A 113,963-nucleotide genomic window follows, 5' to 3' on the forward strand; every position below is an offset into this window, starting at 1 on the left:
AGAAGATCAACGAGGGCTTCGATTTGATGAAGAGCGGCGAGTCGATTCGCTCGGTCGTCTTGTACTAAGCGGGAGCGTCGCGATGCTTGAACTCGTCGAAGAACACGTCTGCCACGGCGGCGTGCAGCGCATCTACCGGCACGACTCGCGCGTGATCGGGCTGCCGATGCGCTTTTCCGTGTATCTGCCGCCGCAGGCGTCGCATGCTCGCGTGCCGGCGCTGTTCTATCTCGCGGGCCTCACCTGCACCGAGGAGACGTTCGCGATCAAGGCGGGCGCCCAGCGCTTCGCCTCGCAGCACGGTGTCGCGCTGATCTCGCCCGACACGAGTCCGCGCGGCGCAGGCGTGCCGGGCGAGAGCGCGTCGTGGGACTTCGGTGTCGGCGCGGGTTTTTATCTCGATGCGACGCAAGAGCCGTGGTCGACGCACTATCGGATGTACTCGTATGTCGTCGACGAGCTGCGCGAGACGGTGCTGAGCGAGTTGCCGCTCGAGCGCGACAAGCTCGGTATCTTCGGACATTCGATGGGAGGTCACGGCGCGTTGACGATTGCGTTGCGCAATCCTGGCGTCTATCGGTCGGTGTCGGCGTTTGCGCCGATCGCCGCGCCGATGCGCTGCCCGTGGGGCGAGAAGGCGTTGTCCGGCTACTTAGGCGCGAATCGCGAAACGTGGAGGCAGTACGACGCGAGCGAGCTGGTCGCCCGTGCGGACAGCGCGAAATTCGATGCGGGGATTCTGATCGACCAGGGTCTGGCCGATCAATTTCTCGCCGAGCAGCTCAACCCCGATGTGTTCGAGGCCGCGTGCCGCGCGGCGGGGCAGCCGCTCACGCTGCGCCGCCATGCGGGATACGACCACGGGTATTACTTCATCTCGACGTTCATCGGCGATCACGTCGCGCATCATGCGAAGGTGCTGTGCGCGTGATCAGGCTGTGCGTCGGGCGGTGACTCAGGCTGCAATCGCGTCATCCACCCAATGAATCGGGTGGATGGACGCGCTTTTCCCTTCCGCTTTGATCTGCAATGCCAGGCCGCCGCATGACGTTTCGCGGTACTTGGCATCCATATCCTTGCCCGTTTCGTACATCGCGGCGATCACCTTGTCGAGCGACACCTTCGGGCTGCTCACGCGGTGCATCGCCATGCGGGCGGCGTTGATCGCCTTCACCGCGGCGATCGCGTTGCGCTCGATGCACGGAATCTGCACCTGACCGCCTACGGGGTCGCACGTCAGCCCCAGGTTGTGCTCCATGGCGATCTCGGCGGCCATGCACACTTGCGACGGGCTGCCGCCCATCAGCTCGGTGAGGCCCGCCGCCGCCATCGAACACGCCACGCCGACCTCGCCCTGACAGCCCACTTCGGCGCCGGAGATGGAGGCGTTCAGCTTGAACAAACAACCGATCGCGCCCGAGGCGAGGAAAAAGCGCAGGCAGGTATCTTCGTCGAGCGGCTGAATGAAGTGGTCGTAGTAGGCGAGGATAGCCGGCACGACTCCGCATGCGCCGTTGGTCGGCGCGGTCACCACGCGGCCGCCCGCGGCGTTTTCTTCGGACATCGCCATCGCGTACATGTTGACCCAGTCCATCACGCTCATCGGATCGTTGGCCACTTTCAGCGAGGTGGTCAGCATCCTGTGCAGCGCCGGCGCACGACGCGGAATGCCGATCGCGCCGGGCAGATTGCCCTCCGTGCGCATGCCGCGCTCCATGCCGCCCTTCATCACTTCCCATACGCGAGCGAAGTGCGCACGGATGTCGGCGGCATCATGAAACGCCTTTTCGTTTTCCATCACCAGCGCCGAGATCGACAAGCCGGTCGCGTCGCACATATCGCTGAGCTGCTGCGCGGAGAGGAAGTGGTGCGGCACCGGCACGTCGCTGCAACTCGATTGATTGAAGTGCTCCTCGTCGACGATGAAGCCGCCGCCGATCGAGTAGTAGGTCTTGCTGAGGACGCACGTATCGCCGACGAACGCATGGATCTGCATGCCGTTTTCGTGCAGCGGCAGGTTGGCGGTATGGAAGCGCATCGCGAAGGCCACGCGCTGCTGGGTACGGCCGAGCGTCAGAAGCCCGGACTGCTCGACGTCGGCGATCAGGTTGCCGGCGGTGTCCAGATCGACGGTGTCGGGCAGATTGCCCGCCAGGCCAAGGATGATGGCGTGGTCGGTGCAGTGTCCTTTGCCGGTCAGCGCGAGCGAGCCGTAGCAGTCCACTTGCACGCGGGTGACCTGGCTGAACTTGCCGGTTTCCTTGAGCGCGCCCAGGAACTGGTGGCCGGCCTTCATCGGGCCGACGGTGTGGGAGCTCGATGGGCCGACGCTGATCTTGTAGATATCGGTCATGCTGAACATGATGCTGCCTCTTATGAGCGGATGTGGAAGGCGAGCAGGCCGCGTCGGGCGGCCCGAGCGCTCGCTATCGAACGATTAGACGAACAGGCTGTAGAAGATCGCGGAGATGGCGATGAGGCCGATCAGCACGACGAAGACGTTGCTCGGCTTGCCGGCGTATTTCTTCATCGCCGGGATCTTCTTGATCGCGTACATCGGCATCAGGAACAGCAGCAGCGCGATCACAGGACCGCCGAGCGTTTCGATCATGCCCAGGATGGACGGGTTGAAAGTGGCGACGGCCCAGCAGGTCACGATCATGAACACGGCGGTGAAGCGATCGAGCTTCGACGTGGCGATCGTCTTGCCGCTTTGGCGCAGTTGCTTTACGACGAGACCGTTGAATCCTTCTTTCGCGCCCAGATAGTGGCCGAGGAACGACTTGCTGATGGCGACCATGGCGATGATCGGGGCGATCCATTCGATCACCGGGTTCTGGAAGTGGTTGGCCAGGTAGGTCAGGATCGAGATGTTCTGGGCCTTGGCGGCGGCGAGGTCGGCCGGCGAGAGGCTGAACACGCAGCTGAACACGAAGAACAGCACGGACAGCACCATCATCACGTGGGCACGCAACAGCACGCGGCTGGAGGCCGGTTCGGCGTCGGTGCCGTGCAGCTTGCGCTGATCGACCGCGAACGACGAGATGATCGGCGAGTGGTTGAACGAGAACACCATGACCGGAATCGCGAGCCACAGGGTCTTGTAGAACGAGCCGCTGGAGATCGCGTGGCTCAGGCTGCCGGCTTGGTCGATGGCCGCGCCGTTCCATTGCGGGATCAGGTAGCACGCGAGGACCATCAGCGCGCACACGAACGGATACACCAGGATGCTCATCGCCTTGACGATCAACTTGCCGCCCAGGCGCACGATGGACATGAGGCCCAGGATCAGCACGAGCGCGAACACGGCGCGCGTTCCGATGCCGGTGCCGACGGAGATATGCAGCTGATTATTCAGGAACGACAGCACGGTGTTGGTGATCGCCACGCTGTAGACGAGCAGGATCGGATAGATGGCGAAGAAGTACAGCAGCGTGATGAGTTTGCCGGCGCTGTGACCGAAGTGCTCTTCCACGACTTCGGTGATGTCCGCGCCCGGCTTGCTGCCCGACAGCACGAAGCGGGTCAGGCCGCGATGGGCGAAGAACGTCAGCGGCAAGGCCAGGATGGCCATCACGATCAGCGGCCACAGGCCGCCGATGCCGGCGTTGATCGGAAGGAACAGCGTGCCGGCGCCGATAGCGGTGCCGTAGAGCCCAAGCATCCAGACGGTGTCTTGTTTGGTCCAGGCCAGAGACCCTGTCCTGGAGCTGGTTGAGGTGATGGTTTGCGGCATGATCGGTTGCCTCTTCGAAATGATTAATGAAGTTTCGTTTCTTCACGGGCGGACGATTCGAAAATGCTGAATCTTTAATTCGTATTTCCGTCTGCTCGAATCGATTTCCGGTGTATTTGAACGAGAAGTTCATCACTGGTATGCGGTTATCGTAGATATTTCTGTAAGCGGCCGCTGACATCTCTAAAAAGTGCTTGATGTCGGTCAAGTGAATACTTGGCCGCGGCAGGCGGCCGTAGCGATAAGCGGCGAGGTGTGGAAAATTGCAGCAGCGCCTTTAGTGCGTATTTTCTAATAAACGCGCTGAATTATAGAGAGATGGAATGACAGCGATTCCAAATCTAAATGACAAAGCCGATGATGATTATCGGAAATGGAAGGCGGCGAATATTCTGTTTAGTGAATCTGAGGTTGTTTAAATCGAATTTAAAATGCGGCTGAATAGAGACTGCCGCGAATTCCGAGGCTGTTCGAAGAGGAGGAAAGGCAGGCGCGATGGGCGCGGTAACGTCGGGTGACCGCGCCGTGTGAGGAAGGTACTAAGGCGGGAAGTGGAGCGCAGAGCGAGCCGCCGCGCGAAGCGCGCAGCGGCCGCTTGATTAGATTAGCGCCGCGCCAGCAAGCTCAAGCCGTAGACGACCGCTGCAAGCGCGGTGATCCAGAAGCTCGTCGGCCAGTCGGTGTAGAAGGCGAGCGTGACGCCGAGCCACGCCTGCACGAGCGCGAAGAGCGCGGCGAGCAGCAGGCCGACCGAGAGCCGCGTCGACAAGTTTTGCGCCGCCGCTGCCGGTCCCACCATCAGCGTGAACACGAGCAGCACGCCGACGATCTGCGTGCAGGCGGCCACGGTCAGCGCGGCAATGATCAGGAACAGCACGGACACGAGCCGCAGCGACACGCCTTTTGCCTCGGCCAGCTCCGGTTGCAGCGACGCGAACATGAGTGGTCGCATGATCGCACCGAGCGCGATCAAGCTCACTGCGCCGATGCCTGCCAGCACCGCGAGCGTTTCCGGATTCACGCCGAGCACGTTGCCGAACAGGAGCGCGGTGACTTGCGTCGCATACGCCGTGAAGAAATGCAGAAACAGCAATCCGAAACCGAGCGACAGCGACAGGATCACGCCGATCGCCACGTCGCGCCCCGCGAGCTTTTCGCCGAGCGCGCCCATGCCGACCCCGGCCGCGACCGTGAAGCCGATCATCCCCCAGATCGGCGAGATGCCGATCAGCACCGCGCCCGTCGCGCCCGTGAAGCCGACGTGCGACAGCGCGTGTCCCGCGAACGTCTGCCCGCGCATCACGAGAAAGTAGCCGACGATGCCCGCAAGCACCGCGACGATTCCCGACGCGGCGAACGCGTTGATCATGAAATCGTATTCAAACATCGTGCGTGTGTCCGTCGCGAGAGGAGTGCGCGGTCTTCGCCGCATGCGGGTGGCCGTGAGCGTGGCCATGCTCATGCCCGTGGTCGTGCGCGTGATCGTCTTCGTGCTCGTGGTCGTGCTTTTCGACCTCGACGTCGCCCGACATCACGAAGATGCGGCCGTTCACGCGCATCACGTCGATCGGCGAGCCATAGAGACGCGAGAGCACCGGCTTGGTGATGACCTCGTCGACGGTGCCGAGCGCCGCGACGCCGCTGCCGAGATACAGCACGCGATCGAGCGCGTTCAGGAGCGGATTGAGTTCGTGCGCGGAAAACAGCACGGTGATGCCGAGCTCGCGCTGCACGTTGCGCACGAGCTCGACCACGCCGCGCTGGTGATTGGGATCGAGGCTGATGAGCGGCTCGTCGAGCAGCAAGAGACGCGGCTCCCCGAGCAGGCACTGCGCGAGCAGCAAGCGCTGGCGCTCGCCGCCCGACAGCTCCGACAAGGGCCGCTCGGCAAGCGAGCGTGCGCCGACGAGATCGAGCACGCGCTCGACGTTTGCGCGCGTCGCCGCATCGGCGCGCGGCAGGCCCCAGCGATGGCCGTCGGCGGCCATCGCGACGAAATCGCGGCCGCGCACGCGGCGGCCGGCTAGGGCGCTGCGCGTCTGCGGCATATAGCCGATCGCCGGATTGCCGCGCGCGACGGGCGCGCCCGCCACGCGGATCGTGCCGCTCGTCGCGGGCACGAGGCCGAGCACGGCGCGCATCAGCGTCGTTTTGCCCGCGCCGTTCGGCCCGAGCACGCCGATGAATTCGCCTTGGTTCACCGTAAGGGTGGTCTCGGTGAGGATCGTGCGTCCGCCGAGCTCGAGCGTCACGCGCTCGAGTTCGAGTGCGTGACGCGGCTTTGCGCCTGCCAGGCTCATTGAGCTTTCCCTTCAAGCGCTACGGACAGCGCATCGAGCTGCGAAGTCATCCATTGCTGGAAGTTCTTGCCCGCAGGCTCGGTTTCCGTGACGCTCACCGTCGGCACGCCTGAATCGTGGGCGAGCTTGAGCATGCGCTTCGTGAGCGCTACGGTCGCCTGGCTGTTGTAGAACAAGACGCGTACTTGCTTCGTGCGCAGGTCTTTCTCGAAGGCGGCGATGTCGGATGCGCTCGGCTCGGTGTCGTTCATCACCGCGAGCTGGAACTTCGGATTGCGCATCGCGAGGCCGATCGCATCGGACATATAGCCGAACACCGGTTCGGTCGCCGTCACGGGCACACCGGTGTATTTCGCGCGCAGCGCGGCAACCTTGGCATCGATCGGCTTCAGCGAGTCGAGGAACTTCGCGAGGTTGGCGTCGTAATCGGCCTTGTGCGCCGGATCGGCCGCGACGAGCGCGGCGTTCACTGCGCGCGCGACGGCGGGCATCGTCGCCGGGTCGTACCAGAGGTGCGGGTTGTCGCCGGCCTTCTTGTCGACGAGATCGGCCGCGACGATCACCGTGCGCTTCGCGTTCTTCGATGCGCCGAGCAGCTTCGCCATCCACGGGTCGTAGTCGGCGCCGTTGTAGACGACGAACGTCGCATGCTGCAGGGCGCGCGCCGTTTTCGGGCTCGCTTCGAAGAGGTGCGGATCTTGGTCCGGATTGCTCAGAATGCTCGTGACGTCGACATGATCGCCGCCCAGCTGATGCACGACGTCGCCATAGAAGTTTTCCGCGGCGACGACGGGAATCTTCGCGTTTTGCGCGAACGCGGCATGGCTGACCATGAGCGCCGCCGCGCCCGCCGCAACGAAGGTCGACAATTTCAGCACGTGACGTGCGATGGCCTGCATCGATCCAGTGGACTTCATTCTTTGTGTTCCTTATCTGGGTGGTGATCTTTGGTCTTGCAATCGCCGCACAAGCCGGTGAGTTCCACCACTTGCTTGTGCACTTCGAAACCATGCGCAGGCGGCGTCGCCGACAGGCGCTCGGCGAGTTCCTCGCCCGGAATTTCAACGGTGTCCCCGCAGCGCTCGCAGATCAGGAACTGGCTCTGATGCGGCTTGCCGATCTCGCAGCAGGCGATGAACGCGTTCCGCGATTCGATCCGATGCACGAAACCGTTCTCGACCAGAAAGTCGAGTGCACGGTAGACCGTGGTGGGCGGCACGCGGCCGCGCTGGGGTTCGAGCGCGGCGAGCAGGTCGTAAGCGCCGATCGGCCGCGCGGCCGCGACGATCAGCTCGTAGACCTGGCGGCGCAGCGGCGTGAGGGTGAGATCGTGCTCGACGGCGAACGCGTCGGCGCGCGCGAGGCGTTCGGCAAGGTCGTGGGCGGGATGGGCGTGGTCGGCGGACATGGCAGCAGTTCCCGAATCGCAAAAGATCAGTGAGGTCGGGATGATATAACGTATCGCGATGATATAACGTATCACGGACTTCTGCACCGCAGCATCGAAATCCGGCGCATTACCTTGACAGTGCTGTACGCGTATCCGATCATTCGATCAACAAACGAGCAATTGCTCAATCGCTGAGCGTTCGCTCACCGCGACATCAAATCGGAGACACGCAGTGAAACTGCAAGACAAGGTCGCCATCCTCACAGGCGCCGCCAGCGGCATCGGCGAAGCAGTGGCCATGCGCTACCTCGACGAAGGCGCGAAGTGCGTGCTGGTCGACGTGAAGCCCACCGGCAAATTCGCGCAGCGTCTCTCCGAAACCCACCCCGAGCGCGTCCACGTGGTCAGCGCGGACGTCACGCGCCGCGAGGACATCGAGGGGATCGTCGCGATCACCGTCCAGCATTTCGGTGGCATCGACATCCTCTTCAACAACGCGGCTCTGTTCGACATGCGCCCGCTCCTCGACGAATCCTGGGACACCTTCGACAAGCTCTTCGCCGTCAATGTGAAGGGCATGTTCTTCCTCATGCAAGCGGTCGCGCGCCGGATGGTCGAGCAAGGGCGCGGCGGCAAGATCATCAATATGTCATCGCAAGCCGGCCGGCGCGGCGAGGCGCTCGTCTCGCACTACTGCGCGACCAAGGCGGCCGTGCTGAGCTACACGCAGTCGGCGGCGCTCGCACTTGCGCCGCACAAGATCAACGTGAACGGCATTGCGCCGGGCGTCGTCGACACGCCGATGTGGGATCAGGTCGACGCGCTCTTCGCCCGCTATGAGAACCGGCCGCTCGGCGAGAAGAAGCGGCTCGTTGGCGAAGCGGTGCCGCTGGGCCGCATGGGCGCTCCCGCCGACCTGACGGGCGCCGCACTCTTTCTTGCCTCGGCCGATGCCGACTACATCACCGCCCAGACGCTGAACGTCGACGGCGGCAACTGGATGAGCTGATTTCCCCCGCAACACCGCGCAGTTCCGCCTACGCTTAAAGAAGCGCTTCAGTTACATAACGCACAAGAGAAAGGAGACAAGCATGAAACGAACGTTTAAACCCGCGCTCAACGCGCTATGCGGTGGTGCGCTGGCTTTCGCGGCGTTCGGCGCCCATGCGGCGCAGACGATCACGATCGCGATGTTGAACAACCCGGACATGATCGAGCTGAAGAAGCTCTCGCCCGCGTTCGAGCAGGCCAATCCGGACATCAAGCTCAACTGGGTGGTGCTCGAAGAAAACGTGCTGCGCCAGCGCGCGACGACCGACATCACGACCAACAGCGGCCAATTCGACGTGATGATGATCGGCACGTACGAAACGCCGCAGTGGGGCAAGCGCGGCTGGCTCGCGCCGATGACGAACCTGCCCGCAGACTACGATCTGAACGACGTCGTGAAGACGGCGCGCGACGGTCTCTCCAATAACGGCACGCTGTATGCGCTGCCGTTCTACGTCGAAAGCTCGATGACGTACTACCGCAAGGACCTGTTCGCGGCGAAGGGCCTGACGATGCCCGACCAGCCGACCTACGACCAGATCGCGCAGTTCGCGGACAAGCTCACCGACAAGGCCAACGGCGTCTACGGCATCTGCCTGCGCGGCAAGGCGGGCTGGGGCGAGAACATGGCCTATCTGACGACGGTCGCGAATACGTTCGGCGGCCGCTGGTTCGACGAGAAATGGCATGCGCAGCTCGATTCAGCCGAATGGAAGAAGGCGGTCACGTTCTACGTGAATCTGCTGAAGAAGGACGGCCCTCCGGGAGCGAGCTCGAACGGTTTCAACGAGAACCTGACGCTGATGTCCTCGGGCAAGTGCGGGATGTGGATCGACGCGACGGTGGCGGCCGGCATGCTGTACAACAAGCAGCAGTCGCAGATCTCGGACAAGGTCGGCTTTGCGGCCGCGCCGACCGCGGTCACGCCGAATGGCTCGCACTGGCTGTGGTCGTGGGCGCTCGCGATACCGAAGTCGTCGAAGCAGCCGGATGCGGCCAAGAAGTTCATCACCTGGGCGACCTCGAAGGGCTACATCGAGATGGTCGCGAAGGATGAGGGCTGGGCATCGGTGCCGCCCGGCACGCGCGAGTCGACCTATGCGCGTCCCGAGTATCAGCAGGCCGCTCCGTTCGCGAGCTTCGTGCTGAAGGCGATCCAGACCGCCGATCCGAATCATCCGACGCTGAAGCCCGTGCCGTACACCGGCGTGCAGTTCGTCGGCATTCCTGAGTTCCAGTCGTTCGGCACGGTGGTCGGACAGAGCATTGCTGGAGCGTTGGCAGGCCAGATGAGCGTCGATCAGGCGCTGGCCGCGGGCCAGGCAACCGCCAACCGCGCGGTGCAACAGGCCGGCTATCAGAAATGACGTAACGCCTTCCCGAGCGGCGCGTTCCCCGCGCGCTGCTTGGGAACTTCGCAGCATAGCGGGCCGCATTCTCTGCGCGGCCTGCGCATGACCCAAGAGGTGTTCCGATGCGTCATCTTCATCTCCCTCTCACTCACGCCCCCGCGCAGACCGAGCAGGAACGCGAAAAGCGGCGCGCCTCGTCGACGCGCTGGCTGATCGCGCCGTCCGTCTCGGTGCTGCTGCTATGGATGGCGATTCCGCTCGCGATGACGATCTGGTATTCGTTCTCGCGCTACAACCTGCTGAACCCTGATCTGAAGGGCTTCGCGGGCCTCGACAACTACAAGTTCCTCGTCACCGATCCGTCGTTCGTGCCGTCGATCGTGCACACGATCGAGCTGATCGGCTCGGTGCTGATCATCACGGTGGTGGGCGGCGTGCTGATGTCGGTGCTGTTCGACCGCAAGTTCTACGGGCAGGGCGTCGCGCGCCTGTTGGCGATCGCGCCGTTCTTCGTGATGCCGACGGTGAGCGCGCTGATCTGGAAGAACATGATCCTGCATCCGGTCTACGGCCTCGTTGCGGATGCGATGCGCGCGGTCGGCCTGCAGCCGATCGACTGGTTCGCGACTTATCCGCTCACCGCGATCGTCGTCATCGTCGCGTGGCAGTGGCTGCCGTTCGCGTTCCTGATTCTGTTCACGTCGATCCAGTCGCTCGACCAGGAGCAGAAGGAGGCCGCGAAGATCGACGGCGCCGGCGCGTTCTCAATGTTCTTCTTCATCACGCTGCCCCATCTGAAACGCGCGATCGCCGTGGTCGTGATGATGGAGACGATTTTCCTGCTGTCGATCTTCGCCGAGATCTATACGACGACGGCCGGCGGCCCCGGCAACGCGACGACGATCCTGTCTTACCTGATCTACGCAGTTGGCCTGCAGCAGTTCGATGTGGGCTTCGCGTCGGCGGGCGGCATTCTCGCCGTGATCCTCGCGAATATCGTGTCGTTCTTCCTGGTCCGCATGCTGGCGAAGAACCTGAAAGGGGAGTACGAGAAATGAACCACCCCCACGTTCACATTCGTTCACTGCCCCCCGAGGGGGCGGATGCCCCCTTTGGGGCGGCCCGGCAGGAGGCATCATGAGCAGCCCGACCTTGCAAACCCCCGTGCAATATCGCGCGCCGTCGCCGGTCATCAGCGCGATCAAGCGGATCGTGCCGGGCGTGCTCGCCTGGCTGATCGCCGCGGCGCTCTTCTTCCCGATCTTCTGGATGACGATCACGGCGTTCAAGACCGAGCAGCAGGCGTACTCGTCGTCGCTGTTCTTCACGCCGACGCTCGAGAGCTTTCGCGAAGTGTTCGCGCGCAGCAACTACTTCGGGTTCGCGTGGAACTCGGTGCTGATCTCGGTCGGCGTCACGGTGATCTGCCTGTTGTTCGCGGTGCCGTGCGCGTATGCGATGGCGTTCTTCCCGACCAAGCGCACGCAGAGCGTGCTGCTGTGGATGCTGTCGACGAAGATGATGCCGTCGGTCGGCGTGCTCGTGCCGATCTATGTGATGTGGAAGAACGCGGGCCTGCTCGACACGGTATCGGGGCTCGTGGTCGTCTACTCGCTGATGAACCTGCCGATCGCGGTGTGGATGGCGTACACCTACTTCAACGAGATTCCGAAGGACATCCTCGAAGCAGGGCGCATCGACGGCGCATCGACCATGCAGGAGATCATCCATCTGCTGATGCCGATGGCGGTGCCCGGGCTCGCATCGACGGCGCTTTTGCTCGTGATCCTGTCGTGGAACGAGGCGTTCTGGAGCATCAACTTGTCGAGTTCGAACGCGGCCCCGCTGACTGTGTTCATCGCGTCGTATTCGAGTCCTGAAGGCTTGTTCTGGGCGAAGCTGTCGGCGGCGTCGCTGCTGGCGGTGGCGCCGATCCTGATCGTCGGCTGGCTGTCGCAGAAGCAGCTCGTGCGTGGCCTCACGTTCGGGGCGGTCAAATGACGGACCACGCGAAGCATCCGATGAGCGAGGGCGTCAACGGCAAGTCGGTGCTGATCTGCGATTGCGACGGCGTGCTGATCGACAGCGAAGCCGTCGCCGCTCGGATGCTCGTGCGCGAGCTGGCAGCGCGCTGGCCCGACGCTGACATCGAACCGGTCGTGCTGCCTTTGCTCGGCCTGCGCATCGAGCGCGTGCTGGCCGGCGCGGCGGCCGAACTCGGCCGCACGCTGGCGCCCGGCGACATCGAGGCGATCCGGCGCGCGGTCGAAGCGGCCGCGATGGATGCGCCGATGGTCGACGGCATCGAGGCGGCGCTCGCGCAGGTCAATCTGACGAAGGCGTGCGCAAGCAACAGCTATACGGACTACGTGGAGTCGGTGCTGTCGCGCACCGGGCTCGCGCGCTTCTTCGGCGACCGTGTGTTTTGTGCCGACAACGTCGAATTGCCGAAGCCCGCGCCCGACGTCTACCTGGCCGCCGCGCGCACGCTCGGCGCGGCGCCGGAGGCGTGTCTCGTCATCGAGGACAGCGTGACGGGCGTCACCGCCGCTACTGCGGCGGGGATGACGGTGCTCGGCTTCATCGGCGGCGGTCATGCGACCAGCGCGCAGATCGACGCGCTTCGCGGCGTCGGCGCGCGGCACGTATTCGACGACATGCGTTCCCTGCCTGCGCTCGTCGAGCAATGGCGCATGAGCGGCGCGCTCAATCTGCATTGAAGCGGTAGAAAATTGAACGGAGACAGATCATGGCAAGCGTGACATTGCGCAATGTGGCGAAGCGCTACGAAGAGACCGAGGTGCTGCGTAACGTGAACCTCGACATCAACGACGGCGAGTTCGTCGTCTTCGTCGGCCCGAGCGGCTGCGGAAAGACGACGCTGATGCGGATGATCGCCGGTCTCGAAGACATCAGCGCCGGCGACCTGAACATCGACGGCTCGCGCATGAACGACGTGCCGCCCGCCAAGCGCGGCATCGCGATGGTGTTCCAGTCGTACGCGCTCTATCCGCACATGACGCTCTACGACAACATGGCGTTCGGCCTGAAGCTGCAGGGCGTGAAGAAGCCCGAGATCGACGCCGCGGTGAAGAATGCGGCGAAGATCCTGCACATCGATCACCTGCTCGAGCGCAAGCCGAAGCAGCTGTCGGGCGGGCAGCGGCAGCGCGTCGCGATTGGCCGCGCGATCACGCGCAAGCCGAAGGTGTTCCTGTTCGACGAGCCTTTGTCGAACCTCGATGCGGCGCTGCGCGTGAAGATGCGGCTCGAGTTCGCGCGCCTGCACGACGAACTGAAGACGACGATGATCTACGTGACGCACGATCAGGTCGAGGCGATGACGCTCGCGGACAAGATCGTCGTGCTGTCGGCGGGCAACGTCGAGCAGGTGGGCAGCCCGAACCGGCTTTATCACGCGCCGGCGAACCGTTTCGTCGCCGGGTTCATCGGCTCGCCGAAGATGAATTTCCTGGGCGGCGTCGTCGACTCGGTGACGACCGATGGCGTGCTCGTGCGCTATGAGACGGGCGAGACGCAGCGCGTCGCGGTCGAACCGGGCAAGGCGAAGGTGGGCGATAACGTGACGGTCGGCATCCGGCCCGAGCATCTGCATATCGTCGGCGCGGGCGACTACGGCATCGCGACGCGGACGATGACCGTGGAGTCGCTTGGCGACTCGGCGTATCTGTATTCGGAGTCGTCGGTTGCGCCGGATGGGCTCATCGCGCGCATTCCGCCGCTCGATCAGCATGACAAGGGCTCGACGCTCAAGCTCGGCGCGACGCCGGATCATTGCCATCTGTTTGACAGCGATGGGCGGGCGTTTGAGAGGAAGATCGTGGAGGTGCGGTCGGCGGCTTGAGGGCAGGTTGCATGCGTGCCGCGTTAAGACGCGGCACGCTTTCTTGAGCATCGGATTAGCGGCGCGCGCCAGACTCATCCTCCAACGCCGCCCGCGCACAAACCTCATCCGTCACCAGCCCCGACAACCACCCGCCCTTAAGCGCCGCCACCACCGCACCGCGCTTCCTCTCGCCACCCGCAAACCCGATCGTCGGCCGCTTCGGCGGCGAGTCGAGCGGGACGCTCGTCACGCGCCGCCCGGTCGGCGATTCGATGCGCTTGCCGTTGGCATCGATCGGCAGCCCAAGCGTCTCCGCCACGGCGCCGAGTTCCATCAGCTCGTTCAGCTCCTCGGTGGTGATAAACCCGTCCTCGTGCAGCGGACAGCGCGGCCCGATATTCCCGATCCCCACGAACGCGACATCCGCTTCGCCGGAGAGCGCCTCGACAATCCGATACAAGCGATGGTTGCACCACTGTGCGCGCTCCGTTTCGTCGTCCGCGATCAACGGTGCGGGCAGCAGAAAATGCTTGCCGCCGGTCTTCTCGGAGATATGCAGCGCGACGTCGTAGCGGTTCGACGAGCCATCCTGCGCAATCGCGCCGACCATCGACACCAGCCGATGCTGCGGGCGCTCGAGTTGCGCGATCTGATCGACCGCCGCCTTCAGCGTCCGGCCGCTGCCGATGGCGATCACCATCGGCTTCTCTTCGATCAGGTAGCGCTCCATCACCTGCGCGCCCGCCACCGCGAGCTTGCGGTCGATGGCTTCGGGGCTGTCGTCGTCGATCGGCACGACCTCGCACATCGACAAGCCATAGCGCGCCGACAACTGCTCGGCGAGCGCGAGGCAATCGGCGAGCTGGTGGTCGACGCGCACGCGGATCAGGTTCTTCTCGACCGCGAACGCGACGAGCCGCTGCGCGACCGGGCGCGACACCTGGAGCTTTTCGGCGATCTCGTTCTGCGTGTTGCCGGCGACGTAGTAGAGCCACGCCGCGCGCGTCGCGAGATCGAGTTTTTCGTTGGATTTGGGCACGATGCCGCCGGAGTGAGAGAGGGGGAGAGGTTAGGCGAGCCGCTTGCGAGAGGGCTCGAAAAGCGGCTGGACGTGGCGGTACAGCTCGCGATAAGCCGTGAGCCGTTCGCGCAGCTGCGCGTGACGTTCGGCATTCGGCGTGAACTCGGCCTGGACCGGCGGCTTGGCGAGCACCTGCGCCGGGTCGCCGCCGGCGGCGAGCCATCCCAGACGCGCAGCGCCGAGCGCGGCGCCCGTCTCGCCGCCGCCGTGCTTGCGGGTTTTCGTCGCGAGCGCGTCGGCGAGCAATTGCGCCCAATACGCGCTGCGCGCTCCGCCGCCGATCATCGACAGCGCGCTCACCTCGGTGCCGGCCGCGGCGAGCGCGTCGAGGCCGTCGGCGAGCGCGAGCGTCACGCCTTCGAGCACGGCGTAGCCGAGCAGCGCGCGATCGGTGGCGTGGGTCATGCCGAAGAAGACTCCTTGCGCGTAGGGGTCGTTGTGCGGCGTGCGTTCACCGGAGAGGTATGGCAGAAACAGCGGCGCGCCCGAAAGCGCGTTGCGGTCGAGCGCTTCGACTTCGGCGAGCAGCGTGGGCTCGTCGGTGCCGGTCAGCTTGCAGACCCAGCGCAGGCAACTCGCGGCCGACAGCACCACGCTCATCTGATGCCAACGATCCGGAATCGCGTGGCAGAACGCATGCACCGCCGACGCAGGATTCGGCCGAAAGCGATCGCCGACGACGCACAGCACGCCCGACGTCCCGAGCGACACGAACCCGTCGCCCGGCTGCGTCGCGCCGATGCCGATCGCGCTCGTCGCGTTGTCGCCGCCGCCTGCCGCGACGACGACCTCGCCAGAAAGCCCCCACTCGCGTGCAAGCTCCGCGCGCAACACGCCGGACGGCTCGCTGCCTTCGGCCAGACGCGGCATCTGCGAACGGCTCATGCCGCAAGCGGCGAGCAGCGTGTCGGACCAATCGCGGCGCGCGACGTCGAGCCAGAGCGTGCCGGCCGCGTCGGACGGATCGGAGACCTTGCCGCCGGTCAGTTGCAGCCGCAGGTAATCCTTGGGCAGCAGGACGCAGGCGGTCTGCCGGAACAATTCGGGCTCATGGCGTGCGACCCACAGCAGCTTCGGCGCCGTGAATCCGGGCATCGCGAGGTTGCCGGCGATCGTGTGCAGGTCGGGCGCGCGTTCGGTCAGCTCCGCGCATTCGGCGACGCTGCGCATGTCGTTCCAGAGAATCGCCGGACGCAATACGCGGTCTTCGCTATCGAGCAACACCGCGCCATGCATCTGCCCCGACAGGCCGATGCCGCGAATCTGCGCGAACTCCACGGGGTGGGCCTGGCGCAATGCGATGATCGCGGCGCGCGTGCCGCTCCACCAGTCGGCGGGATTCTGTTCGGCCCAGCGCGGATGCGGTCGGGAGACTGTAAAAGGCGTTCCCGCCGTGCCGACTACGCGTGAGTCGGGGGCGAGCAGCAGCACTTTCACTTCGGACGTGCCGAGGTCGATGCCGAGGTACATGGGCAGGGATCGCGTCGTTGAGAATGCGCTACTTTAGCCGCGCGGGGCGCGATGCGCCAATGGGCGCTAGACCTGACAGGACAGCTTCATGGGCCGCCCCTCGTGTCAGTGTCACCTCATTTGCCACGTATAGCGAGCCATGCGTCGACGCGTTCGAGCGCCGTGCGTACGGTGTCCTCGAGCGTCGCGCTTCCGGCCATGCTGCCCCACAGCAGTCGTTCTGCGCAGAAAGCCGCGATCGGGTCGGTCGATGCGAAGAACGCGCGGGCGGCGCGCTCGTCCATGACGCCGTCCTGGTAGGCGTACGGAAGCGTTCCGCGCTGCCAGCGGTCGAGGAAGCGGAAGAACAGCGCAGGCAGCACGGCAGTCGCCATCGGCTTGACGCCGCGCTTGAAACACTCGTTGAGCGTCGGCGCGATGAAGCCGGGGATCTTCGAGAAGCCGTCGGCGGCGACGCGCTGGTTCGTGTCCTGGATATATGGATTGCTGAAGCGGTCGAGCACGACGTCGCGGTAGCGCGCGAGGTCGAGCGGGCTCGGCGTGAGGCACGGGATCACGTCTTCCGTCACATAGTCATACGCGAAGCGGCGGATGTCGGCATCGAGCGTGCCCTCGTGGATGTAGGAGAGGCCGACGAGCGTGCCCGCCCATGCGATGCAGCTGTGTGTCGCGTTGAGGATGCGGATTTTCGCCTCCTCGTACGGCAGCACCGATTCGACGAGCTCCGCGCCGACCCGCTCCCACGCCGGGCGCCCCGCGCAGAAGCGGTCCTCGATCACCCATTGGATGAAGGCTTCGCCCATCACCGGACACGCGTCGTCAAAGCCGGTCGCGGCGAATACGCGTTCGCGCACGTCGTCGGTCGGGCGCGGCGTGATGCGGTCGACCATCGAGTTCGGGCAGACGGTGTTCGCATCGAACCAGTCGAGCAGCGCGGTGTGTCCGCGCTGTTGGAGAAACGCGCGCATCCCGGCATGAAAGCGCTCGCCGTTGCTGCGCAGGTTGTCGCAGCTTTGCAGCGTGACGGGCCCTGCGTTGCGCTGCATCCGCGCTTCGAGAATCGCGGCGAGCGCGCCGTAGATCGTGGTGCGCGCGCCTTTCAAGTCGGCGGCGAGGTCGGGGTTCGCCGCGTCGAGCCGGTCGTGCTCGTCGAGGTAGTAGCCGCCTTCGGTCACGGTGAACGCCACGATCTTGCACGCGGGGTCGGCGCCCGCCTCGACCAGCTCGGCAAGCGACTGCGACCACGGCACCACGCGCTTGATCGAGCGGATCGTCTCATAGGCGCGCTCGCCTTGCGGCGTCACGGTTTCGAGCGTGTAGACGCCGTGCTGCGCGGCGAGCGCGTCGAGCACCGCGTTCATGTCGCCGCGGATGTTGCCGACGGTGAGCGACCACTGCGGCTCGTCCGGCCCCGACGCCTCGTTCAGCCGGTGCAGATACCACGCCTGATGCGCGCGATGAAACGAGCCCGCGCCGATGTGCAGGATCACGTTCGTGCCGGCGCCGCTGGGGGTGTTCATGGGGTGTCTCCTGCTCGAATAGGGCGCACGCTTTTTTACGCGTGCGCCTTTTTGTATGGCGATGTCTGTCGTTTTGCAATGAGCATTTGCTCATTCAATGAACGAATGATCGTATTCGAGTTGAGGAAAGTCAAGGCAACGGCGAGGGGATTTCGATGGCGCGTTGCGGCGTGCGGCGCAGGTTTGCGCGGGGTGTGGCGGAGTTCGCGCCTTGTAGCGTCACATGGAGACGCCGCTGCTGCGGCGCACCAATGCCGAATCGCCGGCATAGGCGGCCGCAGCGGGCGCCGGGCCGGCCGCCCTTAAAGCACCGTCCGCACGTGCCAAAGCTCAGGAAACAGCACGACGTCCAGCATCTTGCGCAGATACGGCGCGCCGCTTGTGCCGCCCGTGCCCTGCTTGAAGCCGATGATCCGTTCGACGGTGGTGACGTGCCGGAAGCGCCACTGGCGGAAAGCGTCTTCGAGATCGACCAGTTCCTCGGCCATCTCGTACAGCTCCCAATGTTGCGTCGGATTGCGATAGACCTCGAGCCACGCCGCTTCGACCGAGGCGTCGTGCGTGGTCGGCTGCGACCAGTCGCGCTCGAGGCGCTCGGGCGCGATGGCAAAGCCGCGCCGCGCGAGCAGGCGCACGACTTCGTCGTAGAACGACGGCGCTTCGAGCGACGCCTTCACTTCCGCGAAGATCTCCGGACGATGCGCGTGCGGCTTGAGCATCTGATCGTTCTTGTTGCCGAGCAGAAACTCGATCTGCCGGTACTGATACGACTGAAACCCCGATGACTGTCCAAGATACGGGCGCATCGCCGTGTACTCGGACGGCGTCATCGTCGCGAGCACGCTCCACGCCTGCACGAGCTGTTCGAGGATGCGCGACACGCGCGCGAGCATCTTGAACGCCGGCGGCAGGTCGTCGCGATGCACGCATTTGAGCGCCGCGCGCAGTTCGTAGAGGGCGAGCTTCATCCAGAGCTCGCTCGTCTGATGCTGGATGATGAACAGCATCTCGTTGTGATCGGGCGACAGCGGATGCTGCGCCGACAAGATGGGCCCAAGCGAAAGGTAATCGCCGTAGCTCATCGACTTCGAGAAGTCGAGCTGTGCGTCGTGCCACCCTTCGTCGCCTTCGGGCACGTGCGAGGCGTGTGCCGGCGCGTGCTGGGCGTGTGGTGCGCTTTCGCTGCCGTGTCCGAACGGACAGCCTTGCGCACCGTGTTCCGCCTTCGCGGGGGCCGCCTCTGCGGCGTCTGCCTTGGCGTCTTCCGGCAGTTGCATATGGTCGGTCATCACAGCTCCTTCAGGTCACCGAGCCGCGCGCGGCGAATTCGGGGGCGCGCCACGCATCGGTTGCGAGCACGTCGCGCAGCGTCTCGACGGCATCCCACACGTCGACGAAGCGCGTATAGAGCGGCGTGAAGCCGAAGCGCAGCACATGCGGCTCGCGATAATCGCCGATCACGCCGCGCGCGATCAGCGCCTGCATCACTTCGTAGCCGTGCGGATGCTCGAAGCTCGCATGCGAGCCGCGCTGCACGTGCGCGCGCGGCGTGACGAGCTTGAGCGACATCCCCGCGCAGCGCGTCTCGACGAGCTCGATGAAGCGGTCGGTCAGCGCGAGCGACTTGCGGCGGATCGCGTGCATGTCGGTCTGCAGGAACACGTCGAGGCCGGCTTCGACGAGCGCCATCGACACCATCGGCTGCGTGCCGCACAAGAAGCGCCCGATGCCGTCGTCGGGACGGTAGCTTGGGTTCATCTCGAACGGCGCGCGATGGCCCCACCAGCCGGAGAGCGGCTGTGAGAAAGCGTTCTGGTGCCGGTGCGGCACCCAGACGAACGCGGGCGAGCCGGGGCCGCCGTTCAGGTACTTGTACGTGCAACCCACCGCATAATCCGCGCCGACGCCGTTCAGATCGACCGGCACCGCGCCCGCCGAATGCGCGAGGTCCCACAGCGCGAGCGCGCCCGCGTCGTGGATCATCTTCGTCATCGCGGCCATGTCGTGCATGTAGCCGGTGCGGTAGTTCACGTGCGTGATCATCGCGACGGCCGTGTCGCTGTCGATCGCCTCGGGCAGCTCGGACGGATCGTCGACGAGACGCAGCTCGTAGCCGCGGTCGAGCTGTTCGATGAGGCCCTGCGCGATATAGAGATCGGTCGGGAAATTCGAGCGCTCGGAGACGATCACGCGCCGTTTCGGATCGCGCTCGTTCGCGAGCTTGAGCGCCGCCGACAGCACCTTGAACAGATTGATCGAAATCGTATCGGTGACGACGACTTCGTTGTCTGCCGCGCCGATCAGCGGCGCGAGCTTGTTGCCGAGGCGGCGCGGCAGCGCGAACCAGCCGGCGGTGTTCCAGCTGCGGATCAGGCCTTCGCCCCATTCGCTGCCGATCACGGCTTGCGCGCGTGCGGCCGCCGCGGCGGGCGGGGCGCCGAGCGAATTGCCGTCGAGGTAGATGACGCCGGGATGCAGCGCGAACTGGTCGCGCAGGTGGGCGAGGGGATCGTCGCGGTCGAGCGCGAGGGCTTCTTCACGGGTTTTCATGGTGGGGGCGTCTCAGTGAGTCATTTTATGGTGCGGATACTGGGGAGCGGCTACGGGGGACCGGCTGCGGGCGAGCGGCTACATGCGTGCTCCGCGGATTCGATCCTCGATCAGGCGCCCGGCAACGCGCGCAGCACCGCACGCACCGGGCTCGCATCGAGCGTCGCGAATTTGAGGGGCAGGGCGATCAGCTCGTAGTCGCCGGGCGCGACCGCGTCGAGCACGATGCCTTCGAGAATGGCCATCCGATGCGCGCGAATCCGATGATGCGCGTCCATCGTCTTCGATTCCTGCGGGTCGAGCGACGGCGTGTCGATGCCGACGAGCTTCACGCCGCGCGAGGCGAGCAAGTCGATCGTTTCAGGGGCGACCGCGCAGAATGCGCTGTCCCAGGCGGCGAACGGCGCGCGCTCGTAGGTGCGCAACAGCACGCGCGGCGGCACGCCGTCGAGGCTCGCGGCGACATGCTCGGGCGTCACGACAGGCGCCGCGCCGATGCAGTGAATCACGCGGCAGCGTCCGAGGTAGGCGTCGAGCGGCACCGCGCCGATCGCCGCGCCTTGTTCGTCGTAGTGAAGCGGCGCGTCGGTGTGCGCGCCGGTGTGCGGCGACAGCGTCACGCGTGCCACATTGACCGGCGAGCCGGCCTCCATCTTCCAGACGCGCTCGATGCCGACCGGTGTGTCGCCGGGCCAGACGGGCGTCGCGGTGTCGATGGCGGGGGTGATGTCCCAGAGCGTTTCCATGTCTCCTTGGTCTCTCTTTCACGCTTTGCTGATGCTATCGATGATAGGCAAGACCGGTTCGAAAGTGCTTGCGAAATAGTCGCCCGCAGACGCCCCGACTAGAACATAATTCGAGATAAGACGAAAAGGGAGACCAAAAATGAATGCGATCTCACTTGACGCCACCGATTGCCGTATCCTCAACGTCCTCCAGAACGAGGGGCGGATCAGCAACCTCGACCTGGCCGAGCGGATCGCGCTTTCGCCGTCGGCGTGCCTGCGCCGGTTGCGCCTGCTCGAGGATCAGGGGGTGATCGAGCGCTATCGGGCGTGTCTGAACAAGGAGGCGCTCGGCTTCGAGCTGGAGGCTTTCGTGCAGGTCTCGATGCGCAACGACCAGGAAAACTGGCACGAGCACTTCGCCGACGCGCTGCGCGAATGGCCGGAAGTGGTGGGGGCGTTCGTGGTGACAGGGGAGAGCCACTACGTGCTGCGCGTGCTCGCGCACAACCTCAAGCACTACTCGGACTTCGTGATTTCGAAGCTCTACAAGGCACCGGGCGTGATGGATATCCGCTCGAACATCGTGCTACAGACGCTCAAGGAAGATACCGGCGTGCCCGTGGGGCTGACGCCGGAAGCGGAGCGCTAGCGGCCGGCGTCAGCCTCGCGGCTCACCGGACCATTCGCGGGCCGCTTGCTTCAAAGCGGATCGAGCCCGTGGAATTCGCCGCCCTGGAACACGAGCGGCTTCAGATCGGCGGCATTGTCATGCACGCCGCAGCGCTCGACCTCGCCGACGAAAATCACGTGATCGCCTTCCTGGTAGCGGCTGCGGTTATGGCATTCGAACCAGGCGAGCGCGCCTTCGAGCACCGGCATCCCGGTATTGCCCGCGGCATGCGATACGCCGGCAAAGCGGTCGCCCTTCACCGTCGCGAAGCGCCGGCACAAATCGAGCTGCGACGCTGCCAGCACGTTGACGACATAATGACTGTTCGACTGGAACACCGGCATCGATGCCGATTTGGTCGCGAGACTCCACAGCACGAGCGGCGGGTCGAGGGAGACCGAGTTGAACGAGCTCGCGGTGATGCCGATCAATTGGCCGGACGGCGCCCGCGTCGTGATGACGGTGACGCCGGTGGCGAACTGGCCTAGCGCGGTTTTGAACGCGTGGATATCGAAGTTCGGCGGACTGGCGCGCTTCATGCGGCAATACCTTTGGATAGAGGCGTGAAGGCGGCGCGCTGCCGGGGAATTGAAAAAGCTGAATCGAAGGTCATGTAGAAGATCGGCGAGTTGTTCGGATTTTAACGGAATCTCTCCTGGGTTCGCTGACGGAGGCTGGAGGGCACGGGCGTTGCGCCGGAGCGCCCAAAAACCGCTAAGCTGAACGGCTAAGCGCGCCATTCAACGAGGAGCAGGCATGACTCAAGCAAGCGAGACCGCCACGCTGGGCGGCGGTTGTTTCTGGTGTCTCGAGGCAGTGTATCTGGGCGTCGACGGCGTCATCGCGGTCGAATCGGGCTATTCGGGCGGCACGGTCGAGAATCCGACCTACGAGCGCGTCTGCGACGGCCATACCGGGCACGCCGAAGTCGTGAAGGTCGATTTCGATCCGGCCAAGATCGGCTACAAGGAGATTCTCGAGATCTTCTTTGCGATCCACGATCCGACGCAGTTGAACCGGCAAGGCAACGACGTCGGCACGCAATACCGATCGGTGATTTTCACGCACTCTGAGGCGCAGCGAGAGACTGCTCTGCAGGTGATTCGCGAGATCGCCGCCGAGGGGCTGTACGACGGGCAGATCGTCACCCAGGTCCTGCCGCTCGACGGCAACTATTGGCCCGCCGAGACTTACCACCAGAACTATTTCGCGCAGCATCCCGATCAAGGGTATTGCGCGTTCGTGGTTGCGCCGAAGGTCGCCAAATTCCGCAAGAAATTCGCGCACCGGATGAAGCCTGGCGTATGAGGGCGGTGGCGCGCGGCGTGGCCCGCGCGCACGTTTCGTCTAAGGATTACGGCGTTTCGTCCGTTTCTTCTGTCTTGCCTGCTTCGTCGCGCATCTGCGCAAACGCCGCTCCGATCTCGCGTCCCAGCTCGACGCATGAAAGCGGCGCCGACCCTTCCGCTTTGTTGTTGATCGTGATCAGCACCGGCTGCCCGGCTACCGCATAACGCGCCGCGAGTTCGGCGAGCGCCGAGCGCGTGTTCGGGTCTTCGTCGACGAGGCGGTCGAACGGGTCGTACTTCGCTTTCGCTTGTTCGTACTTGAAGCCTTGATGCAGACTCCAGCGCACGATGAGCGGACCGCTCGGCGTGTCGCCATCGAGCAGCGCGAGCGCTGCCGCCTGGCGCAGCGGATCGGGCATGCGCGCGTGCAAGCCGATGCAATAGCGGACGCCGCACGCGCGCAACATCCGAATGAAACGCGGCGTGAGCAACGAGGCGTCGCGAATCTCCACCGCATAACACGCTCCTTCGGGCAGTGGCGGCAGCGCCGCGAAGAACTGCGCGAGGCGCTCGATGAGCTCCGCCGGCTCCGCGAGCATGGCGTCGGGCAGCGGCGAAAACTGGAACACCAAAGCCCCCGCTTTCGCGCCGAGTCCTTCGAGGCACGGCCGCACGAATTCATCGGCGGCGAGCTGCGCATTCAGAAAGCAGGGATTCGGCGCGACCGGCTCGCCGCGCTCGGCGCGTACCGTCGCGTCGGTTACGGACGCGGGCGCTTTCACGATGAAGCGGAAATGGTCGGGCACCTGCTGGGCGTAGCGCAGGTAGTCGGTCAGCGTGAGCGGCGCGTAGAACGAGCGGTCGATGCTCACCGTTCGCAACAGCGGATGCGCGCCGTATGCCGTGAGGCCGTCGCGCGCGAGCTTGGTGTTGCTGTAGTCGTCGCCGTAGACGATGCCTTGCCAGCCCGGGAACGACCACGACGAGGTGCCGAGGTGCACCTGGGGCGGCAATGTGGCGGCGGCGTCGAGCACTTCGGGGGAGGATGGTGCGGGCAGCACCTCCCGGGCACGGCGATTGGGCTTGGGATCAGCCGGTAGAGCGGAAGGGGATGCGGCAGATTGGGCGCTGCCGTCGCGTTTCGACGACAACCGGGCCGCTTCCGGAGACTGCGCCGGAAATGGCACCGGCGCACCGAACAGATCGAATTGCTCGCCTTCGGTTGCGCCGGTGTTGGCTTCGTCGCTTGCTTGTTGCGCTAAGTCGCGCGGCCTGCCTTCGTCCATCGATCGCTTGTGATTGACCCGCGCGACGCGCGGGGCGCATCACAGCGGTTTCTCGTACATATAGCGCCGCGACCACGGCAGCGTTGTCGCGCTGCGGCCGGCCTTGCGGCACACCACTTGGAAAAGCGAGACATCGTCGTGCTCGAACGCGTAGGCGCAGCCCGCCAGATACACGCGCCAGATGCGGAATTTCTCGTCGTCGACGAGCTTTTTCGCCTCTTCGGCCTTCGCTTCGAAATTGTCGGCCCAGATGTCGAGGGTGTGCGCATAGTGCCGACGCAGGCTCTCGACGTCAACTGCCTCCAGCCCGCCCCTTTGCATTGCTTCGAGCGCGAGGCTGATATGCGGCAGCTCGCCGTCGGGGAACACGTAGCGGTCGATGAATTCGCCCCCGCCCAGTGCCGTCTCGCCGCTGTTGTAGTCGGTCGACGTGATGCCGTGGTTCATCGCGACACCGTCGTCGACGAGCAGATCGTGGATCTTCTTGAAGTATTCGGGCAGGTTCTTGCGCCCGACGTGCTCGAACATACCGACGCTCGTGATGCGGTCGAATTGGCCCGGCACGTCGCGGTAGTCCTGCAGACGAATCTCGATCTTGTCTTGCAAGCCGGCGTCCTTCACGCGCTGGGTGGCGAGATCGAACTGGTTCTGCGAAAGCGTGACGCCGACGCACTGCGCGCCGAACTTGCTCGCCGCGCGCAGCACGAGCGCGCCCCAGCCGCAGCCGATATCGAGCAGGCGCTGGCCTGGCTGCAGCTGGATCTTGGTGAGGATGTGGTCGATCTTCTTCAGCTGCGCGGTGCCGATGTCTTCGTTGCCGTTCTCGAAGTACGCGCACGAATAGACCATGTTCTCGTCGAGCCACAGCTTGTAGAACTCGTTCGAGACGTCGTAGTGATACTGGATCGCCTTTTTGTCAGACGCTTTCGAATGATTGAAGTAGCGGCGCACGCGGGCCAGCTTGCTCGCGTTGGTCACTGTGCTCCTCGCGAGCGAATAGCCGATGTTGATGATGTCGGAGAGCTTGCCTTCGATATCGATCTTGCCCTTCACGTACGCTTCGCCGAGATTGTCGAGGCTCGGTTCGAGCAAGAGCGGCAGCGCCGAGGCGCTATTGACCTTCAGCGTGACCTGCGGCGCGGCGAAACTCCCGAAGTCGAACTGATTGCCGTCCCACAACACCAAACGCGCGGGAATGTTCGCCTTTTCCCGCACATCTTGCACCCACTGCGCCAGCTTTTTCTCCCAGAACATGTTCATTCTCCGTGTTCGATGAAATGAAAGGCAAAGCAACCATTCGACCGCTACGCAAGCTCGCTCGGAGACTGGCGGAGCGGTAAAAAGAGGCAAGGCGTCGCGGAACACAAGGCCGTCCGCTTAGGCCGCGCTCGAATCGGTGGACGGTGCTGCACGCCTTATTCGCGCAGCGCAGCACCGCGCCGACGAATCAAAGCGTTACGGCGAAAGCCGCGAAATGCGCCAGTCGCCGCCGGATTCGCGCGTGTACAGCACGCGGTCGTGCAGGCGCGACGGGCGCCCTTGCCAGAATTCGATCGTGTCGGGAACGAGCCGGTAGCCGCCCCAATGCGGCGGACGCGGCGGGTTCTCGCCGTAACGCTCGCTCATTTCGCGCTCGCGCACTTCGAGCACGGCGCGGTTCGCGATCGCTTGGCTTTGATCCGACGCCCAAGCGCCGATGCGAGAGCCGAGCGGCCGCGACGTGAAATACGCATCGCTTTCTTGCGCGCTCGTTTTGACGACGGCGCCCTCGATGCGGACCTGCCGCTCGAGTTCGATCCAGTAGAAAAGTAGGCTGGCGTGCGGGTTATGCGCGAGATCGCGGCCCTTGCGGCTTTCGTAGTTCGTGAAGAACACGAAGCCACGTTCGTCGACGCCCTTGATAAGCACGATGCGTGCCGAGGGCCGGCCGCGTTCGTCGACGGTGGCGAGCGTCATGGTGTTCGGTTCGGGCAGCTTGGCGTCGACTGCCTGCTTGAACCAGATGTCGAATTGACGGATCGGATCGCGATCCACGTCGGATTCGTCGAGTGACCCGAGCGCGTAGTTTTTGCGGAGTTCGGCAAGTGTGCTCATATTCTTATGCGAACGCTTCAATTTATTCAGTATAGCGAAGGCGTAAAAATCTTGCGTCGGCCCGGCGTTTCCGCCGTCGAGCGTCTGGCGCCGATCAGGCAAAATACGGGCTTCGATTTCTGCCTGTTGGCCCACATCGCCATGTCCAGCCCCCGCGCCTCCGCGACGACTCCCGATCTTACTACCAGCCGCTCAGACGAGTTTGACGCGGATCGTGCGCGCCGCTTCGGCGGCGTGTCGCGCCTTTACGGCGCTCCCGCGCTCGCGGCGTTCGAGCGCTCGCACGTGGCGGTCATCGGAATCGGTGGGGTCGGCTCGTGGGCCGTCGAGGCGCTAGCGCGCAACGCGGTCGGTGGTTTGACGCTGATCGATCTGGACAACGTCGCCGAAAGCAACACGAACCGGCAGATTCACGCGCTCGACGGCAACTTCGGCAAGCCGAAGGTCGAGGCGATGGCCGAGCGCATCGCGCTGATCAATCCGGCGTGCGACGTGCGGCTCGTGGAGGACTTCGTCGAGCCGGACAACTTCGCCGCCTTGCTCGGCGGCGGCTTCGACTACGTGATCGACGCCATCGACAGCGTGCGCACCAAGACGGCGCTGATCGCATGGTGCGTCGAGCGCGGGCAGCCGCTCGTGACGGTGGGCGGCGCGGGCGGGCAGCTCGACCCGACGCGCATCCGCATCGACGATCTCGCGCTGACGATTCAGGACCCCCTGCTTTCGAAAGTGCGCGCGCAACTACGCAAGCAGCACGGCTTTCCGCGTGGGCCGAAAGCGAAATTCAAGGTGAGCGCCGTGTACTCCGACGAGCCGCTGATCTATCCGGAAGCCGCGGTGTGCGATATCGATGAAGAAGCACAGCACGTGAGCACGTCGCCGGGCCACACGGGGCCGGTCGGGCTGAACTGCGCGGGTTTTGGTTCGAGCGTGTGCGTGACGGCGAGCTTCGGGTTCGCGGCCGCCGCCCACGCGCTGCGCGCGTTGGCGAAAGCGGCCGCTTGAATCGCGCTGGATTCGCGCCTGATCCTCAGGCTCAGTTCAGTGCGGCGCTGAGCTTGCGCCGCCATTGCGACACGAGCTCCGGCTGGTGTGCCGCCAGATCGAAAACCGAGAGCATGGTTTTGCGCCCGACGTCGTCGCGGAATGAACGGTCGCGCTGAACGATTTCGAGCAAGTGCCCGAGCGCACCCGCGTAGTCGCGCCGTGCGATCAAGGCGTTGGCCAGATCGAAGCGCGCTTCCAGATCGCCCGGATTCGCGGCGACCTGCGCTTCGAGCGCATCGGTGGGCGGCAGATCGGTTGCGACATCGAGCGCATCCAGCCGCGTTTTGAGCGCGTTGTAGCGCGCGTCGATCCCTTGCGTGACCTTCGGCGACAACAATTCGGCTTCCGCGCGCGCATCGTCGACGCGGTCCTGCGAGATCAGCAGCTCGATCAGGTCGAGGCGCGCATCGTCATAGCCCGGATCGAGCGCGAGCGCGGCCTTCAGATGGTCGAGCGCCTCGCCCGTTTGACCTTCCTCGAGCGCGAACTGCGCAGCGCGGCGTTCGGCCTGGGCCGGGTCCGGCGCGAGGCGGTCGATGAATTCGCGCAATTGCCCTTCAGGCAGCACGCCGATGAATTGATCGACGGCCTGCCCTTCGGCGAAGGCGATCACATGCGGAATGCTGCGCACCTGGAAGTGCGCGGCAAGCTCCTGGTTCTCGTCGACATTCACCTTCACGAGCTTCCACTTGCCTTCGTGCTCCTGCTCGAGTTTTTCGAGCATCGGGCCGAGCGACTTGCACGGGCCGCACCACGGCGCCCAGAAATCGACCAGGACCGGCTGCAGCAGCGACGCCTCGATGACGTCTTTTTCGAAAGTGGCTAGGGTGGTGTCCATCGCATCCTCGTCAAATGGTGTCCGGTGAGCGCTCAGGGAGCGGCTCCACGCTTGATTGCGAGATGGGGGCGGAGCAGTCGCTTTCAATGGCGCCTTTCAACGGCGCGCTCCGTTCACCTCGCCGCGCGCTCCGGCAGCGGAATCCATTCCGTCTCGCCTGGAATCTTGCCCATCTCCTGTCGCGTCCATGCTTCCTTCGCGTGCGCGATCTTTTCGCGCGAACTCGCGACGAAATTCCATTCGATGAAACGCTCGCCCGCGAGCTTCTCCCCGCCGAGCAGCATCACGGTCGCGCCTGCCTGACTCGCGAGCGTGGCCGTCTCGCCCGGTGTGAGCACGGCCATTTGCTCGATAGCGAGCGGTTCGCCGTCGATCGTCAGATCGCCTTCCACGAGATAGACGCCGCGCTCGTCATGCTCGGGCTCGAGTGCGAACGCGCTGCCCGGCGCGAAATGCGCGGCCGCGTAGAGCGTGCCCGAGTACGTCGTGACCGGCGAGGTCGCGCCGAACGCGGTGCCCGCGATCACGCGCAGCGTCACACCGTTGCGCTCGATTTGCGGCAACGTGTCGGCGGCGTGATGCTCGAAGAAAGGTTCGTCGTCTTCGTGCTCGAGCGGCAGCGCAACCCATGTCTGGATGCCATGCATCGTGAGGCCTCGCCCGCGCTCTTCATCGGGCGTGCGCTCCGAATGGACGATGCCGCGCCCGGCTGTCATCCAGTTCACGTCGCCGGGGACGATCTTCTGGACCGAGCCGATGCTGTCGCGATGCATGATCGAGCCTTCGAACAAATAGGTGACCGTGGCGAGCCCGATGTGCGGATGCGGGCGCACGTCGAGACCGGTCCCGGGCGTGAGCGTGGCGGGCCCCATGTGGTCGAAGAAGATGAACGGGCCGATCAGCCGGGCGGCCATGGCCGGAAGAACGCGCCGCACGGCGATGCTGCCGACGTCGCGGATATGGGGCTTGAGGATGGCTTTGATCGAGTCGGGCATGGCGTTGTCCTGTGTCGACGGGCGTTGGCGCTTCAGCGCTTACGCCCGTCTCATGCAGCGCGGTCGACGGGCGTTGGCGCTTCAGCACTGCGTTTAGCGGAACGGCGAGTGCCCATTCTACTGCGCTGCGGGTGGCGGGATTGGCCGCCGCGCAGAGCGTTAGCCGTTCGGACGATGCCCGCGGCGCGTTAGGCCATGCGATTCTTCGCTAACGGCGGATTCGCCGCGAAATAGCGCTTGATGCCCTTCAGGATCGCGTCGGCCATCTTGTCGCGATAGGCCTCGTCGTTGAGCTTCTGCTCTTCTTCCGGGTTGCTGATGAACGCGGTTTCCACGAGGATCGACGGAATGTCGGGCGCTTTCAGCACCGCGAAGCCTGCCTGTTCGACCGAGCCCTTGTGCAGCTTGTTGATTTCGCCGACCTCGTCGAGCACGAAGCCGCCGTAGCGCAGCGAGTCGCGGATCTGCGCGGTGGTCGACATGTCGAAGAGCGCACGGTTCACCGACTCGTCCTGCGTCTTCACGTTGATGCCGCCGATCAGGTCCGACGAGTTTTCTTTGTTCGCCATCCAGCGCGCGGCCGCGCTCGACGCGCCGTGGTCCGACAGCGCGAACACCGAAGAGCCGCGTGCGGCTGGCGTCGTGAACGCGTCTGCGTGGATCGACACGAACAAGTCCGCGCCGACGCGGCGCGCCTTCTGCACGCGCACGTTGAGCGGAACGAAGAAGTCGGCGTCGCGCGTCATCATCGAGCGCATGTTGGGCTGGGCGTCGATCTTGGCGCGCAGGCGCTTGGCGATGTCGAGTGCGATGTGCTTTTCGTAGGTTCCCGCGCTGCCGATCGCGCCCGGGTCTTCGCCGCCGTGGCCCGGATCGATCGCCACCGTCAAGAGTCGGATCGTATTGCCGGTGCCGGGTTTCGAGGGCGTCGTGAAGCCGTAGGCGTCGCCGTTGCCGGCGTCGTCACCGCTGTTATTGCGCGCGATTGCCGGCGGGGCGACAGGCTTGGCCGGTGCGCGCGCCGAGGTGGCGGGTGCGGCCGGAGCGGCCGGGACGGGCGGGCGCGGCACGTCGGAGCCCGGCGTGTTCTGCGCATATTGCTGAAAGAACGCCTCGCTGTTGTCGCCCGTGGCCGTGCCCCCGGACGGGGGCGGCGCGGCGGGGCCCGCCAGCGGGGCTGGCGTGAACGCCTGATTGCCCTGGTTCAGACGCTGCTCCTTGCGCTCGCTCTGCGCGAGGAGGTCCATCAGCGGGTCGGGCGCGACGGCGGGATAAAGGTCGAACACGAGCCGGTACTTGTAGCTGCCGACCGGCTGCAGCGAGAACACCTGCGGCTTCACCTGGCCTTTGAGGTCGAACACCATCCGCACCACATGCGGCTGATACTGGCCCACGCGCACGGCTTGGATCTGCGGGTCGTTCGGCGTGATCTTGGAGACGAGATCCTTGAGCTCCTGGTCGAGATCGAGTCCGTTCAAGTCGACAACGAGACGATCCGGCGCGGCCAAGAGCGTCTGCGTGGTTTGCAGCGGCTGATCCGATTCGATCGTCACGCGCGTGTAATCGCGCGCGGGCCACACGCGCACGCCGAGCACGGAGCTCGCCCAGGCCATGCGCGGCGCGATGAACGGCGCGGCGAGCCCGAGCACAAGCGTCGACGCGCTCGCGCGCAGCACCTGCCGGCGGCGCCAGTTGTGGGTTGCGGTTGCGGCCGATTCGATCGATTGGAACGGCTTGATTAACATCTTTCTAGACATGCTTTTCCTGATTCGCTGTACGCGCGCGCATCGAGCGTGCGGCCGTCGCCGGCCACGTCAAGCGATAGAACGAGATCCGGAACGCCGAGCAAGCCCCCTGCCTGCTGCGGCCATTCGACGAGGCAGATCGCAGTCGAATTGAAGTACTCGCGAAATCCTGCGTCGGCCCATTCGGCCGGATCGGCAAATCGGTAAAGATCGAAATGGTAAAGCTCGAGTTCCCCATCGGGCCTCTCGAGCGCGTACGGCTCGACGAGCGTATAGGTCGGGCTGCGCACGCGGCCCGTGTGGCCGAGCCCGCGCAACGTCGCGCGCACGAGGGTCGTTTTGCCCGCGCCGAGTTCGCCGATCAGCTGCACATGCAGCCCGTTGAAAGGACGATCGCTGCGCGTTTCGCCTCGCACGCTCTCGATGGCGGACCCGAAGCGCGCGCCGAATGCATCGGTGGCGGCTTCGTCCGCGAGCGCGAAGTGGCGCTCGAGTAAGGGGCTCGCGGAAACGTGAGTCGAGAGATCGGGCTTGACGGGCATTCTCGTAAAATAGCGTGATGAACCGATGTCCGGAACATTCCGTGTCCCACGCGCCTTTGACCGATGACGACTGCCGTGCATCGCGCAGCTTCGATGAAGCCGCGTTGGCGGCGCTCGCGCAGCGCATCAAGGAGTGGGGGCGCGAGTTGGGATTCGGTGCGGTCGGTATCAGCGATATCGACCTCTCGGATGCCGAGGCGGGCTTGGCCGCGTGGCTCGAAGCGGGCTGCCACGGCGAGATGGATTATATGGCCAAACATGGCCTGAAACGCGCGCGTCCGGCCGAGCTTGTGGCCGGCACGCTACGCGTGATTACAGCGCGCATCGCCTATTTGCCGGCTTCGACGCTCGCGGGAAAGGCGGAAGAGAGCGCGGCGTCAGGCGGCGCGCCAAGCGCGAAAACCGGAGGCTGGCGCGCGCATGAAATGGCGCGCCTGACCGATCCGTCGTCGGCCGTCGTCTCGATCTACGCTCGCGGACGCGACTATCACAAGGTCATGCGCAACCGGCTGCAACAGCTCGCGGAGCGCATCGAAGGCGAGGTCGGTGCATACGGCTATCGCGTGTTCACCGATTCGGCGCCGGTGCTCGAAATCGAACTCGCGCAGAAAGCCGGCATTGGTTGGCGCGGCAAGCACACGTTGCTGCTGCAGCGCGACGCCGGTTCGCTGTTTTTCATCGGCGAAATCTATGTCGACGTGCCGCTGCCGGCCGATGCCGAGACCTCGCCCGAGCACGCGCCGGAAACGCCGGGCGCGCATTGCGGGCAATGCACGCGCTGTATCGATGCGTGTCCGACTGGTGCGATCGTCGCGCCGTATCGAGTCGATGCGCGGCGCTGCATTTCGTATCTGACGATCGAATTGAAGGGCAGCATTCCGGAAGACTTGCGGCCGTTGATCGGTAATCGTGTCTACGGGTGCGACGATTGTCAGCTCGTGTGTCCGTGGAACAAGTTTGCGCAGGCCGCGCCTGTCGACGATTTCGACGTGCGGCACGGTCTGGATCGTGCGACGCTGGTCGAATTGTTCGGCTGGAGCGCGGACGAATTCGACACGCGGATGCAGGGCAGCGCAATTCGGCGCATCGGTTACGAGCGGTGGCTGCGCAACATCGCGGTCGCGATGGGCAATGCGTTGCGCGCCGAGACTTCATCGATTGACGCAGCGGCGCGTGCGGATATCTTTGCCGCTTTGAGGCGCCGCGCCGATGACGAATCGCCGCTCGTTCGTGAGCACGTGCAGTGGGCGTTGGCGGCCGCATGATTGGCGGTCGTCAGCACATTAGGAGAGAGCCATGTTCAACGCAGTGATCGACGCGCCGTTCGGCAAAGTTGGCATTCGGACCGACGGCGTGAAAGTGCGCGAAATCGTTTATCTGCCCGACACCGCGGCGAGCGTCGCGCCGGATTCGCCGCTCGCGGCGCGCGCGGCACAACAGATCGAGCGCTACTTTGAAGACGCGCACGCAACCTTCGATCTGCCGCTCGCATTGGTCGGCACCGAATTCCAGCGACGCGTGTGGAAGGGCATTTGCGCGATCGCGCCAGGCGAAGTGCTGACCTACGGGCAGCTCGCGAAGGAAGTCGGCAGCGTGGCGCGCGCGGTGGGTCAGGCGTGCGGCGACAACCGCTTTCCGATCGTGATTCCGTGCCATCGCGTCGTGGCGGCAAGCGGGATCGGCGGCTTTGCGCACGAGGCGGAGGAAGGCTATTTGCGCCGCACGAAACGCTGGCTGCTCGCTCACGAAGGGTTGCTTCAGTACGCATGAGCCGCGCTATGACCGATGCCGCCAACGCCACCATTGCCGCCGAAGAGGCTCCGCCGCCGTCGCCAACGTTCACGGCGAGCACCGATTCGATCGATGCGTTCTGCGACGCGCTGTGGCTCGAGCACGGCCTCTCGCGCAACACGCTCGACGCCTATCGCCGCGATTTGCGTCTGTTTGCCGAATGGCTCGCGAGCACGCATTCGGCGTCGATCGACAGTGCGAGCGAACTCCATCTGAACGGCTACATCGCCGCACGCCGCGGCGACAAAGCGACTTCGGCGAACCGCCGGCTTTCGGTGTTCAGGCGTTACTACGCGTGGGCCGTGCGCGAGCACCGCGCGGCCTCCGACCCGACGCTCAAGATCCGCTCCGCCAAGCAGCCGCCGCGTTTCCCATCGACGCTGTCCGAAGCGCAAGTCGAAGCGCTGCTCGGCGCGCCCGATATCGATACGCCGCTCGGCCTGCGTGACCGCACGATGCTCGAGCTGATGTACGCGAGCGGCTTGCGCGTCACCGAGCTCGTCACGCTGAAGACGGTCGAAGTCGGCCTGAACGAAGGCGTCGTGCGCGTGCTCGGCAAGGGCTCGAAGGAACGGCTGATTCCGTTCGGCGAGGAGGCGCACGGCTGGATCGAGCGCTATCTTCGTGAAGCGCGGCCCGCGTTGCTCGGCGCGCGCGCGGCGGACGCGCTGTTCGTGACGAACCGCGGCGACGGCATGACGCGCCAGCAGTTCTGGAACATCATCAAGCGCCATGCACGCGCGGCGGACGTGCACGCGCCGCTGTCGCCGCACACGCTGCGGCACGCGTTCGCGACGCACTTGCTCAATCACGGCGCGGATCTGCGGGTCGTGCAACTGCTGCTCGGCCACACCGATATCTCGACGACGCAGATCTACACGCACGTCGCGCGCGAGCGGCTCAAGTCGCTGCACGCGACGCATCATCCGCGCGGGTGAGTTGGATTCGCGTCATGGGCGCCGCTAGAATGCGCCCATGAGCAAATCGAAACACGTTTCCGAGACCCCCGCCACGCAGTTTCTGCGACGCCACAAGGTGAGCTTCGGCGAGCATCCCTATGAGTATGTGGAGCATGGCGGCACGTCCGAGTCTGCGCGGCAGCTCGGTGTCGACGAACATCGCGTCGTCAAGACGCTCGTCATGGAAGACGAGCGCGCGAAGCCGCTGATCGTGCTGATGCACGGCGACCGCACCGTCTCCACGAAGAATCTCGCGCGGCAGATCGGCGCGAAGCGCGTCGAGCCCTGCAAGCCGGAAGTGGCGAACCGGCATTCCGGCTATCTCGTCGGCGGCACCTCGCCGTTCGGCACCAAGAAGGCGATGCCGGTGTACGTCGAATCGAGCATCCTGGAGCTCGACACGATCTATCTGAACGGCGGCAAGCGCGGCTATCTCGTGAGCCTTGCGCCTGGCGTGCTGATGGCGCTGCTGGAGGCGAAGCCCGTGCAGTGCGCTAGCGTCGACTGAATTTCTGCGGCGGCGGCCTGCCGCGCAGGGGTGGCGCCGACGGCATCGGACAGGGAAAGCAAGGATCTTCTCCGCGACGGCGCTTCGGTAGAATGAGCGCCGGTTCGCCACTGGCCTTCGGCTTGCGGCGCAGTCCTCGATAACGATACGTTGGAAGAGTCCCTTACATGGAAATCCTGATCGCCACTGTTGCCGCCTACCTGATCGGATCGGTGTCGTTTGCCGTGATCGTCAGCGCTGCGATGGGGCTGGCCGACCCGCGCTCGTACGGCTCGAAGAACCCCGGCGCGACCAATGTGCTCAGAAGCGGCAACAAGAAGGCGGCGATTCTCACGCTGGTCGGCGATGCGTTCAAAGGCTGGCTCGCGGTGTGGCTCGTCGCGCAATACGGCCCGCGCTTCGGCCTCGACGATACGGCGATCGCGCTCGCGGCAATCGCCGTTTTCCTCGGCCACCTGTATCCGATCTTCTTCAAGTTCAAGGGCGGCAAGGGTGTGGCGACGGCGGCGGGCGTGCTGCTCGCGATTCACCCCGTGCTCGGTCTCGCGACCGCGCTCACGTGGCTCATCATCGCGTTCTTTTTCCGTTATTCGTCTTTGGCCGCGCTGTGTGCCGCCGTGTTCGCGCCGCTCTTCGACATCTTTTTGTTCGGCGAAAACCGCGTTGCCTGGGCCGTCTTTGCGATGAGCGCGCTGCTCATCTGGCGCCATCGCGCGAATATTTCGAAGCTGATTGCCGGGCAGGAAAGCCGGATTGGGGAAAAGAAGCGCGACGCCGGCGCCGCGCCGGCTCGCAAACATTGATGGCGGCGGCCGGGCTTGGAGCCTGGCCGCTTGGCCTAGTGATTCACATCAATCGCGGAAGTTGTTGAAGTCGAGCGGCGTATCGGTCACTTCCTTACGCAGCATCGCGATCACGCTTTGCAGGTCGTCGCGCTTGGTGCCGGAGATGCGCACCGCATCGCCCTGAATGCTGGCCTGAACCTTGATTTTGCTGTCCTTCACGAGCCTGACGATCTTCTTCGCCAGATCGCCCGAGACGCCTTTCTTCACGGTCACGACTTGCTTCATCTTGTCGCCGCCGATCTTCTCGATCTTGCCGTAGTCGAGGAAGCGCACGTCCACATTGCGCTTCGCCATTTTCGACAGCAGCACGTCTTTCACCTGGCCGAGCTTGAAGTCGTCGTCGGCGAACAGTGTCAGTTCGCCTTCCTTCTGCTCGACACGCGAGTCGGACCCCTTGAAGTCGAAACGCGTCGAGATTTCCTTGTTGGACTGCTCGATCGCGTTCTTCACTTCGATCATGTTGGCTTCGCAAACGACGTCGAACGATGGCATTGCTTTCTCCCTGTATAGAGCGGCGGTGCCTGCGCCTTTGGCGCAGCGCCGCGGCTCTCGCGGCAGGCACTCGCTATAATCACGAACCGAACGCCATTCTACCGACCCCTTCATCTTTTGCCCAAGGCCGCCGCGCTTCGCGATGCGGCGGCCCTGCGGCATGAAAGCGATTTCCGATGTCTTTGCCCGATTGTTCGCCTGACCATTCGCCCGATGCCGTCGCGTTCGTTTCCGACGCGTCGCTGCGCCCGTACAACACGTTCGGTATCGACGTGCGCGCGCGCCTGCTGTGCAAGATCGAGCGCGAAGATCAATTGATCGGCATCGCGCGCGATTCGCGGCTAGCGGGCCAGCGCAAGCTCGTGCTGGGCGGCGGCAGCAATGTCGTGCTGACGCGCGATTTCGACGGACTGGTGCTGCTAATTGAACTGCGTGGCAAGCGCATCGTGCGAGAGGACGATGAGGCCTGGTACGTCGAGGCGGCCGCGGGCGAAAACTGGCACGACTTCGTGGCCTGGACGCTCGCCGAAGGGCTGCCTGGCCTCGAAAACCTCGCGCTGATTCCGGGCACGGTGGGCGCGGCGCCGATTCAGAACATCGGCGCCTACGGGCTCGAGATGTGCGAGCGCTTTGCGTCGCTGCGGGCGGTCGAGCTGGCAACGGGCGCGATCGTCGAATTCGACGCGGCTGCGTGCCGCTTCGGCTATCGCGATAGCTTTTTCAAGCGGGAAGGGCGCGATCGGTTCGTCATCGTTTCGGTGACGTTCAAGCTGCCGAAGGCGTGGACGCCGCACGCCGACTATGCTGACGTCGCCCGTGAACTGGCGGCGCGCGGCGGGGCGGCGGGTTTGGCTGCGGGTTCGGCCGTGACCCCGCAGGCGATTTTCGATGCGGTGGTCGCGGTGCGGCGCGCCAAGCTGCCGGATCCGCTCGTGCTCGGCAACGCAGGGAGCTTCTTCAAGAACCCCGTCATCGATGCCGCTCAGTGCGACGCGTTGAAGGCAAGAGAGCCGGAACTGGTGTCGTATCGGCAGCCGGATGGGCGGGTCAAGCTCGCGGCGGGCTGGCTGATCGACCGGTGCGGCTGGAAAGGCCGCGCGATGGGTGCGGCGGCCGTGCATGAGCGTCAGGCGCTCGTGCTCGTCAATCGCGGCGGCGCGACCGGGGGGGAAGTCTTGGCGCTCGCGCGGGCGATTCAGAAGGATGTGTTGGAGCGCTTCGGGGTCGAGCTGGAGGCGGAGCCGGTCTGTCTATAGCTTTGAGGGCGTTTGCGTAGGTCACAAAAAAAGCCTCGCCGACTGGCGAGGCTTTTTACGCTAAGCGGCGGGCGAAATCAGTGATTCAGCTTGCCGAGCATCAGGAACTCCATCAGCGCCTTTTGCACGTGGAGACGGTTCTCGGCTTCATCCCAAACGACGCTTTGCGGACCGTCGATCACCTCTGCGCTCACTTCTTCGCCGCGGTGCGCGGGGAGGCAGTGCATGAAGAGCGCGTCGGGTTTCGCGCGGGCCATCATCTTTGCGTCGACGCACCAGTCGGCGAACGCGGCCTTGCGTGCCTCGTTCTCGGCTTCGAAGCCCATGCTGGTCCAGACGTCGGTCGTGACGAGATCGGCGTTCGCGCACGCTTCGTTCGGATCGGCGAACTCTTCATAGAACGGCGCGCTTTCCTTGGCGACGAGCGCGTGATCGAGTTTGTAGCCCGGCGGCGTCGAAATGTTGATCTTGAAGCCAAGAATCTGCGCGGCTTCAATCCACGTGTAGAGCATGTTGTTGGCATCGCCCACCCACGCGACCGTCTTGCCGCGAATCGGGCCGCGGTGCTCGTAGTAAGTGAAGATGTCGGCCAGCACCTGGCACGGATGGTATTCGTTGGTCAGACCGTTGATGACGGGCACGCGCGAGTTTTCGGCGAAGCGGCGGATGATGTCCTGGCCGAACGTGCGGATCATGATGATGTCGACCATCCGCGAAATCACCTGCGCGGCGTCTTCGATCGGTTCTCCGCGGCCAAGTTGCGTATCGCGTGTGCTCATGAAGACCGCGTGGCCGCCGAGCTGGAAGATGCCGGCTTCGAACGACAGGCGCGTGCGCGTCGAGTTCTTCTCGAAGATCATCGCGAGCGTGCGGTCGTGCAGCGGGTGATAGGTCTCGTAGTTCTTGAACTTGCGCTTCAAGATGCCGGTGCGTTCGAGCACGTACTCGTACTCATCCAGCGAGAAATCGTTGAACTGCAGGTAGTGGCGAATTTTCTTGGCGGTCATGAAACGAAATACGGCGGTTTCACCCAGCCGGAATAGCCGGACGGCGCCGCCGTCAGATGTGGTAACTCAAGGCAGCATAAAGGATTTTTAGGTGTTTGACGAGTCAGTACAAAGTTGGCTGAAAGCCTGTGCCGGCCCGATTCGTAGGTGTTCGTTCCCGCCTTAGGAGGCGCTAGGAAGGGTCTTATGTGCAGTGCGGAAAAAGGTTCGCTGCGGTATAATTCCCGGGATTTTTCACGCCCGGCAGGCCGGTTTTGTGCTTGCGGGACACCGGTGTCGCGACCGGGGCTCGAACCCCGTCAGTCGCACCGCGCAGATAGCGATCGCGGCCCTTTTCAGGCGCTGGTTCGTCCTCAATGCTTCGTGTTCATCGTGTTCAGGCGGTCTCGTTCGCCGGCACTTCGCTGGGCTAGATACTTGGGTATTCCTACATGGCCGAAGCCCCCTTTACCGAATATTTCATTCAAGGCATCACGAAGAACGGAAAGAAGTTTCGGCCGAGCGATTGGTCGGAGCGCCTGGCCGGTGTGATGTCGTGTTTCGGACCCGGCGCGCGCGGCCCCAATGCCCGTTTGCAATACTCGCTCTACGTGCGGCCGACGATGCTCGGCGATCTCAAGTGCGTGATCCTCGATTCGCGGTTGCGCGACATCGAACCCATGGCGTTCGATTTCGTCCTGAACTTCGCGAAAGACAACGATCTCGTGGTGACGGAGGCTTGCGAGCTTCCGGCGCATCACGGCACACAGCAGCAACAACAGCGCACCGGCTAAGGCCGGTCGACGGTTAGCGGCGCTGGCTGACGTGGATGGAGGGTGGTGTGTTGACGGCGCCCACCGTCAACAGATCGAGACGAATCGTATAGACGAAGAAAAGCCCGCGAAGGCCATGCCAATGCGGGCTTTTTTACGTCGCAGCGGAAACAGGAGGTAGCCTGCCGTTAGGCAGGCCGACCAGATTTACTGCGCGGGAGCTTGCAGGCCCTTGATGGCTGCAGCGAGGCGGCTCTTATGGCGAGCAGCCTTGTTCTTGTGAACGATCTTCTTGTCAGCGATGATGTCGAGCGTCTTTGTCGACAGCTTGAAGACTTCAGCGGCCTTGGCTTGATCGCCGGCTTCGATTGCCTTGCGAACGGCCTTGACTGCGGTGCGATACTTCGAACGCAGCGCGGAGTTGTGCGAGTTGGCCTTGGCGGCCTGACGGGCGCGCTTGCGTGCTTGTGCGGAGTTAGCCATGAGGGTTCCTTATCCTGTTCCTGTTTCCAGTGCTTGACCGACTAGGCTGAGGCAGCAAGGCTGCGGGCTAATCGGTTAAACGCTGCTTTTCGATCCAAGCCCCTGGGAGCGATTGCCCAGGAGCGCAAAAACCTGAATCACATTGGCGAAGCCGGCTCAAAAACGGCACGGCCAAGCTTCGAAACGGGCGATTATAGCAACAAAATCAGACACGTGGCAACCGTTGAGGTGTGTCAGTCGTGTAGCCGCGTCGGAACCGCTCAGCGGCGGGCCGGTGCGGACGGATGCCGCGAAAATGCGCGCGATCGACGAATGCGACGCATGCGGCGAACTTCGGGGCAAGGCGGCGAACAAATAACGGGCAATCAATCGGCGGGCGAGCGGGTCCGTGACCCATATCGCCCCGTATAATAGGCGCCCCATGAATCTATTCCGAGCCCTGCTGACGGTCAGCGGCTTCACGCTGCTGTCGCGCGTGACCGGACTGGCCCGCGAAACGCTGATCGCCCGTGCGTTCGGCGCAAGCCAATACACCGACGCGTTCTACGTCGCGTTCCGTATTCCCAATCTGCTGCGGCGGCTTTCCGCCGAAGGCGCTTTTTCGCAAGCCTTCGTGCCGATTCTCGCCGAGTTCAAGAACCAGAAAGGGCACGATGCGACGAAAGCGCTAGTCGACGCCATGTCGACCGTGCTCGCGTGGTCGCTCGCGATCCTCTCGATCGTCGGGGTGGCGGGCGCATCGTGGGTCGTGTTCGCGGTCGCGTCGGGCCTGCGCGCCGACGGCCAGGCATTCCCGCTGGCCGTCGCGATGACGCGGATCATGTTCCCGTACATCATCTTCATCTCGCTGACGACGCTCGCGTCCGGCGTGCTCAACACTTACAAGAGCTTTTCATTGCCCGCGTTCGCGCCGGTGCTGCTCAACGTCGCGTTCATCGCGGCGGCCGTGTTCGTCGCGCCGCACATGAAGGTGCCGGTCTATGCGCTGGCTTGGGCGGTGATCGTCGGCGGCTTGCTGCAGTTTCTCGTGCAGTTGCCGGGCTTGAAGAAGATCGACATGGCGCCGCGCATCGGGCTCAATCCGCTCGGCGCGCTCGCCCATCGCGGCGTCAAGCGCGTGCTCGTGAAGATGGTGCCGGCGACGTTCGCGGTCTCCGTCGCGCAACTGAGCCTCATCATCAATACGAACATTGCGTCCCGGCTGGGGCAGGGCGCAGTGTCGTGGATCAACTACGCCGACCGGCTCATGGAGTTTCCGACTGCGCTCCTCGGCGTCGCGCTCGGGACGATCCTGCTGCCGAGTCTGTCGAAAGCGCACGTCGATGCCGATGCGCACGAGTATTCGTCGCTGCTCGACTGGGGCTTGCGCGTCACGTTCCTGCTCGCGGCGCCGAGCGCACTCGCGCTCTTCTTCTTCGCCGAGCCGTTGACGGCAACGCTCTTCCACTACGGCCGCTTCGACGCGAACTCGGTCGTGATGGTCGGGCGCGCGCTCTCCGCGTACGGCATCGGCCTGATCGGCCTCATTCTCATCAAGATCCTCGCGCCGGGCTTTTATGCGAAGCAGGACATCAAGACGCCGGTGAAGATCGGCGTCGGCGTGCTGGTCGTGACGCAGCTCTCGAACTACGTGTTCGTGCCGATCTTCGCGCACGCGGGGCTCACGCTATCCGTCGGGCTCGGCGCGTGCGTGAATGCGTTGCTTCTGTTTCTCGGCTTGCGCAAGCGCGGCATCTATACTCCATCGAGCGGGTGGCCGCATTTCTTCGTGCAGTTGCTGGGCGCCTCACTCGTGTTGGCGGGCACGATGCACTGGTTCGCCGTGAACTTCGACTGGATCGGCCTGCATCACCGTCCGGTGGAACGGATCGTGCTGTTGGCGGCTTGTCTGGTCCTGTTCGCTACGCTTTACTTCGGTATGCTGTGGCTGATGGGTTTCAAATACGCCTATTTCAGAAGACGAGTGAAGTGACCACGATGACACGCGTTCTCGACTACTTCAGCACGCTCGTCGCCGACGACGACAGTCTCCCCCTCACCGAGACGGCGCTTTCGCTCGCGCAAGATGCGTATCCGGATGTCGATCTGCAAGGCACGCTGGCCGAAATCGACGAGCTGGTGTTGCGCCTGAAACGGCGTCTGCCCGACGACGCCGATTTGCGCGAGAAAGTCAGTACGCTGAACCGTTTCTTCTTCCGTGAGCTCGGTTTTAGCAGCAACCTGAACGACTACTACGATCCCGACAACAGCCATCTGAACATCGTGCTCAAGCGCCGGCGCGGCATTCCGATTTCGCTCGCGGTGCTGTACCTCGAAATGGGCGAGCAGATTGGCGTGCCGGTGAAGGGCGTGTCGTTTCCGGGGCATTTCCTGATGCGTGTGAGCCTGCCCGAAGGCGACGTGATGCTCGATCCGACGACGGGGCAATCGCTTTCCGAAGCGCAGATGGTTGATATGCTCGAGCCGTACATCACGCGTTCGGGCGAATCGATCGGCAGTGCGCTGCGCGTGCTGCTGCAGCCCGCGACGCGCCGCGAGATCGTCGCGCGCATGCTGCGCAACCTGAAGGCGGTGTACTTGCAGACGGAGCGCTGGCAGCGCCTGCTGGCGGTGCAGCAGCGGCTCGTGATCCTGCTGCCGGAGAACATCGAAGAAGTGCGCGATCGCGGCTTCGCTTACGCGCGGCTCGATTACCTGCGGCCGGCGTTGGAGGATCTCGAGCGCTACCTCGGCGATCGTCCCGATGCGGACGATGCGACTGTCGTTGAATCTCAGTTGCACGAGCTGCGGCAGCGCACGCATCAAAGCGACGACTGATTGTCGTGTGATGGCGGCGGGTTGACGAGATGCCGCATCAAAAGAAAAAGCCTGCGATGCGCTTACCGCGCACCGCAGGCTTTTTTATCGTGCCGAAGTCAGATCGATGCGTTACTTGGGCTGCATCCGGATCGCGCCGTCGAGACGAATCACTTCGCCGTTCAGCATCGTGTTGTCGAAGATCTGCTTGACGAGCATCGCGTACTCGACGGGTTTGCCGAGGCGCGGGGGAAACGGCACCATCGCGCCGAGCGCGTCCTGCACTTCCTGCGGCATGCCGAGCAGCATCGGCGTCTCGAAGATGCCGGGGGCGATCGTCATCACGCGGATCGCGTTGCGCGACAGGTCGCGTGCGATCGGCAGCGTCATGCCGGCCACACCGCTCTTCGAGGCGGCATAAGCCGCTTGGCCGATTTGCCCGTCGAACGCCGCGACCGACGCCGTATTGATGATCACGCCGCGCTCGCCGTTCGCGTTCGGCTCGTTCTTTGCCATCGCCGCCGCGGCCAGGCGCAGCACGTTGAAGGTGCCGATCAGATTGATCGAGATGGTCTTGGCGAATGCGTCGAGCGGATGCGGGCCGTCCTTGCCGACGGTCTTGATCGCGGGCGCGACGCCCGCGCAGTTCACGAGCCCAGAGAGCGCACCGAGCTGCGTCGCCGCTGCGACGGCCTGCGTCGCGTCATCTTCGCGCGTCACATCGCATTTGACGAACACGCCGCCGAGTTCCTTCGCCAGCGCAGTGCCCGCACTTTCGTTCAGGTCGGCGATCACGACCTTGCCGCCGTGCTCCGCCAACAGGCGCGCGGTGGCTGCGCCGAGGCCGGACGCGCCGCCGGTAATCAGAAATGCGTTGCCGCGAATCTCCATCTTGCTGCTCCTTTTCCTGGGTAAAGAATGGGTTGCTTCGCCGTTATCGTTGGTATTGCGAAAGCGACGATTGTAATGGCTCGATGCGCCCGGGCATAGGATGGTTGCCGCGCGGCGCGACGTTCAGGCGCTTGGGTTCGCGTAGCTGTTCGTCGAGCTGGATTGAGCGTGGGTATTGTCGCTTGCCATAAAAAACCCGCCGGTTCAGGGCGGGTTTTTTGTGCGGCAGCGCGAGTTTCGGCTGAAGTGAATCGGGTCCGATCACTTCAGCGCATCGAATACGCGCTGACGAATCTCATCGACTGAACCGATGCCCGAGATGCGGCGGTATTCCGGCGCCTGCAAGCCGTTCTCGGCACCGCGCTGCGCCCACTGGTTGTAGTAGTCGATCAGCGGCTTCGTTTGCGCAACGTACACGTCGAGGCGCTTCTTCACCGTCTCTTCCTTGTCGTCGTCGCGCTGGATCAGCGGCTCGCCTGTCACGTCGTCCTTGCCTTCGACCTTCGGCGGATTGAACTTCACGTGGTACGTGCGGCCCGATGCCGGGTGCGTGCGGCGGCCGCTCATGCGGACGATGATCTCGTCGAACGGCACGTCGATTTCGAGCACGTAATCGATGGCGACGCCCGCTTCCTTCATCGCTTCCGCTTGCGGCAGCGTGCGCGGAAAACCGTCGAACAGATAGCCGTTTGCGCAATCCGGCGCTTGCAGGCGTTCCTTGACGAGATTGATGATGAGCTCATCCGTGACGAGTTCGCCCGCGTCCATGTAGCGCTTCGCTTCGAGACCGAGCGGAGTGCCCGCCTTGACCGCGGCACGCAGCATGTCGCCGGTGGAAATCTGCGGAATCCCGAATTTTTCCTTGATGAAGTTTGCCTGGGTGCCCTTGCCCGCGCCGGGCGCGCCCAACAGGATCAAACGCATGGTGATATCTCCGAGTCGTATGTGAATTCTGCGTCGCGAGGCGCAAAGGCGTCCGCAAGACTCGCTGCTCCAGTCGCGCAAAAAAAGCGGCCCGCCTTCCAGCAGCGCATCCATGGGACGGCGCTCAGAGGCGGGTGTTAGGGCAAACGAGAGGGAAACCTAGTGGCCGAAAGTTTCGGATGGCTCGCGCAATCGAAACTGATTATGCCATGGGTTTTTAGCTTTCAGACCGAAAAAGGGACCTTACGCGTTCCAGATCGGCCGGCGTATCGACGCCCGGGGCGGGCGCTTCATGCGTAACGAGTACCGCGATGCGCTCGCCGTGCCACATCGCGCGCAACTGCTCGAGCACTTCGGTGTGCTCGATCGGCGCTTGCGCGAGGGTGGGGTAGGTGCGCAGGAAACGCGCGCGATAGGCGTAGAGGCCGATGTGGCGGAACACGGTATCGGCCGGCGGCGCAGGCATGGCGGCGAGGTTTGGTTGGGTCGCCGACCAATGCGCTTGATACGCGTCGCGTATCCACGGAATCGGTGCGCGCGAGAAATACAGCGCGACGCCGCGCTTGTCGAGCACGACCTTCACCACGTTCGGGCTGAAGACTTCAGCGGGATCGGAGATCGGGTGCGCCGCCGTGGCGATCGCACAATCGGCGTTGGCGGCAAGGTGCGCCGCTACGCCGCGCACGAGCGCCGGGTCGATCAGCGGCTCGTCGCCCTGCACGTTGACGACGATCGTATCGTCGCTCCAGCCGAAGTGCGCGGCGACTTCGGCGAGGCGGTCGGTGCCCGACGGGTGGTCGGCGCGCGTCAACAGCGCGTCGATGCCATGTGCGCGGGCGGCGTCGAGCACGCTGGGGGCGTCGGTTGCGATCAGCACTTGGTCGGCGCCCGATTCGCGCGCGCGCTCGGCGACGCGCACGACCATCGGCTTGCCGCCGATGTCGGCGAGCGGTTTCTCAGGCAGGCGCGTGGACGCGAGGCGGGCCGGCACGACGGCCACGAAGGGCGGAACGTTGGAGCGAGCGGAATCGGTCATCGAAGGGAAGCGCGCAGCAGCGAGAGTCAGGAACCGGACGACGGATTGAGCGGCTCGACCGGCGTGCCTTCGACCGTCTGGCGCGCTTCGTCGACCAGCATCACCGGGATGCCGTCGCGGATCGGATACGCGAGCTTGTCGACATTGCAGATCAGTTCCTGTGCGGAGCGGTCGTAGCTGAGCGGCCCCTTGCAAATGGGGCAAACGAGAATTTCAAGCAGGCGAGCGTCCACGGAGTTTCTCCACAACTAGGGCGATGAGGCGAGGGTCCAGCGCGGCTTCGACGGGAACGACCCAGATCCGCGCGTCGCGCCAAGCCCCTAATTTTACCGCATCCTTTTCGGTTATCAGGATGGCGTCGGCGTCGGCATCGACGAATGGATTGTCGCGAAACGCGTAGTGATCGGGCAACGCGCGCGTTGCCGGCGACAGGCCCGCCGCGCGCAGCGTCGCGAAAAAACGTTCGGGCGAGCCGATGCCCGCTGCGGCCAGCACGCGCTGGTTCGCGAATTGCGAGAGCGGGCGCCGCAGGGCCGGGTTGGCGAGGTGCCAGGCGTCGCCGGGCGTGAGATTCAGCGTGTAGGTGTTCGGCCACGCGGGCAGCGTGCGCTGGTATGGACTGTTGATGAGCGTCGCGTCGCGCCGGCGCGAGAGCGGTTCGCGCAGCGGCCCGGCCGGCAGCAGGAAGCCGTTGCCGCCGAGGCGCTGATCGAACACGACGAGCTCGACATCGCGCGCGAGACGGTAGTGCTGGAGGCCGTCGTCGCTGACGATCACGTCGACGTCGCGATGGGCGGCGAGCAGTGCGAGGGCCGCCGCCACGCGGTCCGGGCACACGAATACCGGCGCGCCGGTGCGTCGGGCGATCAAGAGCGGCTCGTCGCCGGCCTGATCAGGGGACGACGACGGCGTGACGGCAGCGGGCCCTTTGATCTTCGCGCGGTAGCCGCGCGATACGACGCCCGGCGTAAAGCCGGCCGAGCGCAGGGCTTCGACGAGGGCGATGACGGTTGGCGTCTTGCCGGTGCCGCCGACGGTCACATTACCGACGATCACGACCGGCACGCCGATCGGCACGCGCTTTTGCCACCCGAATGCAAAGCTCATGCGGCGCAGCGCGGCGACGGCGCCGAACACGCACGCCAACGGGAGCAGGGCCCACGCGAGCGCGCCGCGGCGCTGCCATTCGCGCGTGATGTGCGCTTCCAGACGGGAGGCGAGGCGGTTCATCGACGCAGTGTGTGTTGCATGCTGGATTCAGTGAATTCAGTGAAGGCGGCCGCCGGTCTTCTGGCACTCAAACGGCTTCGGAACCCGGCACTCTAGCGCGGCGGGCTTTGATCGAGCAAGTCACAATGCGGCTCGCCCTCTGTGGGATGCGCGATGGTCAACGCACTCGCGTGCCTGTGGATAACTCTGTGAAGAACTTTATCCCGAAAAGGCCGCGAGCCCGGAAAATCAAGCCTTTCATCGGTAGACGCTTTGGTCCTACGATTGTTAAATCGTTATAGATCAATAACTTACGACGAGTCCGCTGGCTGCGGCAACGGATCGCGCCGTTTTGCTGTTGCCCCGCATCAATGTGGAAACTTCCCATCATTTGCTCCGCCGCTCTGGACGGGCCTTACCGGCCGGTCTATTGTCTGTCCGGTCAAGATTTTCATCGTTCCCCATGCAATCGGATACCCCTTTTTCCTCCCCCGGACAGGGCGCCGGAAGTTCGGCCGGCCCATTTGGGGGCGACGCCGTCGTGCCGGTTTCGGCGCTCAATCGCGCGATCAGCACCATGCTCGAACGGACGTTTCCGCTCGTCTGGGTGTCGGGCGAAGTGTCGAATTTCACGCGCGCGGCGAGCGGCCACTGGTACTTCTCGATCAAGGATGCGCAGGCGCAGATGCGCTGCGTGATGTTCCGCGGCCGCGCGCAGTACGCCGAATTCACGCCGCGCGAAGGCGACAAGATCGAAGTGCGCGCGCTCGTCACGATGTACGAGCCGCGCGGCGAGCTGCAGCTGAATGTCGAGGCGGTGCGGCGCACCGGGCAGGGGCGCCTGTATGAGGCGTTCTTGCGGCTCAAGGCGCAGCTCGAAGCCGACGGGCTTTTCGCCGCGGAGCGCAAGCGCGCGTTGCCGGCGCATCCGCGCGCGATCGGCATCGTCACGTCGTTGCAGGCCGCGGCGCTGCGCGATGTGCTCACCACGCTGGCGCGCCGCGCCCCGCATATCCCCGTGATCGTCTATCCGGCGCCCGTGCAGGGCGCGGGCTCGAGCGAGAAAGTCGCGGCGATGATCGAGACCGCGAATGCGCGGCGCGAGGTGGACGTGCTGATCGTCTGCCGCGGCGGCGGTTCGATCGAGGACTTGTGGGCGTTCAACGAAGAGGTGCTGGCGCGCGCGATCGCGGCGAGCGAGTTGCCGGTCGTGAGCGGCGTCGGCCATGAGACCGATTTCACGATCGCCGATTTTGCCGCCGACGTGCGCGCCCCGACACCCACCGGCGCCGCCGAACTCGTCAGCCCGCAACGCGCGCTCCTGCTTCGCGACCTCGACCATCGACACGCCACGATCGCCCGCAGCTTCGGCCGCATGATGGAGCGCCGCGCGCAGCAGCTCGACTGGCTCGCGCGCCGGCTCGTGAGCCCGGCCGAGCGTTTGCAGCGGCAGCGCACGCATTTGCAGCAATTGCAGGTGAGGCTGGCGTCGGCCGGGGCGCGTCCGGTGCGCGACGCGCGTGCGCGTTTCGCGCTCGTGCAGCTGCGCTGGCAGCGCTGGCGGCCCGATCTCGCGATGCATCGCAATGCGCTGGCGGGGCTCGCGAAACGGCTCGAAGCCGCCGCGCTTCGGCATCACGAGCGGCAGACCGCGCGCGTCGAAACGCTGGCCGCAAGACTCGAAGTGCTGAGCCCGAAACGCACGCTCGAGCGCGGCTATGCGGCGCTGCTCGATGCGCAGAACGGACGTGCGGTGCGTTCTCCGTCGGCGCTGAAACTCAACCGTCGCCTGACAGTCCATCTCGCAGAAGGGTCGGCCGATATCGCGCTCGCCGACATTCAGCCGCGCCTTTCCGATAGCATTTGACGCAGCCGTTTTTGCAAGGCTCGCGTCTGCTCGATGAGCACTATTTACGCTTCATCCCCAGCAGGCGCGAGCGATGCTCTCTATAAAAGACCGCTGGTTTGCGGGGTTATTCCAAGTCGCCTACAATCCAGTGCTCCAAAGCGTCAGTCGCCAATCCCCACAAACTCGATAGAAGGAACAGCATCATGGAACATACGCTCCCGCCGCTGCCGTACGCGAAGAACGCACTCGCCCCGCACATGTCGGAAGAGACGCTCGAGTTTCACTATGGCAAGCATCATCAGACTTATGTGACCAACCTGAACAAGCTGATTCCGGGCACCGAGTTCGAAAGCCTGTCGCTCGAAGAGATCGTGAAGAAGTCGTCGGGCGGCGTCTTCAATAACGCAGCGCAAATCTGGAATCACACGTTCTTCTGGAACAGCCTCTCGCCGAACGGCGGCGGCGCACCGGCGGGCGCGCTCGGCGACGCGATCAACGCGAAGTGGGGTTCCTACGACAAGTTCAAGGAAGCATTCACGGCAACGGCAGTCGGCACGTTCGGCTCGGGCTGGGCATGGCTCGTGAAGAAGGCCGATGGCTCGCTCGACCTGGTTTCGACCAGCAACGCCGCCACGCCGCTCACGACCGATGCGAAGCCGCTCCTCACGATCGACGTGTGGGAACACGCTTACTACATCGATTACCGCAACGCGCGTCCGAAGTTTGTCGAAGCGTTCTGGAACCTCGTGAACTGGGACTTCGCCGCGAAGAATTTCGGCGCGTAAGCCAAGTGTAGCGTGACAATATAGTTTGGAAAGTGCAATAAAGATTGGAAAATCCGAACTAAACGCCGCAATAAAGTTTGGAAACTGCAGTGAAATTGAAAGCCCTCGAATAATGAGGGCTTTCTGCTTTCCGGCGCACGATGGTCGTCGAAGCCGTTCGCTCTCAATCAGTTCCCTCTTGTTGTGCGCCACGGCAGGGCAGTCCATTTCAATGTCAGCACAAGCTCGGCAGCAATGCGGTTAAGACGCTCGAGCCGCTCGGTAAGGCATCGGAGCTAACGCGATACGCCGCGACGGGTCATTCGAGCTGGCGCGATTAACAGGGACTGCTACGGTCGGCCACCCGCAATTCCGCAACCTGCGGTCCATGCCCTCCCGGTTAAGACCATTCGCTGTGTCCGGTCCCGATCGGACCGGCGCTTGCGACATTAACTTGTCCTTCCCGCGCCCACATTGAAAACGTCTGTGCAGCCCCGAGTTGCGGACTTTACGCGCCATCGAGAGAGAAGCAGGCTACGACGCAACAATGCGAGACCCAGACGTGGTTCGTTGCTTCGATGCTCTGGAGAGCCTTGGAGACGAACTTGGAAAACAAAGTCGCGCGATGAGAAGGGATGTAATTTGATGGTATTGCGACAATAATCATAAGAATTGAAACGTGGCGGGTTGGCGGAGTTACGCGCCAATTTTCTTCGGACCAAGACTCTGGAGAATCAAAGGTATGCCGGAAATATCAGCTGAGATTCTTCTGAGGCCAACACGCATCGGTTTTCTTACAACCCCGACTGACTTGACGGCCGTCCGCACGATCATGCGTGCATGCACCTGCTTATGGGGGGGCGTCTTCAATCCGATTATTCCTGTATTTAAACGCGCTCCCGAGGAATGGCGGCCGGAGATCTATCAGCGCTTCAAGGGCACTGAGGTTGCCAAGGGCTACGCGCGGTTTTTCGAACCTGACGTCTATGTTGAGACCGAGATGGGTTTGCTTGAGGAAGCGGGTCTCGGGGCGGTCCGCCAGAAGCATTCGCTGCACAAGCAAATCGTCACGCTGAAAGAGTTTCTGGAACCCGAGCGGGACCGCAACTGGTCGGAGCCGAAGTTTGGTCTGAATGTCTGTGAGGTTCTCGCACATATCTACAAGACCGAGCAACAATTCGTGCGACGTGACAAGCAGGAGAGTTTGTATGTCTCACCTGAACGCGGGAACTGTGCTGCGGACGTAATGTTCGGCGTTTATCCGGCTCCCAAGACTGTCAGGTATTTCGAACGGAACTATCGCGGCGTCTATCAACCCGAGACCGTAAAGCCCACCCCGGACGCTTGGCGGCGGGTTTTCTTGAAAGGCGCGGTGACCCCATTGTGGGTGACGCGCTATGGCCTCGATACGCAGCGGTACTGGTACCACGACCTTCTTATCTTCGTATTCGATCCAATACGACCGACCGATTTGATCGATTTGTGGAATCTTAGGCTAGAACCCCGTCCCGTCTTGCCCGTTCCGCTCGAATGGTTCGAAGAGTTGGGCGACGATATCTATAAGATCCTCAAGGCAGAGCATCGGCCGGTCATGGGCAACCCGAATGGCGTGATGCACAACGCTACGATCGAGTTTGGCCGGTCGATCCCGAAAGTGAAGGCGGAAGGCCTCATCCACAGCCTTAAACCAGGACTTCCGCTGGGTGCACTCTCCATTAAGTACTGGCGCAACGCTATTTGGGTAGAACATCGTGACGACCGCATTCACCGCGACGACCGTCTCAAAGTGACGTCCAAGGAGCGCCGCGCCGATCTCGCCCTGAAGGAGGACAAAGAACTTCGGACTACGTTCGAAACCCTGGGGCCCGAGTTTGCCAAGCAATACGGCGGAGGTGACCACCGCTGGGTCAATGTGTTGAGAATCTCAAACTCCAGCGATCGCGACATCGCGACGATGCTGCCCTTCAACACATTCGACCGCTCGTGGCCTCAACTCGGTTTGGGCGGCGAGGCCATTCCCGTCAGCAGTGAAGGATGGGTGTTTCCGCAGCAATTTACCAAGTTAGGACAGTACGTGTCACTGTTAAGTGCCATCGATGCGATCGTTGGCTCGCTCGGACTGTTCGGAATCAAAGCCGAATTGTCAGAGCCCGGCCATATTGCGCGGCAGATGCTGGAGCAACTCGGTGGACTTTGGGGCGTTCATCTGCTGGCTGACATCGATACGCTGAAGCTTCTAAACAAGATGGCAGGTGGGTTGCGGCGCAAGAACAATGAAAAGGACATGATCGAAGAAACCTATGAACTCAGGACCGCCAGGCTCAAAGATTGGACCGACCTCATTTCGGCGCGTAAGAGTCGTCACTCGCTCTCGCGGCACGGCCTCAATGACTTCACTAAAAGCAATGTCATCCGCCTCGGCCTGGAAACCGATTGCCCGCATTGCAGCGCCAAGAACTGGAGCACGTTGACGAACGTCGATTATCGAGTAGCGTGCGAGCGATGTCTTAAGCCCTATGACTTCCCGCAGGCCTCTCTGCGGGCGAACAATCAGAATTTCACCTACCGCGTCATCGGCCCATTCTCGGCACCGGACTATGGCCGCGGTTCCTACAGTGCACTGCTGACGCTGCGCGTACTCGAACGGTTCAACTCATCGTCCAGTGAAATGACCTTTTCTACGGGGATGAACCTATCGTTTGGCGGCGTGCGATGCGAGGTAGACTTCGTCGCGTGGCGCGGCGACCAGCGCTTGGGCCGCGAGAGCCAGCGACCACCGCAACTGATCATTGGTGAATCTAAGTCGCTCGGGCAGGGCGAGTTGATCACGGCGCGTGACCTTGCCAAGCTTAAGTCGGTGGCCACGACGCTCCCGAATGTCGTCGTTGTAATTTCAGTTTTGCGCGACCACTTCACACGCACCGAGAAGGAGCTTCTCAAAAAATTCGTGAATTGGGGGCGTCGCGTAAATATCCACGGCGAGCCGACAAACCCAGTGTTGCTTCTCACTGGACACGAACTCACAATGGATTACTTGCTTTCGACGACGTGGAAAAAACTTGGCGGCGCACATGCCCGCTTTGCCGATTTTGAGCATACCCATAGCTTGCTAGATCTTGCCGATGCGACGCAGCAAATCTATCTGGGCTTGCCCACGTTCCATCAGGCGCGAAGAGAGTACTGGGAGAAGCGGCTTGCGCGGCGAAAAGCGGCACAGAAAGATGCAGAGTGAGCGGCACGATTTCTCCGGTAATCAATTCAGCGTTTGGGGCAGCGCTTAAAAGTGTCGGCGGCCTGCCTCGAAGCGGAACGCTTGTTGATTTGCACGGAGTCCTGACCCACCCTCTGGGTCCCACTGCAATCCCGGGTCAGGATTCCGGGCAAGTCAACATCCCAGGTCACTGCCGCTCGTGTAGGGGGGCTTTTCGCCAACCCCCCCCTCCGCCCGAGTCCGGCTAGTCTCACGATTTCAGTATTTCCAGTCTCGCGAGACTGAGTGGCTCGACAGATCAAACACTTACTCGTCAATTCCGTCGTTGCTGCGTGCGACGATTTCGCAAATTCGTGAGACTGAACGGATTCGTGTCGCGAAATAGTGAGACTGACCGGATACGGCTGAATTCGGCCCGAAACGGGCATTTGTTCCGAGTGGTGCGCAGCCTAGGGACCAAATGAAAGAAACGATATTCATCTTGCTTACCTATCAAAGTTACTCGCTATGCGGCCGTCTGGACAGCCATCGCGATGCTCGCGGGCATGTTTACGGCGCTGGCCGGGATTCTGGGATGGTGAGCAGAACGCCGGGGGGTGACAGAGCGGCGCGTCACATGCCGCCCCCAAATATCCGTTCCCCTTCGCGATCAGACTTGCGGTGGTCCTTCGTATCGACGATCAGACCGAATGTGCTCGGTGCCCTCGATGTCGGGGTTGCCGTCTTTGAAGTCCTTTCAGACTGATTCTGCCGTTCGGTTTGGCCATAGATAATGAGGTGGACGTGCGGGCCAGCGCTCGGCCACACTGGCCGTCGTAGGCCCGCATCTTTCCGACGCCTCGACGTGACGCCATCGGCCAGGTATAGATTCTCCGGGGAGACAATCCCGGTGGTCTCATCAATTCCGTCTTTCCAGTCTCACGAATTCCGTTTCCCGGCAGTTACTGGCTTGACCGGCTCGAAGCATTGGCATTCTGACCAATCCAAGTAAATATTGATTAATTTAAATATAGCATTGCAATATGGATAACTAATTATTTATCAATAAATTGTGGACTGAATATCTGTGTAAGCGTATGTTTTTGATGCACGTCGTTATCGTCGAAGGAATCGCAAGGGGCGGTTGACACAAGCGTTCCACTTCCCATCTATTCGTTCTTCAGGAAAAGTAAGGTCGGCTTGGTCGACAACTGTTCCGTTGCCGGCTTTGGGGAGATCTAGCTACTGTTCCCGCGATAGATGCCGCTTGCGCGGGCGCAGGGTAAGCCTGGACACGCGGTGCGTAAGTCGGAGCAATTCCAACGTTTGAAGTCAGTGATCCATCCAACGAGCTGGCAGCCGTCGTGTCGCAACTTGCGAACCGACACGCGGCGCGCGTCCGGATGTTTCCTGGAAGTCGAGAAGTCTTGGTTGCCACCCAGCCCAATGAAGATGTGGGATTAATCGGTCATAGGCGCATTCACCACCGCGTCGTACGAGCTAGGGTGAAGCACCCGCCTACCTAACAGTGGCTTACTTGTGACCTAACTCAGGAGGTGTGACATGTAGAAAAGAAAAAAGCCAATCGAGGACGACTGGCTTTTTCTCTTGGCTCTTGAAGAGCGCGGTGCTGCGGGACTGGACATCCTCAGTATCGTTCTCCGAATCGGCCAAGTCAAGCCCTTTTTGTCCCCACGTTTTCGACGCGCCCAACGCTCGTGACCTTTCCCGGTCGCGCGCCGGCGCTCGCCAATTAACCGAACGGACCGCACACACCAGCAACCACTCGCAGCACTGACGACTGTGCGGTCGACATCGCGCAAAGGTGCCGACATGGCAAAGGCAATGACATGGGAAAAGCTGAGACGAATGATCGAAGAGGGCTACGGACAAGGGCACGGAGAGTCGTACCGTCCTTTCATTCAGATCCGTCGAAAGAACTGTTCTCCTAAGGGGAATCAATCGGTGGGTCCACTGCCGGGATACGCGAGAGCTTTCCACGCGCTGACTCGCGTGGAGCGGCAGTTCGGGATGCTGTGCTACTGGCTGGGCGCTTCAGACGTTAGAGAGCAATTGCCGGCGTGGCCGTTTCCGCACCCTCATCCGCTTGTCGGGGCGAGGGAGGCATCCGAATTTGACGGATTCACTGCTCCGGGGTTGGTTGAACTGGCCGCGGAGGCAGACATAGACCACGGCGTGTTTCCGGGAAGTGACGTGCCCTATGTAGCGACCCTCGATGTCGTCGCGACCGTGCCGGGAGCTACCGCTCCCCGAATGGTAGTGATTTCATGCAAAGCGGGAACTGACCTGAAAAAGGCGCCGCTCACCTCCCGAATGATTGAGCGCCTCGAACTTGAACGCCGCTATTGCAATGCGATCTCGGCGAGATATCACGTAGCCCATGAACTCGCGCTATCGAGTTATCTGCTCTCTAACCTCGAGGTCTGCGGCGTCTCGGTCTCGCAGGAGTCTCGTATATCTGCTGCCGCTGGATTTGAAACGTTCAAGGGCATCCTCAAGGAAACGATCGTACAAACTACGATGCGCCATGCCGTCAAGGTTGCGTCAGACCGATCTGGTTTCGATCTGTCTCTAGCATGGCCTGCTTTTCACCTGCTTGCCTGGCAGTTGGAAATCGATATCGATCTCTCGCACCCAAAAGTCACCTCTCAACGAGCCGTTCCGGGCGGTCGTCTGCTCCGTGAGACGTTGTGCCAGAGACTACTGTCAGAGGAAGCAGCATGAACTATATCCAGGCAAACCATGTTTTTCGATCGACTTCAGAGTGTGGACCGTTCAGCGGTACCTACCGTGTGGTCCTCGTCAATCAGCAAGCTGACAGGCTTTGGATAATCCAGTTCGCGTACGCCGACGGAGGCGCCATTTCCCATCTTCGAATGCCGCGGTGCTACTCGGTTCGTGCAATCGAGTTACTCATCAGGCAGCTGTCCGTCGACATCGTCGAAGACGCTGCCCCTACCGAGTGGCTGCAGTCGGATGCGCAGATTCAGGCGCGTTATGGGCGGTCCAATGATGCGCAACGATGTAGTCAGCTAACGAGGCGCGATGTCCGATGGTCGGTAATTGAACCCATCGTCACCCGACACACGCCGTTTGAATTGCTGGAGTGCGGCTTGTATCAAGGGGTTGTTGGATCACGTGCAGCGGAGCTTGGTGTGTGCGTCAAGAAGGTGGCCGGCATACTGAATTTATATTGGGCAGGGGGCGGCAACGTAAATGCCCTCCTGCCGCGCTTTCACAACTCGGGCGCGCGAGGCCAAATCCGCATTCAACGAAAGAAGCTTGGGCGGCCTAACATAGCGGTCCGAAACTCTATGCCGGAATTGGAGGGATTCCTGATAGGGGAGGAGGATCGCCAGCGTCTTCGCTTCGGTTGGGAAACGTTTGTCCGACCCGGGAAGACGGTGGACTCTGCATACCGAAGGACCATGGAAGCCTTCTATCGAGCTGAGACTGCCTCAGAGGAAGGTGAGCAGGTTCCAATTCTCAAGCCCGCACATGAGCGGCCAACACTCCGACAGTTCCGCTACTGGGGAAACGGCGGCAACACCCGTAAATCGGCCACATATCTTCAACTTTTCGACGGCGATTTTGAAAGAAACTTTCGCGCGTTACCCGGAACAGCTCGCGATGGAGTCAATGCAGTCGGCCAAATCGCGTATTGCGACGCCACGTCGAATGATGTGCATCTGGTATCGGCCGTTTCAAGGATAAAGCCTGTTGGCACCCTGAGCCGAATCAAGATCGTCGACGGGCTCACCGGGCTGTGGGCCGGAATCTATTGTGGTTTCGATTCACCCTCCACCAAAACGGCACTCATGGCGGCTGCAAATTCAGCAATGGATAAGGTCGATTTCTGTGCTCGTTTTGACGTTGAAATCTCCTCGGATATGTGGCCGGCAATCGCGTTCGCCCGATATCTCGGGGACAACGGCGAGTTCAGATCTGAACCGTGCAAGCAGAGCATCTCTGGAATTGGCAGTACGCTCGAATTTGCTCCGGCGGGACGCGCGGATAGCAAAGGGCCGGTGGAATCAAGCCATCGCCAGTTACATTCACGACTCGACCACAAGCTGGAAGGAACGACGTATGGAAGAGCGAGGCGACGCGGTGAAGATCATCCTGCACTCGATGCAGTATTGACGTACTTTGAGTACATGCGACATTTAATTCGCCGCATTGTCCACTACAACAACTACGAACGTTGCGAGCACTTGCTTACCACAGAGATGCGTCGGGACGGCGTAACACCGACCCGAATAAGCATCTATTGGTGGTGTGTGGAAAACGGATATATCGCAGGCGCGCCTCCGTCTGCAGATGCTATCCGGGCGCATCTGCTCCCGGCGTTGCCTGCAGTACTCACAGGGTCGGGAATCTATCTCGTTCGGCCGGACCGCGGTCGAAAAATTGAACTGATCAGTGGAGCCCGGTTCGTGGGCGAGGTACTCCTCAAGAAGGGTTTGATGTTGCGGGCGCGAGGACGACATGAACAGGTCGAAGTGCGGGGTGATCCCCAGGACTTGCGCCGGATGTGGCTGGTTTCTGAAGGAATTCATGAGTTAAAGAACGTCTCGCTTGACTCCCTCGCAGTCCGGGAGTGGACGCTGGCGGATCACCTTTCTGTTCAGGATAGCGACGCGCTGGCCAGACATCTTGCCAAGACCGAATTAGATCAGGATGAGTCTGCTCTTGATTCCGCATTGTTCGCGGATATAGACAAGGCGAAGCAGGAAAAGAGGCGTGAGCTTGACCGGCAAGTCGAACCACTCTCCAAGAAGCAGCGTACCGCCAATATTCGACGGAATCGTGATGAGGAAAAGGAATTGATGTGGCGAGGAGACGACAAACCAGGGAAGAGTCCCAATGCTGAGCCTGCTGTGGGCGGCGTATCTGAATCCTTGCTCCCTCCGGGATCTTCGAGTCGTCCGAAATCGCGCTCGCCAGCGCTCGATCTGTTGCGACGTTTTGGAAAGAATAGGAAAACGAAATGATCGACTATGCACAATCCAACAATCCGCTTCTTGATTCGCTTCCATTGCCGGTAAACTTCGACGCTCTGCCCGCGCTGCTACTGAACGAACCATTGAATGCGGAAGTACTCCGGTCCCTGCCTGCGCAGGACCGGGCGTCTCTTCTTGCCAAAATTAGCAGCCATTTCGTTCCGACATCAACGGCGATCGACATCGCGGACGCGATATTGACGGCTATCTTCGCAGGCTATGAGGAACGCAACCCGTGTCTGGCACAAATCAAAAAGCAGCGTTACCTTGTGGGTGGCTGGCAAGGAAAATTCGACGGCGGTTGGCCAGGCTTCATCACACGAAATGCCCGGTGCGTGACGATCGATGGCATCACCGGTCTGGGAAAGTCCGCGATTGTCGACCGAACATTGAGTCTACTGCCTCAGGTTGTCAAACACGGACCAAGCGAAGCGGCGGGCTGGACCATGCAGAAGCAACTGGTGTGGGTCAAGGTTGATATGACCTCGGATGGCAGTCGTCTCGGTTTTTTGATGCAACTTTACAGACAAATCGACGCAGCATTGGGGACCGACTACTTTTCTCAATATTCTGCAAAGAAATGGTCCGTTGAGCATCATATGGTTTCAGTTTCCAAGATTCTGTACAACTGCTTCTGCGGTGCGCTCATCATTGAGGAAATACAGGAACGAAACTTCGCTCAAGCCGCATCCCGGGACCTGATGGTTCTGTTTTTTCTCCGCCTGGCAAATCTCGGTATTCCCATTGTTCTTATTGGTAACCCAAAGGGTTTCGAGGGGTTCAATGATTTCACGCAGGATGTCAGGCGTTTTACCTCAGGTGGACTCTTCAACCTTTGGCCCGCGCTATTCCCCCATGACCCCGATTGGGCCGAGTTCCTGGTGCCCGGAATGTTGCAGTTCAACGTTATGCGCAATCCACCGCTTATAAGGGATTCAGCGCGATTGCTCTTCAGGTGTACCGGCGGCGTTTGCGACTACCTCGCGAAGCTGCTGGCTCAGGCGCAACTCCTTGCATTGAGGCGAGGGCAGGAATTTATAACTGACGCTGATGTGTTGGAGGCATACGAGGGGCCTACGATCAAGGCTTCGCACCCGCTAATCCGCGCGCTTGCCGATAGAGACGTGAACGCGCTGAGTCAATTTCGTGATATCCCGGTTATGTCATTCGTAGCACGGTGGGCGGAATCAGACGAGTTAATCGGATCGTCGGCGATCAACAAGACGCGTGTGTCTCCTCCGTCAGGAGCTACACCATCTGAGCCCGAGAAGAAGCGGAGACCGCGCTTTCAGACCGCCGAGAGTATGTATAAGCGGAAAGTCACTTCTGGGATTCGCCGGCAGCTGAACGGAGCGGAAAAACGAAAGCGACTCTCTCAGGACGATCTGCGCGCAGAGGGGCTCAAAAACGTGCTGCTTGATAACTTCGAAAAGATGAGGCTGGCGAGGGGGCGTAAGTCGTAAGTAGGTGGATCGCTGGAGTTCAGGATGCCGGCACCCGGTTATCGGTGCCGGCGCGAATCTGTTCGACAATCTCTGATAGTTTGGAGGAGGATTTTGGCATCTTTTCCAGCTGGACAGAAAAGGGAATGGGCCCCAGGTTACGGAGGACAGTTTTCGGGGTAATTCGTGCATTTTTGGGGAATCCGGCGATACGGTCTTCCCGCTCGATCAACTCAACGAGCGTCGCGTCGCGCTTTTGCCAGTTCACCCACGACAGATATCGGCGTCGGCGTGGGAGCGGTGCCGGGGCATTGGCGTCGAGCCATTCCCGATCGTTCCGGTAAAGCCATCGCCACGGTCCCCCGCAGACCTTGACAAGCTGCGAACGTGTGCAGTCCGGCTGCTCCTTCATGTACCGGAGAATGGCCGTAGTACACCGATCCCAACGAGATTCCATTTGCAGCGTGTGCGAACGTCGAGACCGAACTTCCGAAGGTACGCGATCAGTAGATAAGCCGCCGTGAGCGTTGACCTTCGCGTTCATCGCGTGCTCCCATTCGTACGTTGACACGAAGTGATCCCACGATTCAAAGAGGAAATCGATCAGAACGAGATGAGGAAGCGTGTTAAATGTTTGCTGCTTCGCGCGAAGAATGGTCAGGAGACTGTTGGTCTCTCTGGATAGCTCAGGACGGCACAGGCGTATGGAGGCAGGAAGCTTGCCGACATGTGCATCCAAAAGCCGCTCCAGTGAGGCGAACCGTAGGCGGTTCCCCCGTGATAGGAAGCCCCCAGCCTTAAGCCCGTGCCGATATGTGTAATAGAGCGCTAACGGCTGGAATCCTCCTGGTAGTGCGTAGGACAGTGCTGCCGCAGCTAGATTGGCGAGTCTTAGTGAACATTTGTATGTCGCCGCTTCTTGGTTTCGAGTAACAGGGTACGTCCACCGCAGTTCATGTGGAAGGAACAGCGTCCGTTGTTTGCCCTGCCGAACCGGTGCCGATTCGAGCAATGGTACGCGATGTATTGGGCAGACGGTCACGCCTGGCAATTGCAGGATGCGATGCCAATAAGCTATTCCGTGCGTGGCAGTATCCTCGGCCATACAGTCTGGGCAGGCCTTTACCGTCGATTGAGGGCCAGCAGCGCTGGCGCGAAGGCCGAGGTCGTCCTTCAAGGCGGCGACAGATGGACCGCACATTTTTTGAATTGCTCGCTCCTCAACCGATCGGTCGCGAAACCGTGTAAAGAATGGTAGACAAGTAGCGTTGATTGCAAGTGCGGCAGGATCAGACAGCCGTCCAGGTATGAGGCGCCCCAGTTCCTCCAACCGCCGTGGGAAGTCGAAGAGCAGCGCGGCCCTCTCGTCGCCCAGAATGGCGCGACTCGCGGCGACGGCACTTTCATATCCGCCAAGGCAGTGAGCTCGAGCCAGCATGCTGAACACGGTCTCATCCGGAGCAAATTCCGGAAACGCGATCAGTTCGATGGCTGTATCAGGTTTGTCCATGGCCGCTAAATCTCTTCGGACTGTCTTCGTTATCTTGGGTCATTGAGGCGGATTCAACAAACGCACTTGTTGCATGGAAATATGCAAATATGCATAATCCGGGAAATGAACGCAGACGAAGAAAAACTTCTTGCTTGGCTCCGGGCCGCAATCGCCGATCGCCGCTTCACGCAGTTCGAGGTGGCGCGCTCGACTGGCGTTGACCAGTCGCAGATCAGCCGGATTCTGAACGGACAGGCGAAGCGGTCCTCGGCAAACGTCAGTGCGCTTTGTCGATTCGCGGCGGAGGCTTCTCGCCACACTTCTATCCAACTTGAGATGCCTGCAGTCGCGAGGGCGCGCGCGTTGCTTGACGAGCTTATGGACGGAAGCGCGGAGGAGCAGCGATCCATCGCTGAGTTACTTGCCCATCTTGTGGTCGCGCGGAATGCGTCGCGACGAGGGAGAAGAGGTGAAAAGTAGCGTAATGTGCATCCCCGCCACACCGCGAGGCGTCACTCTCTTTTCGATCGCCGTCGCGGCCCACATGCTTTCCGGAAACGGACTAAAGATGTCGACGCTCCTGCAACTTTTTGGCCGCGCTGACGCGAACATCGTAAGTTGTATCGGTGCTAGCGCATGTCTGGCGGAGTCGATGGGGATAGTCCAGGATGCCGAGGATCTGCTGAGTCACGCAGGTTTGTTCGGCTTCTATGCGTCAGCGATGTCGGATGCGCGCGCAGAAGCCTGGTTGACGGAAATGCGGTGCAAGGCGTTCGACGGTCCCAAACCGCAGCAGTTCATTACCGGTATGCCACAGCAGAAATTGGTGAAGCGAGACATGTATTGCTGCCGGCAGTGTATGCAAGATGACGAAGCTCAGTTCGGACTCGCGTTTTGGCACACAGTTCACCAGATTCCGGGTATCTACCATTGCCCTACGCACGGTGAACAGTTGCTAGGAGCTTGTCTCGGTTGCGGGCGCAGCCAGGGATCCGAGCGCGAATGGAATCTTCCAGCGTTGAGCTGCCCGCATTGTGGGTCGCGCGGCTTCGCAGCGGTTCCACACAGTGGTTCGCTGGGCTACGCTCGTCATCTCTCGCTGGTGCAGCAGGTGTGTAATGGGGATGGCGAGTTCCTTCGGCCAGCAGCCAGAGCCAACCTATTTACCAACGCTTTCGGTCGAGACGCAGATTGCAATGTAAAAGTGATTACTCACAGGTTGCTTGGGATGTGGGAGTGTACGAGTCTCGAAGAACTCTCGGCTGCACTAGGTACAAAAATTACATCGCGATTTATCGATAAGGCCGTTCGTGGAGCGCACACGGGCGTCAACCCAATTGCACAGCTCGCGCTGGTTGCCGTCGCCGAAACAATGATCGACGCTCAGCGCCGACAAGATACTGAAACATGCCGACCAGTTGATGTGATGTCGCAGACGGCATTCACGTACTCACTCGCAGGCCTGGAGGCAGCACTGGAGGTCTCCGGGTTGCCGGTCGCGTTAGCTGACAAGCTCAGTCGCGGCTTCAGTCTCACGAAGATGAGCGCTGACGAGGGCATCCCCTATCCGCGTCTGAGGAGACAGCTGGGTCGGGTGTTCGAACGAAGTATTGACGAGCTAATTGTGGCGGCAAACGATGACGCCGTGGCGCAGGCACTCAAGGGGAATTTACAAGCCGTGGCAAACAAGCTTTGTGGGCCTCTTCGCCGTAACAACGTATTTCGCCGAAAAGATAGCGCGGAAGGCTTGGAAGAACTTCGCATCATGAATCGCTCCAAGGTCGAGCGCTACCTGGAACAGGGCGTTCGAACCCGGAAGCTGCTTCACTACAAAAACTCCGACCTGGGCGACTGGTGTCGGCAGTTTGATTCCGAGTGGTTCCAGACAGTGTTGCCGGCAATTCCTCAGTCGGAGCGTAGAGGAGTCGGAAGACGGAAGGGCGGGCGCAATTTGGTCACACGGTCTGTTAGACGAAACTCGGAGGGTAAGCTTGTAGATAAGTGTTCCGATCCTCCTAATCTTGAATAGGTCACAACAAAGTCGATGCCGCGACTGTACTGCGGTCGCCGACAGAGCTCGTTCGCGCATACACGCGAACTTTAGGCGCTCCGTGCCGCCTGGGCCAAACATGAATTCTCCTCGCGGTCGGAAGTCGACCAGGCAACCTCTCGGCTCGAAAGCATTCAACGCGCGTGACGATACTGATCGACGAGGCGCGCGAAGCGCAGCGGCGTGCTGAGGCCGCGCTTTGCCGAACCCAACGGGTAACGAACAGCGCGTCGGCGATGTCCAGCGACTGTCCGCGGACGCCGCTGAGCATCGACGGCTCGCTGAGATCGAAAAAAAACAGCTCGCCAGCGTCATGAGGGAAGCGCGGGAGTTGCCAAGGGAGCGCGATGCACTGGAGCTTGGCAGAGAGAAACTCATCTCTCATTGGTCGCTTATCTCTATCGGCCTGACTGCCTGTCAGATCGAGACATGGCCAATAAAATTCACCAAATCCGGTGAGGCCTTTCTGGTCTTTCCGTGCTCAGTGGTTACGCGATACTGCTGGATGGCTTTCGGCACGATCTGCGCCTCTCGCATCAATTTGGCTACCGTATTGAGACTATCCACCGAACGTGGGTAGGATCAAGTCGGCCAGTACGAGACCTTCGCCAGTGAATCGTTGACGACCGTTGTGTGATGCTAAGTGAGCGATCACTTCTACCGAGTGGCAATCACAGCGTTCGGCAAAAAGCCACAGGCGGTCGCGCCGCGCACACATCGGCTCCCCGGAGACTCTGTTGTTCCCGCCGGCGACGACAGACCGCAGTTTTGGCTATCAGATGTTGTCAGCTCATCGAACTCGTGGCGTCCGGGCGCGTTCGTTCGGGGTCTTCCGGCGGAGTATCATGCCGTGTGCCGTGTCTCGACGCACACCGCATACGGCAGAACCGTTCAGAAGCGACCCGGTCCGAGGGCGGGAGCTTCGATCTGCCAGATGAACCGCGCCGCTTGTTTCGATCAGGATCAGGCGGGCACAACCGAATCGAGCAAGGCTTCGATCGATCTTCATGTCAGAACAACACTATTAAAAGAAGACCATGAAAAGAGAAATTCCCACCGCCAATGAAATGCCGTCCGTTCTGGACCGGGAGATCGCGGACGCGCAACTCGATGCGTTTGGTCACCGTCATTTCGCGCTCGCGTTACGCAGTCTGATCGAGTCGGAGGATCACCCGACACCTTTCAGCATTGGCCTTCTCGGTGGTTGGGGCACAGGTAAGAGCAGTATCAAAGAGATGTACATGGCCGAGCTTCGAAACGATGCCACAAAGCATCAGGGCGCGAGGCGATCGGAGAAGATACAGTGCATAACCTTTAATGCATGGCGCTTTGGCGGGCGTGACCAGGACATCAAGCGGGCGCTCCTGCGCCATGTATTCCTTGAGCTCGGAGGGCACGAGGAAAACCTGCAGGACCGGCTCTTCCGCCAGATCAGCCACGTCACAGAACAGCCCAAACCGACGCTCAAATACTTCTGGGAAACGCTTCGCTCCTGGATGCTGCCGATTCCCGCTGTGCTGGTGGTCATGGCCGCATTCATCATCATTCTCGCGCTCAGCAACCTAGTCCTCGGTGCCGGTCATGACGCGACCAAGGCGACGATGACGTTGTGTGTAACGATTCTTTTTGGATACGTACTCAAGCACGTGAAGCCGCCAGAAGTGAAGGCCACGTCTGCCATGACACGCGTGATGCTTCCCAGCACCAGTTCGGAGCAGTACGAGGACATGTTGCTTGGACAGCTGGCCCGCTACAAGGATGGAAAAGACAAGTCCCCTGACGGGCGGAGCGGGAAGAGATGTGAACGACTGGTTGTGTTCGTCGATGATCTGGACAGGCTGTCGGCGGAAGAGATGGTGCTCGGTCTGGATGGCGTGCGCACGTTCATGGAGATTCCGAAGGGTCGCTTGCCAGAGGGATTGGGGCTGGTATTCGTCATTTCGTGCGACGAAGGGAAGATTGCGGATGCGCTGGCCAAAGGCCGGCGCTCGGCCGACTTGCCCGCGACAGTGTTCAACCGGTTTGATGCCCGGCGGTACCTTGACCGGATCTTCCAGTTCCGCTTGGAGATTCCGCCGTCACCGCGTAACGACATGCGAGACTTTGCTACTCGGAAGCTGCAAAGCATGGGCGGTGTCGCGGCCGATCTCGCTGAGCGCGGCGTGCCTCTGGCGCCCGTTGTTGACAGAATGATTCATGCGGGCGTGCAGGATCCGCGAAACGCGCTGCAGATTGTCAACGCATTCGAGCAGTCGTGGTGGCTGGCAAAAAAGCGCGAAGCCGACGGGGTTGGCAGCGATCGCGCCGGCGGGTTGCACGAAGGGGCAGTCACCGACCATCCCATATCGCTCGGTGCGCTTTCAGCCCTGAAAGTGAGCTTCCCGGATTTTTACCGCGAACTGCAGGACGACCCTGAACTGCTCTTTCACTTCACAGAAGTCGTCGTGAGAGGGCAGAGTCTGTCCGAGCGCCCGGAATCCATCCGGCGAATCCTCGCCGATAAGTACCTTTCCGAGCCCGCTTCGGGTGGGCAGGAGACTGCCGCTGAACAGAAACCGCAATTGCGACCGGAATACCGGCCACTACGTCAGTTTCTCGCCGGGCTTGTAGGCGTTCGATGGGCCCAGCCGCTGGAAAGCCTGCTACTGCTCTCCGAAGATCCTGTCTCCCGACGGCTGGGGCCGAAGATTGCCTCCTTGCGAAACGCATTCGTATCCGGCGACACCGATGGCGTTCTCGAGGGACTTGGCAGGCACCATGATCTTTCACCATTGAGCGTGGAGCAGGCAAAGAACCTCTACAACCTCTTTGAAGATCTGAGAGGCGAAACGGAAGCACGCCGCACGAATGGCGCACGCGTGATGGCGGACGTAATCGAGCGGATTCCGGATCCACCTCTCACGCAGGTGCTAAACGAGCTTTGCAGGACGCTTGACGACAGTCCGAACCTGCGTTCGCAGCTGGGACCCGTACGAATCAGGGGCCTGCTCGCCAAAGCGTCAGGTTCTGACAAACGTGCCGTGACTTCCCGACTCATTGGCGACGCGATGGTGGACGACGACGATCTGAGCCTCAGGCTTGACTCTGGCCAGACGCCGAGCCTGGACGAGGCAGTTGGGATGGTGAGAATCATTGCTGCGCTTGGCATGCGTGTGCGTGCGGAACAGGGCCTGGAAGCTAGAGAAGATGCGCTGTTCCTGGACTGGTTGCTGAGCCGAAATGTTCGTGTTCGCAACGCATCCCGACAGCTTAGTTTTGGTGAACTGGAGGGCTGGCTCTCCGTGGACACAGGTAGCATCGCCAGTTCTCTTGGGACACGCTACGTGGCCGCGCTTGCCGGTGAACTCGATAAGGAGGAGCCAGCGACATTCGACATGGATGCCGCGATGCAACGTGCCGGTGGCGTGTTCTCCGCACAGATGACGCTCGGGGAAGAGGCGCGGCGCGCAACGTGGCCAATCGTGTGTCGGTTTATCGAGCTCACTCAGCCGGCTGCAGTGAGGACCGCCTGGCAGGTCGCCGTATCAAACGAAGGGCTCGCCGCGGATGTCGAAATTTCGTTATTCCTCAGCGCCTTCGCCGCCCGCCTGCAGCACGACCTCACAGACAACAGTTCTGAGGTCGATGTTCATGAGGCATTCCCCGAGTTGATGAAGCTGGTTGTCGCGCGGATTAAGTCGCTCGACGATAGCGCGCTGCAGCGCCTGGTCGAACTTGCAACAGCGTGGAGTCGCAACGATGCTCACGCCCGGTTCGCGTGCGACATCGTCTCTCAACTGCGTCGGGTGAATACGGCCAAGGCGACCGCGGTTTTGAACACCTGGGCTCCGCGGGTTATCTCGGACCTCCCGTTGCCGTGTATCGAAATGCTGACGGAGCTTCTACCCGGGGAGGATGACAACCTCAAGGGCGCGGCCGCGAACGCAGTGACCACCATACTGAACATGGAACCGATTAACGATGCGGTGGCAGACCGTTACTCAGCGTTCGTCACCGGGCTTCCCGCCTCCAGCTGGGACAAGGCGCCATTCAAGGGGCATCTTGACAGCGCTTTGAGCAATCTCGCCAGTCGGAGCGCAAACGGCAACTATCTTGAAGCGATCTTTCCGCCCATCGCGAAAGTGTTTGCCCATGCAACACCCTCAACGCTTGGAACCTCGCTGCAGCAGCTCTTCCAGCAGGCCAGAAACTATCCCGGTCACTACGCGCTGTTGCATCGACAGATGGTCGGTCGCTGGCCTGCACCAGCCGCGACGCTTGCGCCGTATGACCCATCTGTCCTGTTTGAAGAGGCCTGTGCCATTTCGATCAGCCAGGCGGCAGCGGTAAAAGACGATGTGCTCGGCTCCGTTTCCGACATGTTCGACCGCGGTGTGGTCGGGCAGGACAAGCGTGCTCGCCTCGTCGAGACCGCATGCGCTCTCTGGAAGGTCGAGCCTCGTCTCGCGCTACCGTTCTTTCGGCGAAATCCAGGCCTGTCGGTCGAGCAGATTGATGCGCTTGTGAGCACGTTGAAAACCAGCGAGCAGGAACAGATAGCGGCACTCAGCGAAGCATGGCAGATCGTGTCGCGACACATCGGGGATGATGCGCGTCGGGCAGTTACCGTTGCGCTGCTTCGTCGCGGTGCCATTCAGGCCACTGGGGACGCAGACCTAGCCTTGAACGTATGGCTTTCTGTTCAGGGTGACAACGGACTTGCGTTGCTAAAAGACCTGCTCGTCGATGCCACCATTGCCGATGAACAACGGGCAAGGCTCTGGCGACAAGCCATTTCACGCTCCGAAATATTTGGCAAAGGATTCTTTGTTGACCTGATTCCGCCTTCCTTGGGCGTGCCGAACAGCGAGGCCACCTCTGCCGCTATTTTCGACAGCGAACAGAACATCGAAAAGCTGATGCACGATGGCGAGGCACGTTCGGACTTGGCCCGTAGCCTAATGGGTCGGTTCCATGAGTTCGGGACGGAAACGATCAAGGGCGGCGCAGGTGCAATGGCGAACCGGCTGGTCGGCAACGTTGCGCTGAAGGGACTGAGCATCGAGAGTCTAACGACAAGTGATGTTGCAATTCTCTCCGGTGCGTTTGGATCGTCTAAGGAACTGGACCGGATCAGAGACCAGATCCATAAAAACAGTTAGAAGCGTGCTGGCTCGGGCGAACTGTTCACCTATCAGTTCGTCGCGGTCGTCTCCGCGAAATCCGATTCTGGCTGCAAAGGAACATGCAGTTGCTGCGCAAGATCTCGCTATACCGGTTTAGCAGGTTGGACAGTCAACACCGCGTTAGAGCTTGAACATCACCGCAGCATCCAGGCCGGCGTCGAGGCGTTCGTCTTCGAGCGCAAGGCCAAGCCGCTCGATTACCATGTCGGCAATTTCGTCCTTGTGATTGCGAGCTTCGTCGGGGTTCAAGCGTGCAGAAGGCTTTTGCTCACCAGGTCCGACGCAGCCATTTGACCGAGTAGCCACAATATATGAAGTGCTCTAACGCTTCTGGGCGGCTGGGTCCATTCCATCGGCAGTTCTACCGGCGACGTCGCGGTGCGGGGCGCGGGGTAGACCGCGTGCGTGTGGGGGCTTTTCTCTTGGCCGCAAGAAGTTGTTGATCGGGAGTGACTCGGCTGTCGTATCCCTTCTTCAGTCAACGGCTTCGCAAGTGCTTTCGCACCGTTGACTGAAGACCCCCAAGCCAATTCGGTCTCCAGGCCATGATGGGGCAGTCTGCCAAGGTGTTGCACTTGCAGTTTGAGGCCGCCCAGGCCGCCCTGGCAAACATCCGGTGTTCGCCTTATGGGGTGTCCTCGATAAAGCCGTCAAGTACACGCCCGATGGTGGACACATTTTCGTTCGATTGCAGCGTGCGGACAGGCACATTTTGATCGTGGTACAGGACGATACGGCATCGGAATGGGGCCGGCCATCATTCCTTCTATGTTCCAAATGTTTGAGCAGGCACACGAGGCGAGCAGGCGTCGAAAGGGAGAGCTTACTATAGGACTGTCAGTTGCGCGGTCACTGATAGCCACGCACGGAGGGACCATCGAGGCGAGCGGCGACGGACCGAGGCGAGGGAGCCGTTTCATCATTAATCCTGCCCCTGTGTGACGGATCGGTCAGGCCGCAGGAAAGAACGTCCCCCGCAGAGACGCCCGTGATATCACGGCGCTGCTGATCGTAGTCGACAACCGCGACACAGCGGAGTCTTTTGCGCTGCTAGGCAGTCGTTAGGCTGTCCGCTTCATCGGCCGCCTGGCGGCTCAGCGCGTTCAATTCGAGTAGCTGCGCGTCGCTCGTCGCGCTGGATGCGCGCTGCCTGATCCCGTCTTCCCACGTCTGAAGTGCGCCGAGCGCCTGCGATACGTCCGTTTCGACGCGAGCGTAGCCCGAAACATGGGCGATGCCGTCGGCTTCCGGGCTCGTCGGCGGGGCTGCCCATGCGGCGAACGGGGCAAGCGCTAGCAGTGCAACGACGATGAGGCGAAGGAGGAACGGAATGACGCGTCGCACGGCGCAGACTCAATGAGGCGAAAAGATCCAGACGCTGGGAGCTGCGCTCAGATGGCAATTGCCTGCCCATATCGCTTTGCCGGCACGTCCGCGTCGACAGGAAAGCGTTGAAACCGCTTTTTAATCAAGGGTGATTATTATATCATTTATGATGTGTGTGGCAATGATGCGGTGTGTGGGGTGTCCTGGTCGTGCAGTGGCGCCTTGCAGTGCCCCATTTCGCAACAACGAATTGCGCACGTGTATCTGCCTGCTTGCACACCTATACTCGGCGCCGGCGCCAGCGCCAGTTTCCCCATCAGGTGTCCGACAGTTTTTTAACCAACAGGAGAACTTATGGAAAAGCGACGCATCGCCAAAGTCGGTCAAGCGAAAACCGAAAACCTCCACCAGATAGTGCAACAGGCTCTTCGCGGCGCGGCCACCGCGTCCACACCTGATAGTGCCATCGACCTGCTCGGCGAAGCCTTGCTCAAACTGGAGCGCCTCGTTGCGCGAACCAGCGCACCCATACACTGAATGCATCGGATCGAGTCTGCCCCGACGCTTCACGCGAACACGCAACAATAGACGCAACCATGACTGCCTATTATCGCCAATCGTTGTTCTGGGGCGCCGTCGCCCTGTCGGCCGGCGTGCTGCTGTGGAGCCTGCGCTCCGTGCTGACACCTTTTCTGTTCGGCGCGATGATCGCGTATGTTCTCCAGCCGGGCGTGGAGTGGCTGGTACGTCGGCGAGCACCGCGTGGTCTTGCCGCGCTGGTAATGATGTCGCTTTTCGTGGCGCTCATGGCGCTGCTGGTTCTGCTGGTATTCGTGGTTGTTCGGATGGAAGGCCCCGAGCTGACCGGACAGATCCCTTCGCTCGCGTCGAAACTCGAAGCCGCCGGCAAGCCATGGCTTGCTTCCGTAGGAATCGACTTCTGGACCGATTGGACGAGTCTGCCTGCCGCTGTGGCCACGCACCTGACGGCAAGCGAGCACGATGCTGTCCTCGCCGTCTGGCGATATCTGCGCACGGGCGGCAGTGCGGTGATCGACGTAGCGGGAAATCTCGTGATCTTGCCACTCGTGCTGTTTTATTTGCTGTATGACAGGCCCGAAGCACTGGAGCGGATCGAAAGCTTCGTGCCACGGCGCTGGCTCGCACAAACGCGGGATTTCGTCGCCGGAGTCGACCACATGATGTCGCAGTACCTGCGAGGGCAGCTCGCCGTCGTCGCGGTGCTGGCCGTTTTCTACCCGGCCGCGCTGACGATCGCCGGATTGCGCATCGCGCTGCCTGTCGGTGTCCTCACGGCACTGGCCGTCGTCATTCCGTACATCGGATTTGCGACAGCGCTGGCATCCGCGCTTTTCGCCGCTGTTCTGCAATTCGGTGACTGGTACGGCGTGGGAGCGGTGGCGCTCGTGTATGGAGTCGGCCAGATCCTCGAAAGCCTTATTCTCACACCCCGGCTCGTCGGCGAGCGTATCGGTCTGCATCCGCTTGCGGTCATTTTCTCGCTGCTGGCGTTCGGGAAGGTATTCGGGTTCTTCGGCGTTCTGCTCGCACTGCCGGCCAGCGCCGCGTGCGCTTTGGCGTTGCGGGAGCTGCGCCGTCACTACCTGAGCACCGCGCTTTATCGGGACTGATCTCGCTGCCGGGAGCACGCCGGGCGGCACGCCGCCGGCGCTCATCACACTCTGGCGGTGCCGGGTGGCATGGGTCGCCGGGCGATCTTTTCGGCCTCCATGCGCTTGAGACCAACGGCCTGCAACACGACTGTCGCGATGTTCTCGACGAACCGTTCCTCCCGGGGTCGAAGGACTTTTCGCGACAGGCGGCTCCGCTTCGAAGACGACGAATGAAGTTCGGCCGCGAGTCCGGCCAGGACGGTGCCGATCGCTGAGATGGCACATAGCAGTTCGTCCGCGACCGTGAAGCGTCTTTGCGCAATGCCTCTGCGCATGTCGCGCAACAGGCGCTGTCCAAGTCCCGTGCTGAGCGCACGCGCGGATAGCCCCTCGCGGATCAGCAACTGTCCCCACACGGGATCGCGACAGGCGCGCAACAGCGTATGGCGTACCGACACGGCAAGCACTTCAGCCGGGTCGGACAGGCCGCCGACGATGCCATCGAGCGTATCCGCGAATTCCTCGAATAGCCATTCAATGAGTGCCGTAAAGAGTCCTTCTTTTGAGTCGAAGTGGTTGTAGAACAACCCGGATCCCACATCGGCAGCGTCGGTGATCTCGTTGATTGTGACGCTATCCATTCCCTTTTTCGCGACCAGGACAAACGCGGCATCGAGAAGACGCACGCGCGTTTCGCGCTTGCGCCGCAAGCGCCGAGACGACTGCTCTGCGACGCACTCGCGCGACGCAAGCGGCTCCTCGACTGCCTCCCGACGACTCGTGCGTGGATTGCGGACCCCTGACATGTTGCCTCCCCGGTCATAGTTTGTTGCGATATTAGTTGATATTGTCATCATTGACAATATCATCAGTTATGGGTTTAATCTCATCTTCGCGCCGATCGGTGCCACTGGTCCGCAACAACCGCCCGCGCCGCTGGCCTCAGTCAGCGCGGATGACTTTCTATCTGGATTCGTCAGCTTCCTTGTGAACATCGTGAAACACTCCGGTCCCGTCGCGCCGATGCGGGCGCGCTCCCTATTACTTTCCTACGCGCGGTCGATGCACCGGGCACCCGCCGTCATCGCGGCGTGCAGCGCAATCCTCATTTGCGGATGCCATCACGACGAAGCCGCTGTGCAGGAGGCCAAGCCTGTGGTCGCGCGTGCCGTACACGCGGATGGGCATATCGCGGGCGACTCGTTGCCGGCGCAGGTGCAGGCGCGTTACTCCACGCCTCTCTCATTCCGCGTGGGAGGCAAAATCATTGAGCGGCGGGTGCGGATCGGCGACATGGTGAAAGAGGGGCAGACGGTCGCGCTGCTCGATCCGACCGATCTGCAAAACAACCTCGTCAACGCGCGCGCCCAACTCGATGCCGCCGAACATCGCCTCGTCTTTGCGAAGCAGCAGCTCGATCGCGACGAGGCGCAGGCACGTGCCAACCTGATTTCGACTGCGCAACTGGAGCAGACCCAGGACGCCTACGCTTCCGCGCTCGCGCAGCGTACTTCCGGGCTCGCGCAGATGGCACTTGCCACGGATCACCTGCGCTATGCGACGCTGGTCGCCGACCACGATGGCGCGATTACCTCGGAAGATGCCGATACCGGCCAGAACGTTCAGGCAACGCAAGCGGTGTATCACCTCGACTGGACCGGCGACATCGATATTGCTTGCGACGCGCCCGAAGCAACGGTGAATGCTCTGGCAGTCGGCAGCAAGGCACACGTCACGCTGCCCGCGCTGCCGGGCAAGACTTTCGATGCATCGGTGCGCGAGGTGTCCGCCGCCGCCGATCCGGAAAGCCGCACCTGGCGGGTCAAGCTGACGCTGACTTCGCCGGGCCCGGAGGTGCGTCTCGGCATGACCGCGAACGTGACCTTCGATACCACTGGCAACGCCAGCAACGGACAGTCGTACACGTTGCCCGTCACGGCGCTGTTTCACCGGGGCGAGCAACCCGCCGTATGGGTGGCGCGCACGGGTAGCGACACGCTCGAACTGCGTCCGGTCACCATCGCGCGTTACGACGAACGCTCGGTATCGGTCAGCTCGGGCCTCCACGATGGCGACCGGGTCGTGCTGCAAGGCGTGCATGCGGTCAGCGCCGGCGAGCACGTGCAGGTCGTGCCGCCGCTGCATCTAGAGGACTTTCCGTCATGAACGCACGCGACCATGAAAACGCGCGCGACGACGTGCGCATCATTACTGGCGACGGCTCGAGCGCTGACGCAACGGGTTTCAATCTGTCTGCGTGGGCGCTGCGGCACCAGCAACTGGTGATTTTCCTGATAGGGCTCGCCACGCTGTTCGGCGTGATCGGCTACACCAAACTCGCGCAATCGGAAGATCCGCCGTTCACGTTCCGCACGATGGTCATCAAGACCTACTGGCCGGGCGCAACGGCCCGCGAAGTGCAGGAGCAGATCACCGACCGGATCGGCCGCCAGTTGCAGGCGGCGCCGTACGTCGACAACATCAAGAGCTACTCGCGGCCCGGCGAGTCGATGATCTTCTTCGCAATGAAGGACTCGGCACCGGTCAAGGAAGTGCCCGAGACCTGGTACCAAGTGCGCAAGAAAGTCGGCGACATCCAGGCGACGCTCCCCAAGGGAACGGTGGGGCCGTTCTTCAACGACGAGTTCGGCGACGTCTATACGAACGTCTACGCGCTCGAAGGCGACGGCTTTTCGCCCGCGCAACTGCACGACTACGCGGACAAGCTCCGCACCGTGCTGCTGCGGGTGCCCGGTGTCGCGAAGGTCGACTACTTCGGCGATCCCGATCAGCACATCTTCGTCGAAATTTCGAACGCGCAACTCACGCGGCTAGCCATCACGCCGCAGCAACTCGCTCAGGCGATCGACGCGCAGAACGCCGTTGCGCCCGTCGGTACCATCACGACAGCGGATGACCGTGTGTTCGTGCGGCCGAGCGGCGCATTCAAGAACGAGCAGGCGCTCGCCGACATGCTGATCACCGTGAACAAGCGGTCGTTTCGCCTGGGCGACATTGCGACGATCCAGCGCGGCTATGACGATCCGCCCGTGACGCAGATGCGGGTCGGCGGCCAGGCTGCGCTCGGCATCGGTGTGACGATGCAAAAGGGCGGCGACGTGATCGACCTCGGCAAGGCGCTCGACGCCAAGACGGCAGAACTTCAGGCTTCGCTGCCGGCGGGCCTGAAGCTCTCGGCCGTGTCGAGCATGCCGCACGCGGTGAAGCATTCGGTCGATGACTTCGTGGAGGCGGTCGGAGAAGCCGTGGCCATCGTGCTGGTCGTGAGCCTCATCTCGCTCGGTCTGCGCACCGGCATGGTCGTGGTGATCACGATCCCGATCGTGCTCGCGGTCACGGCGCTGTGCATGCATCTGTTTGGCATCGGTCTGGACAAGGTATCACTCGGCACGCTCGTGCTCGCGCTGGGGCTGCTGGTCGACGACGCGATCATTGCCGTCGAGATGATGGCCGTGAAAATCGAACAGGGCTGGAGCCGCCTGCGCGCGGCGGCCTTCGCCTATACCAGTACGGCTTTTCCGATGCTGACCGGCACGTTGGTCACGGTCTCGGGCTTTCTGCCCATCGCGCTCGCCAAATCGAGCACCGGTGAGTACACGCGTTCGATCTTCGAGGTGTCGGCTATCGCGCTGATCGTTTCGTGGTTCGCCGCGGTCGTGCTGGTGCCGTTGCTGGGCTTCCACCTGCTGCCGGAGCATAAACGCCACGGGAGCGGTGAGCATGACCACGAGCACGACGTGTACAACACGGCCTTTTACCGGCGTCTGTCGGGCTGGGTCGGATGGTGCATCGACCGCCGCTGGGCCGTGCTCGGCGTCACGGTCGTGCTGTTCGCGATCGCGATGGCGGCCTTTACGCGCGTGCCGCAGCAGTTCTTCCCGAATTCGGAGCGGCCGGAACTGCTGGTCGATCTGAGGTTGCCGGAGGGCGCCTCGTTCGAAGCGACGCTGCGTGAAGCGAAGCGCCTCGAAAAGGTGCTGGGTGGCAAGCCGGAAATCGAGCATTTCGTCGACTTCGTGGGCACCGGCGCGCCGCGTTTCTACCTGCCGCTCGACCAGCAGCTTCAGCAGCCGAACTTCGCGCAGTTCGTCGTTACCGCGAAAGACGTCGAGACGCGCGAACAGTTGATGCACTGGCTCGACGCGAAACTGGAGAAGGACTTCTCCGGAGTTCGCACGCGCGTCGCCCGCCTCGAAAACGGGCCGCCCGTCGGCTTTCCGATCAAGTTCCGCGTGAGCGGCGACGACATCGCGACCGTGCACGCCATTGCGGAAACGGTCGCAGAAAAGACCCGCGCCGACTCGCGCACGCGCAACGTCCAGTTCGACTGGGACGAGCCCGCTGAACGCTCGATCTCGTTCGAGATCGACCAGAACCGGGCGCGGCAGCTTGGCGTCACGTCGGAGGACGTCTCCAGCTTCCTCGCGATGACGCTGTCCGGCTACACGGTCACGCAGTACCGCGAGCGCGACAAGCTGATCGACGTGGACCTGCGCTCGCCCAGGAGCGAGCGCGTTAACCCCGCACAGCTCACGAGCCTCGCCATGCCGACGCCGAACGGCCCGGTGCCGCTCGGCTCGCTCGGGCACGTGCGCGACGCGCTGGAATACGGCGTGATCTGGGAGCGCGACCGCCAGCCGACCATCACGGTGCAGGCGGACGTGCGCGGCGACGCGCAGGGAATCGACGTCACGCGCGACATCGACCGTGCGCTGACGGCCGAGCGCGCGAGGCTGCCGGTCGGCTACCGGATCGACGTGGGCGGCGCGGTGGAGGAGAGCGTGAAAGGCCAGACTTCGATCAACGCGGAAATGCCGCTGATGATCATCGCGGTGCTCACGCTGCTGATGATCCAGCTCAAGAACTTCGCGCGTACTTTTATTGTCGTGCTGACCGCGCCGCTGGGCCTGATCGGTGTGGTGACCGCGCTGCTGCTGTTCGGCAAGCCGTTTGGCTTCGTCGCGCTGCTGGGCGTGATCGCGATGTTCGGCATCATCATGCGCAACTCCGTGATCCTCGTCGACCAGATCGATCAGGACATCGCGGCGGGGCACCCGCGCTTCGACGCTGTCATCGGCGCGACGGTGCGGCGTTTCAGGCCGATCATGCTGACCGCCGCCGCCGCCGTTCTCGCGCTGATACCACTGCTTCGCTCGGGCTTCTTCGGCCCCATGGCGACCGCGCTGATGGGCGGCATCACCGTCGCCACGGTGCTGACGGTGTTCTTTCTGCCGGCGCTCTACGCGACCTGCTTCAGGGTCCGGCGCGACGAACGCGGCACGCAACCGCTCGTCGCCGAGCATACGGAGGCTTGATGATGAGCTTTACCTATAGGACTTCCGTGCTGGCGGTGGCTGCCGCACTGAGCATCGCGGCTTGCTCATTCGGGCCGAGCGGCGAAGCGCCAGCGATGCCTTCGCCGGAGCACTACGGCGCGCAGGCGCAGCCGTCGAAAACCGTGACGGCCGGTGGCGTCGCGCAGACATTCGATGTCGGCGCGACAGCGGCCCCCCAATGGTGGCGCCTGTACCGGTCCAACGCGCTGGATGCGCTCGTCGACGAGGGCCTGCGCAACAGCCCGAACCTCGCGGCAACCCAGCGCACGCTCGCGGCCGCGCAAGAACAACTGCGCGCGCAGGTCGGCGCATCGACGCTGCCGTCGATCGACAGCGCCGTGCAGGTCGAGCGCGCCCGCGCGCCCGTCGTGCCGGGAGTCGGACCGGAGCAGGTGCAATACAACTTCTTCGCCGGCCAGGTGTTCGCGCATTACACCTTCGACCTGTTCGGCCAGACGCGTTACACGAACTCGGCAAGCGCCGCGCGCGTGCACGTGCAGGCATTCGAACTGGAGGCGTCGCGGCGCGCGCTTGCCGCCAACATCGTCGCGAGCGTGATCAATGTCGCGTCTCTCGACCGGCAGATCGCGCTCACCGAGCGGCTCGTGGAAGTGTCCAATGCCGCCGCGAACGAGGACGAGCAGCGCTTCGCGCTCGGGTCGGTCTCCCGCGCCCAAATGCTCGAATCGAAACAGGATGCGGCGTCGATCGCTGCGACGCTGCCTGCACTGCGGCAGCAACGCGCTTGCGCGGTCCATGCGCTGTCGGTGCTGATCGGCCGCACGCCGGACAACGCGCCGGGCGTGCCGGATCTCGACAGTCTCGCGCTGCCCGTGAACGTGCCCGTCGCGGTGCCTTCGGACCTGTTGCGTTCGCGCCCGGACATCCAGGCAGCGGACGCCGCCGTCAAGGCCGCCGCGGCCGACGTCGGCGCCGCGACGGCGCAGATGTTCCCGAGCCTGTCGCTCACGGCCGCGATGGGGCGCGGCGGCTTCAGCTGGCCGGCGGTGTTCTCGGGCGCGGGCGGCCTGTGGGCGCTCGGCGCGGCGATGTCGCAGCCGATCTTCCATGGCGGGGCTTTGTTCGCGGAGCGTCGCGCGTCGATCGATGCATACGACGCCGCCGTGCTGCACTACAAGTCGACGGTGCTCTCCGCGTTCCAGGATGTCGCGAATTCGCTGGCCGCGCTGGATAACGACGCGCAGACGCTCGCCTCGGCGGACGTTGCCGCGGACGCCGCGCACGCCGCGTTCGACGATACGGCGTCGCGCCATCGCATGGGCGCGCTTCCGTCGTCGGCAACACACGCCAGCGAGTCCCGCTATCTCAACGCGCAGATCGGCTCGGTACGCGCAGCGAGCCAGCGCATGAGCGATACGGCGGCGTTGTTCCAGGCGATGGGGGAACTGCCCGTGGCGCAGCAGACGGCAGCGTCGACGCAATGATCGCGCGCGTATGACAAGCATGGAACATCGCAGACTGATTGCCTGTCACGAATGCGATCTGCTGATGCGCAAGCCAGCGGACGTCGGAGCGCGCGTCGCGAGCTGCACGCGATGCGCAGCGAAGCTGGGCGCATTGGCGGGCGTCGGCGCGTCGCTCGACCGCATCTGCTCCGTGACGCTCGCCGCGTTGATCACGTTCTGCATCGCGCAGGCTTTCCCGGTGATCGAGCTGAATGCCAACGGCATGACGTCCGAAGCGACGCTCGTTGGCGCGGTGCGCTCGCTTTGGACAAGCGATATGCGCTCGGTCGCGGCGATGGTGTTTTGTTCATCGATACTCTTTCCGCTGATCGAGCTGATCGCCTTTCTTTATCTGCTGGTGCCGCTTCGCATCGGCAAGGTCCCGCCCCGTTTCAACCGGGTGTTGCGCGTCGTGCAACTGGTGCGTCCGTGGTGCATGGTCGAAGTATTCATGCTTGGCGTGCTCGTGACGATCGTGAAGATGGTCAGCATCGCCGACGTGATCGCGGGGCCTGGCCTCTTTGCATTGGCTGGGTTGACCGTGATGCTGGCCGTCGTCGCATCATTCGATCCTGGCCGGCTGTGGGCGGTCCACGAGCGGCTCACGTCTGCCCGCAAGACCGATATTCACTGGAAAAGAGTCGCTGGTCGACGCGAGCGCTTTCTGGGGGCGCAGCGAACGCGCGAACAGGCGCGTTCGTCCGCCATGACCGCACAGCGCGCAGGACTGGTCGGCTGTCACGCATGCGGTCTGGTTCAGGCGCACGCAGCAGGCCGGACGCACCAGCGCTGCTCGCGATGCGGGCACCCGCTACACCAACGCCGCGCAGACAGCCTCACGCGAACCACCAGTCTGCTGCTTGCTGCCGTGTTCGCCTATATCCCGGCCAATTTGCTCCCGATCATGCATGCGTCGTCGCTCGGCCGCTCCGAGGACGACACGATCCTGGGCGGCGTCGCGTACTTCTGGACTTCGGGCGACTGGCCGCTCGCCGTGGTGGTATTTGTCGCGAGCGTTCTCGTACCGATGCTCAAGCTGGCCGTTCTCACGCTTCTCACGCTAACCGCTCGTCGAGGCTCAGCCTGGCGGCCTCGGGAATGCACCGCGCTTTATCGGCTCGTCGAGCGTATCGGCCGCTGGTCGATGCTCGATGTTTTTGTCGTCGCACTGACCGTCACGCTCGTGCATTTCGGCTCTTTTGCGGTCATCACGGCAGGACCGGCCGCGCTCGCTTTTGCGGCGGTGGTGATCCTCACGATGCTCGCGTCGCATCAATTCGATCCACGGCTCATCTGGGACGACGTCGATGCAGACAAGCATTGCGCACGAACCGATCGGCGAAGCGTGCACTGACTGCGGCGCTGGCTCTCAACAAACCGGACTCTCTGAAATACCCGTACGATGCATCTTCCCAATCTGCCCAGCCCCGAAGTTCGGCCGCGCAAGCGCTGGCTGCCGTCCCTAATATGGTTAGTTCCCCTGATCTGTGCATTGATCGGCATTGTGCTCGTGGCGAAATCGGTCGCTGAAAAAGGGCCCGTCGTAACCGTCACCTTCGATAGCGCGGAAGGCATGGAGGCGGGCAAGACCAAGGTCAAGTACAAGGACGTGGACATCGGCCTCGTGCAAGCTATCACGCTGTCGAAGGATTTGCGGCGCGTAATCGTGAGCATCCAGCTCGGCAAGGACGCCGCGCGATTCGCAACAGAAGGCACACGGTTCTGGGTCGTGCGTCCGCGCGTCGGTGCCAACGGGATCTCGGGCCTCGGTACGTTGCTCTCGGGCGCCTACATCGGCGCGGATATCGGACGCTCGGCCGACACGCAAACCGCCTTTGTCGGACTCGAAAACCCGCCCATCGTCACGACGGGCCAACGGGGACATCAGTACACGCTGCGAGGCGAATCGCTCGGCTCGATCGATATCGGCGCGCCGGTTTTCTACCATCGTATCCAGGCCGGGCAGGTGGTCGGCTTCTCCCTCGACCCTCACGGCGACGGTGTGATCGTGAATGTGTTCGTCAATGCGCCGTTCGATCAGTATGTCAGGACCCAGACGCGCTGGTGGCACGCAAGCGGCGTCGATCTGCGTCTCGATTCGAACGGTCTGAAGCTCAATACCCAGTCTCTTGCGACCGTCGTGGTCGGCGGGCTGGCATTCCAGAGTCCGCCCGGTCAGGACGGCGGAGCGCTCGCAGCGGACAAGGCCGAGTTCCGGCTCGCGGCCGACGAGCAGGAGGCGATGCGCGAGCCTGACGGCCAGCCGCTCAATATCGTAATGCGATTCGACCAGTCGCTGCGAGGGCTGTCCGTCGGCGCGCCGGTGGATCTTCGCGGGATCGTGCTGGGGCAGGTGACCGACATCGGTATCGAATACAGCGAAGCGCAGAAGAGTTTCAGCATGAAGGTCTCGATGGCGCTATATCCCGACCGCCTGAGCCGACGCTCGAATGACGCGCTGCCCGACCCCAACACGCCGGGTGGTCACGAGCTGCTTCAGCACCTCGTGACGGAGGGGCTGCGCGGACAGTTGCGAACCGGCAGCCTGCTGACCGGCCAGCTCTACGTCGCGCTCGACATGTTCCCGAAAGCACCTCGCGCGAGTGTCGATGTGAGCCGCAATCCGATCGAACTGCCGACCGTGCCGAACACGCTCGACGAGCTGCAGGTGCAGGTCGCGGACATCGCCCGAAAGCTGAACCAGGTTCCGTTCGACAAGATCGGGAACAACCTGAATGGTGCGCTCGAAAACGCCAACAAGCTGTTCGGTCATATGGACACCGAGGTCGTGCCGCAAGCGCGCGACACGCTGGCGGCCGCGCAAAAGACTTTCAGCACCGCCGAAACGACGCTTCACCAGGCTGCGCCGATGCAGTCCGACATTCAGGACGCGATGCAGCAACTGACGCGTACGTTGCAATCGCTGAATGCGCTTGCTGATTACCTCGAGCGCCATCCGCAGGCGCTGTTGTTTGGCAAGAAGGGAGACCAGCCATGATCCGGATCTTACGCCCCTCGCTACGTGGGTTGCCACGCGCAGTGGCCGTCGCGGGCCTCGTCTTCGTGGGGGCTTGCGCTTCGCCTTCAGCGCGCTTCTATACGCTCGCAACCGACTCATCGGCGACGCCCGCGACCAGTAGCGCAGCCTCTGCCTGGCGCATCGACGTGCGGCCTGTGAAAGTGCCTGCCGCCGTCGCGAGAAGTCAGCTTGTCGTGCAGGTCGATGCGGCGCAAGTGAAGGTGTTGGAGGACGATCGTTGGGCTTCGTCGCTCGCGGAGGAGATCCGCTCCGCGCTCATTGCCGGCGTCAGCCGACAGGCCGGCATGGCCGGACCCGGCGCGCTGGTGAACGGGGCAGACGTTCCCGTCTATCAGATTGCCGCCGAGGTCCAGCGTTTCGAATCGTGGCCTCGCTCCCATGTGCTGGTCGACGTCGTATGGAATGTGCAGAGGCCGGACGGTGCGGGCGCACTGACCTGTCACAGCGTGTTGAGCGAACCCGTGTCGGACGGCTATCAGGCGATCGTCGACGGTCACCGGCGCGCGATCGCCATCATCGCCGCGCAAATCGCCGAGGTGGTACGCGGGCTCGCCGCGAGTACGGCGGACAGCCCGTCAAGGCAGGCGGTGGCATCGCGCAAGAGCGCACCGAACGCCTTGTCCTGTCCTCCTGTCCTCCTGTCCTCGGCGTCGCTCAATTGACGGACGCCGGATTCGTCTCTCAACGAGCAGCAAGCAAATTTCATCCGCGCGCCGTTGACTGAGCGCCAATGGGCGTCGCGGTTCTGCGCATGTGCGCGGGATCGCGGTCCACGCGTGCTTTCCGTCAGTCTTCCTCGACGGTTTCCTCTGCCGCCGGCAGCGGACGCGCTGCGACCTTCTCCGCTTCTGCGCGCTTGAGCCCGAGCGTCTGCAGGAGCATGGCTGCCGTACGCTCGGGAAGGTGCTCGCCATTGAAGCCGAGTTCTTCTAGGACGTCCGCAGCGGTTGCGCCCGGCACGACGTAGTTCAGTTCGGCTGCGATTGCAGAAAGTACTGTGCCGCCTACCGCGAGAAAGCCAATCAGGGGGTCGGCGACAACGAATCGCTTCGCCTCGATACCGTTGCCGATGTCGCGCAGCAGCCGCTGGCCTAACCCGCGGCTCAACATGCCGGCGGAAAAACCTTCTCGGATCAGGAATCGGCCCCAAACCGGATCATGCCGCGCACGAAGGATGGTATGACGGACCGAAACCGCAACGACCTCTGCGGGATCAGGGATACCGCCCGAGAGGCGGTCGAGCATGTCCGCGAATTCCTCGAACACATTGTCGACGAGGGTCGAATAGATCGCCTCTTTCGACTCGAAGTGGTTATAGAACGAGCCGAAGCCGACATCAGCGGCCTCGGTGATTTCGTTGATTGCGACGCCTTCCATGCCCTTCTCGGCCATCAGCCTCAGCGCGGCATCAAGCAGACGGGCGCGGGTTTCACGTTTGCGGCGAGCACCGCGCGGCTCCCGCTCTTCGACAACGGGGGCCGGCGAGGGCGCCGCACGCGGCGAGCGTTTTGGGGTCCGACGATTGGTCGTGGTCGTCATGATCGAGTCACTTGTGGTCCTTTTCACAGTATAGATTCGAACCTCTATATTGACAAAACTATCAGTGATGAGTTTAATGTCATTAACGGCGCCGGACGCCGGTCTAATGAAATAAATGGAGGGACTATGGAGACGACCACCGAAAACGGTGCCGCCCCGGAGCTGACGACTGAGCAACCGGCGCGTCATCCGAATCCGACGGCAAAAGCGACGGCTTTGGCCTATTTGATGTTCGATCGGCCAGACCTCGAGAAAGCCGAGCGTTTTCTCAACGACTTCGGGCTACAAACCGTTTCGCGTGACGAAACCTTGCTGCTCCTGCGCGGCGCGGGTGCCTCGCACTTTTGCTATGTCGTTCGCAAGGCGTCCAAATCGCGGTTCGTGGGGTTCGGCTTGCAGGTCGGCAGCCGTTGCGAGCTCGACGCACTGCAAAAGCTGCCGGGCGCCAGTGGAGTCGATCATTCGGCATTGCCGGGCGGTGGTTACGGGGGATAAACAAGGTGAGCGCAATTTTCTATCATAAGCCTTTAAGTTATGAACTACGCTCGGCTTATGTTCGGATCGCCATAAGCGTCTAGCCGCCTAAACGCCTCGACACCGTCGCAATCCCAGGGCTGCCTCGTCAAGGGCCTGGATCAAGGCGGGTGTTGGCGTCCATTGACTGCCTTGTACGGTAAAGCGGGCCGTGGCATCGACAACCTTCGCAGTGCCCTCCTTGTCGTTACGGCCCAGGTTGGAGGCCATGAAGACTTCAAACAGCGAGCTACCGCGCTGCATTATCTGATCGACATTGAGACGGCCCTGCGCATCAAAAGTGACAATCACAAAATCCCGATTGACCACGTGCACGGGCTTGCGGTTCAACAGTTCAATGGTCAGGTTTGCGAGGTGCACACGCTGATCAGCAAACTCCGGCAGGCGATGACTGTCCGGAGCACCCAGCATGTTCCAGTAACGCGTCACTCCGATCTTCCGGATGCCGTCGTCCGGCGTGACCAGAAACGTTCGAATCGCGTATCCCATTGCAAAACCTTGGTCGTTGTTGAAGCACACTCGCGATCCTGTCCTTCATCAGGGCGCCTCATTTGGCCAATTTGCGATCGGCGCGCTCGTACTTTAGACCTTACGCGCCTCGAATGCCTGATTGAACTGCCGAGCTCGCTGCACCTCGTCGCTATGCAGATAGGTCGACGTCGTCGAAATCGACGAATGACGGAGATTGTCCCGCACCATGATCAGCTCGGCGCCACGCGCGAGCGCGTGCGACGCGTGTGTGTGGCGCATCCAATGGGGGCTCGCGCGCCGCAGCTTCTCAGCGGTCGCCGGTCGTTCGTCCTGAATCGCGTCGGCCGCCAGCACGAAGAACCGGCGCAGCACGCGCCCGAGGCGCGTGCTTTCGATACGCGCACCATCTTCCTCAAGACTTGCGACGAGCGGCGTCGCGGAATTCCAGCGCTCCGGGGTGACTGGCAGGCCGCGCTGCATGAGATATTGATCAAGCGCGGTTCGGGCCAGTGACGGCAGCGCTACCTTGCCGAGCTTGCCGCCTTTGCCGAGTACATGCAGCCAGTGATCGCCGTATTCGTCGCGACGGATATCGCCGAGCTTCGCGCCGACCAGCTCGCTCGCGCGCAGGCCGGTCGCGTAGCCGAAGTCCAGCAGAAATCGCAGGCGCTGCGCGGCTGTTTCGCTCCAGCCGTACGACCATTCGAGGCCGTCAGCGAGCGTGCGGATCAGCAGCCATTCGCCTTCGGAGAAGCCGCGGGACACGTCCAGTCCCGCACGCTGCGCGTGGCTCTTGACCTTGACGCCGGCGAACGGATTCGCGAGCACGTAGCGTTGCTCGACCAGCCAGCGAAACATCGCCGAGAGAACGTTCAGGGCGTACGCCGCTGAGCGGGGTGACAGAGCGCCGTTGAAGGGCCGCCATTCGACACTGTGCCGCGGCCGCGATGGCCCGATCCAGCGTTCACGCGGTGTCGGCCGCCGCAGGAAACTCCGGTACGCGATCGCATCGTCGGTGGTGAGAGACGACAGTGCGCAGTCGCGCTCGACGATCGCCCACAAGATCAGGCGTTCGGCTTCTTTCCGGTAAGCGCGCTGCGTGGCCGCCGACTCGTGCAGCGACAGCCAGGACTGAACCGCCTCATAGTCATTCGAAGCCTTGAGCAGGCAGGCGTCCACCGGGGCGCGGAACTGTCCGCGCGAGCCGTCGACCTCGTGTGGCACACGCAACTGCTCCCATGGCACGATGTTGCCGACCGGTGTAGCGACAATCAACGCACGCGCGCGTTCGGTCAGGGCAGCATGGGCGGCGAAAAACGCCTCGATTCGGCGCGCGCCTGCAACACCGAGTCCGGCGATGGCCAACCACCAGCGACGCCGTCGCGGAATCCGCACGGTCAGGTCGGCCAGCGTCCGGATGCCGTGCGCGTGCAGTGATGCAACGATACGCGATGGTAACCACAGATCCACCGGATCGGCGATCATCGGTACGGGCACCGGCAGATTGCGCAGCGTCTCGATTGCGCGGGCCACGCGATCCGCCGATGCTTTCGTTGGGCGATCGACGAAGACGCCCGCCAGATCCCCGCGATGGCGCGCCTGCGCGTACGCGATGAGCCGCCGACGTATCCGGCCGAGCACGCCGCGCGAGGATGCGCCGGTTGCTCTTCGGTCGCCCAGATAGCGGACAACGGCGGCCCGTGCGTCAAGGCCCGCATACCAACTGCGCAATGCGGCGAGCTCCGCTTCGTCGGGGAAGCTGGAATCGGTCTCGTCGACCGGCAAGGTGTCACGCGTTTTCATGACCGCCAGTTTAGACTGAATTTGCATCCGGACTGATAATCAGATTTATCGGTCCGTCACCGTTCAGAGCCATGATTGCCCTGTCCTTGGCGTCTGATCCCGCTTCAGGGGAAGGAGTTTGCGTCGCCCCAAGGGCGCAAACAAGGTGAGCGCGTATGCGCTTCGGCGCATAACGAGAGATGGCCTTATGCGCTGCATCGCATAATTGCGAATCCCGGGCGCCCCTCATAACGCTTTCCTCAGCAGCCTTGAGGACGCGCAGCGGCACATTGCGGCTCCAGCAGCGTTCCAATGTGAAGCGGGTTCGCTCGATGCGGCCGAGCGCGGCTCGCGATAACTGACCGCTACGGCGTGAGGCGATGTTCCCAAAGCGAGGTGTTTGCACGCATGACCAACCTGCTAGTCGCGTTGGAGTGAGCGACTTGGCTGGCCAGGCACGTCGCGACCGACGGGCAGGCCAATTCCCGAGAGAAGGCATCGGGCCTGGGCGAAGCCGCTCTCCGGATAGCGCTCGAAGATTCGATTGAACTCCTCGACGAGCGGACGGGCACGTTCCGGCACGGGCGCGTCAGGCCCCAGCATCAAGGCAGTCTGTCCAAACTTGACGGGGCCAGCCTTTATCAGGGCACGCAGCCGGGAATTCGCACTGCCGCGCCCGAACAGCTCGATGCCATATGCGCGAATCATGGCGCGCACGATCGCTTCGGCAGCAGGCGTGAGCGGCGGCATGGCCTCGACCAGGCGCAGGTGCGGTGAGCGCACATCCGGCGCGGTGAAACGTCCGATATCGTTGATGTCGGCTTCCAGACGCTGCACCGGCAGATCAGCGCTGAAGAGCAGGAACCGGATGCGTTCATAAAGCGCGTCCTTGTCGGGATCGATGACTGCGATGTCTGTCATTCTCTTTTCCTCGAAGTGGCTTGAGCCCAAATGGTTTCGCCGGCACAGCGAACCGGAATCGGATCGACCATCAAATCGCAGGTGTTCACCTCGCTCTCGGACCGCAGTTGCTGCCTGGGCCCTGACTAGGTCCGTCTGACATACCGGTCCGAAACGACGGAGCGTTGCTGGATCCATGCGACGGCAAGTTCTAGCGCTTCATCGCGTGCCGCCTGGACGTTGGCGAAGTCCCCATCGACGCCGAGCGTGCGTGTTTCGCCAGCCCGGTCTGTGACGATGGCCGCCGCTGCGTAGCGGCCCTTTCCCGTGGCGGTGACCACCGGCCGTACCTCGCAGCCGTGATACTCCATGACGTTGTCCGTTTGCATATCACACCTCAGGCAGAACGTTGTTCCCGAAGCGAGCCCGGCGATGCGGGATTTGCAATTCGACCCGGCGTACACGCGATCCCGTATGGCACCGCAGGCCCGGGACGTCGGCAAAGCGCGAGGACACGCTACCATGACACTTGTCCCCGCCGCGAGGTTACCGGGAGGTCCCCGGTAACCTCGCGCCCGCTCGTCACGAAGGACGACAGGCCTGTCGTTGCGATCGCGCAGCCATTCAGCCTGCGCGTCCCGGCACCACAATATCCGTCGTGATGCCACCTGGCACGGAGGGCGTTTCCGGGCTTGTCCCACCGTCGTTGCCGGCGGTCTTCCGGCTTCGACGTGGTGCGTCGCCCGGGTGGAGCGCGTCGAGGAACGTTCTGCCCTTCCCGGTCAGGTACGCGCGGCGAGCGCCCTCGGCGCAATGTTCCAGCATGACCAGCTGGCGCTCAAGCAGCGCGTCGAGCTCGGCGCGATTCATATCGAGCTGGTCCGGCGCCTGACGGACCAGCATCAGGGTCGCAAATTCGTGTGGACTGAGCATTTTCTTCTCCCGTAAAACAGGTTCCCGAAAGCAGAGGCCCCCTGCAGAAAAACGACATGCAGTGCAGGCCGTTCAGGTGCCGCGCTGCGTGGCAGCGCGGCACCGTCATGTGAGGAAGCGCGCCGGCGAACCGGTGTCGTCGAGATAACCCGCGTTGATGGCGCGTATCGCGTACTCGACCGTTTCCCGGTGCGCCTCGTCCGCGCTTGCCCAGTGCTGGGCATAGCGTGGCAAGTGCCAATCCGCGACGGTCCGCTCCGCATGCCGGATGCGCACGATGGCCACGTACGTCTCCGGGCCGGCGAGAGGCAGCGCACAGTGCCGTACCGGAAACGCGCTGGTGTCGATCGTGAAGCCTTTCCAGCTTTGGCTGCGGACGTTGTCCATAAATTGCTCCGCGTGTCGGGTGACACGGCGCGGGCCCTGCGCGCCACGCCGTACGTCCAGACTCGCCCCTGTGCATACGCCTAACCAACACCCACCTGGATGCGTCGCGGCTTCGCCTCCTCGCGGCGCGGGATGGTCAGCTTGAGCACCCCATCGCGCAACTGCGCGTCGATGCGCGAGACGTCGAAGTCCGGGCTCAGCGTGAACGCGCGCCAGAAGTGCGGGTGACGCACTTCACCGTGCTGCAGTCGCAGCCCGGATGGCGTGGGAATCACTGCCTCAGCTTCAATGTTCAGACTGCCGTCCTGCACACGCACGTCGAGCTTCTCGCGCGGCACGCCCGGCAGGTCAGCATACAGCGTGATGCCGCGGCTGTCCTCGAACACGTCGACCGCAGGTGCAATGCGGGTGAGCTGCTTCGCGGTTTCCGCACCCTCACGGGCGGCGACTTGGGTGCCCGACGGACGTTTAGCCAGTTCAGTGCTGTCGTACATGATGTCCTCCGTAACGCTCATGACGGGTCGAGGGACTTACTGGACGGTGATGGCACGAGGCTTCAGTGCCTCGGAACGCCCGACGCTGATGGTCAGGCAACCGTTCACGTAACGCGCATTGACCTTGTCGTGATCGGCGTGCTGCGGCAGCTCGATCACACGCTCGAACGCGCCCTGGAAGCGCTCCTGCGCGTAGACACGCGTTTCCTCCCGCATCCCCGGTTCTGGCGGCTTGCGATCGCCGCTGATCGTCAGCAACCCCTTGTCGATCGAGACATCGATCGCTGCCGGGTCGAGCCCTGGCGCGAACGCGACGATCTCGACGCTGTCGTCGGTGCTGCCGATGTTGACGGGAGGAAAGGTGTCGCTGCGCATGGCGCGCAGGCTGGCGGGAAAGCCCGCGAAGACGCCGGCCATCTGCCGGTGCAGGCGGTCGAATTCGCCCAGCAGATCGGTGCTGAAGAAAACATCGCTCATGACTGGCTCCTTGAAACCGGGGCCGCCACGAAAGACGAACGGAACCACGCGCTCCAGTCCGCCTGTCCGTGGGAAACCCCGCCGACAAACAAATCGAAACACGCAGCGCTTAATCGCGACTGCCTGAGCGATGCATAAAATAGCGCAAGGAACGGAAATTTCAAGAGGCCCTGCAACATGTCAACCGGGAGGCTTCATGGACCTTTTCGACAGGCTTCAGGAACAGATCGACGCCGTGCGCCTGCCGCTCTTTGCCGTCACCGTCACGGCGGCGGCGCAGGTGAATACGCCGCTCATCGCAATACTCCACTGGCACGGATTCCGGCGCGCGACGCCGCTTGTGCTGCCCGGCATTGAGATCCCGCCACGCCCGGTTCCGGGATCGGCCGTCCAGCTCGATGCACCGTGGCACAGCTTCGAGACCGTGGACGCCATGCTGCTTGATGCCGCCTGGCAATCCGGTGCGTGGGATGTCGAGCGCGTCGAGCGGCGCGGCTGCAACGTGATCGGCGCCAGCGCTGCCGAGACGCTAGCCTGCCGGCGAGCGTTCGGCGACTATGGAGAGGACATGGCCCGCGACCCGCAACTTCTCGATGACGAGACCGATCGCGACGAGCTGATGCAGCTTGCCGCGCGCAGGGGCTACGTGCGCTGGCTATTCCGCCCCGTCAAGGGCGGCCTGTGGCACACGCTCAATGTGCCGGACGACACCCTTGACGTCGATGGCGGACGCCAGCCGCCCTGTCCTGTGTCGCCTCTACCCCGCCGACCCGACGGGCGCGGCCGCACGGTTTATCGCCTCGGCACGGTCCATCGCATCCTGCTGCCACGCTGAAACAATTTGTTACAAAGAGCCATTTCCACGCCCCCTTGAAGCGCGCGGTGGGCGCCTCTATTTCGCTCTCCGCCAGACATTGGCTCGGCTGCAGCGCGGCGCTCCACGCGCCCCGGCACCTGCAGCCGGATTCCCTTATTGGTGATCCTTTAATCGCTCAGGAGATGTGAATGCAGATTCGTCCCCTCTACGACCGGGTTATCGTCAAGCGAATCGAGACGCAGCGGACGACAGCTTCGGGCATCGTGATTCCCGATTCAGCGGCAGAAAAACCAGAACAAGGCGAAGTCGTCGCAGTCGGCAGCGGCCGGCTGTTGCAGGATGGAACGCTGCGCGGGCTCCAACTCAAAGTCGGTGACCAGGTCCTCTTCGGCAAATACGCAGGCCAGACCGTCAAGGTCGACGGCGAGGAACTGCTCGTCATGCGCGAGGAAGACGTCATGGGCGTGCTCGAGGCCGACGCGGGCGCCGCCTGCAAGGCGGCCTGAAACCTCATTACGGTCGCGGACACCGGACCGGTCGTTCGCGACGCCTTGAGTCAACGACTACTTCCCGGAGCAACAACATGAGTGCAAAAGACGTCAAATTTCATGACAGCGCGCGCGCCCGTATCGTTAAGGGCGTGAACGTTCTCGCCGATGCCGTGAAGGTCACGCTCGGTCCGAAAGGCCGCAATGTGCTGATCGAGCGCAGCTTCGGCGCGCCGACCATCACCAAGGACGGTGTGTCGGTCGCGAGGGAAATCGAGCTGAAGGACCGCTTCGAGAACATGGGGGCCCAGGTGGTGAAACAAGTTGCCTCGAAAACGGCCGATGTCGCCGGAGACGGCACCACCACGGCCACTGTGCTGGCGCAGGCGATCGTGCAGGAAGGCATGAAGCACGTCGCAGCGGGCATGAACCCGATGGACCTCAAACGGGGCATCGACAAGGCCGTGGGCGCCGTGCTCGACGAACTACGTGCGCTCTCGAAGCCCATTTCCACCAATCGCGAAATCGCCCAGGTGGGCTCGATCTCGGCGAACTCCGACGAGGCGATCGGGAAAATCATCGCCGATGCGATGGAGAAGGTCGGCAAGGAGGGGGTGATCACCGTCGAAGACGGCAAGTCGCTCGAGAACGAGCTGGACGTAGTTGAAGGGATGCAGTTCGACCGCGGCTACGTGAGCCCCTACTTCATCAACGATCCGGAGAAGCAGGCGGCGTATCTGGACGACGCCCTGATCCTGCTGCACGACAAGAAGATATCGAACATCCGGGATCTGCTGCCGGTCCTCGAAGCGACCTCCAAGGCAGGCAAGCCCCTGCTGATCGTCGCGGAAGACATCGACGGCGAGGCACTCGCCACGCTTGTGGTCAACGCGATGCGCGGCATCCTGAAGGTCGCGGCCGTCAAGGCGCCCGGTTTCGGCGACCGCCGCAAGGCGATGCTTGAAGACATCGCCGTCCTCACGGGTGCAACCGTCATCTCCGAGGAAACCGGCAAGCAGTTGCAGACGGCAACGCTTGACGATCTCGGCCGGGCGAAGCGCGTCGAAGTGCGCAAGGACGACACGATCATCATCGACGGCGCCGGCGACGAAAAGCGCATCGAGGCACGCGTGAAGTCCATCCGGGCGCAGGTAGTAGAGGCGACGAGCGACTACGACCGCGAGAAGCTGCAGGAGCGCGTGGCAAAGCTTGCGGGCGGTGTGGCCGTCATCAAGGTCGGAGCGGCGACCGAGGTTGAGATGAAGGAGAAGAAGGACCGCGTGGACGACGCGCTGCACGCCACCCGCGCGGCGGTCGAGGAAGGCATCGTGCCGGGTGGTGGTGTGGCGCTGCTGCGCGCGCGTTCGGCGGTGATGAACCTGAAAGGCGCCAACAGTGATCAGGGCGCGGGCGTCCAGATCGTGTTGCGCGCGCTCGAGGCGCCGCTGCGAGTGATCGCTTCCAACGCGGGGGATGAGCCTTCTGTGGTCATCGCGAAGGTGCTCGAAGGCAGCGGCAACTTCGGCTACAACGCGGCCACTGGCGAGTATGGCGACCTTGTCGAGGCGGGCGTGGTCGATCCCACCAAGGTTGCGCGCACGGCACTACAGAATGCCGCATCGATTGCCGGGCTGATCCTGACGACGGATGCAACGGTTGCCGAAGCGCCGAAAGACGAAAAACCGGCGCAGACCCCCGCACCGGAGTTTGACTACTGATCCGGCAGCGTTTCCTGCATGCGCCGGCCAACAGTCGCGGCCGGTGCAACCGGTTCGGCGCCGCACGCTGTCTCCGCCACGCGGCGCCGCTTTTTGTGCTGGAGCGGTCATGAAACTGAAGCTCAACATTGATTCGAAGCCGCTGGACGTCGATATCGACGACGTCGTGGCGGGACTGCTTGCTGTCCGCCTTGACCTTCCCGCCGGTGAGGACAACCAGGACGCCCTCGCGCGCTATCTCAGCGACAAGGGCGCGCCCTGGACGCTCGACGAGGAGCACATGCGCAGGCGCATCCTTCGCCGGCTGATCTTGGACATCGCCGATCCGGCGCTGGTTATCCGCCATCTCATGGCTGAAGAATGAACGAATGAACCGCCCTGACCAACAGGTCGGGGTTGTGGCGACACACGCCCGTGTCACGACCCTCGTGCTGTCCCGCGGAATCGGACATCTCGATGCCCAGCGATCCTCGTTCGCCTGTCGGCTCAACGGTCAGGCTTCCTGCCGGCGTGCTCGGGAGGGACTACCTCAAGTTTTTACAGCTCTCGATTGCTGATGAGCTCTCCGCTGACCAGTTCATCGACGGCCAGGCGCTGGAGCAAGCGATGACCGCGATCCGCTGCGGCTCGATGCGCGCGGTGCGGCCGGCAATGAAGGTCTTCTTTGATGGCTGCCGGTTCTGGCTCGCGAGTCACTTTCACCGCCATGAGGCGGCACGTCGTCTCGGTGTCCGTCGCCAGGAATTCTGGTGCGAGATTGAACCAGGCTCAAAGGACGACTCAGTGCGCCATGCGTCGCGTGTCTCGGGGTGCCTTCAAGATTTGGACTTTTTCGTACATCAAGCGTCCGGGCTTGGCGTTTCGTATGTCGCGGCTCGCCCCCTGAGCCACCGCTCGCCTTGACGAAGGATGAAAAACAGCTTGCGGTTACGGATCTCCCAGCATGGGTTTAGCGAACCTCAAAAGACGGGTGTCCCGGATTGCCTGGGAGCCACCTTGCGCACGCCGCTCCACACGTCTGTATTTTCGAAGAATCGGATCGCCCGGTGTTCCCTCGTACTCGGCGTTTGCTGATGACATGCAATGACGCGCAATCGATCACCAGCAATCGGCAACATGAGCGGCCTACTTTTGAGGGCGCATGAGCTGTAACACGCGGCTTCACTCTCCAGCGATGCCGTGCCGGGAAGCCCGACGTAGCTATCTGCACGCCGATTCCCATAGCATTCCTCTCCAGTTGCCAATGCGGAAACAGATCCCGGCCAAGCCGGGCTACAGGCGAAATGGTTGCGCTTCGTCATATTGATCGTTTGATGTCGAACAGAGCTGGGCAACGAATTCTCTGGCATGGTGAAGTCGTGCGCTCCGGATGAATGTCGTCGTCACCTTACGCGACACAGGCACGGGTTGCGGATCCCGGAGGCAAACGTGCGTCAAATGGCGTCGGATTCAGCGCTTCACGTGGGCCGTACTGGAGTCGAACCAGTGACCAACGGATTAAAAGTCCGCTGCTCTACCAACTGAGCTAACGGCCCAGTCCTCGTTTTCACGCGCCGTCATAGCGCTTTGCGTGCTTGTCCTAACCGATATCGATCGTGCGACTCGTGGACGGCGTCGGCTCCGTTTTCGGCACGGTCAACGTGAGTACGCCATTATCGAACTTTGCCAGGGCGCGACCGGGATCGGCGTATTCAGGCATCGGGATCGTGCGCACGAAGCGTCCGTGGGCACGCTCCAGCCGGTAGCAGCCGTTTTCCTCACTTCGCACATCCTGCTTTTTCTCACCGCGCAGCACGATCGCGCCATCCTCGACGCTCACCTTCAGGTCTTCGCGCTCCATCCCGGGCAGTTCTGCGGTCACGCGCAGCACCGGTCCCTCATCGACGACGTCGATGCGCGGCTGGAAGCGCGATGAACTGAAGTCGCCGAACCATCGTTCGAGCGCGCCACGGCCTGCAAACGGGTCGTGAAAAAACTCCTCCACTGCGCGCCATGGTTCTCGTGAGAACAGTCGCGCAATGTCGGGCAGGGAGGCGCGCCATTGTTCGTTTTCGCTCGCCAGCGGGCTCTCCGGGCTGTCCGCATCGGACTTGCGCACAGCCCCGCGAAGGAACTTGAAGGGATTCCACTTTTTCGGATCGGGGTTCATCGTTTCCTCCTCTGGTATCTGGTAGGAGAATCGTATTCCGGTCACGGCGCCGGCGCCGCCGCTTTTCTGCCGTCGACGTTTTCAGACTGAGTCTCGGGAGCGGCTGCCGCGGCCGCCCTGCACTCCGCAGTCGCGAAAGTCCCCCTTCCAATCAGCCTGAGGGCGCAAGACAGCGCGTCGCGCTGCATTTCTGCAGCGGTCAGCGACCGCTGTGCATATCGGCGCAGGGCCAGTCGGCCATCGCACTCAATCCTGGCCAGCGCGACATAGCTACTGGGAACGGCTGGCTCGTGCGAACCTCCGAATGCGGAGGTTCGCACGAGCCAGCCGCCACCCGGTGTTTTCCCTGTCGTTGCTGCCCGACGGCCAACTTCAGTCCGTACGCACTTCGATCCGCCGCGGGCGCGCCTCGTCGCGGCGCGGGATCGTGAGCTTCAGTATGCCGTCCTGCAGGCTCGCCTCGATCTTCGACGTATCGAAGTCCGGGGAGAGTGTGAACGTGCGCGCAAAGCGTGGCTCACGGACCTCGGCATGCTGCAGCCGCAGATTCGCCGGTGTCGGCACGACCGCCTCAGCCTCGATGGCGAGATTGCCGTCATGGACCCGCACGTCGAGCTTGTCCTTGGTGACTCCGGGCAGGTCCGCCCACAGCGTGACGCCCTGAGTGTCCTCGTAGATATCGACGGCGGGAGAAATCGTCATCCGGCGCATGGACGCCTCGCTCTCGCTGCGCGTGACGGCCGACGAGGCGCGCTTGCTCAGTTCGGTGGTATCGCTCATTTTCGGCTCCTCGAATTACTGGACGGTGATCGCGCGAGGCTTCGAGGATTCGCGCTTGCCGATAGCGATCGACAGGCAGCCATTCTCGTAGCGCGCCTGAACCTTGTCGGGGTCTGCGTTCTCCGGCAGCTCGATGACCCGCCGGAACGCGCCAGTGAAGCGCTCCTGCGCATAGACACGCGTGTCCTCGCTGGTATCCGGCTGCGCTGGCCTGCGCTCACCGCTGATGGTCAGCAGCCCCTTGTCGATCGATACGTCGAGTTCCGCCGCATTGATTCCGGGTGCAAACGCGACGATCTCGATTGAGTCGTCGGTGGCGCCAATGTTGACGGGCGGGAACGCGCCGAAGCGGCTCGCCCGAAGACTCGACGGGAAAGTACCGAAGAGGTTCGCCATCTGCCGCTGCAGTCGGTCGAACTCGCTGAAGAGGTCAGTTCCAAAGTAGAAATCGCTCATGATGCTGTTCTCCCCAAGTGATGCATGGAGGCGAACGGGCCTACGCGCTCCAGTTCGCCTGCCAGCGTTTGGCAAAACAAATCGAAACACGCAGCGCACGGGACATGGCGACCCGCGCGTCTGCCTGAGCGAAACCTAAGATAGGAACTGCCACGAAAATTTCAAGAGCAGAAAACAGCCATTCGCGCTTGAAAATTGTGGCCCGGCTCCCGTCATCGCGGCGCAACAGTGCACCGCGTAGAGGACACAATGGAATTCGACACCGACTGGCTGACCCTGGGCCCTCACCGCGTGCGGCTGCGTTCGCGGGCTGGAACGCTATTTGCTCCTACCGGAATCAAGACTAACGGCTAGCAAAATGGCTTTCGTCCTGCTCGTCGACGACCAACCCGAGCTACTCGAGGCGTGGAGTCTCATCCTCACCGCCGAAGGGTATGCCGTGTGCTGTGCACGCAACGGCGCCGAGGCGCTCGAGCACGCCCTGCGCCGGCCGCCCGATTTGATCATCACGGACTGGATGATGCCCCTGATGGGGGGCAGTGAACTGTGCCGCCACATCCGGGCGCGACCGACGCTGGCGCACCTGCCGATCCTTGTTGTCACAGCCACGCTCCCGTCGTCGCGGGGGCCGGCGGACTGGGACGACTGCCTCATCAAGCCAGTCCCGACCGACCTGCTGCTCGACACTGTGAAAAGGTTGTGTCCGCCCTGAGGCAGGCCGGAAGTCTTGACGCGCTCCGCTCGAAGCGCGCAACGCCCGGTTTTCCGCCCACCGGTAACCAGCTATGGCTTGCCAGATCAATGTCTCCGCACCCATCGCGGGACCTTGAAATTTTTCATCAGTGAAACTAAGTTATATGCAGCTCAGGCAGTGTGCCCGGTGACGGATCGGCCGCACACTGCGTGTTTCGATTTGTTTGCCCCGCAGCACGGCAGGCGAACTGGAGCGCGCAAGCCCGTTCTCTTCCTTGCTGCGTCGAAGGAGAAGACGATGAGCAATCTTCATCTGCGCTCGGCTTCGACCGCCATGTTCGAGCGCCTCCATCGCAAGATCAGCGTCCTGTCCGGCGCGTTTACGCCTATCGCGCAGCGTGCCTGTCGTACGCTGTCGGACCGGGTCGTCGCCATGCGGCAGACGTTTCGCCAGCACGCGTCGCACATCCGCCGACGTTAGCGGCGCGATTCGCCCGGAAGCGTCGCTCGCGACGGCGGCACGCCGTCGATCATGCTGTACGCCGCCCCGCGCTTCCGTGAAGCGATCGCAATGTAATCGGCGTGATTTTCACCGAGGCGCCGCGCGAACGTTGCAGCACCCGTGTTCGCGCGGCAGGTTAAGGTGATCCGATGAAATCGGTGAGAGTCGAGACGCGCAACGGGTACGAGATCCGTCTGCGAACCGTCACGATACGGCACGGACCCAGAGCGGCGTGTACCGAGGCAACGGCGGCACGCGGATATGTTGCGTTCGTACAGATCGCGAGAGATGGCGAGGTTTTTGTGAACTGGCATCTGCCCCGGCTCGGCCACCGCTGGCCCAGTCGCGAGCAGGCGGAAGCGGAAGCGCTCGACTATGCAATCAGGCTTGTGGAGCGTCGTCCGTTTGAGGGACCGCCGTCGGATGTTCCGGAGGCGGCCTGATGCGGATTGGCGCTCGCGAGCAGAGGTACGCAGTACTCAAGGAGATCACGATGGAACTTCACATGCATTCGCACCATTTCGTTCGCCGCATGCCCGAGTGGCCCGCGACAGTCATCGGCGGCTGCGTGGCGGGTGCGGTTTTTTTGGTGATCGAACTCTTTGCCATGCGGGTGATGGGACAAAGCGTATGGGCACTTGTACGAATGACCGCGGCCATCGTGATGGGGCGCGAGGTGCTCACACAACCCGCTACGTTCGCGGCGGGCGTCGTGCTGGTAGCGCTGGTAGTCCACTTCGCGCTGTCGATCCTCTTCGCGGCCGTTCTGGCGGTGATCATGGCGCCATTCAGCCTGGATTCCAGTGCCGGTATGGCGTCGCTGGTGGGTGCCGTATTCGGCGTCCTCCTGTACGTGGTCAACCTCCATGGCATGACACAGCTGTTCCCTTGGTTTGCCGATGCCAGAGGCTGGGTGAGTTTCCTTAACCACATCGTATTCGGCCTGGCGGCGGCTGACACCTACCTGAGTCTGGAAAAAAAGCCGTCATACGCCGGTGGAACCGGAGGTACGGGTTGAGGAAACGCAGTCATACCAATCAGCTGACACGAATGGGAAGAAGGAATGTTGCGCAGGGTGCATTGCAGGACCCGGCGTGCTGCGCACGGCGGCCCTTGGTGGCGTCGCTTCTGATCCCATCGTGGATTGGTACCGCTATCTAGCTACATGCGTAGGTTTGACATGAAAACGGCGATCAGTTACCGCAACATTGAGAAGCTTGCTCGTCCGGAGCTGGAAGACCTGATCGGCCGGCTCACGGAACGGCGCCTGAAGCCACATCTGTCGCGCTTTCCGGCCGAGGTGGCCCGGCTACGTGCAAATCTGGAAAAAAGCCGACATCGCGGTCTCTACCGGGTTCGACTCCAACTGGTATTGCCGGCGGCAATGCTCGCGTGCGGGAATGATTCCCCGGAGCCAGAGAAGGCGATCGAGCTGTCAGTGACGGAGCTGGAGCGGCAACTGGAACGCCACGTCGCGCATCTGCGCCACGAGGATGCCTGGCGCCGCAAGGAACGGCGTGCCGGGTTGCGGCAGCTCAAAGCCGCATTGGCGGAACAAACGGATGGCGGGTCCGCGTTGTTCGGCGAGATCGTGCGTCCTCTGCTCGCGTCGTTCAAGCGCTTTGTGCAGCGGGAACTCGCGTATCTCCGGGCACGGGGCGATCTCGCTGCAGGTGACCCGTCGGTCGACGACATCGTCGACGAGGCCTTGGCTCGTGCCTGCGAGCGCATGGCGGAGCGCCCGCGCCGGCTCGAACCGCTGCAATGGCTCTACCAGATCGTCCTGGAGCTGCTTGCCGAGGAAGTGACGCATCGTCAGCTCGAGGAAGGCCGCTGCATTTCACTCGAGGGCAGATTGCCCGTGCAGTTGCACGACCCGCATGAAGACGACGATGAGCTCCTGTTCGAGTACTGGCAGCCCGACGAAGTCCTGCGCGTCGAGGACGTGGTGCCGGCAACGGACAGTACACCCGAGGAGGCCGTGATCAACAGGGAGCTTCGCGAACTCGTGGCAACGCTTCTCGCGGAGCTGCCGGAACCGTGGCGACGAGCCGTTACGCTTTGCCGCCTCGAAGGGCAGCCGGCAGCTGCCGCCGCACGGGTTCTGGCGATAACGGAGCGGGAACTCGAGGATTGGCTTGCCCATGCTGACGCGTTTCTCAAGGCCAGACTCGGTGACTTACGGCTGACACCCGAGCCGTCGGTCGAGCCTGCGGGTTACATCGTGCCGGGCACGCTGCCCCTGGCGCCCGGGCTTTCCCGGGAATTTGACGAGGCGACGCGGCGCGATGTTCCCTAGTTAGGGGGCGCAGCAAGACCACGGTTGAACGCCGGAATGTACCGCAACGGAGGGAAGCGATGAGCCCCACCAGACGATCAACGCGAGACCGCATCGATGCCATGGAGAACTTGCTTGACGAGGCGCTGCAGGAAACGTTTCCCGCGAGCGATCTCGTCGCGTACACGCACGCGCCTTCGGTTCGCCCTGCGGCGCCGCCGGATCGGCTTCGACAGGCCCGGCAGAAGAATGCATTTTCCCCACCGCGCAAGCCGGTGCGCCAACGATCCGGGAACAAGCGCCCTGCGCACGCGGGGTCGGGCTAACCCCTCGCCGCGTAGCGGAGTTGACCGCCCGCGCCGTTAGGGAAGCCATAACGTGATCCGATCATCGGGAGCCAGATCATGAAACTCACGCCTTTGCATGACCGGGTCGTGGTCAGGCGCACGGAACAGGAGCGCAAGACCGCGGCAGGCATTGTGATCCCTGATACCGCCGGCGAGAAACCCGATCAGGGCGAAGTCGTCGCCGTCGGCCCCGGCAAGCGGCTCGAGGATGGGCAGCGTTGCGCCCCCGACGTGAAGGTTGGAGACCACGTGCTGTTCGGCAAATACACCGGCAGCGCAGTGAAGGTGGAAGGCGAGGAGCTGCTGGTCCTGCGCGAAGCCGACCTGCTCGGCGTGATCACATCGGGGTCTGCGCAGTAGGCCACGCGACGGGGAGGCGCTTCGTCTGACTGGTCAGGAGGTACCGGAAAATGTCCGCCAAAGATGTCAAGTTTCATGAGTCTGCCCGCCTGCGCATCCTGACGGGCGTCAATATCCTGGCCGATGCGGTCAAGGTCACGCTTGGGCCCAGGGGGCGCAATGTCGTCCTCGCGCGGAGCTACGGGGCTCCAACGGTCACTAAGGACGGCGTGTCGGTCGCCAAGGAAATCGAGTTGCCCGACAAGTTGGAGAACATGGGTGCGCAGATGGTCAGGCAGGTTGCGGCCAAGACCTCGGACGTCGCCGGTGACGGAACGACTACCGCGACCGTGCTCGCCCAAGCCATCGTGCGGGAAGGCATGAAGTACGTCGCCTCGGGACTGAATCCGATGGACCTCAAGCGTGGCATCGACCAGGCGACGGCCGCGATCGTCGAGGAACTCAGGAACCTTTCCCGGGCGATCACGACCGGCCGCGAGATCACGCAGGTCGGTACGATCTCCGCCAATGCGGACGAGGAGATCGGCAGGATTATTGCGGACGCGATGGACAAAGTCGGCAAGGACGGCGCCGTTACCCTCGAAGAGGGCAAGTCGTTGCAAAGCGAACTCGAGGTCGTCGAGGGCATGCAGTTCGATCGCGGGTGGCTGTCCGCGTATTTCATCACCGATCCCGAGAAGCAATCCGCTGTTCTCGAGGAACCGTACATCCTCGTGCACGACAAGAAGATCTCGTCGATCCGTGATTTACTGCCCGTGCTCGAGGCCGTGGCCAAGGAGAGCAAGCCGCTTCTCATCATTGCCGAGGACGTCGAGGGCGAAGCCTTGACCACGCTGGTCGTCAACTCCCTGCGCGGCATCCTGAAGGCAGTCGCCGTGAAGGCACCGGGTTTCGGGGATCGCCGCAAGGCCATGCTGGAAGACATTGCGACGCTGACCGGCGGGCTGGTGATCTCGGAGGAAACTGGTGGCAAGCTGGAGAACGTCAAACTCGAAGATCTCGGACGAGCGAAGCGCGTGGAAATTGAGAAGGGCGCGACCACGATCATCGACGGCGCCGGCGACCGCAAGACGGTCGACGGACGCGTCCAGGCGATCCGACGCCAGATCGAAGAGACGACCAGCGACTTTGATAAGGAGAAGTTGCAGGAGCGCATCGCGAAGCTGTCCGGCGGCGTCGCGGTCATCAAGGTGGGGGCCGCCACCGAAGTGGAGATGAAGGAGCGCAAAGCGAGGGTCGAGGATGCGCTGCACGCGACCCGCGCGGCGGTCGAAGAAGGCATCGTGCCGGGTGGCGGCGTCGCGCTGCTGCGAGCCCGCGCTGCCCTCGGCGAAATACGAGGCGCCAATCCCGACCAGGACGCCGGCATCCGAATTGTGTTGCGGGCGCTTGAAGAGCCGCTGCGTCAGATCGCCGCCAACGCGGGAGACGAGCCCTCAGTCATTCTCAACAAGGTTCTCGCGCAGACAGGCAATTTCGGATGGAACGCTGCGTCGAACACATACGGCGATCTCATGGAGATGGGCGTGGTCGACCCGACCAAGGTCGTGCGCACGGCGCTGCAGAACGCGGCCTCGGTGGCGGGACTCATCCTCACCACCGACGCGGTGGTCGCCGATTTGCCAAAGGACGAAGCAAAAACTCCGGTGCCGCCGCCGGCGATGGACTATTGAACTCGGGTCGCGTATTGGGATGGGCGTGGCGCAGGGTGAATTGCTTGAGCATGGGTGAAGACATCATGGGCAAGATCATCGGCATCGATCTCGGTACCACGAATTCCTGTGTGGCACTGATGGAAGGCACGCAGGTTAAGGTGATCGAAAATTCGGAAGGCGCTCGTACGACGCCATCGGTTGTCGCATATCTTAACGACGATGAAACACTGGTCGGCGCGCCCGCGAAACGCCAGTCGGTCACCAACCCGAAGAACACGCTGTTCGCGGTGAAGCGCCTGATCGGCCGCCGCTTCGAAGAGAAGGAAGTGCAAAAGGACATCGGCCTGATGCCCTATAAGATCGTCGAGCACGACAACGGCGACGCCTGGGTCGAAGCCCACGGCACGAAGCTCGCGCCATCGCAGGTTTCGGCGGAAGTCCTGCGCAAGATGAAGACGACCGCTGAAGACTACCTCGGCGAGCCGGTCACCGAAGCCGTGATCACGGTTCCCGCGTACTTCAACGACAGCCAGCGCCAAGCCACCAAGGATGCGGGCCGTATCGCCGGTCTCGAAGTGAAGCGGATCATCAACGAGCCGACGGCGGCAGCGCTCGCGTTCGGTCTGGACAGGCAAGAAAACCGCGACCGCAAGATCGCCGTATTCGACCTCGGCGGCGGCACCTTCGACATCTCCCTGATTGAAATCGCTGACGTCCACGGCGAAAAGCAGTTCGAAGTGCTGTCGACGAACGGCGATACGTTCCTCGGCGGTGAAGACTTCGACCAGCGCATCATCGACCACCTCGTCGGCGAGTTCAGGAAGGAACAGGGAGTCGATCTCTCGAAGGACGTGCTCGCGCTGCAACGCCTGAAGGAAGCGGCCGAGAAGGCCAAGATCGAGCTGTCGTCGAGCCAGCAGACCGAAATCAATCTGCCGTACATCACGGCGGACGCATCGGGGCCGAAGCACCTGAGCCAGAAGCTCACGCGCGCGAAACTCGAATCGCTCGTGGAGGACCTGATCGAGCGGACGATGGAGCCATGCCGCATCGCGCTCAAGGATGCTGGCTTGTCCACCGACAGGATCGACGACGTGATCCTGGTGGGTGGCATGACGCGTATGCCAAAGGTGCAGCAGACGGTCAGGACGTTTTTCGGGCGCGAGCCGCGCAAGGACGTCAACCCCGATGAAGCGGTCGCAGTGGGAGCGGCGATCCAGGCGGCCGTGCTTTCGGGCGACCGCAAGGATGTGCTGCTGCTGGACGTGACGCCGCTCTCGCTTGGCGTCGAGACACTCGGTGGCGTGATGACGAAGATGATCGAAAAGAACGCCACCATTCCGACAAAATTCTCGGAGGTCTTCTCGACCGCGGACGACAACCAGCCGGCCGTCGGCATCAAGGTCTTTCAGGGCGAGCGCGAGATAGCCAGCGGCAACAAGCTGCTCGGCGAGTTCAGGCTGGAAGGTATCGCGCCTGCACCGCGTGGCGTGCCGCAGATCGACGTGACATTCGATATCGATGCGAATGGCATCCTGCACGTGTCGGCCAGGGACAAGGCGACCGGCAAGGAAAACCGGATCACCATCAAGGCCAATTCCGGTCTGTCCGAAACGGAAATCGACAAGATGGTGCAGGACGCACAAGCGCACGCCGCGGAGGACCACCGGCTGCGCGAGCTGGCCGAAGCGCGCAATCAGGGCGACGCTCTCATTCACAGCACGCGCAAGGCATTGGGTGAATACGGCGAAAAGCTGGGCGCCTCAGAAAAGGCGAAGATCGAGGCTGCGATCGGAGAACTCGAAGCCGCCCTGAAGGGATCAGACAGGGACGATATCAACGCCCGAATGAGCGCCTTGGCAACAGCCTCGCAGCAGCTCGGTGAAAAATTGTACGCGGAGGTGCAATCGCAAGGAAGCAGCTCCGATGGCCTGACCCGACCGCAGGAATCCAGGGAGTCGGGCCAAGATGACGATGTGATCGATGCCGAGTTCAAGGAAGTGAACACGAAGCGGTGAGCAGTTGAGCCGAGATTCGGCGTTGACGGGCGGACGCTCGGGAAGAACCCGGCGAGCGTTACCGAATGGATCCCGGGCCGCGGTGCGTTGTGCTGCCGGGCGGTGCTCGAGGACCACTCAAGGGTAAGGGGCCTTCGCCATGAAGAGACGACATGTACTACTTGCGGCGGCAGTAGTGATCGCAAGTTCGTGGTCAGAGGATGCGTTGTCAGCCAGCTCGCCGCTGCACACATTGCCCCTGCAGGGCGACATCTGGATTACCGGGACAATCCAGCGCGGCAGCGGAAAGTACGCGCCGGGCGACTATACGACGATCCTGCTCGATCGTCCGTCGGCGTCGCCATGCAACGACAAGGTGGTGACCGACATCCTGCTTGGCGAGGGAGGCACGCCATCCCCGACACTGCTGCTGCCATACCTGAACCAGCGGGTCGCCGTCCGGGGGCGGGTTATCTGCCCCAACTCGGGCATTCAGTTTTCGCCGCGCCCTGATGTGGTGTTTCCGGTCTGGTAAGGCACAGTCGACGCCTGCTCTCGGCTCGCCGCGTGCTCGGCACCCTTCTATCGCGGCAAAGTGGTTCATCTCGTTCAACTGAAGACGGTGACCTTGCAATGAACGCGCCCTGCCGCTCGCACGCAAAAAAGCCAGCGCCGCAGCGCTGGCGCGGGACCCGGTTATTCCGGGGGCAGGCCGGATCCGAAAGCCCTCAGTGTCCCGGCACGCCTTCGGTCCGATTGTGCGCATGCAAACTGACCTCATGGGGTGCATTTCCCAAGAAGGCCAGGTTGACGCCGGCCCGCTCTTGTGGGGCGCTTAGGCCAAAGGGGCACGCAGCCTGGATACCGTTTCTGAAACAGTTCAAGACAAAATTTTCACTTGCGAGCCCTTGAAAACCTCGTTTCGCGACCCATCTTCGGTATCGCTCAGGCAGTCGTTCGCGAATCTGGTTCGCGGGCGCTGCGTGTTTCAACCTAGATTGTCGCGGCACGGGACAACCGGACTGAAACGCGTCGCCGGTTCGTCTTCTCGCCGCAGAGGAGAAAGCGACCATGAGTGACGTTTACTTCGGAACCAGCCTCTTCAGCGAACTGGACCGGCTCCAGCGTCAGATGTCCAGTATGTTCGGCGGCTTCCCATCCAGCCTTCGTTCAAGCCAATTCGGCACATTTCCTCATATCAACATCGGCACGACCGACGACACGATTGAAATCGTCGCGTTCGCGCCCGGTGTCGAGCCCGCGAAACTCGATATCTCCATTGAGAAGGGGCTGCTCTCCATTTCCGGCGAGCGGACAATCCAGGAAGCAGCCGAGGGCACGCGGCAGTATGCGCAGGAGCGCTTCAGCGGCTCGTTCAGACGCGTCATCGAACTGCCTCAGCAGGCTGACCCGGACAAGGTGCAGGCGCGCTATGTCGATGGCTGCCTGCTGATTTCAGTCGGAAAGCGCGAAGCCTCCAAACCGCGCGCCATTACTGTTCAATAGCGAGGTGACATCATGAGCGACAACACGCAAATCGCTGAACGCAACCAGGGCGCGGTGGCACGCGCGGCGTCGGACGAAGCACGCTCTCGCGTCACGCTGACACCGGCGGTCGACATCTTCGAAGACAGCCACGCCGTCACGCTTTACGCCGACCTGCCGGGCGTGCCCAAGGATAAACTGGACATCAAAGTGCATAGCGGGAACCTGACAATCGATGCCGAATCGGTGGTACCCGTGCCGCCGAACCTGCAGCTATCCCATGCCGAGGTGCGGGCGCCTCTCTTCTCGCGACGCTTCACGGTCAGCGAAGACTTCGACCTGTCGAAGATCGAAGCCGCCTTGAAAGACGGCGTGCTGAAGTTGACCATCCCTCGCCGCGAAGAGGCCAAGCCGCGTCGCATTGACGTCAGCGTGGGCTGAGGCCCGGTCGGCCCAGGGTCCGCAAGTCCATGGAGCTGGCAGTTGCCTGCTCCATGGCCACTTGCACTCTCGTGTCCAGGGCCAATATCAGCAGCCCTTCGCGATGGTGTTGCAAACAGTTTCTGGAGCGCCAATCATGACCGTGCCGACTGCGTCGCCCCTTGTAACCCGCGTCCAGCAAGCGGGCGCCCTTGTCACCGCAGAACTGGATGCACGCGCGCATCGTTCACCAGACTACGCTGCGGAAAGCGAGGCCCTGCATGCAATGGCCCAGGCGTTGACGGAATCGGACACGGCGATGCTCCAGAAGCTGGTCGACACAGCGCTGACATTATGCGCAGCGGGCAGTGCCGGCATCAGCCTGCACGAACCCAAGGATGGTCAGTATTCCGCCTTCCGTTGGGCCGCCGTGGCAGGACGTTGTGCGGATCTGGCCGGCCATCTCATTCCGACCGACGACAGCCCGGGAGGCGTCGCAATTGCATTGGGTTCGCCGCAGTTGTTTGTTTTTCCGAAACGGCACTTTCGCTGCCTGGCGCACGTCGTTCCAGAAGTGACTGAAGAACTGGTCGTGCCGGTTCCGGGCACGCCGAAGCCCTGGGGCGCACTGTGGGTGATGTCTCACGATGACCATCATTTCGATAGCGAGCATCGTCGCATCCTCAAGAGCCTGGCGGCGTTCACCTGTGCTGCGCTCACAATAGCCCAGGCGAAGGCAGATGCCGAAGCGCGAGCCAGGGAAGCCGAGGAGGCAAGGCGCGCAGTCGCTGCAGCCGAAGCTCACAAGGACGATTTCATTGCCACTCTGGGACACGAGCTGCGTAATCCGCTTGCTCCGATCGACAGTGCGATGGCAGCGGCGCAAAGGCTTGCGGCCGACTGTCCCGCAGTGTTGTCGGCGCTGGCCGTTGCCAACCGGCAGGTGCAACAGCTAAAACGCCTCGTGAGTGACCTGCTCGATGCATCGCGAATCCGACATGGCAAGCTGTCCGTGCGACCCGCCCACGCGTTGCTCGGCGACATCATCAAGGACGCGATCGCTGCCGTGAGCGAGCAAGCCGAGCGACGTCGGCATCAGCTTCATGCCACACTGCCGCCCTATCCGGTGACGGTAAGTGCCGACGCCGCCCGTCTGGTGCAGGTTATCTCCAACGTATTGGGAAACGCAGTCAAATACACACCGCCCGGAGGAGAAATCACGTTGGACGTAGACGCGCCTGACCCTGCTGCGATTCCCGAACATGACTCGGCGCCGCGGGAAGTGGTCATCACGGTACGCGATACCGGCATAGGCGTCCCCCCCGACCTTCTGCCGCGCATCTTCGACCGCTTTTCGCAGTCCCGGTCCGCGAGAATGGGCGCTGAAGGCGGTCTTGGCCTGGGCCTGTCGGTCGTGAAGTATCTCGTCAATGCACACCAGGGCGAAGTGTCCGTCTTCAGTGAGGGCGAAGGCAAGGGAACCCAGGTTGTCTTGCGGTTGCCCATCGTCCGTCATAGCAGCGTTGAACATTCGGCATCCACGACCCACGGGATACCGCCTGCCCGGATCCTGCTCGTTGACGATAACGCGGATGCGACCGAGGCGCTTGCGCTGCTGCTGACACTGGACGGTCACGAGGTGAAACGCGCTCAGAACGGACTGGAGGCGCTCGTGCTCGTCGAATCCTTCACGCCAGACGTCGCGCTGATCGACATCCACATGCCAGGTATGGATGGCCATGAACTTGCCCGCCTGCTTCGGCAGCGGACGCAATGCGCGTCGACGCGACTTGTCGCATTGACTGGCTCTACCGGAGCAAAAGACTCCGCTGCTATGCGCGAATTCGACTGCTGCCTCGTTAAACCACCGTCGCTTGAGGACCTCGCGTTTGTCATGCGTGGCTAGCCACACCGCCCCTGCATCATCAGGGCCGCAATGCTTCCGCACCGACCACCAAGGTGATTCGGCGTACCGTCGTCTTGCGGTCGCGATTGGCACCTGTTTGACGCTCGCCGCGGCAAACGCGGTGAGGCAAATCATGGAGCGTACGGGCCATCGCCTGAATGGAGAACATGCGACTGCAAACACGCGTCAATGGTCGTAATTTTGCCGTTCCCCGCAGACCAAGCGGGCCGCTGTTCGATGGTCGCCACTGCGGGTCTTGTTGCGCGAGGTCGTGCTGTCCCGGTTTACCTGCCAGCCAACGAACGACCACTTGCGCGATGTTTGATCGCCCGAAACGGTTCGTTCAGCGACATTCGGAAAAGCCGAGGCCTTTTCGCTTCGTACGTTCACCGCCCATTCGGGTCGCCCATATCATCAGAGCGAAGCGCCTCGAGCGGCTGTAACACTTCGCGGATAGATATCAGTTCAGCCACGTAATGATCGATCCGGTCGAGCACGTCCGTCAGTTGATCGACAAACGGTGTGTCATCGGACATTGCCATCAGGCTCGCCCCATTCACGATCGTGTGCGCCATGCTGTGCAGATGCAGCAGATCGTTCCGCAGATGCTCCGGGTCGTAAAGGCTCGCACGTACCTCATCCAGCGTACCTACGGCGTCGAGCATGCGCGTCGTGTCGTAGCTAGACTGGAGGGCATCCAGTCCAGCCGTGTCAACGTCGCCATACGGCGTCGCGGTGACCGCAGCTCTTGCACTCATGGAATCGTTACCTCATTGCGTTGTCGGGGCGGGCCGCTTGGCCAAACAGCGCATCATTGATCCAACTCTCCGGTGCGCGGTCCAGATGCAGTTTGTAACGCCCGAACCGCCGGATGTTGTGTGTCGGATACGGACTTAGGAATTCGATATCCTCGGGGCGGACTTTCTCGCCCTCGGCCACCATGTCGCGCAACGCCCGCATCATGTCGGCCGTATTCTGCAGGATCACCGCCGAGGCGATCAGGTCATTGTAGCGGAGCCGCTTCTGCTGCTCTTCGGGCTCATTCTCTGCAATCACGTCGCCTCCGAACGATAGCCACTTCGCGAAACCGTTGTACGACTCGATCTTGTTGGTGTTGGCCGTGACCTCCTGGCGAAGCTCGCGGCTGCCGATCCATTCGAGAAGGAACACGGTCCGCACGACGTTGCCGAGCTCGCGCGCGGCCAGGTAAAGCCGGTTCTTGCGGCTCTCCGAGCCGAGCCGCCGCAGCAGCAACGGCGAGGAAATCGTGCCCGCCTGCATCGAGAGTGCCACCTGCATCAGTTCCTGCCAGTGCCGCTCGATCAGCACCCAGTCGATCGTCGCAGTGAACAGTTTGTCGATGTGTTTGTATTTCGCCTCGTTGTTCGGCCGGTACATCACAAGGTCTTTCCAGTTGCGGATTCTGGGCATCAGCTTGATACCGAGCAGATGGGTGAAGGCGAACACGGCGGCCGATTGCCCCTGCGTATCGGCATGCACGGTGTCCGCCTTGACGGACAGGCCCGCCTTGAGTAGGCCCTCGATCACGTAGATGGCTTCCCACACTCCCGGCGGAATGAAATGCCGGAACACCGCGATATAGTTGTCGGCGACGTGCCGGTAGGCGACGGCGCCCATCTTCCGGTACCGGAAGTGATAGCCGGCCAGCAGGTTGTTGTCGTAGAAGTCATACTGCGTGCCGTCGGCGGCCACCGTCTTGCCGTCGCCCCAGTGCTTGGGCAGATCGAGGCGCAGGTACAGCTCGGTCAACTCGCGCTGTGCGGTCTCGAGTTTCTCCAGGCTCATGTGTCGGCGATTGACGAACGAAAGCATGTGCGCGGTCACGTCGGTATCGAGATGGCGGGCCGCCTGGGTTGGTCCGAGATTGCAGCCCATTGCGAAGATCGTCAGCAGGTAGCGCTCGGCCGCCTTGCGGATCTGCGGGTCGATCCCGGAGAGCGGTCCGAAGTGCCGCGTAAAATGGGTCCAATGTTCGATGTTGGCGAGGATGTCGAGCACGTTGCGCGTCGGCAGCCGCGCATTGATCCGCTCCTGCAGCGCGATCGCGCTCGCAGGGATCTCTTTTGCAATGGTCTTGCGCAGGGTCGGTTCGCCTCGCTGGTCGATCGTGACGTGTTCGCGCTTGTGCGAAAACTCCTCATCAAGCTTTCGTGCGCCGTCGGTCAGCCATTGGCGCAATTGGTCAACGAACTCGCTGCCGGTCTCCGGCAGGCCGACCTTCGCGCAGTAGTCAGGCATTTGCTCCTCGCACTGCCGCCACGGCAGCAGGTGATCGCGGTAGTCCGCATAGGCGTCGGAACCAGTCACGCACAGGTCACCCACCCGCAGCTCTTCGGCCATGTACGAAAACACGCAGAGTTCAAGAAAGCGTCGGTTGGTCGGCGCTCCCTCCCCGTGGGAGCGGCGCACGAGCTTGCGCCAGCGCGCCGCAGCAAAACTCAGGTCCACGTCGGCATCGATCCATTCACGGTGTAGCGTCTCATTCTCCAACACCACGTCGAGCGCATCGAGCAGCGAGCGAACTTGGCTTGTGGAATCCCATTCAAGCGTATGGACAAGACGCATAAGGACCGAGCGGTGCGCACGGAAATGCTTCCAGAGCAGTGGCAGGTAATTGCGGCCGCTGAAGGCTCGGATCTCCGCACAGCTCTCGCGCAGCGGTTCGAGGTCGCCCTTCGGTGCCAGCCATTTCCGTATCGACTGCGCGATCGTCATCTCGTCGGGTTCGTCGGAAAGAATGTCGACAACGCCGCCGAGCAGGACCACGAGATCTTCGACCTTGTCTCGCTGCCTACGCTGGACGATCTCCAGTTCGTCGCTTGCACGCTTGTGAATCGCGGCCATGCGCCGCACGAACATGTCGGCGAGATCATCGCGGGCGCGCACGCGCATCCGGCTCAGCAGCGCGACGATCAACGTGTAGCGTTTCTCGGGGAGCGTGTCTTTCTTGAGGGCGGACGCGTCAAGCGACATCGCCTGCATCGCCAGCGAGCGCAGTTTTGATGCCGGAACGCCGGCGAGTGCAATCGTGAAGTCGCCGATCTCGTCGAGCCAGGTGATCTGGTCAATCAGCAAGTCCAGGTGCTGCCGGGACGGCCGCTTGGCGTGCCGCTTGATGCGGTTGTAGGCGGTCTGTCGGCTCGAGAGGTCCCGAGCCAGAAGACGGTCGAGACCGCGCTTCTGTTCATCGGTCAGGCGTCGCGCGACCCGTTTGAAAAGCCGCGCCTGGGTCTTCGCGTGAATCTGTTCGGTAATCCGATCCAACGTTGAGAACGCCGGCAGCTCGACGTTCTGCGCGATCAGCTCGTCGATTGTGGCGTTGATGATGTCGACCGGCTGGTCCATGGACAAGGCTGCCGTATGCGCGGCACGCGTGGCAATCGTGCCAGCGTCGGTGCCGTAGTACGGCTTGACGCCGAGGTACTCGCGTACCGCGGCGTAATGTCGGAACAGCGTCGGTGATGCCTGCGTGTCGTAGCCGAAGCACACGCCTGGGCCGATGTTCGCCGCTGCGCGCACGTGTTCGACGATGGCCGCCGGAATAACGTCGAGCGCCGGGAAATGATGCATCTGCTGGAAGATTTTTAGAAGGACTAGCAGGCCCAACCGGGGCCGCTCACCCCGTGACGACCGACGTGCCCATTCCAATTCATCGGGCAGAGGCGTGTAGCAGGCCTGCAGATCCCGGGTAGCCAGGACTTTGGGAAAGCGCGGGTATGCGGTGCGTTCGACGGTGGCCATTGCGAGTCGTCCAGATCGCAGAGGGCCAGTCAGATTAGCGCAAGAAAAATCAGACGTTACTGCGTCAGATCGAAATGTTCGGACGCGTTTTCATAACCAAAAAGCTTATGATAGGAATTTACGCGTACCTTGTTGAGCCCCGGTTACCTGGTGACGCTGACCGATCCTTCCGGTTTTCAGGTCGATGCGATATGGGGTCAGACCGCGGCGGGGAGCTTGCCTCACCGGCTGCCGTTGCCCTTCAACTCGGTCGATGCGACGGTCCGCGTCAACGGAACTCAGCGACCACCCGGACACGCGCCGGAGGTCGTCCGCCTAGGGCACGTGGTGCTCGAACTTGCCGACTATCAGAGAACCTGTGCGTGGTACACGCAGCACTTCGGCTTCATTCCTAGCGACGTGCAGGTGCTGCCCGACGGCTCTCCCGCCGTCGCCTTCATGCGTCTCGATCTCGGCGGCGAGCCAGCCGATCATCACACCCTTGCCCTCGCTCAGGGGTTTGTCGCGAAGTACAGCCACAGCGCATATGAGCTCGTCGACGCGGACGCGGTCGGCATGGGCCAGCGCGTTCTGCGCGAAAACGGCTGGACCCACGCGTGGGGGATTGGCCGACATATCCTCGGCAGTCAGATCTTCGACTACTGGCAGGACCCCTGGGGCGACAAGCACGAACACTACTGCGACGGCGATCTGTTCACTGCCGACGTGCCGACCGGAATCCATGGCGTGAGCCGCGAGGCGATGGCGCAGTGGGGACCGACGATGCCGCGCAGCTTTACCAAGCCGAAACTGACGCCTATGAGCCTCGCCGGACTGATTCGCAATCTGCGCCGCAGCCCCGACCTCACGCTGGCCAAGCTGAAGACGCTCGCCAGCATTTTCGCCTGAAGCAACACCTGTTCATCGAATCCGGAGATTGGAAATGGCAGTTCACGTTCTGCATTATCTGCATGATGGTCATGCCCAGTGGGGCGTCGTTGCCGATGGCGCGATCACGCCGATACCTGGCGAGTTCAGATCGACCGCCGAATTCGTTGAGGCGAATCCGGTCGAACGGCTGCTTTCACTGGACGGCCCGACGATTCCTGAGTCGCAGGTTCAATGGCTGTCGCCAGTGACAGCAAATCAGCAGTTCGTCTGCCAGGGAGCTAACTATCGCCAGCATATGATCGAGTCCGGCATGGACCCGGACGCGAAGAAGTTCAATATGATCTTCACGAAGGCGACGAGCTGCATCGTTGCGGCAGACTCGCCGCTCGTGAAGCCGAAAGAGGTGCGATTCCTCGACTATGAAATCGAACTCGGTCTTGTCCTGAAGCGCGACATCACCTCCCGCGTCACCGTGACGGACGAGAACCTGCACGAGTTCGTCGCGGGCGCCGTGATCGTCAATGATTACTCGGCGCGCGACATTCAGATTCCGCAGATGCAGTTCTACAAGGGCAAGAGCTACCGGACGTTCGGGCCGGTCGGTCCGTACCTGTGCCTGCTGCAAAAGGAAGAAATTGCGAAGCTGGGCGAGCTCGTGCTGACGCTGACCGTCAATGGCACCGTTCGGCAGAACGACACCACGGCCGGTCTGGTCTATGGTCCCGCAGAGACGCTGACCGAGCTTTCTGGCGTACAGGATCTGCACACGGGCGACCTGCTTGCGACCGGCACGCCGTCCGGTTGTGCGTTGATCATTCCGTCGCCCGAAAAGCAGCGCGCTGCCGCACAGTTGCCTGAAGCGGAAAAGTGGCGTCTGTTCCTGAATCTGCAGGCTGAGCGGACCCAGTATCTTCAGGTCGGGGACGTCGTGGAGGCATGTATCGTCAGCCACGACGGCTCGATCAATCTCGGTGTGCAGCAAAATCGCGTGGTCGCGGAGGCACGATGAAAGGCGTCGCGAACATCCAGGACATCGACGCGATCGAAGCCCACGGACAACTCGCGGATCTCCCCACGAACACTTACGAGATGATCTGCCGGGGTGCGGCCATTGATCCGTCGGCACCGGCGCTATCGTTCTTCGCAACAGCGGACTACTACGCGAGCCCGGAGCGCTGGACGTATAGCGAACTGGTGCGCGACATCACGCGCACTGCGAACATGCTGTCGCGACTGGGTGTACAGCGAGACACGGTCGTCGCCTATATATTGCCGAATCTGCCCGAAACGCACTTTGTGATCTGGGGCGCCGAGGCCGTTGGCATTGTTTGCGCGATCAATCCACTGCTCGAAGGCGACGCGATCGGCGAGCTGCTCAATGCCTCGGGCGCCAGCGTCCTTGTCACACTGGCGCCGTTTCCCGGCATGGACCTCTGGCCGAAAGTGCAGCCTGTCTTGCACAAGGTTGCCTCGCTCAAGCATGTCGTACTGGTCAACCTCGCCGAGCATGTGCCGGGAGAACAGCGATCTGCGGCCAGCAAGCTTCAGCTTGACGAATGCGCACGGTTGCACGGCGAGGAGGGCGTGCGAGGCGCGGTTCCACCGCAGGTAGCCATCCACGACTTTAGAGAAGCAATGGCATGCGAGCTTGGCACAGTGCTTTCCGGTTCGCAGCCAACGAGCGCGGACGACGTATCGTCCTATTTCTGCACGGGTGGCACTACAGGCTTGCCCAAGATTGCGATGCGCCGGCACGGCAACGAAGTGGCGAATGCCTGGGGCGCCGCGCAGTTCTTCGGTGAAAGCGTCGGTCCGGGCAAGACGATGTTCTGCGGTTTGCCGCTTTTTCACGTCAATGCCGTGATGGTGACGGGACTGCTGCCGTTTTCGCGTGGCGCACATGTCGTTTTGGGCACGCCGCAAGGGTATCGCGCAGAAGGTGTCGTCAAACGCTTCTGGGACATCGTCGTGCATTACGGCATCAATTTTTTCAGCGGCGTGCCGACCCTTTTTGGTTCACTGCTGGACGTTCCCGTTGGCGGTCGCGACATCAGTTCGCTCAAATACGGGCTGTGCGGAGCTGCGCCGATGCCGGTGGAATTGCTGCGTGCGTTCCAGACTCGAACCGGGATCAAGATCCTCGAAGGCTATGGCCTCACGGAAGGCACCTGCGTTAGCAGCGTCAATCCGCCGCTCGGCGAACGGCGGGTCGGCTCTATCGGCCTTCGTCTTCCAGGCCACGCCATGAAAGCCGTGGTGGTCGATGAGGCGGGCCAGTATGTGCGGGACTGTGTTGCGGATGAGGTGGGTCAACTGCTGATCTCCGGCCCGAACGTGTTCATCGGCTATATGCATGCGGAGCAGAACAGCGGCATCTGGATGGACCTGGCGGATGGCCGCAGATGGCTCAATACCGGCGATCTGGGGCGCCGCGACGCAGAGGGTTACTTCTGGCTCACCGGCCGAAAGAAAGAGCTGATTATCCGGGGTGGACACAACATCGATCCTGCAGCGATCGAAGAAGCTCTCCATCGCCATCCCGAGGTCCAGATTGCCGCAGCAGTCGGGCGTCCCGATATGCACGCCGGTGAACTGCCGGTCGCCTATGTCCAGCTAAAGCCGGGCACAACGGCGAACGAAGCACAAATGGCCGAGTTCTTGCGTGACGAGATCAGCGAGCGTGCGGCGTTCCCCAAAGCGATACGCATCGTCGATGCGATGCCCCTCACGGGTGTCGGCAAGATCTTCAAGCCGGCGCTCAAGCGGCTTGAAACGGTAGACGCTTTGCAGTCGGCGCTCGTGGATGCCGGTGTCGAGGGCGCAAAAGTCAGCATCGCGGAAGACACCTTGCGTGGGATTTCAGTTCACGTCGAACTTCCGGACGCGGAACTCGAATCATTGGCGACTTCCGCGCTCGGGCGTTTTCCGTTCGCATTTTCCGTCGCTGTCGCGGCAAGTCTCGGGAGCAACGTTGCCGGCGTTGCAGCTTCAGAGACACATAGCGCATCTAAGTGACGCGATTTCTGACATCGACGCAGGCGTTCAGTCACTCGCATGCGCGTCGATATCCCGCCGGAATTGCAAATGTCACCGGTTAGTTTGGTTGGGGAAGAAGATGGGTATTGCGTCAGAGAGATCCTTGCGTTCGCTTGTTGAAAAATGGTTTGCGCCAACTTCCGAGACCCCGTTGCGCGTTACCCGACTTGGTCGTGCGCAATCGCATCAGGGAACCTGTGTGCATATCGAGCTACTTTTGTCGACAAGGCCGGTTGGGCTGTTCTTTTTCCGGCACCGCGATGGTTCGTGGTGCGTGTTCCCGCCTGAGGCCGAGCGACTCGTGATGCGCGTTTACTAGTATGCCGGCCAATTGGTCAAACGTTGCAACTGAACGATAAGGCAAAGGGAAGCAACAGACGTTCGCAGTACAGGACTCGATAGGGTACGGCGACAGGAAGTGGGGAAAACATCTTCAAATTTGATCATTG

Annotated in this window: 102 protein-coding genes, 1 tRNA gene and 2 pseudogenes; 57 read left to right on the forward strand and 48 right to left on the reverse strand. The window is 62.4% G+C overall.

All coding sequences use genetic code 11. The features are described from left to right. Positions 1-82: 82 nt before the first annotated feature. Positions 83-931, forward strand: coding sequence for an S-formylglutathione hydrolase (gene fghA / locus AAHK20_RS24205; protein ID WP_449184217.1), 849 nt, complete (start codon positions 83-85; stop codon positions 929-931). Between the two features lie 24 nt (positions 932-955). Here the strand turns inward: fghA and AAHK20_RS24210 are convergent, their stop codons facing one another. The 6 genes from AAHK20_RS24210 to AAHK20_RS24235 all read right to left on the reverse strand — a co-directional run bounded on the left by AAHK20_RS24210 (position 956) and on the right by AAHK20_RS24235 (position 7,444). Beyond that, complete coding sequence (locus AAHK20_RS24210) at positions 956-2,365, reverse strand: L-serine ammonia-lyase (RefSeq protein ID WP_449184218.1); 1,410 nt, start codon at positions 2,363-2,365, stop codon at positions 956-958. Between the two features lie 72 nt (positions 2,366-2,437). After that, positions 2,438-3,736 (reverse strand): serine/threonine transporter, encoded by a 1,299-nt coding sequence (locus AAHK20_RS24215; RefSeq protein ID WP_449184047.1) that lies wholly within the window; start codon positions 3,734-3,736, stop codon positions 2,438-2,440. 604 nt (positions 3,737-4,340) lie between these two features. Beyond that, positions 4,341-5,123, reverse strand: a complete 783-nt coding sequence (locus tag AAHK20_RS24220; protein ID WP_449184048.1) for a metal ABC transporter permease — start codon at positions 5,121-5,123, stop codon at positions 4,341-4,343. Further along, positions 5,116-6,036, reverse strand: coding sequence for an ABC transporter ATP-binding protein (locus tag AAHK20_RS24225; RefSeq protein WP_449184049.1), 921 nt, complete (start codon positions 6,034-6,036; stop codon positions 5,116-5,118). The genes AAHK20_RS24220 and AAHK20_RS24225 overlap by 8 nt, the downstream gene beginning before the upstream one ends. After that, entirely contained in the window at positions 6,033-6,953 is a 921-nt protein-coding gene (locus AAHK20_RS24230) for a metal ABC transporter solute-binding protein (RefSeq protein WP_449184050.1), read from the reverse strand. Before AAHK20_RS24230 ends, AAHK20_RS24225 begins: the two co-directional genes overlap by 4 nt. After that, positions 6,950-7,444, reverse strand: coding sequence for a Fur family transcriptional regulator (locus tag AAHK20_RS24235; protein ID WP_449184051.1), 495 nt, complete (start codon positions 7,442-7,444; stop codon positions 6,950-6,952). Before AAHK20_RS24235 ends, AAHK20_RS24230 begins: the two co-directional genes overlap by 4 nt. Positions 7,445-7,658: 214 nt before the next feature. Here AAHK20_RS24235 and AAHK20_RS24240 point away from each other — a divergent pair, with 214 nt between their 5' ends. The 6 genes from AAHK20_RS24240 to AAHK20_RS24265 all read left to right on the forward strand — a co-directional run bounded on the left by AAHK20_RS24240 (position 7,659) and on the right by AAHK20_RS24265 (position 13,693). Then, entirely contained in the window at positions 7,659-8,435 is a 777-nt protein-coding gene (locus tag AAHK20_RS24240; RefSeq protein ID WP_449184052.1) for an L-iditol 2-dehydrogenase, read from the forward strand. 82 nt (positions 8,436-8,517) lie between these two features. Next, on the forward strand, positions 8,518-9,843 hold the full coding sequence (locus AAHK20_RS24245; RefSeq protein ID WP_449184053.1) for an ABC transporter substrate-binding protein: 1,326 nt from the start codon (positions 8,518-8,520) through the stop codon (positions 9,841-9,843). Positions 9,844-9,950: 107 nt separating this feature from the next. After that, entirely contained in the window at positions 9,951-10,886 is a 936-nt protein-coding gene (locus AAHK20_RS24250; RefSeq protein WP_449184054.1) for a carbohydrate ABC transporter permease, read from the forward strand. Between the two features lie 79 nt (positions 10,887-10,965). After that, positions 10,966-11,829 (forward strand): carbohydrate ABC transporter permease, encoded by an 864-nt coding sequence (locus AAHK20_RS24255; protein WP_449184055.1) that lies wholly within the window; start codon positions 10,966-10,968, stop codon positions 11,827-11,829. Next, positions 11,826-12,548: an HAD family hydrolase gene (locus AAHK20_RS24260; protein ID WP_449184056.1), complete on the forward strand. Its 723-nt coding sequence runs from the start codon at positions 11,826-11,828 to the stop codon at positions 12,546-12,548. Before AAHK20_RS24255 ends, AAHK20_RS24260 begins: the two co-directional genes overlap by 4 nt. A 29-nt stretch (positions 12,549-12,577) precedes the next feature. Continuing rightward, entirely contained in the window at positions 12,578-13,693 is a 1,116-nt protein-coding gene (locus AAHK20_RS24265; RefSeq protein ID WP_449184057.1) for an ABC transporter ATP-binding protein, read from the forward strand. Positions 13,694-13,748: 55 nt separating this feature from the next. Here the strand turns inward: AAHK20_RS24265 and AAHK20_RS24270 are convergent, their stop codons facing one another. The 6 genes from AAHK20_RS24270 to kynB all read right to left on the reverse strand — a co-directional run bounded on the left by AAHK20_RS24270 (position 13,749) and on the right by kynB (position 21,042). After that, complete coding sequence (locus AAHK20_RS24270; protein ID WP_449184058.1) at positions 13,749-14,714, reverse strand: sugar-binding transcriptional regulator; 966 nt, start codon at positions 14,712-14,714, stop codon at positions 13,749-13,751. A gap of 30 nt (positions 14,715-14,744) precedes the next feature. Next, entirely contained in the window at positions 14,745-16,226 is a 1,482-nt protein-coding gene (gene xylB, locus AAHK20_RS24275) for a xylulokinase (protein ID WP_449184059.1), read from the reverse strand. Between the two features lie 116 nt (positions 16,227-16,342). Then, the gene (dalD, locus tag AAHK20_RS24280; RefSeq protein ID WP_449184060.1) at positions 16,343-17,746 is read right to left on the reverse strand and encodes a D-arabinitol 4-dehydrogenase; all 1,404 of its coding nucleotides are present in this window, start codon (positions 17,744-17,746) and stop codon (positions 16,343-16,345) included. A gap of 302 nt (positions 17,747-18,048) precedes the next feature. Then, positions 18,049-19,035 (reverse strand): tryptophan 2,3-dioxygenase, encoded by a 987-nt coding sequence (gene kynA, locus AAHK20_RS24285; protein ID WP_449184061.1) that lies wholly within the window; start codon positions 19,033-19,035, stop codon positions 18,049-18,051. A 10-nt stretch (positions 19,036-19,045) separates the two neighbouring features. Next, entirely contained in the window at positions 19,046-20,296 is a 1,251-nt protein-coding gene (gene kynU / locus AAHK20_RS24290) for a kynureninase (RefSeq protein ID WP_449184062.1), read from the reverse strand. Between the two features lie 110 nt (positions 20,297-20,406). Beyond that, positions 20,407-21,042, reverse strand: a complete 636-nt coding sequence (gene kynB, locus AAHK20_RS24295; protein WP_449184063.1) for an arylformamidase — start codon at positions 21,040-21,042, stop codon at positions 20,407-20,409. 139 nt (positions 21,043-21,181) lie between these two features. Between kynB and AAHK20_RS24300 the strand changes: the two genes are divergently transcribed. Beyond that, positions 21,182-21,673: an Lrp/AsnC family transcriptional regulator gene (locus tag AAHK20_RS24300; RefSeq protein ID WP_449184064.1), complete on the forward strand. Its 492-nt coding sequence runs from the start codon at positions 21,182-21,184 to the stop codon at positions 21,671-21,673. Between the two features lie 50 nt (positions 21,674-21,723). Here the strand turns inward: AAHK20_RS24300 and AAHK20_RS24305 are convergent, their stop codons facing one another. After that, complete coding sequence (locus AAHK20_RS24305) at positions 21,724-22,233, reverse strand: flavin reductase family protein (RefSeq protein ID WP_449184065.1); 510 nt, start codon at positions 22,231-22,233, stop codon at positions 21,724-21,726. Positions 22,234-22,450: 217 nt separating this feature from the next. On the opposite strand from AAHK20_RS24305, the gene msrA reads away from it, so the two are divergent. Continuing rightward, positions 22,451-23,002, forward strand: coding sequence for a peptide-methionine (S)-S-oxide reductase MsrA (msrA, locus tag AAHK20_RS24310; RefSeq protein WP_449184066.1), 552 nt, complete (start codon positions 22,451-22,453; stop codon positions 23,000-23,002). Positions 23,003-23,048: 46 nt separating this feature from the next. On the opposite strand, the gene AAHK20_RS24315 is transcribed toward msrA, so the two are convergent. From AAHK20_RS24315 to pdxH, 3 genes are all read right to left on the reverse strand, one after another. After that, on the reverse strand, positions 23,049-24,269 hold the full coding sequence (locus AAHK20_RS24315; RefSeq protein WP_449184067.1) for a DUF72 domain-containing protein: 1,221 nt from the start codon (positions 24,267-24,269) through the stop codon (positions 23,049-23,051). A 39-nt stretch (positions 24,270-24,308) separates the two neighbouring features. After that, positions 24,309-25,523 (reverse strand): class I SAM-dependent methyltransferase, encoded by a 1,215-nt coding sequence (locus AAHK20_RS24320; RefSeq protein ID WP_449184068.1) that lies wholly within the window; start codon positions 25,521-25,523, stop codon positions 24,309-24,311. A gap of 201 nt (positions 25,524-25,724) precedes the next feature. Continuing rightward, positions 25,725-26,363, reverse strand: a complete 639-nt coding sequence (gene pdxH, locus AAHK20_RS24325) for a pyridoxamine 5'-phosphate oxidase (RefSeq protein ID WP_449184219.1) — start codon at positions 26,361-26,363, stop codon at positions 25,725-25,727. A 141-nt stretch (positions 26,364-26,504) separates the two neighbouring features. On the opposite strand from pdxH, the gene tcdA reads away from it, so the two are divergent. Further along, positions 26,505-27,368 carry a tRNA cyclic N6-threonylcarbamoyladenosine(37) synthase TcdA gene (gene tcdA / locus AAHK20_RS24330; RefSeq protein WP_449184069.1) on the forward strand — a complete coding sequence of 288 codons (864 nt, stop codon included), beginning with the start codon at positions 26,505-26,507 and terminating at the stop codon, positions 27,366-27,368. A gap of 31 nt (positions 27,369-27,399) precedes the next feature. On the opposite strand, the gene trxA is transcribed toward tcdA, so the two are convergent. The 4 genes from trxA to tsaE all read right to left on the reverse strand — a co-directional run bounded on the left by trxA (position 27,400) and on the right by tsaE (position 31,530). Continuing rightward, positions 27,400-28,248: a thioredoxin gene (trxA, locus tag AAHK20_RS24335; protein ID WP_449184070.1), complete on the reverse strand. Its 849-nt coding sequence runs from the start codon at positions 28,246-28,248 to the stop codon at positions 27,400-27,402. Between the two features lie 113 nt (positions 28,249-28,361). Continuing rightward, a complete protein-coding gene (locus tag AAHK20_RS24340; RefSeq protein WP_449184071.1) occupies positions 28,362-29,243 on the reverse strand; it encodes a pirin family protein in 882 nt (293 codons plus the stop codon). A 188-nt stretch (positions 29,244-29,431) separates the two neighbouring features. Next, positions 29,432-31,000, reverse strand: a complete 1,569-nt coding sequence (locus tag AAHK20_RS24345) for an N-acetylmuramoyl-L-alanine amidase (protein WP_449184072.1) — start codon at positions 30,998-31,000, stop codon at positions 29,432-29,434. Then, positions 30,982-31,530, reverse strand: a complete 549-nt coding sequence (gene tsaE / locus AAHK20_RS24350) for a tRNA (adenosine(37)-N6)-threonylcarbamoyltransferase complex ATPase subunit type 1 TsaE (RefSeq protein ID WP_449184073.1) — start codon at positions 31,528-31,530, stop codon at positions 30,982-30,984. The genes AAHK20_RS24345 and tsaE overlap by 19 nt, the downstream gene beginning before the upstream one ends. 17 nt (positions 31,531-31,547) lie before the next feature. On the opposite strand from tsaE, the gene queG reads away from it, so the two are divergent. The 5 genes from queG to plsY all read left to right on the forward strand — a co-directional run bounded on the left by queG (position 31,548) and on the right by plsY (position 35,591). Continuing rightward, complete coding sequence (gene queG / locus AAHK20_RS24355; RefSeq protein ID WP_449184074.1) at positions 31,548-32,795, forward strand: tRNA epoxyqueuosine(34) reductase QueG; 1,248 nt, start codon at positions 31,548-31,550, stop codon at positions 32,793-32,795. A 31-nt stretch (positions 32,796-32,826) separates the two neighbouring features. After that, on the forward strand, positions 32,827-33,300 hold the full coding sequence (locus tag AAHK20_RS24360) for a methylated-DNA--[protein]-cysteine S-methyltransferase (RefSeq protein WP_449184075.1): 474 nt from the start codon (positions 32,827-32,829) through the stop codon (positions 33,298-33,300). A gap of 8 nt (positions 33,301-33,308) precedes the next feature. Beyond that, positions 33,309-34,259: a site-specific tyrosine recombinase XerD gene (gene xerD, locus AAHK20_RS24365; RefSeq protein ID WP_449184076.1), complete on the forward strand. Its 951-nt coding sequence runs from the start codon at positions 33,309-33,311 to the stop codon at positions 34,257-34,259. Between the two features lie 37 nt (positions 34,260-34,296). After that, on the forward strand, positions 34,297-34,788 hold the full coding sequence (gene ybaK, locus AAHK20_RS24370) for a Cys-tRNA(Pro) deacylase (protein WP_449184077.1): 492 nt from the start codon (positions 34,297-34,299) through the stop codon (positions 34,786-34,788). A gap of 167 nt (positions 34,789-34,955) precedes the next feature. Beyond that, positions 34,956-35,591, forward strand: coding sequence for a glycerol-3-phosphate 1-O-acyltransferase PlsY (gene plsY, locus AAHK20_RS24375; protein ID WP_449184078.1), 636 nt, complete (start codon positions 34,956-34,958; stop codon positions 35,589-35,591). A gap of 48 nt (positions 35,592-35,639) precedes the next feature. On the opposite strand, the gene AAHK20_RS24380 is transcribed toward plsY, so the two are convergent. Further along, the gene (locus AAHK20_RS24380; protein ID WP_449184079.1) at positions 35,640-36,125 is read right to left on the reverse strand and encodes a YajQ family cyclic di-GMP-binding protein; all 486 of its coding nucleotides are present in this window, start codon (positions 36,123-36,125) and stop codon (positions 35,640-35,642) included. A 176-nt stretch (positions 36,126-36,301) separates the two neighbouring features. Here AAHK20_RS24380 and murB point away from each other — a divergent pair, with 176 nt between their 5' ends. Beyond that, entirely contained in the window at positions 36,302-37,381 is a 1,080-nt protein-coding gene (murB, locus tag AAHK20_RS24385; RefSeq protein WP_449184080.1) for a UDP-N-acetylmuramate dehydrogenase, read from the forward strand. A gap of 77 nt (positions 37,382-37,458) precedes the next feature. Here the strand turns inward: murB and argF are convergent, their stop codons facing one another. Then, positions 37,459-38,388 (reverse strand): ornithine carbamoyltransferase, encoded by a 930-nt coding sequence (gene argF / locus AAHK20_RS24390; RefSeq protein ID WP_449184081.1) that lies wholly within the window; start codon positions 38,386-38,388, stop codon positions 37,459-37,461. Positions 38,389-38,819: 431 nt separating this feature from the next. On the opposite strand from argF, the gene AAHK20_RS24395 reads away from it, so the two are divergent. Further along, positions 38,820-39,161, forward strand: a complete 342-nt coding sequence (locus AAHK20_RS24395; protein WP_449184082.1) for a DUF3579 domain-containing protein — start codon at positions 38,820-38,822, stop codon at positions 39,159-39,161. A gap of 186 nt (positions 39,162-39,347) precedes the next feature. Here the strand turns inward: AAHK20_RS24395 and rpsT are convergent, their stop codons facing one another. Next, positions 39,348-39,623, reverse strand: coding sequence for a 30S ribosomal protein S20 (rpsT, locus tag AAHK20_RS24400; RefSeq protein WP_136897726.1), 276 nt, complete (start codon positions 39,621-39,623; stop codon positions 39,348-39,350). Positions 39,624-39,987: 364 nt separating this feature from the next. Between rpsT and murJ the strand changes: the two genes are divergently transcribed. Together murJ and AAHK20_RS24410 are read left to right on the forward strand one after the other, a co-directional pair. After that, the gene (gene murJ / locus AAHK20_RS24405; protein ID WP_449184220.1) at positions 39,988-41,595 is read left to right on the forward strand and encodes a murein biosynthesis integral membrane protein MurJ; all 1,608 of its coding nucleotides are present in this window, start codon (positions 39,988-39,990) and stop codon (positions 41,593-41,595) included. Positions 41,596-41,600: 5 nt separating this feature from the next. Beyond that, the gene (locus AAHK20_RS24410) at positions 41,601-42,440 is read left to right on the forward strand and encodes a SirB1 family protein (protein ID WP_449184083.1); all 840 of its coding nucleotides are present in this window, start codon (positions 41,601-41,603) and stop codon (positions 42,438-42,440) included. 111 nt (positions 42,441-42,551) lie between these two features. Here AAHK20_RS24410 and AAHK20_RS24415 read toward each other — a convergent pair whose 3' ends face one another. From AAHK20_RS24415 to lpxK, 6 genes are all read right to left on the reverse strand, one after another. After that, on the reverse strand, positions 42,552-43,310 hold the full coding sequence (locus AAHK20_RS24415; RefSeq protein WP_449184084.1) for a 3-hydroxyacyl-CoA dehydrogenase: 759 nt from the start codon (positions 43,308-43,310) through the stop codon (positions 42,552-42,554). A 43-nt stretch (positions 43,311-43,353) separates the two neighbouring features. Next, a complete protein-coding gene (locus AAHK20_RS24420) occupies positions 43,354-43,575 on the reverse strand; it encodes a hypothetical protein (RefSeq protein ID WP_449184085.1) in 222 nt (73 codons plus the stop codon). Continuing rightward, positions 43,572-44,234, reverse strand: coding sequence for an adenylate kinase (gene adk / locus AAHK20_RS24425; RefSeq protein ID WP_449184086.1), 663 nt, complete (start codon positions 44,232-44,234; stop codon positions 43,572-43,574). Before adk ends, AAHK20_RS24420 begins: the two co-directional genes overlap by 4 nt. A gap of 217 nt (positions 44,235-44,451) precedes the next feature. Then, the gene (gene kdsB, locus AAHK20_RS24430) at positions 44,452-45,270 is read right to left on the reverse strand and encodes a 3-deoxy-manno-octulosonate cytidylyltransferase (RefSeq protein ID WP_449184087.1); all 819 of its coding nucleotides are present in this window, start codon (positions 45,268-45,270) and stop codon (positions 44,452-44,454) included. Positions 45,271-45,296: 26 nt separating this feature from the next. After that, the gene (locus AAHK20_RS24435; RefSeq protein WP_449184088.1) at positions 45,297-45,503 is read right to left on the reverse strand and encodes a Trm112 family protein; all 207 of its coding nucleotides are present in this window, start codon (positions 45,501-45,503) and stop codon (positions 45,297-45,299) included. Beyond that, a complete protein-coding gene (gene lpxK / locus AAHK20_RS24440; protein WP_449184089.1) occupies positions 45,484-46,500 on the reverse strand; it encodes a tetraacyldisaccharide 4'-kinase in 1,017 nt (338 codons plus the stop codon). Before lpxK ends, AAHK20_RS24435 begins: the two co-directional genes overlap by 20 nt. A gap of 442 nt (positions 46,501-46,942) precedes the next feature. Here lpxK and xseA point away from each other — a divergent pair, with 442 nt between their 5' ends. The 6 genes from xseA (at position 46,943) to AAHK20_RS24470 (ending at position 58,769) form a co-directional block, all read left to right on the forward strand. Next, positions 46,943-48,346, forward strand: coding sequence for an exodeoxyribonuclease VII large subunit (xseA, locus tag AAHK20_RS24445; protein ID WP_449184090.1), 1,404 nt, complete (start codon positions 46,943-46,945; stop codon positions 48,344-48,346). A gap of 185 nt (positions 48,347-48,531) precedes the next feature. Then, entirely contained in the window at positions 48,532-49,113 is a 582-nt protein-coding gene (gene sodB / locus AAHK20_RS24450; protein WP_449184091.1) for a superoxide dismutase [Fe], read from the forward strand. A gap of 721 nt (positions 49,114-49,834) precedes the next feature. Further along, entirely contained in the window at positions 49,835-52,324 is a 2,490-nt protein-coding gene (locus AAHK20_RS24455; RefSeq protein WP_449184092.1) for a hypothetical protein, read from the forward strand. Positions 52,325-54,115: 1,791 nt separating this feature from the next. Beyond that, positions 54,116-55,027 carry a PDDEXK family nuclease gene (locus tag AAHK20_RS24460; protein ID WP_449184093.1) on the forward strand — a complete coding sequence of 304 codons (912 nt, stop codon included), beginning with the start codon at positions 54,116-54,118 and terminating at the stop codon, positions 55,025-55,027. Then, on the forward strand, positions 55,024-57,297 hold the full coding sequence (locus tag AAHK20_RS24465; protein WP_449184094.1) for a TnsB C-terminal domain-containing protein: 2,274 nt from the start codon (positions 55,024-55,026) through the stop codon (positions 57,295-57,297). Before AAHK20_RS24460 ends, AAHK20_RS24465 begins: the two co-directional genes overlap by 4 nt. Further along, positions 57,294-58,769 (forward strand): AAA family ATPase, encoded by a 1,476-nt coding sequence (locus tag AAHK20_RS24470; protein WP_449184095.1) that lies wholly within the window; start codon positions 57,294-57,296, stop codon positions 58,767-58,769. Before AAHK20_RS24465 ends, AAHK20_RS24470 begins: the two co-directional genes overlap by 4 nt. 19 nt (positions 58,770-58,788) lie before the next feature. Here AAHK20_RS24470 and AAHK20_RS24475 read toward each other — a convergent pair whose 3' ends face one another. Next, positions 58,789-60,258, reverse strand: a complete 1,470-nt coding sequence (locus tag AAHK20_RS24475; protein ID WP_449184096.1) for a TnsD family Tn7-like transposition protein — start codon at positions 60,256-60,258, stop codon at positions 58,789-58,791. 105 nt (positions 60,259-60,363) lie between these two features. Between AAHK20_RS24475 and AAHK20_RS24480 the strand changes: the two genes are divergently transcribed. The 3 genes from AAHK20_RS24480 (at position 60,364) to AAHK20_RS24490 (ending at position 67,431) form a co-directional block, all read left to right on the forward strand. Then, positions 60,364-60,720 carry a helix-turn-helix domain-containing protein gene (locus AAHK20_RS24480; protein WP_449184097.1) on the forward strand — a complete coding sequence of 119 codons (357 nt, stop codon included), beginning with the start codon at positions 60,364-60,366 and terminating at the stop codon, positions 60,718-60,720. Positions 60,721-60,808: 88 nt separating this feature from the next. Continuing rightward, complete coding sequence (locus AAHK20_RS24485; RefSeq protein ID WP_449184098.1) at positions 60,809-62,269, forward strand: TniQ family protein; 1,461 nt, start codon at positions 60,809-60,811, stop codon at positions 62,267-62,269. 1,058 nt (positions 62,270-63,327) lie between these two features. Continuing rightward, positions 63,328-67,431, forward strand: coding sequence for a KAP family P-loop NTPase fold protein (locus AAHK20_RS24490; RefSeq protein ID WP_449184099.1), 4,104 nt, complete (start codon positions 63,328-63,330; stop codon positions 67,429-67,431). Between the two features lie 144 nt (positions 67,432-67,575). Here the strand turns inward: AAHK20_RS24490 and AAHK20_RS24495 are convergent, their stop codons facing one another. Next, the gene (locus AAHK20_RS24495; protein ID WP_449184100.1) at positions 67,576-67,704 is read right to left on the reverse strand and encodes a hypothetical protein; all 129 of its coding nucleotides are present in this window, start codon (positions 67,702-67,704) and stop codon (positions 67,576-67,578) included. A gap of 495 nt (positions 67,705-68,199) precedes the next feature. Between AAHK20_RS24495 and AAHK20_RS24500 the strand changes: the two genes are divergently transcribed. Further along, the gene (locus tag AAHK20_RS24500; protein ID WP_449184101.1) at positions 68,200-68,397 is read left to right on the forward strand and encodes an ATP-binding protein; all 198 of its coding nucleotides are present in this window, start codon (positions 68,200-68,202) and stop codon (positions 68,395-68,397) included. A 108-nt stretch (positions 68,398-68,505) separates the two neighbouring features. On the opposite strand, the gene AAHK20_RS24505 is transcribed toward AAHK20_RS24500, so the two are convergent. Further along, positions 68,506-68,799: a hypothetical protein gene (locus tag AAHK20_RS24505; RefSeq protein WP_449184102.1), complete on the reverse strand. Its 294-nt coding sequence runs from the start codon at positions 68,797-68,799 to the stop codon at positions 68,506-68,508. Positions 68,800-69,135: 336 nt separating this feature from the next. On the opposite strand from AAHK20_RS24505, the gene AAHK20_RS24510 reads away from it, so the two are divergent. Then, complete coding sequence (locus AAHK20_RS24510; protein ID WP_137331284.1) at positions 69,136-69,318, forward strand: hypothetical protein; 183 nt, start codon at positions 69,136-69,138, stop codon at positions 69,316-69,318. A 59-nt stretch (positions 69,319-69,377) separates the two neighbouring features. Beyond that, on the forward strand, positions 69,378-70,433 hold the full coding sequence (locus AAHK20_RS24515; RefSeq protein ID WP_449184103.1) for an AI-2E family transporter: 1,056 nt from the start codon (positions 69,378-69,380) through the stop codon (positions 70,431-70,433). Between the two features lie 44 nt (positions 70,434-70,477). On the opposite strand, the gene AAHK20_RS24520 is transcribed toward AAHK20_RS24515, so the two are convergent. Further along, positions 70,478-71,221 carry a TetR/AcrR family transcriptional regulator gene (locus tag AAHK20_RS24520; protein WP_449184104.1) on the reverse strand — a complete coding sequence of 248 codons (744 nt, stop codon included), beginning with the start codon at positions 71,219-71,221 and terminating at the stop codon, positions 70,478-70,480. A gap of 256 nt (positions 71,222-71,477) precedes the next feature. On the opposite strand from AAHK20_RS24520, the gene AAHK20_RS24525 reads away from it, so the two are divergent. Genes AAHK20_RS24525 through AAHK20_RS24550 form a run of 6 tightly spaced genes read left to right on the forward strand, consistent with a single transcriptional unit; the run spans position 71,478 to position 80,940 of the window. After that, a complete protein-coding gene (locus AAHK20_RS24525; RefSeq protein ID WP_449184105.1) occupies positions 71,478-72,581 on the forward strand; it encodes an efflux RND transporter periplasmic adaptor subunit in 1,104 nt (367 codons plus the stop codon). Beyond that, entirely contained in the window at positions 72,578-75,751 is a 3,174-nt protein-coding gene (locus AAHK20_RS24530; protein WP_449184106.1) for an efflux RND transporter permease subunit, read from the forward strand. Before AAHK20_RS24525 ends, AAHK20_RS24530 begins: the two co-directional genes overlap by 4 nt. A gap of 2 nt (positions 75,752-75,753) precedes the next feature. Next, the gene (locus tag AAHK20_RS24535) at positions 75,754-77,217 is read left to right on the forward strand and encodes an efflux transporter outer membrane subunit (protein WP_449184107.1); all 1,464 of its coding nucleotides are present in this window, start codon (positions 75,754-75,756) and stop codon (positions 77,215-77,217) included. A 19-nt stretch (positions 77,218-77,236) separates the two neighbouring features. Further along, positions 77,237-78,592, forward strand: coding sequence for a paraquat-inducible protein A (locus AAHK20_RS24540; protein WP_449184108.1), 1,356 nt, complete (start codon positions 77,237-77,239; stop codon positions 78,590-78,592). Between the two features lie 48 nt (positions 78,593-78,640). After that, complete coding sequence (locus tag AAHK20_RS24545; RefSeq protein WP_449184109.1) at positions 78,641-80,236, forward strand: PqiB family protein; 1,596 nt, start codon at positions 78,641-78,643, stop codon at positions 80,234-80,236. Beyond that, a complete protein-coding gene (locus tag AAHK20_RS24550) occupies positions 80,233-80,940 on the forward strand; it encodes a PqiC family protein (protein WP_449184110.1) in 708 nt (235 codons plus the stop codon). The genes AAHK20_RS24545 and AAHK20_RS24550 overlap by 4 nt, the downstream gene beginning before the upstream one ends. Positions 80,941-81,064: 124 nt before the next feature. Here AAHK20_RS24550 and AAHK20_RS24555 read toward each other — a convergent pair whose 3' ends face one another. Continuing rightward, positions 81,065-81,817 (reverse strand): TetR/AcrR family transcriptional regulator, encoded by a 753-nt coding sequence (locus AAHK20_RS24555; protein WP_449184111.1) that lies wholly within the window; start codon positions 81,815-81,817, stop codon positions 81,065-81,067. 126 nt (positions 81,818-81,943) lie between these two features. Here AAHK20_RS24555 and AAHK20_RS24560 point away from each other — a divergent pair. After that, positions 81,944-82,303: pseudogene (locus tag AAHK20_RS24560) on the forward strand (VOC family protein); the annotation flags it as partial. Positions 82,304-82,399: 96 nt separating this feature from the next. Here AAHK20_RS24560 and AAHK20_RS24565 read toward each other — a convergent pair. From AAHK20_RS24565 to AAHK20_RS24600, 8 genes are all read right to left on the reverse strand, one after another. Beyond that, positions 82,400-82,870 (reverse strand): hypothetical protein, encoded by a 471-nt coding sequence (locus AAHK20_RS24565; RefSeq protein WP_449184112.1) that lies wholly within the window; start codon positions 82,868-82,870, stop codon positions 82,400-82,402. Positions 82,871-82,933: 63 nt separating this feature from the next. Then, positions 82,934-84,625: a site-specific integrase gene (locus AAHK20_RS24570; RefSeq protein WP_449184113.1), complete on the reverse strand. Its 1,692-nt coding sequence runs from the start codon at positions 84,623-84,625 to the stop codon at positions 82,934-82,936. A gap of 399 nt (positions 84,626-85,024) precedes the next feature. Further along, entirely contained in the window at positions 85,025-85,525 is a 501-nt protein-coding gene (locus tag AAHK20_RS24575; protein WP_449184114.1) for a hypothetical protein, read from the reverse strand. A gap of 125 nt (positions 85,526-85,650) precedes the next feature. Beyond that, complete coding sequence (locus tag AAHK20_RS24580; protein ID WP_449184115.1) at positions 85,651-85,893, reverse strand: hypothetical protein; 243 nt, start codon at positions 85,891-85,893, stop codon at positions 85,651-85,653. A gap of 235 nt (positions 85,894-86,128) precedes the next feature. Beyond that, a complete protein-coding gene (locus AAHK20_RS24585; RefSeq protein WP_449184116.1) occupies positions 86,129-86,437 on the reverse strand; it encodes a hypothetical protein in 309 nt (102 codons plus the stop codon). 105 nt (positions 86,438-86,542) lie between these two features. Next, positions 86,543-86,824 (reverse strand): hypothetical protein, encoded by a 282-nt coding sequence (locus tag AAHK20_RS24590; protein WP_449184117.1) that lies wholly within the window; start codon positions 86,822-86,824, stop codon positions 86,543-86,545. Between the two features lie 80 nt (positions 86,825-86,904). Beyond that, positions 86,905-87,318, reverse strand: a complete 414-nt coding sequence (locus AAHK20_RS24595; protein WP_134192796.1) for an Hsp20/alpha crystallin family protein — start codon at positions 87,316-87,318, stop codon at positions 86,905-86,907. A gap of 36 nt (positions 87,319-87,354) precedes the next feature. Further along, complete coding sequence (locus AAHK20_RS24600) at positions 87,355-87,795, reverse strand: Hsp20/alpha crystallin family protein (RefSeq protein ID WP_134192795.1); 441 nt, start codon at positions 87,793-87,795, stop codon at positions 87,355-87,357. A gap of 196 nt (positions 87,796-87,991) precedes the next feature. Between AAHK20_RS24600 and AAHK20_RS24605 the strand changes: the two genes are divergently transcribed. The 5 genes from AAHK20_RS24605 to AAHK20_RS24625 all read left to right on the forward strand — a co-directional run bounded on the left by AAHK20_RS24605 (position 87,992) and on the right by AAHK20_RS24625 (position 91,721). Continuing rightward, positions 87,992-88,630 carry a diguanylate cyclase gene (locus tag AAHK20_RS24605; protein ID WP_134192794.1) on the forward strand — a complete coding sequence of 213 codons (639 nt, stop codon included), beginning with the start codon at positions 87,992-87,994 and terminating at the stop codon, positions 88,628-88,630. A gap of 170 nt (positions 88,631-88,800) precedes the next feature. Next, complete coding sequence (locus AAHK20_RS24610) at positions 88,801-89,118, forward strand: co-chaperone GroES (RefSeq protein ID WP_134192793.1); 318 nt, start codon at positions 88,801-88,803, stop codon at positions 89,116-89,118. A 77-nt stretch (positions 89,119-89,195) separates the two neighbouring features. Beyond that, the gene (groL, locus tag AAHK20_RS24615; protein ID WP_449184118.1) at positions 89,196-90,818 is read left to right on the forward strand and encodes a chaperonin GroEL; all 1,623 of its coding nucleotides are present in this window, start codon (positions 89,196-89,198) and stop codon (positions 90,816-90,818) included. A gap of 109 nt (positions 90,819-90,927) precedes the next feature. Continuing rightward, a complete protein-coding gene (locus tag AAHK20_RS24620) occupies positions 90,928-91,182 on the forward strand; it encodes a hypothetical protein (protein WP_449184119.1) in 255 nt (84 codons plus the stop codon). Positions 91,183-91,274: 92 nt separating this feature from the next. Continuing rightward, positions 91,275-91,721 carry a hypothetical protein gene (locus AAHK20_RS24625; RefSeq protein WP_449184120.1) on the forward strand — a complete coding sequence of 149 codons (447 nt, stop codon included), beginning with the start codon at positions 91,275-91,277 and terminating at the stop codon, positions 91,719-91,721. 559 nt (positions 91,722-92,280) lie between these two features. On the opposite strand, the gene AAHK20_RS24630 is transcribed toward AAHK20_RS24625, so the two are convergent. From AAHK20_RS24630 to AAHK20_RS24645, 4 genes are all read right to left on the reverse strand, one after another. Next, positions 92,281-92,353 (reverse strand) — tRNA-Lys (locus tag AAHK20_RS24630). 44 nt (positions 92,354-92,397) lie between these two features. Continuing rightward, positions 92,398-92,967: an Hsp20/alpha crystallin family protein gene (locus tag AAHK20_RS24635; protein WP_449184121.1), complete on the reverse strand. Its 570-nt coding sequence runs from the start codon at positions 92,965-92,967 to the stop codon at positions 92,398-92,400. Positions 92,968-93,339: 372 nt separating this feature from the next. Then, on the reverse strand, positions 93,340-93,747 hold the full coding sequence (locus AAHK20_RS24640; RefSeq protein ID WP_449184122.1) for an Hsp20/alpha crystallin family protein: 408 nt from the start codon (positions 93,745-93,747) through the stop codon (positions 93,340-93,342). A gap of 15 nt (positions 93,748-93,762) precedes the next feature. Next, a complete protein-coding gene (locus tag AAHK20_RS24645; protein WP_449184123.1) occupies positions 93,763-94,203 on the reverse strand; it encodes an Hsp20/alpha crystallin family protein in 441 nt (146 codons plus the stop codon). Between the two features lie 358 nt (positions 94,204-94,561). On the opposite strand from AAHK20_RS24645, the gene AAHK20_RS24650 reads away from it, so the two are divergent. The 11 genes from AAHK20_RS24650 to AAHK20_RS24700 all read left to right on the forward strand — a co-directional run bounded on the left by AAHK20_RS24650 (position 94,562) and on the right by AAHK20_RS24700 (position 105,846). Beyond that, positions 94,562-94,915 carry a response regulator gene (locus AAHK20_RS24650; protein ID WP_449184124.1) on the forward strand — a complete coding sequence of 118 codons (354 nt, stop codon included), beginning with the start codon at positions 94,562-94,564 and terminating at the stop codon, positions 94,913-94,915. A gap of 279 nt (positions 94,916-95,194) precedes the next feature. Beyond that, positions 95,195-95,377 carry a hypothetical protein gene (locus AAHK20_RS24655; protein ID WP_134192785.1) on the forward strand — a complete coding sequence of 61 codons (183 nt, stop codon included), beginning with the start codon at positions 95,195-95,197 and terminating at the stop codon, positions 95,375-95,377. A 514-nt stretch (positions 95,378-95,891) separates the two neighbouring features. Further along, positions 95,892-96,416 (forward strand): hypothetical protein, encoded by a 525-nt coding sequence (locus tag AAHK20_RS24660; RefSeq protein WP_449184125.1) that lies wholly within the window; start codon positions 95,892-95,894, stop codon positions 96,414-96,416. A gap of 162 nt (positions 96,417-96,578) precedes the next feature. Beyond that, complete coding sequence (locus AAHK20_RS24665) at positions 96,579-97,697, forward strand: RNA polymerase subunit sigma-28 (protein ID WP_449184126.1); 1,119 nt, start codon at positions 96,579-96,581, stop codon at positions 97,695-97,697. A 383-nt stretch (positions 97,698-98,080) separates the two neighbouring features. After that, positions 98,081-98,383 (forward strand): co-chaperone GroES, encoded by a 303-nt coding sequence (gene groES / locus AAHK20_RS24670; RefSeq protein WP_449184127.1) that lies wholly within the window; start codon positions 98,081-98,083, stop codon positions 98,381-98,383. 50 nt (positions 98,384-98,433) lie between these two features. Then, complete coding sequence (gene groL, locus AAHK20_RS24675; protein WP_449184128.1) at positions 98,434-100,056, forward strand: chaperonin GroEL; 1,623 nt, start codon at positions 98,434-98,436, stop codon at positions 100,054-100,056. 65 nt (positions 100,057-100,121) lie between these two features. Then, complete coding sequence (gene dnaK / locus AAHK20_RS24680) at positions 100,122-102,056, forward strand: molecular chaperone DnaK (protein WP_449184221.1); 1,935 nt, start codon at positions 100,122-100,124, stop codon at positions 102,054-102,056. A gap of 139 nt (positions 102,057-102,195) precedes the next feature. After that, a complete protein-coding gene (locus tag AAHK20_RS24685) occupies positions 102,196-102,570 on the forward strand; it encodes a hypothetical protein (protein ID WP_449184129.1) in 375 nt (124 codons plus the stop codon). Between the two features lie 536 nt (positions 102,571-103,106). Next, entirely contained in the window at positions 103,107-103,541 is a 435-nt protein-coding gene (locus AAHK20_RS24690; protein WP_449184130.1) for an Hsp20/alpha crystallin family protein, read from the forward strand. A gap of 12 nt (positions 103,542-103,553) precedes the next feature. Then, positions 103,554-103,961 carry an Hsp20/alpha crystallin family protein gene (locus AAHK20_RS24695; RefSeq protein WP_449184131.1) on the forward strand — a complete coding sequence of 136 codons (408 nt, stop codon included), beginning with the start codon at positions 103,554-103,556 and terminating at the stop codon, positions 103,959-103,961. A 136-nt stretch (positions 103,962-104,097) separates the two neighbouring features. Next, positions 104,098-105,846, forward strand: a complete 1,749-nt coding sequence (locus tag AAHK20_RS24700) for an ATP-binding protein (RefSeq protein WP_449184132.1) — start codon at positions 104,098-104,100, stop codon at positions 105,844-105,846. Positions 105,847-106,232: 386 nt separating this feature from the next. Here the strand turns inward: AAHK20_RS24700 and tnpC are convergent, their stop codons facing one another. Continuing rightward, entirely contained in the window at positions 106,233-106,604 is a 372-nt protein-coding gene (tnpC, locus tag AAHK20_RS24705) for a Tn3 family transposase post-transcriptional regulator TnpC (RefSeq protein ID WP_134192774.1), read from the reverse strand. 7 nt (positions 106,605-106,611) lie between these two features. Further along, positions 106,612-109,608, reverse strand: a complete 2,997-nt coding sequence (locus AAHK20_RS24710; protein WP_449184133.1) for a Tn3 family transposase — start codon at positions 109,606-109,608, stop codon at positions 106,612-106,614. 141 nt (positions 109,609-109,749) lie between these two features. Here AAHK20_RS24710 and AAHK20_RS24715 point away from each other — a divergent pair. From AAHK20_RS24715 to AAHK20_RS24725, 3 genes and pseudogenes are all read left to right on the forward strand, one after another. Then, positions 109,750-110,496, forward strand: a pseudogene (locus AAHK20_RS24715) (VOC family protein); the annotation flags it as partial. A 34-nt stretch (positions 110,497-110,530) separates the two neighbouring features. Beyond that, complete coding sequence (locus AAHK20_RS24720) at positions 110,531-111,487, forward strand: fumarylacetoacetate hydrolase family protein (protein WP_449184134.1); 957 nt, start codon at positions 110,531-110,533, stop codon at positions 111,485-111,487. Further along, positions 111,484-113,493 (forward strand): acyl-CoA synthetase, encoded by a 2,010-nt coding sequence (locus AAHK20_RS24725; protein WP_449184135.1) that lies wholly within the window; start codon positions 111,484-111,486, stop codon positions 113,491-113,493. Before AAHK20_RS24720 ends, AAHK20_RS24725 begins: the two co-directional genes overlap by 4 nt. Positions 113,494-113,963: the final 470 nt, after the last annotated feature.

This window comes from Trinickia camelliae (assembly GCF_053525655.1).

What these genes read in the sequence shown, in the direction of transcription:
- fghA (WP_449184217.1), top strand. Translation starts at nt 83, where the DNA reads ATGCTTGAACTCGTCGAAGAACACGTCTGCCACGGCGGCGTGCAGCGC.
- AAHK20_RS24215 (WP_449184047.1), bottom strand. Translation starts at nt 3,736, where the DNA reads ATGCCGCAAACCATCACCTCAACCAGCTCCAGGACAGGGTCTCTGGCC.
- AAHK20_RS24220 (WP_449184048.1), bottom strand. Translation starts at nt 5,123, where the DNA reads ATGTTTGAATACGATTTCATGATCAACGCGTTCGCCGCGTCGGGAATC.
- AAHK20_RS24225 (WP_449184049.1), bottom strand. Translation starts at nt 6,036, where the DNA reads ATGAGCCTGGCAGGCGCAAAGCCGCGTCACGCACTCGAACTCGAGCGC.
- AAHK20_RS24230 (WP_449184050.1), bottom strand. Translation starts at nt 6,953, where the DNA reads ATGAAGTCCACTGGATCGATGCAGGCCATCGCACGTCACGTGCTGAAA.
- AAHK20_RS24235 (WP_449184051.1), bottom strand. Translation starts at nt 7,444, where the DNA reads ATGTCCGCCGACCACGCCCATCCCGCCCACGACCTTGCCGAACGCCTC.
- AAHK20_RS24245 (WP_449184053.1), top strand. Translation starts at nt 8,518, where the DNA reads ATGAAACGAACGTTTAAACCCGCGCTCAACGCGCTATGCGGTGGTGCG.
- AAHK20_RS24250 (WP_449184054.1), top strand. Translation starts at nt 9,951, where the DNA reads ATGCGTCATCTTCATCTCCCTCTCACTCACGCCCCCGCGCAGACCGAG.
- AAHK20_RS24255 (WP_449184055.1), top strand. Translation starts at nt 10,966, where the DNA reads ATGAGCAGCCCGACCTTGCAAACCCCCGTGCAATATCGCGCGCCGTCG.
- AAHK20_RS24260 (WP_449184056.1), top strand. Translation starts at nt 11,826, where the DNA reads ATGACGGACCACGCGAAGCATCCGATGAGCGAGGGCGTCAACGGCAAG.
- AAHK20_RS24265 (WP_449184057.1), top strand. Translation starts at nt 12,578, where the DNA reads ATGGCAAGCGTGACATTGCGCAATGTGGCGAAGCGCTACGAAGAGACC.
- xylB (WP_449184059.1), bottom strand. Translation starts at nt 16,226, where the DNA reads ATGTACCTCGGCATCGACCTCGGCACGTCCGAAGTGAAAGTGCTGCTG.
- dalD (WP_449184060.1), bottom strand. Translation starts at nt 17,746, where the DNA reads ATGAACACCCCCAGCGGCGCCGGCACGAACGTGATCCTGCACATCGGC.
- kynA (WP_449184061.1), bottom strand. Translation starts at nt 19,035, where the DNA reads ATGACCGACCATATGCAACTGCCGGAAGACGCCAAGGCAGACGCCGCA.
- kynU (WP_449184062.1), bottom strand. Translation starts at nt 20,296, where the DNA reads ATGAAAACCCGTGAAGAAGCCCTCGCGCTCGACCGCGACGATCCCCTC.
- kynB (WP_449184063.1), bottom strand. Translation starts at nt 21,042, where the DNA reads ATGGAAACGCTCTGGGACATCACCCCCGCCATCGACACCGCGACGCCC.
- AAHK20_RS24300 (WP_449184064.1), top strand. Translation starts at nt 21,182, where the DNA reads ATGAATGCGATCTCACTTGACGCCACCGATTGCCGTATCCTCAACGTC.
- AAHK20_RS24305 (WP_449184065.1), bottom strand. Translation starts at nt 22,233, where the DNA reads ATGAAGCGCGCCAGTCCGCCGAACTTCGATATCCACGCGTTCAAAACC.
- msrA (WP_449184066.1), top strand. Translation starts at nt 22,451, where the DNA reads ATGACTCAAGCAAGCGAGACCGCCACGCTGGGCGGCGGTTGTTTCTGG.
- AAHK20_RS24315 (WP_449184067.1), bottom strand. Translation starts at nt 24,269, where the DNA reads ATGGACGAAGGCAGGCCGCGCGACTTAGCGCAACAAGCAAGCGACGAA.
- AAHK20_RS24320 (WP_449184068.1), bottom strand. Translation starts at nt 25,523, where the DNA reads ATGTTCTGGGAGAAAAAGCTGGCGCAGTGGGTGCAAGATGTGCGGGAA.
- pdxH (WP_449184219.1), bottom strand. Translation starts at nt 26,363, where the DNA reads ATGAGCACACTTGCCGAACTCCGCAAAAACTACGCGCTCGGGTCACTC.
- tcdA (WP_449184069.1), top strand. Translation starts at nt 26,505, where the DNA reads ATGTCCAGCCCCCGCGCCTCCGCGACGACTCCCGATCTTACTACCAGC.
- trxA (WP_449184070.1), bottom strand. Translation starts at nt 28,248, where the DNA reads ATGGACACCACCCTAGCCACTTTCGAAAAAGACGTCATCGAGGCGTCG.
- AAHK20_RS24340 (WP_449184071.1), bottom strand. Translation starts at nt 29,243, where the DNA reads ATGCCCGACTCGATCAAAGCCATCCTCAAGCCCCATATCCGCGACGTC.
- AAHK20_RS24345 (WP_449184072.1), bottom strand. Translation starts at nt 31,000, where the DNA reads ATGTCTAGAAAGATGTTAATCAAGCCGTTCCAATCGATCGAATCGGCC.
- tsaE (WP_449184073.1), bottom strand. Translation starts at nt 31,530, where the DNA reads ATGCCCGTCAAGCCCGATCTCTCGACTCACGTTTCCGCGAGCCCCTTA.
- queG (WP_449184074.1), top strand. Translation starts at nt 31,548, where the DNA reads ATGAACCGATGTCCGGAACATTCCGTGTCCCACGCGCCTTTGACCGAT.
- AAHK20_RS24360 (WP_449184075.1), top strand. Translation starts at nt 32,827, where the DNA reads ATGTTCAACGCAGTGATCGACGCGCCGTTCGGCAAAGTTGGCATTCGG.
- xerD (WP_449184076.1), top strand. Translation starts at nt 33,309, where the DNA reads ATGACCGATGCCGCCAACGCCACCATTGCCGCCGAAGAGGCTCCGCCG.
- ybaK (WP_449184077.1), top strand. Translation starts at nt 34,297, where the DNA reads ATGAGCAAATCGAAACACGTTTCCGAGACCCCCGCCACGCAGTTTCTG.
- plsY (WP_449184078.1), top strand. Translation starts at nt 34,956, where the DNA reads ATGGAAATCCTGATCGCCACTGTTGCCGCCTACCTGATCGGATCGGTG.
- AAHK20_RS24380 (WP_449184079.1), bottom strand. Translation starts at nt 36,125, where the DNA reads ATGCCATCGTTCGACGTCGTTTGCGAAGCCAACATGATCGAAGTGAAG.
- murB (WP_449184080.1), top strand. Translation starts at nt 36,302, where the DNA reads ATGTCTTTGCCCGATTGTTCGCCTGACCATTCGCCCGATGCCGTCGCG.
- argF (WP_449184081.1), bottom strand. Translation starts at nt 38,388, where the DNA reads ATGACCGCCAAGAAAATTCGCCACTACCTGCAGTTCAACGATTTCTCG.
- AAHK20_RS24395 (WP_449184082.1), top strand. Translation starts at nt 38,820, where the DNA reads ATGGCCGAAGCCCCCTTTACCGAATATTTCATTCAAGGCATCACGAAG.
- rpsT (WP_136897726.1), bottom strand. Translation starts at nt 39,623, where the DNA reads ATGGCTAACTCCGCACAAGCACGCAAGCGCGCCCGTCAGGCCGCCAAG.
- AAHK20_RS24410 (WP_449184083.1), top strand. Translation starts at nt 41,601, where the DNA reads ATGACACGCGTTCTCGACTACTTCAGCACGCTCGTCGCCGACGACGAC.
- AAHK20_RS24415 (WP_449184084.1), bottom strand. Translation starts at nt 43,310, where the DNA reads ATGGAGATTCGCGGCAACGCATTTCTGATTACCGGCGGCGCGTCCGGC.
- adk (WP_449184086.1), bottom strand. Translation starts at nt 44,234, where the DNA reads ATGCGTTTGATCCTGTTGGGCGCGCCCGGCGCGGGCAAGGGCACCCAG.
- kdsB (WP_449184087.1), bottom strand. Translation starts at nt 45,270, where the DNA reads ATGACCGATTCCGCTCGCTCCAACGTTCCGCCCTTCGTGGCCGTCGTG.
- lpxK (WP_449184089.1), bottom strand. Translation starts at nt 46,500, where the DNA reads ATGAACCGCCTCGCCTCCCGTCTGGAAGCGCACATCACGCGCGAATGG.
- xseA (WP_449184090.1), top strand. Translation starts at nt 46,943, where the DNA reads ATGCAATCGGATACCCCTTTTTCCTCCCCCGGACAGGGCGCCGGAAGT.
- sodB (WP_449184091.1), top strand. Translation starts at nt 48,532, where the DNA reads ATGGAACATACGCTCCCGCCGCTGCCGTACGCGAAGAACGCACTCGCC.
- AAHK20_RS24455 (WP_449184092.1), top strand. Translation starts at nt 49,835, where the DNA reads ATGCCGGAAATATCAGCTGAGATTCTTCTGAGGCCAACACGCATCGGT.
- AAHK20_RS24460 (WP_449184093.1), top strand. Translation starts at nt 54,116, where the DNA reads ATGGCAAAGGCAATGACATGGGAAAAGCTGAGACGAATGATCGAAGAG.
- AAHK20_RS24465 (WP_449184094.1), top strand. Translation starts at nt 55,024, where the DNA reads ATGAACTATATCCAGGCAAACCATGTTTTTCGATCGACTTCAGAGTGT.
- AAHK20_RS24470 (WP_449184095.1), top strand. Translation starts at nt 57,294, where the DNA reads ATGATCGACTATGCACAATCCAACAATCCGCTTCTTGATTCGCTTCCA.
- AAHK20_RS24475 (WP_449184096.1), bottom strand. Translation starts at nt 60,258, where the DNA reads ATGGACAAACCTGATACAGCCATCGAACTGATCGCGTTTCCGGAATTT.
- AAHK20_RS24480 (WP_449184097.1), top strand. Translation starts at nt 60,364, where the DNA reads ATGAACGCAGACGAAGAAAAACTTCTTGCTTGGCTCCGGGCCGCAATC.
- AAHK20_RS24485 (WP_449184098.1), top strand. Translation starts at nt 60,809, where the DNA reads ATGTCGACGCTCCTGCAACTTTTTGGCCGCGCTGACGCGAACATCGTA.
- AAHK20_RS24490 (WP_449184099.1), top strand. Translation starts at nt 63,328, where the DNA reads ATGAAAAGAGAAATTCCCACCGCCAATGAAATGCCGTCCGTTCTGGAC.
- AAHK20_RS24500 (WP_449184101.1), top strand. Translation starts at nt 68,200, where the DNA reads ATGGGGCCGGCCATCATTCCTTCTATGTTCCAAATGTTTGAGCAGGCA.
- AAHK20_RS24510 (WP_137331284.1), top strand. Translation starts at nt 69,136, where the DNA reads ATGGAAAAGCGACGCATCGCCAAAGTCGGTCAAGCGAAAACCGAAAAC.
- AAHK20_RS24515 (WP_449184103.1), top strand. Translation starts at nt 69,378, where the DNA reads ATGACTGCCTATTATCGCCAATCGTTGTTCTGGGGCGCCGTCGCCCTG.
- AAHK20_RS24520 (WP_449184104.1), bottom strand. Translation starts at nt 71,221, where the DNA reads ATGTCAGGGGTCCGCAATCCACGCACGAGTCGTCGGGAGGCAGTCGAG.
- AAHK20_RS24525 (WP_449184105.1), top strand. Translation starts at nt 71,478, where the DNA reads ATGCACCGGGCACCCGCCGTCATCGCGGCGTGCAGCGCAATCCTCATT.
- AAHK20_RS24530 (WP_449184106.1), top strand. Translation starts at nt 72,578, where the DNA reads ATGAACGCACGCGACCATGAAAACGCGCGCGACGACGTGCGCATCATT.
- AAHK20_RS24535 (WP_449184107.1), top strand. Translation starts at nt 75,754, where the DNA reads ATGAGCTTTACCTATAGGACTTCCGTGCTGGCGGTGGCTGCCGCACTG.
- AAHK20_RS24540 (WP_449184108.1), top strand. Translation starts at nt 77,237, where the DNA reads ATGGAACATCGCAGACTGATTGCCTGTCACGAATGCGATCTGCTGATG.
- AAHK20_RS24545 (WP_449184109.1), top strand. Translation starts at nt 78,641, where the DNA reads ATGCATCTTCCCAATCTGCCCAGCCCCGAAGTTCGGCCGCGCAAGCGC.
- AAHK20_RS24550 (WP_449184110.1), top strand. Translation starts at nt 80,233, where the DNA reads ATGATCCGGATCTTACGCCCCTCGCTACGTGGGTTGCCACGCGCAGTG.
- AAHK20_RS24555 (WP_449184111.1), bottom strand. Translation starts at nt 81,817, where the DNA reads ATGACGACCACGACCAATCGTCGGACCCCAAAACGCTCGCCGCGTGCG.
- AAHK20_RS24570 (WP_449184113.1), bottom strand. Translation starts at nt 84,625, where the DNA reads ATGAAAACGCGTGACACCTTGCCGGTCGACGAGACCGATTCCAGCTTC.
- AAHK20_RS24575 (WP_449184114.1), bottom strand. Translation starts at nt 85,525, where the DNA reads ATGACAGACATCGCAGTCATCGATCCCGACAAGGACGCGCTTTATGAA.
- AAHK20_RS24580 (WP_449184115.1), bottom strand. Translation starts at nt 85,893, where the DNA reads ATGCAAACGGACAACGTCATGGAGTATCACGGCTGCGAGGTACGGCCG.
- AAHK20_RS24585 (WP_449184116.1), bottom strand. Translation starts at nt 86,437, where the DNA reads ATGCTCAGTCCACACGAATTTGCGACCCTGATGCTGGTCCGTCAGGCG.
- AAHK20_RS24590 (WP_449184117.1), bottom strand. Translation starts at nt 86,824, where the DNA reads ATGGACAACGTCCGCAGCCAAAGCTGGAAAGGCTTCACGATCGACACC.
- AAHK20_RS24595 (WP_134192796.1), bottom strand. Translation starts at nt 87,318, where the DNA reads ATGTACGACAGCACTGAACTGGCTAAACGTCCGTCGGGCACCCAAGTC.
- AAHK20_RS24600 (WP_134192795.1), bottom strand. Translation starts at nt 87,795, where the DNA reads ATGAGCGATGTTTTCTTCAGCACCGATCTGCTGGGCGAATTCGACCGC.
- AAHK20_RS24605 (WP_134192794.1), top strand. Translation starts at nt 87,992, where the DNA reads ATGGACCTTTTCGACAGGCTTCAGGAACAGATCGACGCCGTGCGCCTG.
- AAHK20_RS24610 (WP_134192793.1), top strand. Translation starts at nt 88,801, where the DNA reads ATGCAGATTCGTCCCCTCTACGACCGGGTTATCGTCAAGCGAATCGAG.
- groL (WP_449184118.1), top strand. Translation starts at nt 89,196, where the DNA reads ATGAGTGCAAAAGACGTCAAATTTCATGACAGCGCGCGCGCCCGTATC.
- AAHK20_RS24620 (WP_449184119.1), top strand. Translation starts at nt 90,928, where the DNA reads ATGAAACTGAAGCTCAACATTGATTCGAAGCCGCTGGACGTCGATATC.
- AAHK20_RS24625 (WP_449184120.1), top strand. Translation starts at nt 91,275, where the DNA reads ATGCCCAGCGATCCTCGTTCGCCTGTCGGCTCAACGGTCAGGCTTCCT.
- AAHK20_RS24635 (WP_449184121.1), bottom strand. Translation starts at nt 92,967, where the DNA reads ATGAACCCCGATCCGAAAAAGTGGAATCCCTTCAAGTTCCTTCGCGGG.
- AAHK20_RS24640 (WP_449184122.1), bottom strand. Translation starts at nt 93,747, where the DNA reads ATGAGCGATACCACCGAACTGAGCAAGCGCGCCTCGTCGGCCGTCACG.
- AAHK20_RS24645 (WP_449184123.1), bottom strand. Translation starts at nt 94,203, where the DNA reads ATGAGCGATTTCTACTTTGGAACTGACCTCTTCAGCGAGTTCGACCGA.
- AAHK20_RS24650 (WP_449184124.1), top strand. Translation starts at nt 94,562, where the DNA reads ATGGCTTTCGTCCTGCTCGTCGACGACCAACCCGAGCTACTCGAGGCG.
- AAHK20_RS24655 (WP_134192785.1), top strand. Translation starts at nt 95,195, where the DNA reads ATGAGCAATCTTCATCTGCGCTCGGCTTCGACCGCCATGTTCGAGCGC.
- AAHK20_RS24660 (WP_449184125.1), top strand. Translation starts at nt 95,892, where the DNA reads ATGGAACTTCACATGCATTCGCACCATTTCGTTCGCCGCATGCCCGAG.
- AAHK20_RS24665 (WP_449184126.1), top strand. Translation starts at nt 96,579, where the DNA reads ATGAAAACGGCGATCAGTTACCGCAACATTGAGAAGCTTGCTCGTCCG.
- groES (WP_449184127.1), top strand. Translation starts at nt 98,081, where the DNA reads ATGAAACTCACGCCTTTGCATGACCGGGTCGTGGTCAGGCGCACGGAA.
- groL (WP_449184128.1), top strand. Translation starts at nt 98,434, where the DNA reads ATGTCCGCCAAAGATGTCAAGTTTCATGAGTCTGCCCGCCTGCGCATC.
- dnaK (WP_449184221.1), top strand. Translation starts at nt 100,122, where the DNA reads ATGGGCAAGATCATCGGCATCGATCTCGGTACCACGAATTCCTGTGTG.
- AAHK20_RS24685 (WP_449184129.1), top strand. Translation starts at nt 102,196, where the DNA reads ATGAAGAGACGACATGTACTACTTGCGGCGGCAGTAGTGATCGCAAGT.
- AAHK20_RS24690 (WP_449184130.1), top strand. Translation starts at nt 103,107, where the DNA reads ATGAGTGACGTTTACTTCGGAACCAGCCTCTTCAGCGAACTGGACCGG.
- AAHK20_RS24695 (WP_449184131.1), top strand. Translation starts at nt 103,554, where the DNA reads ATGAGCGACAACACGCAAATCGCTGAACGCAACCAGGGCGCGGTGGCA.
- AAHK20_RS24700 (WP_449184132.1), top strand. Translation starts at nt 104,098, where the DNA reads ATGACCGTGCCGACTGCGTCGCCCCTTGTAACCCGCGTCCAGCAAGCG.
- tnpC (WP_134192774.1), bottom strand. Translation starts at nt 106,604, where the DNA reads ATGAGTGCAAGAGCTGCGGTCACCGCGACGCCGTATGGCGACGTTGAC.
- AAHK20_RS24710 (WP_449184133.1), bottom strand. Translation starts at nt 109,608, where the DNA reads ATGGCCACCGTCGAACGCACCGCATACCCGCGCTTTCCCAAAGTCCTG.
- AAHK20_RS24720 (WP_449184134.1), top strand. Translation starts at nt 110,531, where the DNA reads ATGGCAGTTCACGTTCTGCATTATCTGCATGATGGTCATGCCCAGTGG.
- AAHK20_RS24725 (WP_449184135.1), top strand. Translation starts at nt 111,484, where the DNA reads ATGAAAGGCGTCGCGAACATCCAGGACATCGACGCGATCGAAGCCCAC.